The organism is Streptomyces sp. 11x1 (assembly GCF_032598905.1).
Classification (GTDB): domain Bacteria; phylum Actinomycetota; class Actinomycetes; order Streptomycetales; family Streptomycetaceae; genus Streptomyces.
The window spans coordinates 4,365,001-4,480,343 of record NZ_CP122458.1 but is presented as its reverse complement, the minus strand read 5'-3'; the positions used below and the strand labels follow the sequence as shown (position 1 = coordinate 4,480,343).

100 protein-coding genes and 2 pseudogenes (2 of these 102 only partly in view) are annotated in these 115,343 nt (G+C 72.0%); 65 read left to right on the top strand and 37 right to left on the bottom strand.

From position 1 onward, the window contains the following. From P8T65_RS19520 to P8T65_RS19510, 3 genes are all read left to right on the top strand, one after another. Positions 1 to 1,182: the 3' portion of a hypothetical protein gene (locus P8T65_RS19520; RefSeq protein ID WP_316726561.1), read on the top strand. Its footprint begins 525 nt before the window's first position; 1,182 of the gene's 1,707 nt are visible here — the last part of the coding sequence; its start codon lies off the left edge, out of view; it ends in the stop codon at positions 1,180 to 1,182. Between the two features lie 533 nt (positions 1,183 to 1,715). Continuing rightward, positions 1,716 to 2,771 (top strand): hypothetical protein, encoded by a 1,056-nt coding sequence (locus P8T65_RS19515; RefSeq protein ID WP_316726560.1) that lies wholly within the window; start codon positions 1,716 to 1,718, stop codon positions 2,769 to 2,771. Continuing rightward, on the top strand, positions 2,768 to 4,018 hold the full coding sequence (locus P8T65_RS19510) for a carbohydrate ABC transporter substrate-binding protein (protein ID WP_316726559.1): 1,251 nt from the start codon (positions 2,768 to 2,770) through the stop codon (positions 4,016 to 4,018). Before P8T65_RS19515 ends, P8T65_RS19510 begins: the two co-directional genes overlap by 4 nt. Here the strand turns inward: P8T65_RS19510 and P8T65_RS19505 are convergent, their stop codons facing one another. Further along, entirely contained in the window at positions 4,019 to 4,975 is a 957-nt protein-coding gene (locus P8T65_RS19505) for a helix-turn-helix domain-containing protein (protein WP_316726558.1), read from the bottom strand. Between the two features lie 125 nt (positions 4,976 to 5,100). Here P8T65_RS19505 and P8T65_RS19500 point away from each other — a divergent pair, with 125 nt between their 5' ends. Further along, positions 5,101 to 6,192: a saccharopine dehydrogenase NADP-binding domain-containing protein gene (locus P8T65_RS19500; RefSeq protein ID WP_316726557.1), complete on the top strand. Its 1,092-nt coding sequence runs from the start codon at positions 5,101 to 5,103 to the stop codon at positions 6,190 to 6,192. 79 nt (positions 6,193 to 6,271) lie between these two features. Here P8T65_RS19500 and P8T65_RS19495 read toward each other — a convergent pair. Next, positions 6,272 to 7,009: pseudogene (locus tag P8T65_RS19495) on the bottom strand (LuxR C-terminal-related transcriptional regulator); the annotation flags it as partial. Positions 7,010 to 7,357: 348 nt separating this feature from the next. Here P8T65_RS19495 and P8T65_RS19485 point away from each other — a divergent pair. The 3 genes from P8T65_RS19485 to P8T65_RS19475 all read left to right on the top strand — a co-directional run bounded on the left by P8T65_RS19485 (position 7,358) and on the right by P8T65_RS19475 (position 10,913). Beyond that, positions 7,358 to 8,227 (top strand): transposase, encoded by an 870-nt coding sequence (locus tag P8T65_RS19485; RefSeq protein WP_316726556.1) that lies wholly within the window; start codon positions 7,358 to 7,360, stop codon positions 8,225 to 8,227. A gap of 104 nt (positions 8,228 to 8,331) precedes the next feature. Beyond that, positions 8,332 to 9,261, top strand: a complete 930-nt coding sequence (locus P8T65_RS19480; RefSeq protein WP_316731641.1) for a zinc ribbon domain-containing protein — start codon at positions 8,332 to 8,334, stop codon at positions 9,259 to 9,261. 152 nt (positions 9,262 to 9,413) lie between these two features. Continuing rightward, the gene (locus P8T65_RS19475) at positions 9,414 to 10,913 is read left to right on the top strand and encodes a Tat pathway signal sequence domain protein (RefSeq protein ID WP_316726555.1); all 1,500 of its coding nucleotides are present in this window, start codon (positions 9,414 to 9,416) and stop codon (positions 10,911 to 10,913) included. A gap of 94 nt (positions 10,914 to 11,007) precedes the next feature. Here the strand turns inward: P8T65_RS19475 and P8T65_RS19470 are convergent, their stop codons facing one another. Further along, on the bottom strand, positions 11,008 to 11,274 hold the full coding sequence (locus tag P8T65_RS19470) for a DUF6000 family protein (protein WP_316726554.1): 267 nt from the start codon (positions 11,272 to 11,274) through the stop codon (positions 11,008 to 11,010). Between the two features lie 373 nt (positions 11,275 to 11,647). Between P8T65_RS19470 and P8T65_RS19465 the strand changes: the two genes are divergently transcribed. Both P8T65_RS19465 and P8T65_RS19460 read left to right on the top strand, forming a co-directional pair. Continuing rightward, the gene (locus P8T65_RS19465; RefSeq protein WP_316726553.1) at positions 11,648 to 12,547 is read left to right on the top strand and encodes a glycosyltransferase; all 900 of its coding nucleotides are present in this window, start codon (positions 11,648 to 11,650) and stop codon (positions 12,545 to 12,547) included. A 493-nt stretch (positions 12,548 to 13,040) separates the two neighbouring features. Further along, entirely contained in the window at positions 13,041 to 16,157 is a 3,117-nt protein-coding gene (locus tag P8T65_RS19460; protein ID WP_316726552.1) for a BTAD domain-containing putative transcriptional regulator, read from the top strand. 163 nt (positions 16,158 to 16,320) lie between these two features. Here P8T65_RS19460 and P8T65_RS19455 read toward each other — a convergent pair whose 3' ends face one another. The 4 genes from P8T65_RS19455 to P8T65_RS19440 all read right to left on the bottom strand — a co-directional run bounded on the left by P8T65_RS19455 (position 16,321) and on the right by P8T65_RS19440 (position 22,008). Beyond that, a complete protein-coding gene (locus P8T65_RS19455) occupies positions 16,321 to 18,027 on the bottom strand; it encodes a bifunctional 3'-5' exonuclease/DNA polymerase (RefSeq protein WP_316726551.1) in 1,707 nt (568 codons plus the stop codon). 79 nt (positions 18,028 to 18,106) lie between these two features. Next, on the bottom strand, positions 18,107 to 18,865 hold the full coding sequence (locus P8T65_RS19450; RefSeq protein ID WP_316726550.1) for a Clp protease N-terminal domain-containing protein: 759 nt from the start codon (positions 18,863 to 18,865) through the stop codon (positions 18,107 to 18,109). Between the two features lie 183 nt (positions 18,866 to 19,048). Further along, complete coding sequence (locus P8T65_RS19445) at positions 19,049 to 21,256, bottom strand: ABC transporter permease (RefSeq protein WP_316726549.1); 2,208 nt, start codon at positions 21,254 to 21,256, stop codon at positions 19,049 to 19,051. Then, entirely contained in the window at positions 21,250 to 22,008 is a 759-nt protein-coding gene (locus P8T65_RS19440; RefSeq protein WP_316731640.1) for an ABC transporter ATP-binding protein, read from the bottom strand. The genes P8T65_RS19445 and P8T65_RS19440 overlap by 7 nt, the downstream gene beginning before the upstream one ends. Before the next feature lie 323 nt (positions 22,009 to 22,331). Between P8T65_RS19440 and P8T65_RS19435 the strand changes: the two genes are divergently transcribed. Beyond that, a complete protein-coding gene (locus tag P8T65_RS19435; protein WP_316726548.1) occupies positions 22,332 to 23,555 on the top strand; it encodes a DUF2786 domain-containing protein in 1,224 nt (407 codons plus the stop codon). Between the two features lie 508 nt (positions 23,556 to 24,063). Here the strand turns inward: P8T65_RS19435 and P8T65_RS19430 are convergent. From P8T65_RS19430 to rpmB, 4 genes are all read right to left on the bottom strand, one after another. After that, on the bottom strand, positions 24,064 to 24,627 hold the full coding sequence (locus tag P8T65_RS19430; RefSeq protein WP_316726547.1) for a DUF4232 domain-containing protein: 564 nt from the start codon (positions 24,625 to 24,627) through the stop codon (positions 24,064 to 24,066). Positions 24,628 to 24,897: 270 nt separating this feature from the next. Beyond that, on the bottom strand, positions 24,898 to 25,461 hold the full coding sequence (locus P8T65_RS19425; protein WP_399099328.1) for a hypothetical protein: 564 nt from the start codon (positions 25,459 to 25,461) through the stop codon (positions 24,898 to 24,900). A 185-nt stretch (positions 25,462 to 25,646) separates the two neighbouring features. Continuing rightward, entirely contained in the window at positions 25,647 to 25,952 is a 306-nt protein-coding gene (rpsN, locus tag P8T65_RS19420; RefSeq protein WP_316726546.1) for a 30S ribosomal protein S14, read from the bottom strand. 15 nt (positions 25,953 to 25,967) lie between these two features. Further along, on the bottom strand, positions 25,968 to 26,204 hold the full coding sequence (rpmB, locus tag P8T65_RS19415; RefSeq protein WP_184905144.1) for a 50S ribosomal protein L28: 237 nt from the start codon (positions 26,202 to 26,204) through the stop codon (positions 25,968 to 25,970). Positions 26,205 to 26,265: 61 nt separating this feature from the next. Between rpmB and rpmG the strand changes: the two genes are divergently transcribed. The 5 genes from rpmG to P8T65_RS19390 all read left to right on the top strand — a co-directional run bounded on the left by rpmG (position 26,266) and on the right by P8T65_RS19390 (position 29,046). Further along, entirely contained in the window at positions 26,266 to 26,430 is a 165-nt protein-coding gene (gene rpmG / locus P8T65_RS19410; RefSeq protein ID WP_033524681.1) for a 50S ribosomal protein L33, read from the top strand. 7 nt (positions 26,431 to 26,437) lie between these two features. Continuing rightward, the gene (locus P8T65_RS19405) at positions 26,438 to 26,758 is read left to right on the top strand and encodes a type B 50S ribosomal protein L31 (RefSeq protein WP_316726545.1); all 321 of its coding nucleotides are present in this window, start codon (positions 26,438 to 26,440) and stop codon (positions 26,756 to 26,758) included. 5 nt (positions 26,759 to 26,763) lie between these two features. Continuing rightward, positions 26,764 to 28,038 carry a GTP-binding protein gene (locus tag P8T65_RS19400; protein WP_316726544.1) on the top strand — a complete coding sequence of 425 codons (1,275 nt, stop codon included), beginning with the start codon at positions 26,764 to 26,766 and terminating at the stop codon, positions 28,036 to 28,038. 6 nt (positions 28,039 to 28,044) lie between these two features. Next, entirely contained in the window at positions 28,045 to 28,278 is a 234-nt protein-coding gene (gene rpsR / locus P8T65_RS19395; protein ID WP_184905141.1) for a 30S ribosomal protein S18, read from the top strand. Positions 28,279 to 28,779: 501 nt separating this feature from the next. Beyond that, the gene (locus tag P8T65_RS19390) at positions 28,780 to 29,046 is read left to right on the top strand and encodes a DUF397 domain-containing protein (RefSeq protein WP_193382079.1); all 267 of its coding nucleotides are present in this window, start codon (positions 28,780 to 28,782) and stop codon (positions 29,044 to 29,046) included. Between the two features lie 78 nt (positions 29,047 to 29,124). Here P8T65_RS19390 and P8T65_RS19385 read toward each other — a convergent pair whose 3' ends face one another. After that, positions 29,125 to 29,622, bottom strand: coding sequence for an ATP-binding protein (locus P8T65_RS19385; protein WP_316726543.1), 498 nt, complete (start codon positions 29,620 to 29,622; stop codon positions 29,125 to 29,127). A gap of 456 nt (positions 29,623 to 30,078) precedes the next feature. On the opposite strand from P8T65_RS19385, the gene P8T65_RS19380 reads away from it, so the two are divergent. From P8T65_RS19380 to P8T65_RS19355, 6 genes are all read left to right on the top strand, one after another. Further along, positions 30,079 to 30,903, top strand: coding sequence for a helix-turn-helix transcriptional regulator (locus P8T65_RS19380; protein WP_316726542.1), 825 nt, complete (start codon positions 30,079 to 30,081; stop codon positions 30,901 to 30,903). Between the two features lie 152 nt (positions 30,904 to 31,055). Next, complete coding sequence (locus P8T65_RS19375; RefSeq protein ID WP_316726541.1) at positions 31,056 to 32,516, top strand: aldehyde dehydrogenase family protein; 1,461 nt, start codon at positions 31,056 to 31,058, stop codon at positions 32,514 to 32,516. 129 nt (positions 32,517 to 32,645) lie between these two features. Continuing rightward, complete coding sequence (locus P8T65_RS19370) at positions 32,646 to 33,194, top strand: DinB family protein (protein ID WP_316726540.1); 549 nt, start codon at positions 32,646 to 32,648, stop codon at positions 33,192 to 33,194. Between the two features lie 26 nt (positions 33,195 to 33,220). After that, positions 33,221 to 33,862, top strand: coding sequence for a PadR family transcriptional regulator (locus P8T65_RS19365; RefSeq protein WP_316726539.1), 642 nt, complete (start codon positions 33,221 to 33,223; stop codon positions 33,860 to 33,862). Positions 33,863 to 33,973: 111 nt separating this feature from the next. Next, the gene (locus P8T65_RS19360; protein WP_316726538.1) at positions 33,974 to 34,981 is read left to right on the top strand and encodes an ATP-binding cassette domain-containing protein; all 1,008 of its coding nucleotides are present in this window, start codon (positions 33,974 to 33,976) and stop codon (positions 34,979 to 34,981) included. Beyond that, entirely contained in the window at positions 34,978 to 35,775 is a 798-nt protein-coding gene (locus P8T65_RS19355) for an ABC transporter permease (RefSeq protein ID WP_316726537.1), read from the top strand. The genes P8T65_RS19360 and P8T65_RS19355 overlap by 4 nt, the downstream gene beginning before the upstream one ends. 287 nt (positions 35,776 to 36,062) lie before the next feature. Here the strand turns inward: P8T65_RS19355 and P8T65_RS19350 are convergent, their stop codons facing one another. Beyond that, positions 36,063 to 37,502 (bottom strand): glutamate decarboxylase, encoded by a 1,440-nt coding sequence (locus P8T65_RS19350; RefSeq protein ID WP_316726536.1) that lies wholly within the window; start codon positions 37,500 to 37,502, stop codon positions 36,063 to 36,065. Between the two features lie 228 nt (positions 37,503 to 37,730). Here P8T65_RS19350 and P8T65_RS19345 point away from each other — a divergent pair, with 228 nt between their 5' ends. Beyond that, the gene (locus P8T65_RS19345) at positions 37,731 to 39,713 is read left to right on the top strand and encodes a helix-turn-helix domain-containing protein (RefSeq protein ID WP_316726535.1); all 1,983 of its coding nucleotides are present in this window, start codon (positions 37,731 to 37,733) and stop codon (positions 39,711 to 39,713) included. 84 nt (positions 39,714 to 39,797) lie between these two features. Here P8T65_RS19345 and P8T65_RS19340 read toward each other — a convergent pair whose 3' ends face one another. Further along, on the bottom strand, positions 39,798 to 40,139 hold the full coding sequence (locus tag P8T65_RS19340; RefSeq protein ID WP_316726534.1) for a hypothetical protein: 342 nt from the start codon (positions 40,137 to 40,139) through the stop codon (positions 39,798 to 39,800). A 459-nt stretch (positions 40,140 to 40,598) separates the two neighbouring features. Between P8T65_RS19340 and P8T65_RS19335 the strand changes: the two genes are divergently transcribed. Then, positions 40,599 to 41,360 carry a MerR family transcriptional regulator gene (locus tag P8T65_RS19335; RefSeq protein ID WP_316726533.1) on the top strand — a complete coding sequence of 254 codons (762 nt, stop codon included), beginning with the start codon at positions 40,599 to 40,601 and terminating at the stop codon, positions 41,358 to 41,360. Between the two features lie 204 nt (positions 41,361 to 41,564). Beyond that, entirely contained in the window at positions 41,565 to 42,509 is a 945-nt protein-coding gene (locus tag P8T65_RS19330) for a VTT domain-containing protein (RefSeq protein ID WP_316726532.1), read from the top strand. A 130-nt stretch (positions 42,510 to 42,639) separates the two neighbouring features. On the opposite strand, the gene P8T65_RS19325 is transcribed toward P8T65_RS19330, so the two are convergent. Both P8T65_RS19325 and P8T65_RS19320 read right to left on the bottom strand, forming a co-directional pair. Continuing rightward, positions 42,640 to 44,355 (bottom strand): threonine/serine exporter family protein, encoded by a 1,716-nt coding sequence (locus tag P8T65_RS19325; protein ID WP_316726530.1) that lies wholly within the window; start codon positions 44,353 to 44,355, stop codon positions 42,640 to 42,642. 155 nt (positions 44,356 to 44,510) lie between these two features. Further along, positions 44,511 to 45,002: an inorganic diphosphatase gene (locus tag P8T65_RS19320; protein WP_045562613.1), complete on the bottom strand. Its 492-nt coding sequence runs from the start codon at positions 45,000 to 45,002 to the stop codon at positions 44,511 to 44,513. Between the two features lie 79 nt (positions 45,003 to 45,081). Here P8T65_RS19320 and dacB point away from each other — a divergent pair, with 79 nt between their 5' ends. The 11 genes from dacB to P8T65_RS19265 all read left to right on the top strand — a co-directional run bounded on the left by dacB (position 45,082) and on the right by P8T65_RS19265 (position 56,359). Further along, a complete protein-coding gene (dacB, locus tag P8T65_RS19315) occupies positions 45,082 to 46,722 on the top strand; it encodes a D-alanyl-D-alanine carboxypeptidase/D-alanyl-D-alanine-endopeptidase (protein WP_316726528.1) in 1,641 nt (546 codons plus the stop codon). A gap of 179 nt (positions 46,723 to 46,901) precedes the next feature. Continuing rightward, positions 46,902 to 48,026 (top strand): zinc-dependent metalloprotease, encoded by a 1,125-nt coding sequence (locus tag P8T65_RS19310; RefSeq protein WP_316726527.1) that lies wholly within the window; start codon positions 46,902 to 46,904, stop codon positions 48,024 to 48,026. 190 nt (positions 48,027 to 48,216) lie between these two features. Continuing rightward, positions 48,217 to 49,383, top strand: coding sequence for a tRNA lysidine(34) synthetase TilS (tilS, locus tag P8T65_RS19305; RefSeq protein WP_316726526.1), 1,167 nt, complete (start codon positions 48,217 to 48,219; stop codon positions 49,381 to 49,383). Positions 49,384 to 49,476: 93 nt separating this feature from the next. Next, positions 49,477 to 50,037 carry a hypoxanthine phosphoribosyltransferase gene (hpt, locus tag P8T65_RS19300; protein WP_215448309.1) on the top strand — a complete coding sequence of 187 codons (561 nt, stop codon included), beginning with the start codon at positions 49,477 to 49,479 and terminating at the stop codon, positions 50,035 to 50,037. Between the two features lie 190 nt (positions 50,038 to 50,227). After that, positions 50,228 to 52,243, top strand: coding sequence for an ATP-dependent zinc metalloprotease FtsH (gene ftsH, locus P8T65_RS19295; protein ID WP_316731638.1), 2,016 nt, complete (start codon positions 50,228 to 50,230; stop codon positions 52,241 to 52,243). Positions 52,244 to 52,443: 200 nt separating this feature from the next. Continuing rightward, positions 52,444 to 53,049, top strand: coding sequence for a GTP cyclohydrolase I FolE (gene folE, locus P8T65_RS19290; protein ID WP_316726525.1), 606 nt, complete (start codon positions 52,444 to 52,446; stop codon positions 53,047 to 53,049). Positions 53,050 to 53,143: 94 nt separating this feature from the next. Continuing rightward, positions 53,144 to 54,010 (top strand): dihydropteroate synthase, encoded by an 867-nt coding sequence (gene folP / locus P8T65_RS19285; RefSeq protein WP_316726524.1) that lies wholly within the window; start codon positions 53,144 to 53,146, stop codon positions 54,008 to 54,010. Continuing rightward, positions 54,007 to 54,510, top strand: a complete 504-nt coding sequence (locus P8T65_RS19280; RefSeq protein ID WP_184905103.1) for a nuclear transport factor 2 family protein — start codon at positions 54,007 to 54,009, stop codon at positions 54,508 to 54,510. Before folP ends, P8T65_RS19280 begins: the two co-directional genes overlap by 4 nt. A 276-nt stretch (positions 54,511 to 54,786) precedes the next feature. Further along, positions 54,787 to 55,146 (top strand): dihydroneopterin aldolase, encoded by a 360-nt coding sequence (gene folB / locus P8T65_RS19275; protein ID WP_316726523.1) that lies wholly within the window; start codon positions 54,787 to 54,789, stop codon positions 55,144 to 55,146. Continuing rightward, complete coding sequence (folK, locus tag P8T65_RS19270; RefSeq protein WP_316726522.1) at positions 55,143 to 55,754, top strand: 2-amino-4-hydroxy-6-hydroxymethyldihydropteridine diphosphokinase; 612 nt, start codon at positions 55,143 to 55,145, stop codon at positions 55,752 to 55,754. Before folB ends, folK begins: the two co-directional genes overlap by 4 nt. A gap of 119 nt (positions 55,755 to 55,873) precedes the next feature. Next, positions 55,874 to 56,359 carry a DUF3180 domain-containing protein gene (locus tag P8T65_RS19265; RefSeq protein ID WP_217177138.1) on the top strand — a complete coding sequence of 162 codons (486 nt, stop codon included), beginning with the start codon at positions 55,874 to 55,876 and terminating at the stop codon, positions 56,357 to 56,359. 61 nt (positions 56,360 to 56,420) lie between these two features. Here P8T65_RS19265 and P8T65_RS19260 read toward each other — a convergent pair whose 3' ends face one another. Beyond that, positions 56,421 to 58,319 carry a phosphatidylglycerol lysyltransferase domain-containing protein gene (locus P8T65_RS19260; RefSeq protein WP_316726521.1) on the bottom strand — a complete coding sequence of 633 codons (1,899 nt, stop codon included), beginning with the start codon at positions 58,317 to 58,319 and terminating at the stop codon, positions 56,421 to 56,423. Positions 58,320 to 58,512: 193 nt separating this feature from the next. Between P8T65_RS19260 and P8T65_RS19255 the strand changes: the two genes are divergently transcribed. Both P8T65_RS19255 and P8T65_RS19250 read left to right on the top strand, forming a co-directional pair. Beyond that, entirely contained in the window at positions 58,513 to 59,637 is a 1,125-nt protein-coding gene (locus tag P8T65_RS19255; RefSeq protein ID WP_316726520.1) for an alpha/beta hydrolase-fold protein, read from the top strand. A gap of 427 nt (positions 59,638 to 60,064) precedes the next feature. Next, the gene (locus P8T65_RS19250; protein ID WP_316726519.1) at positions 60,065 to 61,744 is read left to right on the top strand and encodes a hypothetical protein; all 1,680 of its coding nucleotides are present in this window, start codon (positions 60,065 to 60,067) and stop codon (positions 61,742 to 61,744) included. A gap of 225 nt (positions 61,745 to 61,969) precedes the next feature. Here the strand turns inward: P8T65_RS19250 and P8T65_RS19245 are convergent, their stop codons facing one another. Continuing rightward, the gene (locus tag P8T65_RS19245) at positions 61,970 to 63,310 is read right to left on the bottom strand and encodes a PH domain-containing protein (RefSeq protein WP_316731637.1); all 1,341 of its coding nucleotides are present in this window, start codon (positions 63,308 to 63,310) and stop codon (positions 61,970 to 61,972) included. A 29-nt stretch (positions 63,311 to 63,339) separates the two neighbouring features. Continuing rightward, a complete protein-coding gene (locus P8T65_RS19240; protein ID WP_316726518.1) occupies positions 63,340 to 63,855 on the bottom strand; it encodes a PH domain-containing protein in 516 nt (171 codons plus the stop codon). Positions 63,856 to 63,886: 31 nt separating this feature from the next. On the opposite strand from P8T65_RS19240, the gene P8T65_RS19235 reads away from it, so the two are divergent. Further along, complete coding sequence (locus P8T65_RS19235) at positions 63,887 to 65,047, top strand: NADH-quinone oxidoreductase subunit D (RefSeq protein ID WP_316726517.1); 1,161 nt, start codon at positions 63,887 to 63,889, stop codon at positions 65,045 to 65,047. 82 nt (positions 65,048 to 65,129) lie between these two features. On the opposite strand, the gene P8T65_RS19230 is transcribed toward P8T65_RS19235, so the two are convergent. Beyond that, positions 65,130 to 66,131 carry an SAM-dependent methyltransferase gene (locus P8T65_RS19230; protein WP_316726516.1) on the bottom strand — a complete coding sequence of 334 codons (1,002 nt, stop codon included), beginning with the start codon at positions 66,129 to 66,131 and terminating at the stop codon, positions 65,130 to 65,132. A gap of 118 nt (positions 66,132 to 66,249) precedes the next feature. On the opposite strand from P8T65_RS19230, the gene P8T65_RS19225 reads away from it, so the two are divergent. Both P8T65_RS19225 and P8T65_RS19220 read left to right on the top strand, forming a co-directional pair. Beyond that, on the top strand, positions 66,250 to 67,452 hold the full coding sequence (locus P8T65_RS19225) for a sensor histidine kinase (protein ID WP_316726515.1): 1,203 nt from the start codon (positions 66,250 to 66,252) through the stop codon (positions 67,450 to 67,452). Positions 67,453 to 67,541: 89 nt separating this feature from the next. Next, on the top strand, positions 67,542 to 68,213 hold the full coding sequence (locus tag P8T65_RS19220; protein WP_184905083.1) for a response regulator transcription factor: 672 nt from the start codon (positions 67,542 to 67,544) through the stop codon (positions 68,211 to 68,213). Between the two features lie 49 nt (positions 68,214 to 68,262). Here the strand turns inward: P8T65_RS19220 and P8T65_RS19215 are convergent. Together P8T65_RS19215 and P8T65_RS19210 are read right to left on the bottom strand one after the other, a co-directional pair. Continuing rightward, a pseudogene (locus tag P8T65_RS19215) lies at positions 68,263 to 69,442 on the bottom strand (DUF5937 family protein). A 78-nt stretch (positions 69,443 to 69,520) separates the two neighbouring features. Next, positions 69,521 to 70,669, bottom strand: a complete 1,149-nt coding sequence (locus tag P8T65_RS19210) for a beta-eliminating lyase-related protein (RefSeq protein WP_316726514.1) — start codon at positions 70,667 to 70,669, stop codon at positions 69,521 to 69,523. A gap of 210 nt (positions 70,670 to 70,879) precedes the next feature. Here P8T65_RS19210 and P8T65_RS19205 point away from each other — a divergent pair, with 210 nt between their 5' ends. The 10 genes from P8T65_RS19205 (at position 70,880) to P8T65_RS19160 (ending at position 79,287) form a co-directional block, all read left to right on the top strand. Further along, positions 70,880 to 71,836 (top strand): DUF2520 domain-containing protein, encoded by a 957-nt coding sequence (locus tag P8T65_RS19205; RefSeq protein ID WP_316726513.1) that lies wholly within the window; start codon positions 70,880 to 70,882, stop codon positions 71,834 to 71,836. Then, complete coding sequence (gene panC, locus P8T65_RS19200) at positions 71,833 to 72,825, top strand: pantoate--beta-alanine ligase (RefSeq protein ID WP_316726512.1); 993 nt, start codon at positions 71,833 to 71,835, stop codon at positions 72,823 to 72,825. The genes P8T65_RS19205 and panC overlap by 4 nt, the downstream gene beginning before the upstream one ends. Beyond that, a complete protein-coding gene (locus tag P8T65_RS19195) occupies positions 72,822 to 74,537 on the top strand; it encodes an L-aspartate oxidase (protein WP_316726511.1) in 1,716 nt (571 codons plus the stop codon). The genes panC and P8T65_RS19195 overlap by 4 nt, the downstream gene beginning before the upstream one ends. Before the next feature lie 5 nt (positions 74,538 to 74,542). Next, complete coding sequence (nadC, locus tag P8T65_RS19190) at positions 74,543 to 75,526, top strand: carboxylating nicotinate-nucleotide diphosphorylase (RefSeq protein WP_230215592.1); 984 nt, start codon at positions 74,543 to 74,545, stop codon at positions 75,524 to 75,526. Between the two features lie 15 nt (positions 75,527 to 75,541). After that, complete coding sequence (locus P8T65_RS19185; RefSeq protein WP_184905069.1) at positions 75,542 to 76,339, top strand: type III pantothenate kinase; 798 nt, start codon at positions 75,542 to 75,544, stop codon at positions 76,337 to 76,339. 298 nt (positions 76,340 to 76,637) lie between these two features. Beyond that, positions 76,638 to 77,330, top strand: a complete 693-nt coding sequence (locus tag P8T65_RS19180) for a hypothetical protein (protein WP_316731636.1) — start codon at positions 76,638 to 76,640, stop codon at positions 77,328 to 77,330. Positions 77,331 to 77,349: 19 nt separating this feature from the next. Continuing rightward, positions 77,350 to 77,538, top strand: a complete 189-nt coding sequence (locus P8T65_RS19175) for a hypothetical protein (protein ID WP_316726510.1) — start codon at positions 77,350 to 77,352, stop codon at positions 77,536 to 77,538. Between the two features lie 104 nt (positions 77,539 to 77,642). Next, positions 77,643 to 78,128, top strand: coding sequence for a BlaI/MecI/CopY family transcriptional regulator (locus tag P8T65_RS19170; RefSeq protein ID WP_399099295.1), 486 nt, complete (start codon positions 77,643 to 77,645; stop codon positions 78,126 to 78,128). 9 nt (positions 78,129 to 78,137) lie between these two features. Next, on the top strand, positions 78,138 to 78,671 hold the full coding sequence (locus P8T65_RS19165) for an amino-acid N-acetyltransferase (protein ID WP_045562639.1): 534 nt from the start codon (positions 78,138 to 78,140) through the stop codon (positions 78,669 to 78,671). Between the two features lie 280 nt (positions 78,672 to 78,951). Then, on the top strand, positions 78,952 to 79,287 hold the full coding sequence (locus P8T65_RS19160) for an Lsr2 family protein (protein WP_033524724.1): 336 nt from the start codon (positions 78,952 to 78,954) through the stop codon (positions 79,285 to 79,287). Here the strand turns inward: P8T65_RS19160 and P8T65_RS19155 are convergent. Further along, positions 79,266 to 79,922 (bottom strand): SCO3374 family protein, encoded by a 657-nt coding sequence (locus tag P8T65_RS19155; protein WP_316726507.1) that lies wholly within the window; start codon positions 79,920 to 79,922, stop codon positions 79,266 to 79,268. The genes P8T65_RS19160 and P8T65_RS19155 overlap by 22 nt on opposite strands. Positions 79,923 to 80,352: 430 nt before the next feature. On the opposite strand from P8T65_RS19155, the gene P8T65_RS19150 reads away from it, so the two are divergent. Together P8T65_RS19150 and P8T65_RS19145 are read left to right on the top strand one after the other, a co-directional pair. Continuing rightward, positions 80,353 to 82,878: an ATP-dependent Clp protease ATP-binding subunit gene (locus P8T65_RS19150; protein WP_316726506.1), complete on the top strand. Its 2,526-nt coding sequence runs from the start codon at positions 80,353 to 80,355 to the stop codon at positions 82,876 to 82,878. A gap of 476 nt (positions 82,879 to 83,354) precedes the next feature. Further along, the gene (locus P8T65_RS19145; protein ID WP_316726505.1) at positions 83,355 to 83,957 is read left to right on the top strand and encodes a M23 family metallopeptidase; all 603 of its coding nucleotides are present in this window, start codon (positions 83,355 to 83,357) and stop codon (positions 83,955 to 83,957) included. Between the two features lie 28 nt (positions 83,958 to 83,985). Here the strand turns inward: P8T65_RS19145 and P8T65_RS19140 are convergent, their stop codons facing one another. Next, positions 83,986 to 84,174 (bottom strand): hypothetical protein, encoded by a 189-nt coding sequence (locus tag P8T65_RS19140; protein WP_316726504.1) that lies wholly within the window; start codon positions 84,172 to 84,174, stop codon positions 83,986 to 83,988. A gap of 73 nt (positions 84,175 to 84,247) precedes the next feature. Further along, positions 84,248 to 84,868 (bottom strand): TetR/AcrR family transcriptional regulator, encoded by a 621-nt coding sequence (locus P8T65_RS19135; RefSeq protein WP_316726503.1) that lies wholly within the window; start codon positions 84,866 to 84,868, stop codon positions 84,248 to 84,250. Between the two features lie 166 nt (positions 84,869 to 85,034). Here P8T65_RS19135 and P8T65_RS19130 point away from each other — a divergent pair, with 166 nt between their 5' ends. After that, entirely contained in the window at positions 85,035 to 86,651 is a 1,617-nt protein-coding gene (locus tag P8T65_RS19130; RefSeq protein WP_316726502.1) for an MDR family MFS transporter, read from the top strand. A gap of 253 nt (positions 86,652 to 86,904) precedes the next feature. On the opposite strand, the gene cseC is transcribed toward P8T65_RS19130, so the two are convergent. From cseC to P8T65_RS19100, 6 genes are all read right to left on the bottom strand, one after another. After that, entirely contained in the window at positions 86,905 to 88,494 is a 1,590-nt protein-coding gene (gene cseC / locus P8T65_RS19125; protein WP_399103158.1) for a two-component system sensor histidine kinase CseC, read from the bottom strand. Further along, on the bottom strand, positions 88,383 to 89,090 hold the full coding sequence (gene cseB / locus P8T65_RS19120) for a two-component system response regulator CseB (RefSeq protein WP_316726500.1): 708 nt from the start codon (positions 89,088 to 89,090) through the stop codon (positions 88,383 to 88,385). Before cseB ends, cseC begins: the two co-directional genes overlap by 112 nt. A 106-nt stretch (positions 89,091 to 89,196) precedes the next feature. Beyond that, positions 89,197 to 89,877, bottom strand: coding sequence for a hypothetical protein (locus tag P8T65_RS19115; RefSeq protein ID WP_316726499.1), 681 nt, complete (start codon positions 89,875 to 89,877; stop codon positions 89,197 to 89,199). Next, positions 89,865 to 90,416 carry a SigE family RNA polymerase sigma factor gene (locus P8T65_RS19110; RefSeq protein ID WP_184905047.1) on the bottom strand — a complete coding sequence of 184 codons (552 nt, stop codon included), beginning with the start codon at positions 90,414 to 90,416 and terminating at the stop codon, positions 89,865 to 89,867. Before P8T65_RS19110 ends, P8T65_RS19115 begins: the two co-directional genes overlap by 13 nt. 308 nt (positions 90,417 to 90,724) lie before the next feature. Next, a complete protein-coding gene (locus P8T65_RS19105) occupies positions 90,725 to 91,672 on the bottom strand; it encodes an A/G-specific adenine glycosylase (RefSeq protein WP_316726498.1) in 948 nt (315 codons plus the stop codon). Between the two features lie 375 nt (positions 91,673 to 92,047). Further along, positions 92,048 to 93,130: an LLM class flavin-dependent oxidoreductase gene (locus tag P8T65_RS19100; RefSeq protein WP_316726497.1), complete on the bottom strand. Its 1,083-nt coding sequence runs from the start codon at positions 93,128 to 93,130 to the stop codon at positions 92,048 to 92,050. A 320-nt stretch (positions 93,131 to 93,450) separates the two neighbouring features. Here P8T65_RS19100 and P8T65_RS19095 point away from each other — a divergent pair, with 320 nt between their 5' ends. Beyond that, a complete protein-coding gene (locus P8T65_RS19095) occupies positions 93,451 to 94,296 on the top strand; it encodes a hypothetical protein (RefSeq protein WP_316726496.1) in 846 nt (281 codons plus the stop codon). Positions 94,297 to 94,398: 102 nt separating this feature from the next. Here P8T65_RS19095 and disA read toward each other — a convergent pair whose 3' ends face one another. The 3 genes from disA to P8T65_RS19080 form a co-directional block, all read right to left on the bottom strand. Continuing rightward, positions 94,399 to 95,523 carry a DNA integrity scanning diadenylate cyclase DisA gene (gene disA, locus P8T65_RS19090; protein WP_045562654.1) on the bottom strand — a complete coding sequence of 375 codons (1,125 nt, stop codon included), beginning with the start codon at positions 95,521 to 95,523 and terminating at the stop codon, positions 94,399 to 94,401. 81 nt (positions 95,524 to 95,604) lie between these two features. Next, positions 95,605 to 97,014 carry a DNA repair protein RadA gene (gene radA, locus P8T65_RS19085; protein WP_316726495.1) on the bottom strand — a complete coding sequence of 470 codons (1,410 nt, stop codon included), beginning with the start codon at positions 97,012 to 97,014 and terminating at the stop codon, positions 95,605 to 95,607. Between the two features lie 252 nt (positions 97,015 to 97,266). Further along, entirely contained in the window at positions 97,267 to 98,658 is a 1,392-nt protein-coding gene (locus P8T65_RS19080; protein ID WP_316726494.1) for an alpha/beta hydrolase, read from the bottom strand. A 250-nt stretch (positions 98,659 to 98,908) separates the two neighbouring features. Between P8T65_RS19080 and P8T65_RS19075 the strand changes: the two genes are divergently transcribed. Next, complete coding sequence (locus P8T65_RS19075) at positions 98,909 to 100,711, top strand: BACON domain-containing protein (protein WP_316726493.1); 1,803 nt, start codon at positions 98,909 to 98,911, stop codon at positions 100,709 to 100,711. 25 nt (positions 100,712 to 100,736) lie between these two features. On the opposite strand, the gene P8T65_RS19070 is transcribed toward P8T65_RS19075, so the two are convergent. Then, positions 100,737 to 101,648, bottom strand: coding sequence for a hypothetical protein (locus tag P8T65_RS19070; RefSeq protein ID WP_316726492.1), 912 nt, complete (start codon positions 101,646 to 101,648; stop codon positions 100,737 to 100,739). 71 nt (positions 101,649 to 101,719) lie between these two features. Here P8T65_RS19070 and P8T65_RS19065 point away from each other — a divergent pair, with 71 nt between their 5' ends. The 4 genes from P8T65_RS19065 (at position 101,720) to ilvD (ending at position 106,399) form a co-directional block, all read left to right on the top strand. Next, positions 101,720 to 102,652 (top strand): Ppx/GppA phosphatase family protein, encoded by a 933-nt coding sequence (locus P8T65_RS19065; protein WP_316726491.1) that lies wholly within the window; start codon positions 101,720 to 101,722, stop codon positions 102,650 to 102,652. A gap of 284 nt (positions 102,653 to 102,936) precedes the next feature. Further along, a complete protein-coding gene (locus P8T65_RS19060) occupies positions 102,937 to 103,758 on the top strand; it encodes a sugar phosphate isomerase/epimerase (RefSeq protein ID WP_316726490.1) in 822 nt (273 codons plus the stop codon). Beyond that, positions 103,755 to 104,372 (top strand): TetR family transcriptional regulator, encoded by a 618-nt coding sequence (locus P8T65_RS19055; RefSeq protein WP_316726489.1) that lies wholly within the window; start codon positions 103,755 to 103,757, stop codon positions 104,370 to 104,372. The genes P8T65_RS19060 and P8T65_RS19055 overlap by 4 nt, the downstream gene beginning before the upstream one ends. 173 nt (positions 104,373 to 104,545) lie before the next feature. Continuing rightward, positions 104,546 to 106,399: a dihydroxy-acid dehydratase gene (ilvD, locus tag P8T65_RS19050; RefSeq protein WP_316726488.1), complete on the top strand. Its 1,854-nt coding sequence runs from the start codon at positions 104,546 to 104,548 to the stop codon at positions 106,397 to 106,399. A gap of 157 nt (positions 106,400 to 106,556) precedes the next feature. On the opposite strand, the gene P8T65_RS19045 is transcribed toward ilvD, so the two are convergent. Further along, complete coding sequence (locus P8T65_RS19045) at positions 106,557 to 108,902, bottom strand: serine/threonine-protein kinase (protein ID WP_316726487.1); 2,346 nt, start codon at positions 108,900 to 108,902, stop codon at positions 106,557 to 106,559. 217 nt (positions 108,903 to 109,119) lie between these two features. Between P8T65_RS19045 and P8T65_RS19040 the strand changes: the two genes are divergently transcribed. The 3 genes from P8T65_RS19040 (at position 109,120) to P8T65_RS19030 (ending at position 111,102) form a co-directional block, all read left to right on the top strand. Then, positions 109,120 to 109,461 (top strand): SH3 domain-containing protein, encoded by a 342-nt coding sequence (locus tag P8T65_RS19040; protein WP_316726486.1) that lies wholly within the window; start codon positions 109,120 to 109,122, stop codon positions 109,459 to 109,461. Between the two features lie 166 nt (positions 109,462 to 109,627). Further along, complete coding sequence (locus P8T65_RS19035; RefSeq protein WP_316726485.1) at positions 109,628 to 110,197, top strand: EamA/RhaT family transporter; 570 nt, start codon at positions 109,628 to 109,630, stop codon at positions 110,195 to 110,197. 104 nt (positions 110,198 to 110,301) lie between these two features. After that, on the top strand, positions 110,302 to 111,102 hold the full coding sequence (locus P8T65_RS19030) for a class I SAM-dependent methyltransferase (RefSeq protein WP_316726484.1): 801 nt from the start codon (positions 110,302 to 110,304) through the stop codon (positions 111,100 to 111,102). Here P8T65_RS19030 and P8T65_RS19025 read toward each other — a convergent pair. Beyond that, positions 111,082 to 112,566, bottom strand: a complete 1,485-nt coding sequence (locus tag P8T65_RS19025) for a SulP family inorganic anion transporter (RefSeq protein WP_316726483.1) — start codon at positions 112,564 to 112,566, stop codon at positions 111,082 to 111,084. The two genes, P8T65_RS19030 and P8T65_RS19025, sit on opposite strands and share 21 nt — an antisense overlap. A gap of 482 nt (positions 112,567 to 113,048) precedes the next feature. Between P8T65_RS19025 and P8T65_RS19020 the strand changes: the two genes are divergently transcribed. The 3 genes from P8T65_RS19020 to proC form a co-directional block, all read left to right on the top strand. Further along, positions 113,049 to 113,894, top strand: coding sequence for an ABC transporter ATP-binding protein (locus P8T65_RS19020; RefSeq protein WP_316726482.1), 846 nt, complete (start codon positions 113,049 to 113,051; stop codon positions 113,892 to 113,894). Next, positions 113,891 to 114,712 carry an ABC transporter permease gene (locus P8T65_RS19015; RefSeq protein WP_316726481.1) on the top strand — a complete coding sequence of 274 codons (822 nt, stop codon included), beginning with the start codon at positions 113,891 to 113,893 and terminating at the stop codon, positions 114,710 to 114,712. Before P8T65_RS19020 ends, P8T65_RS19015 begins: the two co-directional genes overlap by 4 nt. A 112-nt stretch (positions 114,713 to 114,824) precedes the next feature. Further along, positions 114,825 to 115,343: the 5' portion of a pyrroline-5-carboxylate reductase gene (gene proC, locus P8T65_RS19010; RefSeq protein WP_316726480.1), read on the top strand. The gene runs 294 nt beyond the window's last position; 519 of the gene's 813 nt are visible here — the first part of the coding sequence; its start codon is at positions 114,825 to 114,827; the stop codon falls past the right edge of the window.

The following is a 115,343-nucleotide window of genomic DNA, read 5'->3' as shown; positions in this document are numbered from 1 at the left end:
TTGCCGGCCGCGCTCAGGGGACTGCCCGACGGCATCTCGTTCACCGTGCTCGGCGCCGGCCCCGAGCCGGCCCCCTGCTACCCACGGGGAGACGCCGAGTGGGCCGTCGCCGATCAGCACGAGAAGCGCCGGGCCGCCTTCGCGGCAGGCGCGATACCACTGCACCGGGACGGCCCGCGCCCCGCCGGGTACGCCGTCTGGGCGGCCAGGGCGCGCGGCCTGCTCGCGGCCCGCCCGCTGTCCGTACGGCATCTGCTGCTGATCACCGACGGCAGCAGCGGCCCTGGCGAGACCCGGCTGGAGGAGGAACTGGACGCCTGCGCGGGGCACTTCACCTGCGATGTGCTCGCCGTGGGCGCGGACTGGGCGCCCGAGCCGTTGCTGACGCTCGCCGAACGGCTGCACGGCACCGCCGAGTTCGTGGACGACGGCCTCGGCGGGGCGATCACCGCCGCCGTACGGCGATTGCGCCGGGTGCACGCCCCGCAGTTGCCGATCGAGGTGACCGTACGGCCCACGGTGCGGCAGGTCGCGCTGAACGAGAAGGCGCCCCGGCCGCATCGTCTCGGTGGACTTCCGCAGCCCGGGCGGCCGCATCACTGGAGCTTTCCGACGTACCAGTGGGAGCAGGGCGGACGCGACTATCTGCTCACGCTCGTCGCCGACGCCGACGGTGACCCGTTGGAGACGTGGTTGCAGTTCGCCATGGTGTCCGTCGGGGACGTCCACGCGGCGGTCACCGCGCGCTGGCACCGGCCCGAGCTGCCGCCGCCCGAGGTCGCGGCCGGGGGCGACAGTGTGCGCGAGCAGAAGTCGCGCACCCTGATGCGGGACGCGTTGCGCCGAGGGCTCGTCGCGCTCGGGGAGCGGCGGTGGGACGTCGCCGAGGGGCACTTGGGGCGGGCGGCGCGGCTGGCGGCCCGGTTCGGCACGGACTGGGTGCTGCACGAGATCGGTGCGGTCGCCGACATCGAGGACGCGTCGGCGGGGCGGGTCCGGCTGCGCCCGGGCGACGCCGTCGACGCGTCCACGCTCGGGCCGATGATCCTGCGCGCGGGGTCCCGGCCCGTGCCGCTGACCGGCACCGCGGCTCCGCAACCGGGCGCGCGCTGCGCCCGGTGCGCCGCCCCCGCCGGGAGCGAGGCCCGCTACTGCATAGCCTGCGGGGAGAAACTGCTGTGACGGCCGACCAGGGGGCATCCGGGGGCGGACGGCCGGAGCGGGCCGCACGTGGCGGGCGGCCGGAGTGGGCCTTGCGTGGCGGTTGGCCGGAGTGGGCTCTCCGGGACGGGTGGTCTGTGAAGGCTCTTCGCGTGGGCCCTTGGGAATGGGGCCTTCGCGGCGGCTTCTCGAAGTGGGCACTGGGCGGCGCGTGGTCTGCGTGGGCTTTTCGTGCCTGGCGGTCGGAATGGGTTCCTCGTGACGGCCGGCCCGCGTGGGTTCTCCGTGGCGGACGAGCGGGAAAGGCCTCGTGGGGCGGTCGGGTTCTCGGTGCGGTCCGGCGAAGGCGCCGCTCAGCCGACGACGACAGGAGCCGGCACTTCCCCGCCGTTCCTCCGAGCGGACGCCCGGCGGCGGCTTCCCGGGAGGGCGCCGCGCTCTCGACGCGCCGGAGCCGACTCGCGTCCTTACGCTTCACCGCCACCGCCACCGCCACCGCCACCGCCACCGCCATCACCGCGTCCGCGTCGATGCCGGCGCGCCGGGGCGGGTCCGTGTTCTTCGCCGCCCGGCGTTCCTCCTCACGGCGTCGGCGGTGGTCGTACTCCCTCGGTCACTCCCTCGGTGGTTTCTGGCGGGCCCGGCTGGGGCGGTGGCGGACGCGGCGGTTGCTGGAGCTGCATCTGGTGCTGCTGGCGGTGTGTGCGCTCGTGGCGGCCGGGGCCCTGTTCGTGTCCTGCCGGCAGATCCAGGGCGGCGCGGGGACGGTCGCCGAGAAGGAGGCACCGGCCGTGCAGGGGCTCGCCGCCACCCGCCTCGCGGTGCTGCGCGCCGACCGCGAGGCCCGCGCCCTCGGCGAGAGGGAGTTCGTCGACGTGGCGGGCCGCGGCGAGACCTACCGGGCCCAGCTCTCCGCTGCCGACCAGGGGCTGTCCAGGATCGCGGACCGCACGGACCAGGACCTCGGGACCGTCAACGGGCTGCTCGCCACCTACAGCAACTCCCTCACCCTCGGCACCGTGATGTACCGGGACCAGCCGCTCATGCGGCACCAGAAGCTCACCGAGGCACGCTCGCTGCTCACGCGCGAGGGCGTGGGACTCGTACCCCGTCTGGACGACATGCAGCGGACGCAGCTGAAGCACGCCACCGCCACCGCCACCGAGGGGTGGCTGCAGCGCGGCGGCTGGTGGATCGCCGAACTCGCCCTGGTGGCGCTGGCGTTCACCCTTCTCTCCACGCTGTTCGTACTGCGCGACCGGTGCGGCCGGGACTGGAACCCGTATCTGCTCGCGGCCTTCGCGCTCACCGTGCTGCTCGCCGTCGTTCCGCTGCTCACGATGGGGTCCGCCCAGGACGACCTCGATCGTGTCGTCGGGGATCTGCGGGAGATCACCCAGGTCTCCACGGACGCCTGCTGCGGCCAGGAACTGGAGCACGCGCAGCGGACCGTCACGGCGAAGTCCGAGGAGGTGCGGAGCGTCCTGGCCGACGACACCTGGACCGACCGGGTGTACCAGGGCACCCTGACCGGCGGTCTGCTGATCGTCGTCCTGCCCGTGATCGGCGTCGGTCTCCGGCTCGACAGCGACTACTGGAGGCGGCGGTGACCCGGCGGTTCAAGGTGCTCGTGCTGCTCGCGGCGCTGCTGCTGGTCTGCGCCGGAGGCATGGTCGCGGTCTGGTCGGAGCGGGACGACGAACCGGTGACCATCCTCGGACCGTGGACCGACAAGCAGGGAGAGCAGTTCGAGGACGTGCTGCGGAGCTTCGGCATCCCCTTCGAGTACCAGGGCACCGCCGCCCAGCGCGAGGTGCTGCTGTCCAAGGTGCAGTCGGGGGAGCCCCCGGACATCGCGATCATGCCGGGCGTCGGCGAACTCGCCGAGTACGCCGACCAGAACCTCCTCAAGTCGCTGAACGGCCTCTACACCGAGGAGGAGTACGGCGCCCCCTGGAAGCCGGTGAGTTCGCCCCGGGAGGACGCGTACTGGGTGCCGGTCAAGGCGGATCTGAAGAGCATCGTCTGGTATCGAGAGGGCCAACGCCCCGCGAACTCGCCTGCCCCGCTCACCAGTTGGTGCATCGGCATGGGCGACGACGGAGCGTCCGGCTGGCCCGGCAGCGACTGGATCGAGGACCTCGTGCTGCAACGGGAGGGCCCGGAGATCTACGGCAAGTGGGCGCTGGGCGACGCCTCGGTGCCGTGGACGGGGACCGCGGTGCGCGAGGCGTGGGAGGCGTGGGCCGGACTGCTCCGGCAGGACGAGGCGGCGGCGGGGCGCGCCCTGCTCACCGACCATCGCGGCGCCCCCGGCGAGTACGGGCTGCTGTTCGAGGGCAAGGGCGGGTGCGCGCTGGAGCACCAGGGCTCCTTCGCTCGCTCCTTCTACGGGGACAAGTGGCAGGGGGCGGGCCTGATGGACTCCGCTCCCTTGTTGCCCGGCGGCGGCTACCGGGTCCGAGGCCACGAGGTGACCGGTGACTTCGCCGCGCTGTTCAGCGACCGCCCGCGAGCCGGTGAACTGATCGAGCGGCTGGCCTCGCGGGAGGGCCAGCGGAAGTGGTCTCAGGCCGCGGACGTCTTCTCCGCGAACCGGCGGGTGCGCCAGGAGGGCGGCCCCGTCGAACGGGAGATCGCCAAGCGCCTCACCGGGACCGGGCCCCGCTGTCTCGACGCCTCCGACGTGATGCCCCCCGCCGTCCGTGACGCCTTCTACGAGGCCGTCCTGCTGACGATCGCCCGGGCCGCCGCCGGGGAGGAACTCGACGTGCCGGGGCTGCTGGCCGACGTACAGAACGTGGCGGAGGCGCGGCCCGACCGGCGGGCGCCGCTGAGCACGGTGTGCAGTACGTAGTCAGCGGGCGGCGTGGAAGGTGCGGCGGTAGGTGTCCGGGGGGACGCCGAGGGTGCGGTTGAAGTGGCGGCGGAGGGTCGCGGCCGTCCCCATGCCCGTGGTGGTGGCGATGGCGTCGACGCTGTCGGAGGTGGTCTCCAGGAGCTCCTGGGCGCGGCGGATGCGTTGGGTGAGGAGCCACTGGAGCGGGGTGGTGCCGGTGGCCGCGCGGAAGTGCCGGGTCAAGGTGCGCGAACTCATGCTCGCGCGGCGGGCCAGATCCTCGACGGTCAGGGGCTGATCGAGGCGTTCCAGGGTCCACGGGAGCAGGTCGGTCAGCGGGTGGTCGCTCCGGGTGGGCACCGGGGCGGGGACGAACTGGGCCTGGCCGCCCGAACGGTGCGGGGGTACGACCAGTCGGCGGGCCACCGTGTTGGCGACCGCCGAGCCGTGGTCGCGGCGGACCAGGTGCAGGCAGAGGTCCATCGCGGCGGCCTTGCCCGCCGAGGTGAGCACGCTGCCGTTGTCGACGTAGAGGACGTCCGGGTCGACCTCCACGTCGGGGAAGCGGGCGGCCAGGACGTCCGTGTGCGCCCAGTGCGTGGTGGCCCGGCGGCCGTCCAGGAGTCCCGCGGCGCCCAGGACGAACGCGCCGGTGCACAGCGAGGCGATCCGGGCGCCCGCCTCGTGCGCCGCGCGGACCGCGTCGACCAGTTCGCCGGGCGGTGCCACGTCCACATCGGTCCAGCCGGGGACGATCACCGTGTCGGCGTGGCGGAGCCGGTCCAGGCCGTGGTCCGGCTCCAGGCGGAAGCGGCCCACGGAGACGGGGCCGGGGCCGCAGAGGGCGAACTCGTACCAGGGGTCCACCAGGTGCGAGAGATCGGAGCCGAACACCTCGTAGGCGAGGGCCAGTTCGAAGTGCAGCATGCCGTCGGTGACGGCGAGCGCGATGGTGGTCGGCTTCGGGCTCGGCATGTCGGAAATTGTACGGGGCTCGTCGTTTCGGACACTCGTGGTGGGCGGCCGCGCTCGGAAGGATGGTCCTCAGGCGAGGCGGTCGACGCTTCGCCGATGGTGACAGTGGATGTGGGGGAGTGCGGATGAGCGCGGGGCGTACGGTCGCGGTGTTCGGGGCGTCGGGGCACACCGGACGGTTCGTGGTGGCGGAGTTGCGGGCGCGGGGGTTCGTGCCGCTGCTGGTCGGGCGGGACGCGGCGAAGCTGCGGGCGGTGGCAGCGGGGCTGCCGGGGGCACAGGAGCGACAGGGGCCGGGGCCGGGGCCGGAGGGGTGGGTGCGGGTCGCCTCGGTCGGTGAACCGGGCTCCCTGGACCGGGCGTTCGCCGGGGCGGACGCCGTGGTCAACTGTGCCGGGCCCTTCGCGGAGACGGCCGCGCCGGTGATCGAGGCGGCCTTGCGCGCCGGGATTCCGTATGTGGACGTGGCGGCCGAGATCGAGGCCAATCTCGACACGTTCGCGCGGTTCGAGGAACCGGCGCGGGCGGCGGGGGTCGCCGTGGTGCCCGCCATGGCCTTCTTCGGCGGACTCGGGGACCTGCTGGTCACCGCCGCGACCGAGTCGGCCGGCTGGACGGCGGTGGACGAGGCGCACATCGCGTACGGGCTGAGCGGATGGCACCCCACGGCGGGGACGCGGGACGCGGGCGCGGTCTCGCGGCAGCGCCGGGGCGGGCGGCGGGTCCGGTACGCCGACGGGCGGCTGGAGTACCGGGACGACGCGGCCCCGGCCACGAAGTGGGACTTCCCCGAGCCGATGGGGACCAGGGCCGTGATCGGGGAGTTCAGCATGGCCGACATCGTCACCGTGCCGACCCATCTGGCCGTCCCCGAGGTGCGGACGTACATGACGGTCGAGGCCGCGCGCGATCTGGCCGCGCCGGACACCCCCGCGCCGGTCGCCGTCGACGAGCACGGGCGGTCCGCGCAGACCTTCGTGGTCGACGTCGTCGTGCGTTCCGGGGGCGTGGAACGGCGGGCCACGGCGCGCGGACAGGACATCTACGCCGTCAGCGCGCCGCTCGCGGTGGAGGCGGTGCGGCGCGTGACCGAGGGGCGGGTGAAGGGGGCCGGTGTGCTCTCCGCCGGGGCGGCGTTCGACGCGGCCGACTTCCTCGGCGCGCTGTCCGCGCACGTCTCGGTGGAGCTGGGGAGGCAGGGAGGTAGGGAGGTATAGGGGCGAGAGGGGCAGGGGACCGGGCACAGGGGGACCGGGGCCCTGGGGGCACGGGACTGGCGCTATCCCTCGGGGGCGGCGTCCCGGCTGCCGATCCCGGAACGATCAGGCCCGTCTCGTACGCCACCACGACGGCCTGGGCGCGGTCGCGGAGGCGGAGTTTGGCGAGGATGCGGGCGACGTGGGTCTTGACGGTGGCTTCGCTGAGGCGGAAGTGGGCGGCCAGTTCGGCGTTGCTGAGGCCGGTGGCGAGGGACCGGAGGACCTGTAGTTCGCGGGGCGTGAGGGGGGCCAGGTCGCGGTGGAGGACCGGGGTCTCGGGGGACGGGGAGACGAAGCGTTCGATCAGCCGGCGGGTGATGGCGGGGGAGAGGAGCGCGTCGCCGGTGCGGGCCAGGCGGACGGCGGCGACCAGGTGCTCGGGGGTGACGTTCTTCAGCAGGAAGCCGCTGGCGCCGGCGGTGAGGGCGGCGTAGACGTAACGGTCCAGGTCGAAGGTGGTCAGCATGAGGACGCGGGGCGGGTCGGGGACCGTGCCGGAGAGGATGCGCCGGGTCGCCTCCAGGCCGTCCGTGCCGGGCATGCGGATGTCCATCAGGACGTGTACCCGGTCGCCTCGGCCGCCCCCGCACGCTCGTTGAACGCCATCGTCGTGATGATCACCGCCCAGAACGCGGTCAGCGGGTAGCGGCGCCGGACCAGCAGCGGGAGCGCGGTCAGGGCGGCGAGGAGCAACTGCCAGGCGTGGGGCGCGCCGAGATCCTGCGTCAGATACGGGGGTGCCGGCAGGGGCGGGGCCTCGGGCGGCACCGGCCAGCCTCCCGGGACCGGTGTCAGCACCCTGTGCGGCAGGCGCCCGTCCGCGCTCGCGTCCTGTGCCGTCGTGGCCACCACCGTGCAGGCGGCGAGGAGGAAGGCGAGGCACGCGTCGGCGGTCCAGGCTCAGCGGGACGGGCGGGGCGGGGCCCGCAGCACGCAGCAGGGAGGGCAGACCTCCGCCCACCGGCGTGCGACCACCGCCCACCCTGCTTGCCGGGCAGGGGAATGCCGGATCGCCGTCGGGGCGATTCGGCGTTTCGGGAGGGACAGGCAGGTGGGGGTCGGCCTCAATCGTTCGTGGTGTCGGCGGGTTGGGGTCCTGTGGTTGGGGGTTGCCCTGGAAGGGATGAGCGTGTCGGTCACTCTCATGGGTGATGTTGGTCGAAGTCGTGCGCGGGAGGGGAACGGGGTGTCTAGGTTCGTGGCAATGCCTCGTTTCCGGATGTATCCGTCGCCTGCGCAGGCCGAGCAGATGCTCACGCACTGCGCGCACGCGCGGTACGTGTGGAATCTTGCTGTCGAGCAGCACACGTACTGGAGGCCGGGTCGCAGGTCCGCGCCCGGTTTCGCGGAGCAGTGCCGTCAGCTGACCGAGGCCCGGCGGGAGAACGCGTGGCTGGGTGAGGGGAACGCGGATGTGCAGCAGCAGGCGTTGAAGGATTTCGCCCGGGCCAAGAGTGCAAGGTTCACGTCCGGGTTCGGTGAGCCGACCTGGCGCAGGAAGCATGTGCACGAGGGCTTCCGGGGCATCGGCACCGACCGCGTGCCGGAATACGAGGCGGACGGGTCGCCGAAGCTGAACGCGAAGACCGGCAGGCAGGTCATGGGCCGCTCGGTAGTCGTGCAGAGGCTGAACCGGCGCTGGGCACAGGTGAGGGTGCCCGGCCGCGGGTGGGTCCGCTTCCGCCTCAGCGCCGAGGGCAAAGGCGCGAAACTGCCCGCCGCCAAGACGTTCCGGGTCACCTTCCGCAACGGGCAGTGGCACATCGCCTTCGCCGTCATCCCCGACCCGGTCGAGGGGCCCGGCACGGATACGGTGATCGGCATCGACCGGGGCGTCACGATCACTGCCGCCCTCTCCGACGGCCGGAGGCTGAACTGCCCCAGCTCACCGTCAAGGAACGCGCCCGGATCCGCAAGCACCAGCGGCGCGCGGCCAGAGCGCCCAAAGGCAGCCCTGCCAAGGCGGCCGAGCATGCGATCGTGGCCGGGCTGAGGGCGCGGGAGGCGAACCGGCGTAAGGACTGGTACGAGAAGACCAGCACCCTGCTCGCTCGCGGCTATGAGCTGATCCGGTTCGAGAAGCTGAACATCAAGACGATGACCCGCTCCGCGAAGGGAACCGTGGAGCGGCCCGGCAGGCAGGTGGCGCAGAAGTCCGGCCTGAACCGGGCGATCCTCGCCCAGGGCTGGGGCCTGCTCCGCCAGCGCACCGGACACAAGGCCCCCGGCCGGGTCGAGGACGTTCCCGCCCCCTACACCAGCCTGCGGTGCAGTGCCTGTGGCTGGATCGACAAGAACTCGCGCAAGAGCCAAGCCGGGTTCGTCTGTTCCTCCTGCGGCTTCACCTGCAACGCCGACACCAACGCAAGCATCAACATCGCGGCAGGACAGGGCGGCATCCCCCGCCCCCGGCGCACAGCCGGTGCCGGAGGGACGACACCGCCCAACCAGCGGTCGAGCGTCCGTGAACCTCAGCCCGAACGGGCTGGAATCCCTACTCTTTTAAGAGGGGGAGGATGTCAAACGGTCGTCCTCGACACCCGCGAACGGGTCCGCGACCTCGGAGTGCTCAAGGCGCTCGGCATGACACACCGTCAGACCGTGACGATGGTCGTCATCTCCGTCGCCGTGGGCGGCGCGGACGGGTACGGCCAGGGCGTTGCGAACGGAGTGAGCGACGAAACCCCGGAAGTGGACAAGTCCGACTTACCTCGGGGTGTGAAGAGGTGTGAAAGGGGCGTACCGAATGCTGTACGCGCTCATACTCTGGCTGGCTCCCTCCTGGCCCTCGCCTGTCGCCGCCCTGTCCGACCGCATCGGACAGTGGTGTCCGGTACCGCTGAACGACCGCGAGGTCCGTGTCGTAGAGGACTGGCCTCGCGGTTCCGGGGTCCGAGGCCGGGGGCGCGTGGCGGAGTCCGCGCACTGGGCCCCGGATCCCGCGGGCGCCCCGCGCACCCACCAGGTGCCGGGGCGCCCACTCCGCTCACCCGGTCACCCACCTCCCTTGCCGCGCACGGGCGTTGACCCGCGCGGGGCGCGCCAGCAGAATGAGCCCCCATCCGCTTGAGAGCGCTCTCAGAACGGACTCCGGGCGCGCACGCACGCGCATCCGCACCTCCCACCTGCCCCTCGCACTCGCACCTCGCACCCGCCCCTCGCACCTCCAAGGGAGACCCATGACCGGCAGAACGGGCACCAGCGGCACCACCGGCAGCACAGGTAGCACCGGCAGTACCGGCGCACGAGCCCGCGCGTTCAGCCGCCGCAGGCTCCTCGGCACCGGCCTCGGCGCGGCGGCGGCGTTCACCGCAGTCGGCGCGGGCGCCGGCACGGCCCACGCCGCATACCCGGCATACCCGGTATCCCCGGCATCGCAGGCGTCCGCGGCGTCCGCCGCGTCCGGCGGCTCCGCCCCCCGGCGCGGGCACGCCTTCCTCGCCGCCGCGATGGACGCCTACCCCGACCACGGCGACCTCCGGCTGACCCAGAGCTACACCGACCAGGCGGGCCTGTTCAGTACGGCCTTCACCTACGACAACGCCCTCGCGATCCTCGCCCACCTCGCCGTACGCACCGAGGACGGCCGGGCCCGGGCGGTGGCGCTCGGGGACGCGCTGATCTACGCCCAGGAGCACGACCCGGCGTACGACGACGGCCGGCTGCGCCAGGCGTACAACGTCGGGCCGTACGTCCACTACGACGGCGTACCGCAGCCGGACGGGTTCGTCCGGGCGGACGGGACGGCCAACGTCGGCACGCAGTTCGGCTTCACGGGGACGGCCGTGGGGGACATGGCCTGGGCGGGCATCGCGCTGAGTGCGCTGGCCCGGCGGACCGGGGCCCGGCGGTTCCTGGCCGCCGCCGTGCGGATCGGGGAGTGGATCGAGCGGACCGGCCGTACCGACGAGCCCCTCGGCGGCTACAAGTTCGGCGTGAACGGGGCGAACGAGAAGCTGCCGTTCACCTCGACCGAGCACAACACCGACCTGATCTGCCTGTTCGGGCGGCTCGCCCGGCTCACGGGCGACCGGGTGTGGTGGCGGCGGCGGGCCCGGGCCGAGGCGTTCGTGAAGGGCATGTGGGAGCCGGGCCGGGGCGTGTCCGGCGGCTTCTTCTACACCGGCACGAACGACGGCGTCACCGTCAACAAGTCCCCGATCCCCGAGGACACCCAGACCTGGACCCACCTCGCCCTCGACTCCGACCGCTACGCGCGCTCCCTCGACTGGGCGGCCCGGGAACTCGCCGTCTCGGACCACGCCGAGCGCCGCAACAGCACGGTCCCCGCCGGGCAGTCGTACGAGGGCGTGACCTTCAGCTCGGCCGGCCTCCTCGCGAACGAGGACGCGCCCATCGCCGAGTTCCAGCCCAAGCCCAACCGCAACGGCGTCTGGTTCGAGGGCACCGCCCATCTCGCGCTCGCCCTGCGCGACCGGGGCGCGCGCGGCGACGAGAAGCGCGCCCGGCGCCTCCTCGCCTCTCTCGAACGCGCCCAGGACCTCCTCGGCACCGCCCAGACCGTCGGCGGCCGCGCCCTCCCCGACCGCTCGGGCGTCGTCTCGGCCAGCAGCCCCCTCGACACGGGCTTCGGGTTCGGCTACTACCCGTACCGGCACACGGGCGCCACGGCCTGGTACCTGATGGCAGCGGTCCGCTCGAACCCGCTGCGGGCCTGAGGCCTGCGCCCGCACCGGGGCCCGGAGCGCCGACTCGCGCTCCGGGCACGGGGGTTGTACGTCCCGTCACGGTGGGAGAGGGGTGCGCCGGCGGTCAGGAGCCCGGTCCCGCGTACACCGTCTCGCCGGCCGGCAGCAGTTCACCGAGGCGGGGCCGGTAGGAGGTCCGTCGGGATACGCCGATCAGCCACGTGGCGGTGAGGCGGGGCCGCCGGCCCTCGAAGAGCGGGGCGTCCAGCTCGGCGTCCGTGATCGACGCGGCGTCGGCGAGCAGAGGGTGCAGGGACCGCCTTCGGGTGGCCCCCTCGAACCGCAGGAACCGGCCACTCACCCGCGACCCGCGCGCAGCTCTCTCCGCCATCCCCGCTCCACCATGTCGGAAGCGTAGATGCGGTCCGTCCGCCACGGGGCAATGCGTCAGCGCCAGCAGCGCGTCAGAGCCATCAGCGCCATGGACGAGCAGGGCAGAAACGGCCGAGAACGACCGGCGCGGGCCTGGGGCTGATGCGTACTCAAGTGCGCCCGGGAAGACGGCAGTCGGTGTCTCGGCGGGGGAGAACCCGCGTGACGAACGAGGGCCGGGGACGGCGAAGTAGCGGAGTCGATGCGAAGTCTCCGGCGTGAACGACTAGCATCCCGGCCGTAAACAGTCGGTGGGGGACGGGAAGCGGGTCGGCGTTCGTCGACCGCGCCGGTCGTCGTCGGCGGTCCGTGGACGGAATGGGGTTGGTGTCGTGGTGGAGGCCGGGCCTCGGGTCGCTGTCGCCGTGGTGACGATGGGCAATCGGCCCGCGGAGGTGGACGCGCTGCTCGCCTCCGTGGCCAAGCAGGACGTCGCGCCCGCACGCATCGTGATCGTGGGGAACGGCTGCCCGCTCCCCGAGTTCGCCGAACGGCTGGACCTGCCCGGCGAGGTCACCCTCATCGAGGTGGACGAGAACCTCGGCTGCCCAGGCGGCCGGAACGTCGCCCTGGAGCGGCTGCGCGCCTTCGGCGACATCGACGTCGTCGTCGAACTGGACGACGACGGTCTGCTCGTCGACGCCGATGTGCTGCGCCGCGTAAGGGACTTGTACGTCGCCGACCCCCGCCTCGGCATCGTCGGGTTCCGGATCGCCGACGAACACGGCGAGACCCAGCGGCGGCACGTACCGAGGGTCGGGGCGAAGGACCCGATGCGCGGAGGCCCGGTCACCGGGTTCCTCGGCGGCGGGCACGCCCTCTCCATGGCCATGCTCGGCGAGACGGGCGACTGGGCCGCCGAGTTCTTCTTCGCGCACGAGGAGACCGACCTGGCGTGGCGGGCGCTCGACGCCGGCTGGACCGTGCTGTACGCCCCCGAACTGCTCCTCCAGCACCCGAAGACCTCACCGGCCCGGCACGCCATCTACTACCGCGTCAACGCCCGCAACCGCGTCTGGCTCGCCCGCCGCCGCCTCCCGCTCCCGCTCATCCCCGTCCACCTGGGCGTGTGGGTCCTCATCACTCTGCTGCGGATGCGCTCGGCGGGCGGTCTGAAGGCCTGGTTCGGCGGCTTCGCGGAGGGCTGGCGCGAGTCGGGTGGCGAGCGCCGGCCGATGAGCTGGCGGACGGTCTGGCGCCTGACACGGCTGGGCCGCCCGCCGATCCTGTAGGCCCAACGATCCTGTAGGCCCGCCGCCGCTGAAGTCGCTCTGTCCGACAACGTGGTTGGCGGACCTACCGCCGGACGGGCGGGAAGTCAGGCCTGTGGAGGCCTTGTAGGACCACCTCCGGGTGGCAGGGGCCCGTGAAGCAGGAACCCGAGGTGGCACCGCGTAGCGGTGCTGACCGCAATCGCCTGCGTTCACGCGGGCGAGGGCGTCAACAGGTCCCGCACACACGAGTGCCCCGGTCGTTCCCCCCACCGACCGGGGCACAGCGCTTTGTGCGGTTCCCGGATCCGGCAGCGGCGGCGGCACTCCCCCGAGCTACGCGTCTCACGCGTGCGCCGTCGTCGCCGGATCCGATGAAGTGATCACATCAGGTCCCGCCAACGGATCGCTAACATGAGCCCAACGGTTCCACGGGGAGCCGTACGGGAGGCGGCGGCAGGTCGCCGCGGGGCGGGCCCGGAACGACGGTGCGGAAAGGCAGCGGACGGGTTCTATGCGGGACGGGCTGCGGTTCGGACTGCTCGGTCCGCCGGTTCTGTACGGAACCGGCATCGGTGCCGGGGACGCGGATGCCACCCAAGTGCCCGGGAAAGCCATGGGTTCCGGCGGCGGCCCTTCGAACCGCCGCGACCCCGCTGGCGGCGTACGCTCCGTCGGCAGCGGCAAGATGCGCGCCCTGTTCGTCGCGCTGCTTCTCGAACCCGGTCGGGTCGTCTCCGTCGACACCCTGAAGGACGTGCTGTGGGACGCGGCGCCACCGCCTTCCGCGCAGGCCTCCCTGCAGAACCACGTGACCCGGCTGCGCAGGCTGCTGGACGACCCCGAGCGGCTGCGCGCGATCCCGCCGGGCTATCTGCTGCGGGTCGACGAGGGCGAGTTGGACGTCCGCGTCTTCGAGACCCACGTCCGCGCCGCCCGTGCCGCACACGCCGAGCGCGACTGGGCCCGCACCGTGCGCGAGTCCACCGCCGCGCTCGCCCTGTGGCGGGGCACACCGCTCGGGGGACTGCCGGTCGAGGAGTTCCGCGCCCAGGCGTTCGTCCAACGCCTGGAGGAGGCACGGCTGTTGCTGCTGGAGCGCCGGTACGACGCCGAACTCCACCTCGCGGCCGACAGGGCGGAGGCGGAACCCGCCGGGGCGCACGCGCTCGGCGCCCTCGCCCCCGAACTCGCCGCCCTCGTCGCCGAACACCCTCTGCGCGAGGCCTTCCACCGGCTCCTCATGCTCGTCCTGCACCGCACGGGCCGCCAGGCAGAGGCCCTCGCCGTCCACCGCGACCTCCGCGCGCGCCTCCTCGACGAACTCGGCGTGGAGCCGGGGCATGCCGTCCGCGAGGCGCACGTGGAGATCCTGCGCGAGCAGCCCCCCGAGCCCCGCCCGACGACCCCCTCCGACCCCCCTGCCGAGGATCTCCCGCTCCGCCCGGCCCAACTCCCGCCCCCTCCGGCTTATTTCACGGGCAGGACGGAGGTACTCGCGGAGCTTCGCCAGGAACTGGCCGGGGCCGCATGTGACGAGACCCGCACCGCCACTCCGCCAGGGGCGCGGGGCGGCCCCCGAGCCCACGGGCGCCCTGCTTCGCCGACGGCGGTCATCAGCGGCATGGCCGGCGTGGGCAAGAGTGCCCTCGCCCTCCACCTCGCCCATGAACTCGCCGAGCACTTCCCCGACGGCCAGCTGTACATCAACCTCCACGGCGCCACCCCGGGCATGACCCCCCTCACCCCCGCCCAGGCCCTCGCCGCCCTGCTCCGCGACCTCGGCACCGCCCCTCGCCGCATACCCGAAAGCCCGGACGCCGCCGCCGCGTTGCTCCGCTCGACCCTCGCCCCCACCCGCACCCTGATGGTCCTGGACGACGCCGCGAACGCCGCCCAGGTGCGGCCCCTCCTCCCGGCGGGCTCCGGCTGCGCGGTCATCGTGACGAGCCGCTCGCCCCTCACCGCGCTGGACGGCGCCCACCGCTTCCCGCTCGCCCCGCTGTCGGACGACGAGAGCGCTGCCCTGCTACGGGCCGCCTCGGGCCGCGCGGTGGGCCTGGACGCCGCGCACCCCCTCGTGGAACTCACCGGCCGCCTCCCGCTCGCCCTCCGCGTGGTCGCGGCCCGCCTCGCCGCCCGGCGCGCCCTCACCCCGGACGCGCTGGCCGGTCAACTGGCGGCCACGGAAGGGCGGTTGCAGCACCTCGAATACGACGACCTGAGCGTCCGCCGCTCCCTCGCCGTCGCCCACGAGGCCCTGCACGCCTCCCACCGCGAACCCGACCGCGACGCCGCCCACGTCCTGAGCCGCATCGGCGCCCTCGATCTGCCCGCCTACGGTGCGCCGCTCCTCGCCCGCCTCACCGGCACCGACGAGTTCCGCGCGGAGGCCGCCCTCGACCGCCTCGTCGACGTGGCTCTCCTGGAGGAGACGACGTACGGCCGCTACGTCCCGCACGACCTCGTGCGCCACTTCGCCCGCGAACTCGCCGACCCGGCCGACACCTCCGAGGCCGTCCAGCAGGCCCTGGGCTGGTACGCCGGACACGCCCGGCAGAGCCTGTTGGTGATGCTCCCGCCGGGTTACGAGCGCGACGAACGCCTGCGGACCACCGTGCCCGTGCCGGATCCGGGGCCCCCGGAACTCACCTCCGCCGAGGAGGCCTTTGCCTGGGGCGACCGCGAACTCCCCAACATCGTCGCCCTGGTGGAACGCTGCGCCCGGGAGGACGGTGGCCCGGCGGCGCCGCTCGTCCTCACCCTCGTCCGCCACCTCTTCCCCCATCTGCACCGGGGCGGCCGGCTGGCCGAGTTGGACGTGCTCGGACGGCACGCGCTGAACGTCGCGAGGTCCCTCGGGGACGACGAGGCCGAGGCGTTCGCCCTCACCGATCGTGCGGGGCTGCACTTCATGTCCGGCCGGGCCTCGGAGGCGCTCGCCCTCAACGACGAGGGCCTGAAGCTGTGGCGCCGCCTCGGAGTGGTGTCGTGCGTACGGCGCTGCCTGAACAACCGGGGGCTCGTACTGGCGAGCCTCGGCCGCTACGAGGAGAGCGAGGAGACGCTCCGGCAGAGCCTGGAACTGTCCCGGCAGCTCGGCGACCCCTACGGCGAGGCGGTGACCTTCAGCCACCTCGGCAACCTGTACAAACACACCGACGCGCGCGCCGCCATCGCCCACCACGAACGGAGCCTGGCGCTGGGCGAGATCGCGGACAGCCTCGTCGTACGGCACACCGCGCACTGCAACATCGGCTACGCCCACCTCCGCCTCGGCGAACCGGCCGCCGCCGTACGCAACTTCGAGCAGAGCCTGCGCATCCTCGGCGACGAGGAGGACTGGCAGGGCGAGTCCAAGTCCCGGCTCGGCCTGGTCCGGGCCCTGCGCGAACTCGGGCGCCCGGACCGCGCGTCGGAGGAGTGCGCCGTCCTCCTCGACCTCGCCGAACGCCGCGCCGACCAGTACGCCGTGGGCCTGGCCCGACACCAGCGGGGGCTGTTGCTCCGGGCCGACGGCCATGAGGAGGAGGCCTACCACGAATGGGAACGCGCCCAGGAAATCCTGGACGACACGGACTCGACGGTGGCGACGGACCTGAGAGAACTACTGAAGAACCGCACGCCGTAAGCCTCACGCCCCTGAACGGCGGCGCAGCCGCCCTCCAGGGGCGCGGGGCGGCATGGAATCTGCGGCTGCCGCCGCGTGGGCGCGACCAGCCACAACGAACCCGCAGCCGCCACCCGGCGCACCCTCCACCCCGGAAGGCGCCCCCGCACCCGCCCCCGCCCCCTCACTTCGCATCCGCGTAGCACTCCACCACCGCCGTAGTGAAAGGAAACCGCACCGGCGTCTCCCCGAACGCCAGCCGCCCCGAAAGCTCCGACGCCTCACGGATCGCCGCCACCACGGCCGGCGCCTCCCGCTCCGGGCAGTGCACGATCACCTCGTCGTGCTGGAAGAAGACCAGCTCGGCCGCCATGCCGTCGAGGGCGCGGCGGAGGGCCGCGAGCAGCAGCAGGGTCCAGTCGGCGGCGCTGCCCTGGACGACGAAGTTACGGGCGAAGCGGCCCCGGGCTCGGGAGTTGGTGGAGGCGTACCCGGGCACCCACTCGTCGCCCTGCGCACGCTCCCGCGTGTCGGGGTCACCGTCGTCCTGGGGGAGGCCCGCCTCGTCGCCGACCGAGTCCGAGGCGCCGACCGCCGGTGGGCACGTACGCCCGAGCCAGGTCCGTACGAGCCGGCCCTCCTCGCCCGCGCGGGCCGCGTCGTCGACGTACCGCACGGCGAGCGGGAACCGTCGGCGCAGCGCGGCGAGGTTCTTGAGCCCGTCCCCGGACGTCTGCCCGTACACGGCTCCGAGCACGGCGAGTTTGGCGTGTTCGCGGTTGCCGGAGAAGGCGCGGTCGGAGACGGACTGGTAGAGGTCGGTGGGGCGGCCCGCGACCTCCATCAGCCCGGGGTCGCGGGAGATGGCGGCCAGTACCCGGGGTTCCATCTGGTCGGCGTCAGCGACGACGAGCCGCCAGCCCGGGTCGGCGACGCAGGCGCGGCGGATCACCTTGGGGATCTGCAGGGCGCCTCCGCCGTTGGTGACCCACCGTCCGGTGACCGTGCCGTGTGCGAGGAACTCGGGGCGGAAGCGGCCTTCGCGGACCCAGTCGTGGAGCCAGGACCATCCGTGGGCGACCCAGATCCGGTACAGCCGCTTGTATGCCAGAAGGGGCTTCACCGCCGGATGGTCGAGGCTCTCGATCTCCCAGCGCCGGGTGGACTTGATCCGGATTCCGGCCTGGGCGAAGGCCTTGACGACATCGGCGGGCAGATCGGGCCGCACCCGCCGCCCGAACGCCTGCGACACCTCCTCGGCGAGTTCGGCGAGCCGACGTGGCTCGCCCCCGCCCGCGTACCGCTCGCCGAGCATCTCGTGCAGCACGCCACGGTGGACGTCGGCCCGCCACGGCAGCCCCGCCCGGTTCATCTCGGCGGCGACCAGCATTCCGGCCGACTCGGCGGCGGTCAGCAGGCGCATCCGGTCGGGGTGGGCGGTGGCGTCGTGCCGCCGCTGCTGGTCCGCGTACACCTCGACCAGTTCGGTGAGGGGGACATGGACGGGGCGGGGCTCGAACAGGGAGGGCTGGGCGCCGGGGTCGGCCGAGCGCGCGGGCGGGTCCGGGGGGACGGGGGCGCGACGGAGCCGGGCGAGCGCTGCGGCGGCGGAGCGGGGTTCGCCGAGTCGGCCCTCGTGTCCGAGCAGCAGGGTCTCGGCGTCCTCGATGTCGTAACACCGCTCCACTCGCACCCCCGTGGCGAGCAGCCGTGGATACACCTCACCGGTGGACCGCCACACCCACCGCCCCACCTGCGGCCCGCGCCGTCGAACCGCCTCCGCAAGGTCGGGCTCCCGCGTCACCGCCCCTGCGAGCAGCCCGTCGGCGCCGAGCGGGGCGATCTCCACGCCCCCGTCCTCGGCCGTCGCGAGCACCCACCGGTCGGTCATGGGTGCGAGTGTGACAGGGGGGTCTGACAACCGCCGGGCGACGCGACCCGACCCACGGCACACCCACCGCCCCCGGCCCCTATGCCTGCTTGCCGTCCTGCCCCTGGCCCTGCTCCTGCATGAGGGCCTGGAGTGTCTGGAGCGCCTCGGTCACGTTCGCCTCGGTGGCCTCCTTGGTGACGCCGAGGCCGCTGAGCACTCCCTGCCCGTTCTCGAACTCCAGGAGGGCGAGGAGGATGTGCTCGGTGCCGATGTAGTTGTGGCCGAGGCGGAGGGCCTCGCGGAAGGTGAGTTCGAGGACCTTCTTGGCGTCGGGCCCGTAGGGGATGAGCTCGGGGACCTCGGCGGCGGCCGGCGGCAGGACGGCGGTGGCGGCGTCCCGTACGGCCTCGGGGGAGAGGCCCTGGGCGACGAGCGCCTTGGCCCCTAGCCCGTCCGGCTCGGCGAGGAGCCCGAGGACGAGGTGGGCGGGCAGCCCTTCGACGGCACCGGCGGCCTTGCCCTCGCTGTGCGCGGCCGTGACCACGTTCCGGGCGCGGGGGGTGAAGCGGCTGAAGCCCTGGCTGGCGTCGAGGTCGTTCTCGGCCTTCGGCACGAACCGCTTCTGCGCGGCCTGTCGGGTGACCCCCATGCTCCGCCCGATGTCCGTCCAGGACGCGCCCGAACGCCGGGCCTGGTCCACGAAGTGGCCGATCAGATGGTCGGCCACGTCACCGAGGTGGTCCGCGGCGATCACCGCGTCCTGGAGCTGGTCGAGCGGTTCCGGGTGCACCTTCTTGATGGCTTCGATGAGTTCGTCGAGACGGATGGAGGAGGTGACTCGAGGATTCGTCGTCATGTGTCAACCGTAGGTTGACGCTCCTGGCGTGTCAACCCGAAGTTGACGCCCGGTCTGCACCGGCCACGCCCTCACACCCGCCGCCGCGCGAGAGGCCCCGTAAGGGGCGCGAGGAACGGCGCGCCCAGCCACACCCCACCCGCACACGCCCCCCAACCGCACCCACCCCCCACCCCCTCCCTGCTACCTCACCCCGGCGCTCGCCACCGCCACCACCCCACCCACTCCCACGCACGCCCCCACGCACGCGCCGAGCACCTCCCACGGCACCGCCACACCCACCGGCGCCGACAGCACCCCCAACGCCCCCGCCACACCGGCCAGGTTCACCGCCGTGACCGCGACCCCCAGCAGCACGCCCACCGCGATCGCGGCCAGCGCCTCACCCACCACGACCACCCGCACCTGCCCCCGCGTCGCCCCCGCCAGCCGCAGCGACCGCAGCTCCGCGCCCCGCGCCGACGTGGCCATCAACAACGTCCCGGCCAGCGAGATCCCCGCGTACACGAGCGCGATCCCCAGCACCACGGCAAACCCCAGCCGGGTGTGCGCCTTCGTGCCGGGACGGTTCGCCGCGAGCCACTCCCCGGCCGACCGCACGGTCCAGCCGGCCCGCTCCGACCGCCCTTCCAGCGCCGCCGCCGCGCCGGCCCGCTCCATCCCGCTCCCGCGCGGAGCGACCCGCACCTCGACCCGGTCCACCACCGCCCCACCCGCGTTCGCGGCCGTCACATACGCTCCGTTGTCCCCGGTCCCCTCCGCGAGCACCGCCGCGATCCGCAGCCGTACCGGCCGTCCGTCCCCGAGCCACACCCGTACGCTCTCGCCGACCTCGTTCCGCTCCCACTCCTCGTTCACGACGATCGAGCGGTCGTCGAGATCCCGCACGTCACCGGCGACCACCGGCAACCGCGACACCGTCGCGAGCGCCGCCGCGTCCGTCACCGCCCGCGCCTCGGACCGCACGAGCGCGGTCCCGTCCTCCACGACGTACACGGCGGTGGGAGCGGACCCGACCACCGTCGCCCCGTCCCCGACGGCGTCCCGCACCGCCTCGTCCCGCAGCCCCGTTCCCGCCTCACCCGTGATGACGAAGTCCGCCCCGGTCCGTGCCGCCGCCTCCGCGCCCTTCGCCCCGGCGACCGTCCCGGCGGCCCCCAGCAGCGATCCGGCCAGCGCGACGGTCACCAGCACCGGCGCGGCGACGGCCGCGGTACGGCGTACGGACATGGCCGCGTTCTCCCTGATCAACAGCCCGACGGCCCCGGGCAGCGCCGCACCCACCAGCCGTACGACCGGCCGTACGAGCAGCGGCGCGAGCGCGGCCACGGCCGTGATCAGCAGCATCGGCTGGGTGGTGTACGTCTTCCGCTTCAGCAGCTCGGCGGGGTCCGTCCCCACCTTCCAGGCCAGCAACCCCAGTCCACCCACCAGCAGCACGCCACCGATCACCCGGCGGGACAGCGGCAGCACCCCCGTGTCCACGGACGCCTCGCGCAACGCCTCCACGGGCCCGGTCCGCCCGGCCCGCCGCGCCGCCACCCACGCCCCCGCCAGGGCCACCGACACCCCCGTCCAGAAGGCCAGGTGATACGGCCACACGACCGCGCCCGGCACCGCGAACCACGACGGCGCCACCCCGCCGTCCACCAACTCCCGTACCAGCAGCGGCGCCCCCCACGCCCCCAGCGCGCACCCGGCGCCGGACGCCACGAGCCCCACCGCCACGGCTTCGCCGAGCAGCAGCCGCCGTACCTGGCCCGGGGTCGCGCCCGCCATCCGCAGCAGTCCGAACTCCCGTCTGCGCAGTGCCACCACGAACGCGAACGTGGACGCCGTCACGAACACCGAGACGAACGCGGCGACCCCGCCGGCCGTCCCCAGCAGCGAGTTCACGGCGACCAGCGCCTGCGCGTCCCGCTCGTACGACGGGTCCACCTGCCGCCGGGCGTCACCGGCCACCACGCGCGCCCGCTCTCCGACCACGGCCCGCACCTCGGCCACGGACGCGTCCACCCCGACCGCGTCCACCCCGCCCGTGTCCGCCCCGGCCGCGTCGGAGTCGGTCGCGTCCGTCCCGCCCGCGCCCGTCGTCACCGGCCCCAGCTTCCGCAGTTCCGCCAGCAAACGCTTGTCCACAGGGTGTGGACGGACCAGCTTCTGCGACACCCTGGCCGTGCCAGGGCCCCGCCGCACCTCCACCGTGAGTCTGTCCTGGCCCGCCACCACCACGGGGGAGGAGTCGAAACGCTCCGGCGCACGCGCGGGCGGATCGAGCGACGCCGCGAGCCCCAGACCCATGGCCGTCATCACCCCGACCCCCACCGTCACGGCGACGAACGACCCGACCAACGCGGCCCACCGCGTACGCAACGACGACAGAGTCAGCACGTCACGCCTCCGGCGACCCCGTCACCCGCAGCCCGCTCCAGCCCCGCGGCCCGCCCCGGCGTCGCCGCCCGCTCCAGCCCCGCCATGCGCGCGGCCACCGCCTCGACCGACGGCCGGACCAGTTCGCCGCTCACCCGCCCGTCGACCAGGAACACCACCCGGTCCGCGTACGACGCGGCCACCGGATCGTGGGTCACCATGACCGTGGTCTGTCTCTCCCGGTCCACCAACTCCCGCAACAGGCACAGCACTTCACGGCTGGTCGTGGTGTCCAGTGCCCCGGTGGGCTCGTCCCCGAAGAGAACAGCGGGCCGGGTGATCAGCGCGCGGGCCAGGGCGACCCGCTGCTGCTGCCCGCCGGACAGCTGTGCCGGCCGGTGTCCGGCCCGCTCGGCCAGCCCCACCCGGGCCAGGGCCTCGCGTACCGCACCCCGCGAGGGGCGGCGCCCGGCGAGCCGCAGCGGCAGGGCGACGTTCTGCGCGGCGGTCAGGGAGGGGAGGAGGTTGAAGGCCTGGAAGACGAATCCGATCCGGTCCCGGCGCAGCAGCGTCAGCCGCCTCTCGCTCAGCCCCGCCAGCTCCACGCCGTCGACCCGCACGGTCCCGCCCGACGGCCGGTCCAGCCCCGCCGCGCACTGCAACAGCGTCGACTTCCCCGACCCCGAAGGCCCCATCACCGCGGTGAAGGTCCCGACCCCGAAGTCCAGGTCCACCCCGTCGAGGGCGATGACGTCCCCGTAGGCCCGCCGCAGCCCCCGTACGCGTACCGCCGCACCCCCCGGCTCTCCGTGCCCTGCCCCGTGCCCAGCCCCATCCTCACCGGGACCGGCCGGACTCCGGCCCGTCCCGGCCGAGACCGTACCCACCCCCGCGGACACCTTGCCTGCCTCCGCCGACACCCCGCCCGCCTCCGCCGAGGCCCTGTCTGTCTCCACCGTGGTCATGCCCTCAGCGAACCGTCCGGGCCCCCGCCCGCGCACGACCCCTGGAGGGCGTCCTGGGGGTAGGGCCAGCCCTACCCCGGCCGGAATCCCCGCACCGGAACCCCGCCCCACCCCATGACACGATCGAACACGTGAGTACGACCAGCACGGTGGACCGCGCCTTCGAGGCCGCGCTCTACGCCGACACCGACGCCGCCCTCGACAGCGGCGCCTCCCTGCTCGCCGCCGACCCGGCGGCCGACGCCGAACTGGCCCGGCGTGGGCGGGAGTTCGTTGCCGGGGCATGGCGGCGGGGCTGGCAGCCCGCCGATGTCGTCCGGTTCGCGCGGCGTGAGCTGGAGGACGAGCACGTGCGGCTCCTCGCGCGCCTCGTCGTCGAGGAGCACGAGTCCGCCGCCGGGGAGCACGGGACCGCGCGGACGGGCGGCCGCCCCCAACCTCCCGGTCCGCGCTGGGCCGCCCAGCTCGACGAGATCAGGGACCTCGCCGCGCATCCCACCCGCGCGGACCGCTTCTCCCAGGCCACCACCGCCCTGGAGCTGTACCGCCTCCTCCTGCGCCTGCCCACCGTCGAGCCCCTGGACCGTCCACGGGACGCCGGCGCGGCCAAGAACTCGCCCCACCCCGAGTCCCGCATGCTCAGCCGGATCCGCGCGCTCCTCGCGAAGGCGGAGGCGACCGGATTCCCGGAGGAGGCGGAGGCGCTCAGCGCGAAGGCGCAGGAGCTGATGGCGCGGCACAGCATCGACGAGGCGCTGCTCGCGGCCCGCGCGCACAGCAAGGACGCGCCCGGCGCGTGCCGGATCGGCGTCGACCCGCCGTACGAGACGGCCAAGGCGATCCTCCTCGACGCGGTCGCCCGGGCCAACCGCTGCGAGGCCGTGTGGAACGAGGCCCTCGGCTTCTCCACGGTGGTCGGCTTCGAGGCCGACCTGGAGGTGGTCGAGCTGCTGCACACCTCGCTCCTCGTCCAGGCCACCACCGCCATGACCAAGGCGGAGGCGGCCCAGCGCAAGGGCGGCCGCAAGCGGACCAAGACCTTCCGGCAGTCGTTCCTGGCCGCCTACGCCCACCGCATCGGCGACCGGCTGGCGGCGGTGGCCGAGGCCCAGGTCGCCGAGGCGCGGGCCGCCGAGGCGGAGGCCGGGGGCGCGGGTGGGGTCGGCGGCTCCGACCAGGACCTGCTGCCCGTCCTCGCCGCCCGCGACGTGGCCGTCCACGACGAGTTCAGCCGGATGTTCCCGGACACGGTGACCACCCGAGTCCGAGGCGTCAGCGACCTCGCCGGCTGGCAACAGGGCGCGGAAGCAGCAGACCGCGCCCAGGTCAGGGCGCGCCCCCGGCTACCGGAATGACCCGGGCCAGGCACTGCCCCGGAAGCCGGCGCCGGCTTGGGAACCGGCCCTGACTCGTGCCCCGCACCAGGCGTCGTGCCCCGCGGCTGGACTCATGGCGCGGGCCCGGCCCGACCGTGCCGAGGTCAGGGCGCGCCCCCGGCTACCGGAATGACCGGGCTGGGCGCTGACCCGTCACTGGCGCCGCCGGTCCGGGAATCGGTCCGGACCCGGGACCGCCCCTGGAGTCGTGACCGCCCCCGGCTGCCGTCATGACCCGGGTCGGGCACACTGCCCCGGAAACCGGCGCCGGCTTGGGAACCGGCCCTGACTCGTGCCCCGCACCTGCCTCCGGCCCGCCCAGGCGCCGCCGAAGCCGCCGGCTCCGCGTGCGACCCCGGCGGCACGACCCGGGCTGGGGCACGGATGCCGTCCCCGACTCCGCCCCGGCCCGACCTCGGCACTGACGGGGCCCCGTTCGGCCCCAGGACTCAGCCGCCCGCCCGCCGGCATGCGTGGCCTCGACGACTCAGTCGCCCACCGGCAGGAACGGCCCCACCGTCGCCTCCAACGTGCTCTCGGACTTCACCGCGACCTCGGCGTCCGGCCACTTGAAGCTGCTGACCTTGCTGTCGCCGGGCAGGGCCAGCTTCAGCTCGTCCACGGCGGCACTCTTCTCCGCGTCACCGGCGACCCCGCGCACGTAGGAGATGGAGAAGCTCACCGACTGGCCGCCCGCCAGCTTCACCTCGGTGTCCTCGGACGCGCCCTCCTGCGGCTTGAGCGCCCACGACTTGTCGCCGGCGAACAGATCGACCCCGGCGAGGCCCTTCAACGTGCAGGCCGCGTCGCCCTTGTTGGTGACGGTGACCGGGACGGCCCCCTCGTCCCCGGCGGCCGGTGCCGCACTGCTGGGCCCGAGTTCCAGGCCGACCCGCGCGGCCGTGCACGCGCCCTCCCGGGCGCTCTCGGTGGTGGCGGCGGCACCGGTCTTGCCGTCGTCCCCGCCGTCACCCCCGTCACTCCCGCTGCAGGCGGTCAGGGTGAGGGCCGCGAGAAGGGCGGCGGCGATGGCGGTCGGAGCGGTGCGCATGGTGTTCCCGGTGGAGTTCGTGGCTGTCACGGCACAGCCGGCGGCGATGTGAAAGTGCGAACGGGCCACCGAACCCGGAGGTTCCGCGGCCCATCCCACACATGATCTACGACCCGGCCGCCGAGCGAGGCCCATTCCACAGCCCCACATCCCCACCACCCGAAGACGACTCCACGGCCCCGGCTCGGACAGCTCCACGGCCCGGCGCCCGAAGTCGAGGCGTCCGTCCCCGCCCCTCCCGTTTAGCCCGGCCTCCCCGCCCGAACCGGCCTACGACCCCGCGCTCGCCGTGGGCAGATCCGTCGGCAGCCCGGACGGCATCGACCCCTCCGCCTTCCGGAACGTCTCCTCGCCGACGCCACCCTCCCAGGTGATCGTGAGGGACTTGGCGCTCACCTTGTCCACCATGCCCTCGGTGCGGGCGTCACTGCCGTCCTGGCACTTGAGGCTGATCATCTGCATGTTCGCCTCGTCGGAGACCTTGCCGCTGCACACGGAGGTGCCCACGAAGACGGCGACCTCCGCGCCATTGACGAACAGGGCGACCGGCTTGCCGCCGGTCGTGGCCAGCCAGTTGCCCTGGAGTTCGGTCTCGGCGCCGGAGGAGTCACCGGAGCCGCCGCTGTCCGCGCCGTCCGACGGCTTCGGGGCGGCGGACGACTCCTTGCTCCCGGAGTCGCCACCGTCGTCACTGCCGCCGCTGCACCCGGTCAGCACGAGCGCGGCCGTGAGCCCCGCCGCCGCGGCCACGACGCGTATGCGCCGGCTCGCGAAGGAATCCCTGGTCGCGGGCCTTGCCGTCTGCGCGGTGGTCGCCGCGGTCACCGTAGTCACTGGAGGTCTCCCAAAGCTGTGGCCGGATCCGGTCGCCGCGGCGACAGCGGCAAGCTACCAGCAGCGCCTCGGTGCCAGACGGCCGGGAACTGTGAGAACTCCGGGAAGGACGGGACGCCCCGGTAACCCCTGGGGCACTCTGCCCCCAGCGGCAGGCAGGCCCAGGCCGCCCCCGCCCCCACCCCCTACCAGGAAGACTTCCGCACCCCTGGCAGATACCCCGCGTGCGCCTGCTCCCGCAGGCTCACCCGGGACAGCCCGAACTTGCGGAAGTGCCCGCGGGGGCGGCCGTCCACCTGGTCCCGGTTGCGGACGCGGGTCGCGCTGGCGTCGCGCGGCTGGGCGCGCAGCTCCCGCTGGGCGGCCTCGCGCTCGGCGTCCGAAGCGGACGGCCGCCGGATGATCTCCTTCAGCGCGGCCCGCCGCTCGGCGTACCGCGCGACGATCTCCCGGCGCTTCTCGTTCTTCGCGATCTTGCTCTTCTTCGCCATCGGCTCCTCAGCTCCTCAGATCTTCACGCCGCGCGCGCGGATCCGCGCGACCGCGGCCTCGACGCCGATGACGTCCACGGTCTTGATTCCCTTCGTGCTCAGCCGCAGCCGCACATGGCGGTTCTCGCTGGGCAGCCAGTACCGCTTGGACTGGATGTTGGGGTCGAAGCGGCGGGACGTACGCCGGTGGGAGTGCGAGATGCGGTTGCCGAAGCCGGGCTGGGCGCCGGTCAGCATGCAGTGGGCGGACAAGGTGATGCACCTCTCTCGATCAGGTGGTGTAAATGGAATTCATTTTCAGTAAGGTAGCAGCATGGCACGCAACGAACTCCGCCCGGTCATCAAACTCCGGTCGACGGCCGGCACCGGCTACACCTACGTCACCCGCAAGAACCGCCGGAACGACCCGGACCGCCTGACGCTGCGCAAGTTCGACCCGATGGCGGGCCGTCACGTCGACTTCCGAGAGGAGCGCTGAGGCGTCGATGAAGAAGGACATCCACCCGTCGTACGGGCCCGTCGTCTTCCGGGACCGTGCCGCGAACCACACCTTCCTCACGCGCTCGACGATGACGAGCGAGAAGACGATCGAGTGGGAGGACGGCAACACCTACCCGGTGGTCGACGTCGAGATCTCGAACGTCAGCCACCCCTTCTACACGGGCACCGCGCGCGTCCTGGACACCGCCGGCCGCGTGGAGAAGTTCCAGAAGCGGTACGGCGCCGGGAAAGTCGGAGCGGCCGGGCCGACCGGATCGATCGGTGCGACCGGCGCAGCTGACACGGTCGGAAAGAAGCGAGGCTGACCGACGTGACCCAGCTGTCTGTCGCGATCGTCGGCGGGCTGCACGCCGACGCCCGGCGGGCCGCCGTCGAGGCGCTGCTCGCCGAGGTCCCGGGCAGCGTCGCGCTGCACCACGACCTCTCCACCGCGACCGACGGTCCGGACGCCAAGGTCGTCCGGACCGTCCGGGACGCGGCGGGCCTCATCTCCACCGGTGAGACCCCGCTCGTCAACGACTGCGCCTGCTGCGCGCTGCGCGAGGACCTCGTCCCCGAACTGGAGCGCTTCGCCGACGCGGGCCTCACCCGCCTCGCGGTCGTCGAACTCTGGGACTCGGTCGAGCCGAAGGCCATGGCCGAGGTGGTCGCCGCCAGTGGCCTCCGCATCACCTCCGTGATCACGGCGGTCGACCCCGCCCTCCTGCTGCCCTACCTCGGCAACGGCGACGACCTGGCCGACCGGGGCCTCGCCGCCGCCACCACCGACCAGCGCACGGTCGCCGACACCTTCGCCCGCCAACTCGAATACGCCCCGGTCCTCGCCGTACTGGACTCGGAGGACGCGGACGACGAGGACAGGGCCCTTTTGTCCCAACTCCACCCGACGGCCCAGCGGGTGCCCATCGGTGACGGAAGCCGTGCGCCTGAGGTGGCTGCAGGCCCCGAAAGGGGCGCGGGGCAGCATCCATCTGCGGCTCCGCCGCGGGGCGCGACCAGCCACAACGCACCCGCACCCGGCGACGTGCGCCGGCCCCTACGGCGCTCCTCGGCCCTGCTCGCCGCAGCGTTCGCCGGCTTCGACGTGGACGCCGCAGCCGCGGCCCAGCACCCCGCCTCCGCGCTCCTGCCCACCGACGCGGACGAACACGGCGTCACCACCCTGGTCTGGCATCGCCATCGCCCCTTCCATCCGGAGCGGCTCTACGAGGCACTCGAAGACCTCTGCTGCGCGGCGGCCCGCAGCCGCGGCAGGTTCTGGCTGGCCGAGCGCCCCGACACCCTGCTCCACTGGGACGCGGCCGGCGGCGCCCTGTGCGTGGAGTCGGTCGGCCCCTGGCTCGCCTCGCTCCCGGACGCCGCCTGGGACATGGTGCCCCCGGTCCGCCGGGCCGCCGCCGCCCTCGACTGGCACCCGGAACACGGCGACCGGTGCCAGCACCTCGTCTTCACCTCCCCGGGCCTGGACCGCGACGGACTCGAACGGCTGCTGGAGTCCTGCCTGCTCACCGACGCCGAGTACGCCGCGGGCCGCGCCGCCTGGGAACGGCTGCCGCGCCCCTTCGACACCTTCCTGGAGGTCTGAACCGCCATGCCCCGCAAGCCGGAGCGCAAGCCTGCCAAGTCCCGTCCCAACCCGCTGGACCAGGCGAAGATCACATACATCGACTACAAGGACACGGACCTCCTGCGCCGGTTCATCTCCGACCGGGGCAAGATCCGCAGCCGCCGTGTGACCCGCGTCACCGCGCAGCAGCAGCGCCAGCTCGCGCGGGCCATCAAGAACGCCCGCGAGATGGCCCTCCTGCCGTACTCCACGCGCTGAGCCCCTGCCCGACCTGATCCGAATACCGCGCCACCCGCGCCACCCGCACCACCTGCGCCGCAGGCGCCACGGGTACCACCGGCACCACCACCCCCCACCCGGCCCCGGGGAGGCTCCACGACCTCCCCGGGGCCGTCCCTTTTCCGCCATTCTGCGGACGCCGCCCTCCCCGCCCTGAACCGCCCGGTTCCGCACGCCGTACGGAGAGATGTAGTCCCGGATGGAACAGGATCGCGCCGCGCTACGTCTCTCTGGTGCTGTAACCGAGGAGACACCCCGCGTGCACGTGCATACGCTCATGCATCTGCACGTGAACAAAGCTATGATCCGGGGCAGTTGACTGCCGCATCACTGGTGTCACTGGCAACACAGACACCACTGACAAGGCAGGCGCCACTGACAAGGCAGCCATCACTGGCAAAAAGGCATCACTGGCAACACCGGCCACATCAGAGCCAACGCGCATCCAGCGCACTACTGCACCACCCCGGGGAGCGACCTGTGGACCACGACGTGTACGGCGTGGATGACGTGTACAACGGCATGGCCGCGACGGAGCTCACCGAGCTCCATGCGGTGGCCTGGCAGAAGAGCCGGCACAGCAACTCGCAGGGCAACTGCGTGGAGTTCGCCCGGCTGCCCGGCGGTGAGGTGGCGGTACGCAACTCGCGCTTCCCCGACGGCCCGGCGCTCGTCTACACCCGCGCGGAGATCGAGGCGATGCTCCTGGGCGTCAAGGACGGGGAGTTCGACCACCTGGTCGGATAAGACCCGCTCGGCGGCGGGAAGTCGGCGCGCCCGACGGTGTGACACGCGTAGAACCGCGGCGCCGAAAAGCGCCGCGGTTCATCGACAGGCCGACTGGCGGCCCGGCACCGGCTCAACCTGGAACAGTGCCCACACCACCTTGCCGCTGAGCGCGCCGCCCAGCGGATGCCAGCCCCAGCTGTCCGCGAACGAGTCGACCAGGAACAATCCGCGCCCCGACTCCGCCGAGAAGTCCTCGGAGTCGCCCGCGACCGGGCTGTCGTGACTGGGATCGCGCACCGCGCACACCAGCCGCTCGGTCCAGCGCATCAAGTGCAGCCGTACGGGCGGGTCCTGGGCCGGGCACGCCCCGTTGCCGGTGGGCAGACCGTGCCGCAGGGCGTTGGTGACGAGTTCCGAGACCACGAGGCAGACGTCGTCGAAGCGTTCGTCCAACCGCCACTGGCCGAGCGTGCCCCGGGTGAACTGCCGTGCCTCGCGCACCGCTTCGTAGCGGGGCGGCAGCGCGCAGGACGCTGCGTCGGACACGGTCGCGGGATCAAGTGGCGGAAGTCCCTGCCGTAAGGGTTCGAGCATGGTCGATCCATTCGTCCCCATGCGAGGCACTCCCGGGAGTTCGCGGTCGTTGCGATGCAGCGGTGGCGCGGGACCATGGTTTCTGATGCGCACAGCAGATGCAAGGGCAGATGCACGTGCACGCGCCCGAATTGGACCTTCGCATACCGCTTGCTGAACATTTCTTCTGTCGCCTGATTCCCTCCGAACAGGCCGCGGATGACGGCTTCCTGGCGACCTCCTGGCGACTTCCTGACGGTTTCCTGTGTCCGCGGGGTGTTCTTCGTGACGCATCTCGGCCACACTCCCTTCTCTCCTCCGCCGTCTCATCCGTCTCACATGTTGAAGACTTTCCATTTCTGTAACCGGGCGAGTGCGGATCGGAGTGGTTTAGTGGCAGACTGCGGCCCCTGAAGAAGTTGGGGAGGCTGGACGAACGTGGGCGCCGGTGAATCGAGCGGGTCGGTGGTGAGGCGGATGCTGCTGGGCTCGCATCTCAGGCGGCTGCGCGAGTCGCAGGGGATCACCCGGGAGAAGGCCGGATACTCGATCCGCTCCTCGGAGTCGAAGATCAGCCGGATGGAACTCGGCCGGGTCAGCTTCAAGACCCGTGACGTGGAGGACCTGTTGACCCTCTACGGCGTCACCGACGAGACCGAGCGCACCTCACTGCTCTCCCTGGCGAAGGAAGCCAATGTCGCCGGTTGGTGGCACAGCTACTCCGACGTCCTGCCCAGCTGGTTCCCCACCTACGTCGGCCTCGAAGCGGCGGCCCACCTCATCCGCAGCTACGAAGTCCAGTTCGTGCACGGTCTGTTGCAGACCGAGGCGTACGCCCACGCGGTCGTCGTCCGGGGCATGAGGGGCGCGAGCGAGGCGGAGATCGACAAGCGGGTCGCCCTGCGGATGGAGCGCCAGAAGTACCTGGTGTCCGAGCGGGCCCCGGAGTTCCACTGCGTCCTCGACGAGGCGGCGCTGCGTCGGCCGTACGGCGACCGGGACGTGATGCGGGGGCAGTTCCAGCATCTGATCGACATCTCGGAGCGCCCGAACGTGACGATCCAGATCATGCCGTTCAGCTTCGGCGGTCACTCCGGCGAGAGCGGCGCCTTCACCGTGCTGAGCTTCCCCGAGTCCGACCTCACCGACGTCGTCTATCTCGAACAGCTCACCAGCGCTCTCTACCTGGACAAGGGCGAGGACATCGCGCAGTACGAGCGGGCGATCAAGCGGCTCCAGGACGACAGCCCGTCCCCGGCCGAGAGCAGGGACCTGCTGCGGGGGCTGATCCAGCTCTCCTGAGACTCCTTGGGACTCCCTGGGGCACCTTCCGGGCCTCCCTGAGGCTCCCTGAGAGTCTTCACAGAGTCTCCCGAGTAGCTCTCAACTCCCTTTACCCACCAGTACGATGACGTGTGATCAATCTTGATCGATGCCGACTGATTGAGGATCACATGTCGTCCTACTTCACCGACCTGGCCCAGCAGTACATCGGCGGCGAGTGGCGCCCGGGCTCCGGCTCCTGGGACATCATCGACTTCAACCCGTACGACGACGCGAAGCTCGCGTCGATCACCATCGCCACGGTCGACGAGGTGGACGAGGCCTACCGGGCCGCCCAGGCGGCCCAGAAGGAATGGGCCGAGGTCAACGCCTATGCGCGTCGCGCGGTCTTCGAGAAGGCCCTGAAGGTCATCGAGGAGCGCGAGCAGGAGATCACCGAGGTGATCATCGCGGAACTCGGCGGCACGTACCTGAAGGCGGGGTTCGAACTGCACCTCGCCAAGGAGTTCCTGCGCGAATCGATTCAGCTGGCGCTGCGCCCCGAGGGCAGAATCCTTCCGTCGCCGATCGACGGCAAGGAGAACCGCCTCTACCGCGTACCGGTCGGTGTCGTGGGCGTCATCAGCCCCTTCAACTTCCCCTTCCTGCTCTCCATCAAGTCGGTGGCCCCCGCCCTCGCCCTCGGCAACGGCGTGGTGCTGAAGCCGCACCAGAACACACCCATCGCCGGTGGCACCCTGGTCGCGAAGATCTTCGAGGAGGCCGGCCTGCCCGGCGGGCTGCTCAACGTCGTCGTCACCGACATCGCCGAGATAGGCGACGCCTTCATCGAGCACCCCGTCCCGAAGCTGATCTCCTTCACCGGCTCCGACAAGGTCGGCCGTCACGTCGCCACCGTAGCCGCCGCGAACTTCAAGCGCACGGTCCTCGAACTGGGCGGCAACAGCGCCCTGGTGGTCCTGGACGACGCGGACGTCGACTACGCCGTCGACGCGGCCGTCTTCTCGCGCTTCGTCCACCAGGGCCAGGTCTGCATGGCCGCCAACCGCGTCCTGGTCGACCGCTCGGTGCAGGCCGAGTTCACCGAGAAGTTCGTGGCCAAGGTGACGTCCCTGAAGGTCGGCGACCCGAGCGACCCGAGCACAGTCATCGGCCCGGTCATCAACTCCTCCCAGGCGGACGCCCTCAAGTCGGTCGTCGAGCAGGCGCTCGCCGAGGGCGCCACCGCGCTCGTGCGCGGCTCCACGACCGCCAACCTGGTCGAGCCGTCCGTCCTCACCGACGTCCCCGCCGGCTCCGCCCTCCTCCAGCAGGAGGTCTTCGGCCCCGTCGTCTTCCTCATCCCCTTCGACGGGGAGGAGGAGGCCGTCCGCATCGTCAACGACACCCCGTACGGCCTCAGCGGCGCCGTGCACACCGGGGACATCGAGCGGGGCGTGCGCTTCGCGAAGCAGATCGACACCGGCATGTTCCACGTCAACGACGGCACCGTGCACGACGAGCCGCTCGTGCCGTTCGGCGGTGAGAAGCACTCCGGCATCGGGCGCCTCAACGGCGAGACCGCGGTGGACGCGTTCACCACCCAGAAGTGGATCTCGGTCCAGCACAAGCGGAGCTTCTTCCCCTTCTGATGGCTTTCCCGCATCCCTTTCCTGAAAGCGCCGGGCCCTTGCGGACAGAACCTGACCGCAAGGGCCCGTAGTTTCGTCGGTGTCAGAGGGGCTCACCGGAGCCCCCGGCCCGACGAGAGGCAGACGGTCATGGTCATGCATGTGTGCGCGGAGGAGACGGTCGACGAGCGCGGGGCGCTGCTCGCCTTCCTGGCGGAACAGCGCGGCGGCCTCCGCCGTTCGGTGCTCGGGCTCACCGACGAGCAGGCCTCCAGCCGGCCGAGCGCCAGCGAACTCTCCCTCGCCGGGCTCCTCAAGCACGTGGCCGAAGTCGAGCAGTGGTGGGTCGCCAAGGCCAAGGGCGAGGAGCCGGCAGTCCGGCGGGACCAGTCGAACTGGCACGAGTGCTTCACCCTCGTCCGCGACGAGACCGTGGAGTCGCAGCTCGCCTACTGGGAGAAGGTCGCCGCCGAGACGGAGTCCTTCCTGCGTACGGTGCCGAGCCTCGACGACACCTTCGAACTGCCGAACGAACCGTGGTTCCCGCCGAACGAGCGGGTCTCCATGCGCTGGCTGGGCCTGCACCTCATCCGCGAGACCGCCCGGCACGCCGGTCACGCCGACGTCATCCGCGAGTCGCTGGACGGCGCCACCGCCTTCGAGCTGGTGGCGAAGGCGCAGGGTGCGAACGGGGGGTGACGTCCCGGGGTTCTACGCTGGGGCCCATGTCAGCGATCCGTCTTCTCGTGCTCGGCGCGGTGCGCCAGCACGGGCGGGCCCACGGCTACCAGGTGCGCAACGACCTGGAGTACTGGGGCGCCCACGAGTGGTCCAACGCCAAGCCCGGCTCGATCTACCACGCCCTGAAGCAGATGGCGAAACAGGGACTGCTGGTCGCGCACGAGATCGCCCCCTCCACGGCCGGCGGGCCGCCCCGCACGGAGTACACGATCACCGACGCCGGCACCGAGGAGTTCTTCGCGCTGCTGCGGGAGTCCCTCGCGACCTACCACCAGAAGCCGGACATGCTCTCGGCCGGGCTCGGCTTCATGGTCGACCTCGACCGCGCGGAGGTGCTCGGCCTCCTGGAGGAGCGGGTCAAGGCCATCGGCGCCTGGCGCGAGGGCATCACCGAGTACTACGCGCCCGAGCAGGGCCCGGCCCAGTTCGGGCACATCGGCGAGATCATGAACTTCTGGCTCGACTCCTCCGACAGCGGCGCCGCGTGGACCCGCAGCCTCATCGAGCGCATCCGCGCCGGCGCCTACACCTTCGCGGGGGAGGGCGAGCCGTTCGTCGGCGTCCTCGCGGAGGGCCAGGACAACCCGTACGCGACGGGGGAGCGGCACCCGGGGGACGACCACTAATCAAGTTTGACCACCCGACTTCACAAGGGTTACCGTCGTGGCTCGTAGTCAACTTTGACTACCTGGGAGGTGTGAACGGTGAGGCGAACATCGACCGACAGGGAGGTCCCGATGGCGGCGGACGAGGCGATCACTGTCGAAGGGGCGCGCAAGAGGTACGGCGGCAGGAGCGGCAGGAACGACAGGAGGAACGAGGGCGGCAAGGGCGGCAAGGTGGCCCTCGACGGACTGGACCTCCACGTGGCGCGCGGCACCGTGCACGGAGTGCTCGGGCCCAACGGCGCGGGCAAGACGACCCTGGTCAGGATCCTGGCGACCCTGCTGCGGCCCGACGCCGGCCGGGTCGAGGTCGCGGGGCACGACGTGGTGGCGCACGCGCGGGAGGTGCGCTCCCGCATCGGCCTGCTCGGCCAGCACGCCGCACTCGACGAGGAGCTCGGCGGCCGGCAGAACCTGGAGATGTTCGGCCGCCTCTACCACCTGGGCGCCCGCTCCGCGCGCGTACGGGCCGACGAACTCCTGGAGCGGTTCGGCCTCGGCGACACCGGCCGCAAGGCCGTCAAGCAGTACAGCGGCGGCATGCGGCGCCGCCTCGACCTCGCCGCGTCCCTGATCACCGAACCGGAGGTGCTCTTCCTGGACGAGCCGACGACCGGCCTCGACCCTCGCGGCCGCACCGAGGTCTGGGACTCCGTCCGCTCCCTGGTCGGTGGCGGTACGACGGTCCTGCTCACCACCCAGTACCTGGAGGAGGCCGACCAGCTCGCCGACCGGATCTCCGTGGTCGACGGCGGCCGGGTCGTCGCCGACGGCACGGCGGACGAGCTGAAGCGCCTGACCGGCGGCGACCGCATCGACATCGTCCTGCGTGACGCCGGTCAACTGGGCGTCGTGACGGCCCTGTTGCCGGTCCCCGAGGCCGACGTCACGGTCGACGCCGACCGCCGCCGGCTCAGCGCCCCGGTCACCGACCGCATGACGGCCCTCACCACGGTCGTACGCGCCCTCGCGGACGCGGGCATCGAGGCCGAGGACATCGCCCTGCGCCGCCCGACCCTGGACGAGGTGTTCCTGCACCTCACCGGGGACAACCGTACGAAGGAGGCCGTACGCGCATGACCACGACGACAGCGACGACCGCGCACACGGGTGCGGGCGGGCGCGCCCTGACCGACTCCTGGACCATGACCCGCCGCGAACTCGCCCACTGGGCACGGCAACCGGTGCAGATGCTGGTCGGGCTGGTCTTCCCCGTGATGCTGCTGCTGATGTTCGGCTATCTGATCGGCGGCGGCCGCGGGGTGACCGGCGACTACCTCGACTACCTGGTCCCCGGCATGCTCGCGCTCACCATGGCCTTCGGCCTGGAGGGCACGATGCTCGCCGTCACCCAGGACCTCAACAAGGGGGTGATCGACCGGTTCCGTTCGATGCCGATGGCCAACGGGGCGGTCCTGGTGGGCCGTTCGGTCGCGGACATGCTCCAGTCGGCGGTGGGCCTGGCCGTCCTCATGGCCGTCGCCCTCGCCCTCGGCTGGCGTGCGCACGGCGGCCCTGCGGCCTTCCTCGGCGCGGTCGGCCTCCTGCTGCTCTTCCGCTTCGCGATGCTGTGGATCGGCATCCACCTCGCGATGCTGGCCGGCCGGCCCGAACTCCTCACCGCCGTACAGATCCTCGTCTGGCCGGTCGGCTTCCTCTCCAACGCCCTTGCCACGCCCGCCTCCATGCCCGACTGGCTCGGCACGGTCGTCGACTGGAACCCGATGTCCCACACGGCGACGGCCGTACGCCACCTCTTCGGCACCCCGGGCGCCGAAGCCCCCCACCTCTGGACGGCGATCGCCTGGCCCTTGGCCCTGCTGGCGGTCTTCTTCCCCTTGGCGGTACGCAGGTTCGCCCGCCTGAGCAAGTGATCGCACGGACCGAAAGGCAGGGGCGTAGCCCCGCCTTTTCAGGGGCGCGGGGAACTGCGCGACCAGCCCCCACCGGAGGGACGTCTGGGGGCCGAAGGGGCGTAGCCCCCGGAGGACGGGACGGGTAGGGGCGGCGGGGGCGAGAATCCCGGCCGCACCACCCCGTGGCCCTAGGGGACCGCTGAAGATCTTGCTCTGGCCGCCCGACTCACCCTGGATTGCCGGTAAATGTCAATCGCCATCAAGTAGGGCAAGCCGGGCGCATTTTCAAGATCTTCAGGACGCTTCTAGTGGTGAAACCCCGTCGCCGCCCCCTTGTCCCGCACCGCCGGCCCCGACTGCCGTCGAAGCTCGGGCAGCAGCCGCCCCAGATCCTCCAGGAACAGCTCCGCGAGATCGGTCGTGAACCCGTTCCGGCACACCACCCGCAGCACCGACAGGTCCTCCCGGTTCTCCGGGAACGTGTACGCGGGCACCAGCCACCCCTTCTCCCGCATCCGCCGCGCCACGTCGAAGACGTCGAACGCGGTGACCCCCTCCTCCGTCGTGAAGGCGAACACCGGCAACTCGTCACCCCGGGTCAGCAGCCGGAAGTCCCCGAACTTCGCCACCTCCTCCGCGAGCCCGGTGGCCACGTCCCGCGTCGACCGCTGCACGGCCCGGTACCCCTCCCGCCCGAGCCGCAGGAACGTGTAGTACTGCGCCACGACCTGCGCCCCCGGCCGGGAGAAGTTCAGCGCGAACGTGGGCATGTCCCCGCCCAGGTAGTTCACCCGGAACACCAGCTCCTCCGGCAGCTCGGCGGCGGAGCGCCAGAGCGCCCAGCCCACCCCCGGATACACCAGCCCGTACTTGTGCCCGGAGGTGTTGATCGACGACACCCGGGGCAGCCGGAAGTCCCAGACCAGCCCCTCGTCGAGGAAGGGCGCGACCATGGCCCCGGACGCCCCGTCGACATGTACGGGCACATCCAGACCGGTACGTTCCTGGAGGTCGTCGAGGGCCGCGCACAGCTCGGCGATCGGCTCGTACGACCCGTCGAAGGTGGAACCGAGGACGCCCACCACCCCGATCGTGTTCTCGTCGCACAGCGCCGCGGCCGCCGCCGGATCGAGATGGAACCGGTCGCCCTCCATGGGCACCTGCCGCGCCTCCACCTCCCAGAAGTTGCAGAACTTGTCCCAGCAGACCTGGACGTTGACCCCCATGACCAGGTTGGGCCGGGCGCCCGCCGACGGGTAGCGGTCGGCGTTCCGGTTCGCCCACCGCCGCTTGAGGGCCATCCCGGCGAGCATGCACGCCTCGCTGGACCCGGTGGTCGAGCAGCCGACGGCGGCGGCCGGGTCCGGCGCGTTCCACAGGTCGGCGAGCATCGCCACGCACCGCCGCTCCAGCTCGGCCGTGCGCGGGTACTCGTCCTTGTCGATCATGTTCTTGTCCCGGCACTCGCTCATCAGCACCCCCGCCTGGGGCTCCATCCAGGTGGTGACGAAGGTGGCGAGGTTCAGCCGTGAGTTCCCGTCCAGCATGAGCTCGTCGTGGACGAGCTGGTACGCGGTGGAGGGGGGCAGCGGCGCCTCGGGCAGCCGGTGCTTGGGCGGGGCCTCCGTCATGCCGCCCACCGGATTGGCCTGGCCGTAGAAGGGGTTCACGGCGAGCCGGCGCCCGTCGTGCCGGTCGCGCCCGGCGTCCTGCGGGGCGTCGCTGTCCCATCGGTGCAGTGGCATGCCTTCGACGGTAGGTCCGCTGCCGGGGACGCGCACCTCACAGATGTGCGGAAGGGGTACGGGTGGCTCGTGAGGACGATGTGTCGGTCGTATCGTCCGTCCATTACGCTGCCGAATGCACACCACGTATGACAAGACGCATGGCAAGACGTATGACATGAGCGAACAGAGCAGGTGGAGTTGAGCGTCCCGCGCACCCACGTGCGTGACCGGGGAGGGACGGCGCAGTTGCCCACCCTTGACTATCTGATCAACGAGCGGCAGCAGCTGCGGCTGAGGTTCCTCCAGCCGGGCCACGCCTCCCGTCACGGCGCGACCCGGGTCACCGAGGTCGTCGCCAGGCCGCTGACCGAGGCTCCGCACACGCTCGGCGACCTCGCGGCCGACACCCCGTTCGACGACGGGACGCTCTTCCTGGTCACCCTGGACACGCCCCGGCCGACCCCGGCCCACCTGCGCGCGCTCGACCACCTGATCCGGCTCCTGGACCGGCGCAAGGCGGCCGGCCTGGTGATCGGCACCCCCGGGCACGACCTGCGCACCCTCCCCGACGCCACCCTCACCGCCGCGAACCGCCTGGAACTGCCCCTGCTGGTGACCTCCGCCGAGACCACCGCCTGGGACCACGTCAACGAGGATCTGCGGCTGCGGCGCGCCCAGTTCGCGGAGCGCCAGGTCCAGCGCCTCGACGGCCTCCTCAACCGGCTCCCGGCCCGCCTCGCCGACCCCACGGCCGCGCGGCGCATCGCCGACTGGCTCTCGGTGGCCCTGGACGCCGAGGTCCTCGTCAGCTCGGCCCGGCGCGGCGTCCTCGCGGCGGCGCCCGACAGCGCGCCCGCCGGACTGGCCCACGCCGTCATCACCAGCGCGCACGGCGCACCCGAGGCGCACGACGGCGCCATGCACACCCGGATCGTGTCGATCTCCCCAGGCTCCCCGGGCGGCGAGGACGAGGCCCGGCTGGCCATCGCCTCCCACGAACCCTTCGACAGCGCGGCCACGGCCCTGATCCAGCACGCGGCGAAGCTCCTCGGACTGTGCGACCAGGCCCGCCGCGAGCACCAGGCCAGGACCCGGACCCCGCGGGCGGTGCGGCACGCCGCGTTCCAGCTGCTCATGCGTGGAGAAACGGTTCTGGCGCAGGTGGTCTACACGGGCGCCGCGCAGGCCCTGCTGGACACCGACACCGCCCGTGTCTTCGTCGTCGACACCGGACCGCAGGAGCGCGAGGCCACCCTCAGCTGGTGCGAGCGGGCCCTGGCCGAGCAGGCCATCGTGGCCCCGTGCCCGGGCAAGCCGAAGCACATCCTCATCCTCGACCCCGCCCGGGAGGGCGACCGGGTCGAGACGGTCCTCAAGGGGATGATCGCCGCCCGCGAGGGGCATCTGATGGGCCAGAGTCGACCGCACGCGCTCGCCGAGACGGCGGTCGGCTATCTGGAGGCCCTCACGGCGGTCGGCGACGCGGCGGGCACCCCGCACCGCGTCCGGCTGGGCGGCTCCAAGGCCAAGTTCGCCCCCCTGCTGCCCAGACGGGAGGCGAAGGCCTGGGCGGCGGCCCTGATGTCCCCGCTCCTGGACGACTTCCCCGGCCGCGGCGACGAGCGGAAGCTGTTGCTGGAGACCCTCCCGACCGCCCTCAGCTTCAAGCACACGGAGGCCGCCGGCGGCCTCGGCGTCCACCGCAACACGGTCACGCAGCGTCTCAACCGGGCCGGGAAGATCCTCTCCCTGGACCTCCGGGGCTCCGCCAACGACCGCGTCCTGACGCTGCTCGCCCTCGACATCCTCGCCCTGCCGGACCCCGACCCCGACCCGGACCCGGACCCGGACCTCAACGCGCCCCCGAGGACCGCCACGCCACCCGACTTCGCGGCGCTGATGGCGGGCGCGGCCGAGGACGGCGGCCCCACCGCCTGGGCGGAGGAGCGCCTGCGCCCCGTACGGGCGGATCAGCGCGACCTCGTCGAGACCCTCTGCGTCTGGCTGGAGAGCAACCTCAGCACCCGGGAGACCGCCCGCGCCCTCGGCCTCTCCGAGGCCACCGTCCGCAACCACACCCGGGACGCGGCGGGCCTGCTCGGCATGGACTTCTCCACGAAGATGGTCGGCATCACCGACACCGACGTGGTGACCGTGGCCGACATCGCCCTCGCCCTGCACGTGCTCCTGGGCCGCCCGGCCCTGACCCAGCCGCCCCGCGCCTCCTGAGCCGCCGGACCCCGGCACGACCGGCGCAGAAGACCGAAACCCGCGCACATGCCCCAACACGTGCGCGGGTTGCCTGGTGGGTCCTCACGCCGGTACGGGCGCCCGCCACAGGACGAGTTGGGCGCCCTCGGCGCCGGCGCGCGGGTGGTGCACATGGTGCGCCGGGCGCATCCACAGCCCGCCCGCCCGGTGCTCCGTCCCGTCCTCGTCGATGATGCTGCCCGCGACGATGTGGGCGGCCTCGGCGAAGTCCTCGTGCACGCAGGCCTGGCTCGGCGCGTTCGGCGGCCACACCACGAGATGGGCGGTGAGCCCGGCGTCGTCGCCCGCGAAGAGGGGCACGATCGTCAGCCGGTCGCGGTCCACGCCCTCCAGCGCCGTGCCGAGGTCGGCGAACGAGGTGTCCCTCTTGTCGGTCTGGTTCAAAGCAGTCCCTCCGCTGGGAGCTACGGGGTCGGATGAGGCGTCGGTGCCCGTCGACGGAACGCCTGGCCCGCACCCCCGTGACGGGCCGGGCGTTCTCGTCCGCGGACCCCGCGCGGGCGGTGGCCGGCGTCGTCCGGTACCACCTGGGGAGGAAGGCCCCGGACGACGTGCGCTCAGCGTAGGAAGAGCGCCGGACCGCGTGCCATTGCACATGTGCACGGTCCACGCGCCCCGGCTTCGCGTTGTGCACAGTGAGACGCGTGTGACGTGTCGCCAGTGCGTTTCACCAGCCCCCAGCCTTGCGGAAGTGCACAGTCCGCTACGGCCGGACGCACACCGCCGGAGGCCCACCGCCCGGCCCCCGGCGTCGGCGGTCGGCGGTCGGTGGGCACAAAGGACTTGCACCTCACGTCACGTGAGGACCCAGCCTGGAACACGACCGACAAAGGAGCGGAAGCCATGAGCCACACCGTGGGACAGGTCGCGGGCTACGCCGGGATCACGGTGCGCACGCTGCACCACTACGACGAGATCGGCCTCCTCGTACCGAGCGAGCGCACCCACGCGGGCCACCGCCGCTACGGCGACGCCGACCTCGACCGGCTCCAGCAGATCCTGTTCTACCGGGAGCTTGGCTTCCCCCTAGACGAGGTCGCGACCTTGCTCGACGACCCGGAGGCGGACCCGCGGGCTCACCTGCGCCGCCAGCACGAACTGCTGACCGTCCGGATCGAGAGACTCCAGAAGATGGCCGCGGCCGTGGAACACGCCATGGAGGCACGCAGGATGGGCATCAACCTCACCCCCGAGGAACGGTTCGAGGTCTTCGGCGACAAGGATCCCGAGCAGTACGCGGAGGAGGCGGAACAGCGCTGGGGCGGCACGGAGGCGTACGCCGAGTCGCAGCGCCGCACCGCCGGCTACACGAAGGACGACTGGAAGCGCATGCAGGCCGAGGTGGCCGACTGGGGCGCGCGCTACGACGCCCTGATGGCCGCCGGCGAGGAGTCGACCGGCGAGGCGGCCATGCACCTGGCCGAGGAACACCGGCAGCAGATCAACACCTGGTACTACGACTGCCCGTACGAGATGCACCGGTGCCTCGGCGAGATGTACGTCTCCGACGAGCGCTTCAAGGCGTTCTACGACGCGATGCGCCCCGGGCTCGCCGAACACCTGCGGGACGCGATCAACGCGAACGCGGCCCGGAAGCGCCCCTGATCGCGCCTCCGCCCGCCCCGCTGACCACACAGCTTGGTCCCAGTGCGGCCACAGGGCACTCTGGAGGAACCCGTGGAACCTAGTGGGGTGACCGTGCGTTGATAGCTTTGGTCACCCCTATGGGTCCCACCGCCTGTGCGACCCGCCGTCGTGGGTCCCCGCCCACAGGCGTTCCCTCTTCCTCACCCCCAGGAGCCCGGAACCGTGCAGACGATCGCCCTCGGACCGAGCTGGCTGGATCCGGACTACCTGCTCAATTCGTTCGGCATCTGGGGCCTGCTCCTGATCGTGTTCGCCGAGTCCGGCCTGTTCTTCGGGTTCTTCCTGCCCGGCGACTCGCTGCTGTTCACGGCCGGCCTGCTGATCACCACCGATCAGCTGGACTTCCCGCTCTGGCTGGCGATCGTGCTGATCTGCGTCTCGGCCATCCTGGGCGACCAGGTGGGGTACATGTTCGGCAAGAAGGTCGGCCCCGCCCTCTTCAACCGCCCCGACTCCCGCTTCTTCAAGCAGGAGAACGTCACCAAGGCCCACGAGTTCTTCGAGAAGCACGGCCCGAAGTCCCTGATCCTGGCCCGCTTCGTGCCCATCGTGCGGACGTTCACGCCGATCATCGCGGGCGTCAGCGGCATGCGGTACCGCACGTTCCTCGTCTTCAACGTCGTCGGTGCCATCCTCTGGGGCGCGGGCGTCACGCTCCTCGGCTCCTGGCTCGGTCAGATCGAGTTCGTGCACAAGAACATCGAGGCGATGCTCATCCTCATCGTCCTCATCTCGGTGCTCCCGATCATCTTCGAGCTCCTCAAGGCGAGGAAGGCGAAGAAGAACCAGCCCCAGCAGGCCCCGCAGCAGCCCTCCGCCGCTGCCCCGGTCATGGACGACGCGACGACCCAGCTCCGCCGCATCCCGCCGACCGACCAGCCCCAGCAGCCGTCGTACGACCAGAACCAGGGCTACGGCAACCAGGCTCACGACCACCAGGGTTACGGCAACCAGGGCCACCAGCAGCAGGGCTACCAGGAGAACTACGGCTACCAGCAGCCCCCGCAGCAGCCCTACGCCCCGCAGTACCCGCAGGGCGGCCAGTACCCGCAGAACCAGGACCAGAACCAGCAGGGCTACCAGGGCCAGGACTACCCGCGCTACTGAACGACCCACGGTCCCGCGCCCTGCTTTCAAGGGGCGCGGGACCGTGTCTGTTTGCGGCTCCGCCGCGTGGGCGCGAGAAGCCCCACGCACCCGCGGCCGTCGACTCAGCGGCCCCCGAGCCCTCGGGCGCTCAGAACCCTCGCGTCCGCTTCGCCGCCTTGCGGCCCGCCCGCGCGGCCCCCGGCAGGAACAACCGGAACAGCTCGGATCCCAGGTTCACCCCGATCGCGATGGCCATGGCCAACGCCGCGGCCTTGGTGAGCGACACCAACCCCGCGTCCACATCGTTCTGCGCGAAGGCCAACAACCCGAAATACGTGGCCGACCCCGGCAACAGGGGCCCGATCGCCGCGGTCGTATAGGGCAGCGCGGAAGCGAACCGGTACCGCGACAGCAACTGTCCGAACAGCCCCACCAGCCCCGCCGCCACGGCGGTGGAGGCCACCGGTGAGATCCCGCCCGCCTCGTGCATGGCCCCGTACACCGCCCAGGCCACCCCGCCGTTGAGGGTCACCGCCAGCACGGTGGATCGTTCCTGCTGAAGCAGCAGCGCGAACGTCAACGACAGCAGCATCGACGCCCCGAGCTGCAACAGCGGCCGGTCCGCGCTGCCGAGCGCCGCGTCCGGGTTCAGCTCGGCGCCCAGCTTCACACCGAAGTACAGGACCAGCAGCACCCCCACCACGATGCCCACGAAGAGGTACATGACCTCCAGGAGCCGCGCGGAGGCGGTGATGTAGAAGCCGGTCAGCCCGTCCTGCACACCCGCCACGAGCGCCCGCCCGGGCAGCAGCGCGAACAGCCCACCGGTGATGACGGCGGACGCCTTCACGTCCACGTGCGCCACGGTCAGCGCCACCCCGATCGCCGCCGGGGGCATCGCGGCCACCAGGAACTGGTAGAACTCCGGCAGCCCGCGCCCGGAGCACAGCCACGCCAGCCGGTCGCCGAGCATCGCGCCGAGCGCCGCCGCCACGAACACGACGACGCCACCGCCGACCAGCACGGACGCGGCCCCCGCCAGCAGCCCGCTCGCCAGGGTCAGCGTCCAGCCGGGATACGGGTGCCGGTTGCGCCGTATCTCCGCCAGCCGCCGGTACGCCTCCTCCAGCGAGATCGCGGTCTCCGGGTCGCTGAGGTCGTCCACCAGCCGGAAGACGGCCGCGAGCCGGTTGTAGTCGGTGGCCCGGCGCCGGACGATCCTCGACGCCGTGACCGGGTCGTCCACCAGCGACGGCTGGTAGGTGACCGACAGCTGGGTGAAGGTCACCGTCGGCTCGCAGCGGTCGAGGCCGTAGGACCGGCACACGGCGAACATCGCCGCCTCCACGTCCTCCGCGCCCTCGCCGCCCGCCAGCAGCAGCTCGCCGATCCTCAGGGTGAGGTCGAGCACACGGGGCACGGCGGGCCCCGTGTCGCCCTCCGCGCGCGCCGGCGGCTCCGGCGCGGGCCTCTCCGCCACCGGCATCCGCAGCATCGTGCGCATCCGGTCCTGCCAGGGCGCGTCCTTGGTCAGACTGACGGTCGGGATCCCGCCGGCCGGTGTGAACGCGACCGGCGCGTGCCGCGTGCTGTAGGTCCGCGGCACGCTGAACGCGGACCCCTCGTGCTCGTCCGGGACCCCCTCGGGCGGCGCCAGCCCCTCCGGCAGCGCGAACTCGGAGGTCGTCTGCGCCTCGGCCTCCGCGGCCGGCACATCCAGCCCGGCCGGGATCGCGAACTCCGAGGTCACCGACGCGTCCCCGTCGATCCCCAGCGTGAACCCCACCGGCGCGAAGGCACTGCCCGCCTCGTCCGACACCGGCTTGCGGTCCTCCACCGGCCCGCCGTCCCCGGACTCCGTCACTCCCACTCCGCCGCGCTCCCTGTACGACACCTCAGGTACGCCTCAGTATGCGCACCGGCACTCACGGATACGCGAACGGGCCACGCGCCCCTCCTGGGGGCACGCGGCCCGTTCGCGGAATCGATCGGCAAGACAGCCGACAAGCTCAGGCGGGGTCAGTGACCGCCCTGCTCCTTGAAGCGCTTGTACGACTTCTCGACCTCGGCCTCGGCGTCGGCGCGGCCCACCCAGTCGGCGCCCTCGACGGACTTGCCGGGCTCCAGGTCCTTGTAGACCTCGAAGAAGTGCTGGATCTCCAGGCGGTCGAACTCCGAGACGTGGTGGATGTCACGCAGGTGCTCCTGGCGCGGGTCCGTCGCCGGGACGCAGAGCAGCTTGTCGTCGCCGCCGGCCTCGTCCGTCATGCGGAACATGCCGATCGCACGGCACTTGATGAGGCAGCCCGGGAAAGTCGGCTCGTCCAGGATGACCAGCGCGTCCAGCGGGTCGCCGTCCTCGCCGAGGGTGTTCTCGACGAAGCCGTAGTCGGTCGGGTAGGCGGTCGAGGTGAAGAGGCGACGGTCCAGGCGGATCCGACCGGTCTCGTGGTCCACCTCGTACTTGTTCCGCGAACCCTTCGGAATCTCGATCGTGACGTCGAACTCCACCGGTGACTCCTCCATGATCAACACATAGTTCTGGTGGTTAAGTGTCCCTCACGCAGGTGTGTGATCGCGAAAGGGGCTGGTGGTCGTGCGGGAGCCGAAGGTCTGGCGGGCCGCGAGACCGCGTGTGGTGCGGGTGGTGCACGGCGTGAAGCCGGGGATCGTGCGCGTCACACGCGCCGTGAAGCCCGGTGCCGCGCGCGTCGCACAGGCGGTGAAACCCGGCGTCGTACGCGTCACGAGCGCCGTCACGGCACGCTCCTCGCAGCTCGCGGGGAGCACGAAGAAGCTCACGACCCTCCAGTTCACCGCCGGCGCGGCCACCCTGGGGCTGGTGTTCTCGGCCGGGGCGGTGGCCGCCGCCGGACCCTGGGACTCCTCCGGTCAGCGTACGGCCGAGCGCGACTGGGCGGCATCGCGCGAGGGCCAGGGTGGCGCAGATCACGGACGTAGTTCCGGTACGGCGGCGGGGGCGCCCAAGCCCGCGCCGAGCGCCCCCGCCGTCCTGGCCGGCCTCGGCGGCACCTCCGGCGCGGGCTCGGCGCCCGACTCCGCCGCCCTGGCGGCCCTGCTCGACCCGTTCCTGAAGTCCCCCGTCCTGGGCCCCCGCCGGGCGGCCTCCGTCGTCGACGTCGAGACCGGCGAGCAGCTGTACTCCCAGAACGCGGAGGAGGCCCTGACACCGGCCTCGACCACCAAGATCGCCACGGCCGTCGCGGCGCTCTCGGCGGTGGGCCCCGACCACCGCCTCCAGACCCGCACGGTCCTGGACCCCGACTCCGCCGAGGTCGTCCTCGTCGGCGGCGGCGACCCCACCCTCACCGCGCACAAGGACACCGAGGGCTACGCGAGCCTGCGCACCCTCGCCGACCGGACCGCCGACGCCCTCGACAGGCGTCACCTGAAGGAGATCACCCTCACCCACGACGTCTCCCTCTACGAGGGCCCCGAGCAGCACACCATCGGGAGGAACGGCAACCTCGCCCTCGTCGTCCCGCTGATGGTCGACGAGGCCCGCCTCGACGACTCCTCCAGCGGCGACGCGGACCGCGACCCGAACCCGGCGGCGGCCGCGACCGCCGAGTTCGCGGACCTCCTGGAGGAGCGGGACATCAAGGTGAGGACGGAGGGCGACGCGGCGGCCCCGAAGAACGCGAAGGAACTCGCCGCGGTCTCCTCCCCGCCGCTCACCACCCTGGTCGAGCGCATGCTCACCAACAGCGACAACGACATCGCCGAGGCCCTCGCCCGCCACGTCGCGCTCGCGACGGGCGAACAGCCGAGCTTCGAGGGCGGCGCGGCGGCCATCAAGAAGGAACTGAAGAAGCTCGAAGTTCCCCTGGACGGGGTCGAGTTCGCGGACGGCAGCGGCCTCAGCCGGGGCAACGCGCTGACCCCCGCCCTCCTCACCGCCCTGCTCGCCGAGTCGGCGGCCCCCGACCACCCCGAACTCCGCCCCGTCCTCACCGGTCTCCCCGTCGCCGGCTTCACCGGCACCCTGCGCACCCGCTACCCCAGCGACGCCACCGGCACCGGCATCGTCCGCGCCAAGACCGGCACCCTCAGCAACGTGAACACCCTCGCCGGCACCGTCGTGGACGCCGACGGCCGCCTCCTCGCCTTCGCCTTCCTCGCCACGGAAACCCCTCTGGGAAACACCGACCCGGCCAAGAAGGCCCTGACGGACGCCACCTCGTCCCTGGCCACCTGCGGCTGCCGGTGACGGGGAAAAGCACGGGGCGCAGCCCCTGCTTTTTCAGGGGCGCGGGGCTGTGTCGATATGCGGCTCCGCCGCGTGGGCGCGAGAACCCCCACCCACCCGCACGTACCCACTGCCGCCAAGGCACCCCCCCACCCCCCACGGCCTGCCCCCAGAGGCAGCGCTCCCGTACGGTTGACAACATGACTCGTATCGGTGGTGCCGAGATGGTCGACTGGAATCTCGCGGTGGCGACCGCGACCCGGCTCGTGCGGCCGGGCCCCGAGGTGAGCCGCGACGAGGCCAGGGCCATCGTCGCCGAGCTCCGCCGACACGCGAAGGCCTCGGAGGAGCACGTCCGCGCCTTCACCCGGATGCTCCCCGACACGGCCGACGACACCCCCGTGCTCGTCGTCGACCGGCCCGGCTGGGTCCAGGCCAACGTCGCCGGCTTCCGGGAACTGCTGAAGCCGCTGCTCGACAAGATGCAGGAACGTCGCGGCAACACCCCCGGCGGGGCCGTCCTCGGCGCGGTCGGCGGCAAGGTCACCGGCGTGGAGCTGGGCATGCTCCTGTCCTTCCTGGCCTCCCGGGTCCTCGGCCAGTACGAGACCTTCGCTCCCGCGACCCGCGACCTCCCCGCGGGCGAGAACGGCGGCGGCCGACTCCTGCTCGTCGCCCCGAACATCGTGCACGTGGAGCGCGAACTCGACGTGCAGCCCCACGACTTCCGCCTCTGGGTCTGTCTGCACGAGGAGACGCACCGCACGCAGTTCACCGCCGTTCCCTGGCTCCGGGACCACCTTGAGGGTGAAATCCAGTCGTTCTTGGGGGAGACGGAGGTCGACCCCACGACTTTCCTGGAGCGCATCAGGGAGGCCGCCCAGTCACTCGCGGGTGGCCGACCCGAGGGGGAGGTCGGCGACGACGGTCACTCGATCGTGGAATTGGTGCAGACCCCCGCCCAGCGCGAGATCCTCGGCCGGCTCACCGCCGTCATGTCCCTTCTGGAGGGTCACGCCGACTTCGTGATGGACGGCGTCGGTCCGGCCGTCGTGCCCTCGGTCGCCGAGATCCGCGAGAAGTTCCAGCAGCGCCGTGCGAAGGGTGCCTCCCGCCTGGACCAGGCGCTGCGCAAACTGCTGGGCCTGGACGCCAAGCTCAGGCAGTACAGGGACGGCGAGCGGTTCGTACGGGCGGTCGTCGAACAGGTCGGCATGGACGGCTTCAACCGCGTCTGGACCTCCCCGAACACCCTGCCGACCAAGGCGGAGATCGCCAAACCGGCGGACTGGGTCGCGCGGGTGCATCGCAAGGCGGAGTCGTGAGCCGCGCGCGAGCGTGGTGAACGTATCCGGCCGACGGCAGGCGAACGCCCCTCCAATCACCCGTCCGAGGGACCGTGAGCGAGGGGTAGGCGTGCAATGCTCGGGGAACCGCCCGGTTCTGTCACCATCTACACACTCTGAGTGACAGAGCTCGGGCTCGCCCCCGACAATTTCATGAAGGGAACCGGACATGGGTCCCCACCCCGCGGTCGCGGCGATACGCCTGGCGGTCCGCCGCGTACTCCACGACCTCCTCACCGAACACCACACGAACACCACCTCGCACGCGCCCGCCCGCGCGCTCCCGGGCGCGCCCTCCGACCCGGGCGCACCACCGGCGCCCACGCCCCCCACGGCCGTATCCCCCGCGGCTGTGCCCGTCGAGGTGAGGCGCGGCAGTTCCGCGCGCCCGGGTGCCTCCCGCCCGGGATCCGCCGCCCCCGAGAGCCCGCTCGTGCTCGTGGCGTGCTCCGGCGGCGCCGACTCCATGGCGCTCGCCTCCGCCCTCGCCTTCGAGGCACCCAGGCTCGGCGTCCGCGCCGGCGGCATCACCGTCGACCACGGTCTGCAGCCCGGCTCCGACCTGCGCGCCGAGGAAGTCGCCCTGCGCCTGCGCGAACTCGGCCTGGACCCGGTCGAGTCCGTCGCTGTCACCGTCGGCCGCGAGGGCGGCCCCGAGGCCGCCGCCCGGGACGCCCGCTACGCCGCCCTGGACGCTGCCCTGGAACGCCACGGTGCCACCGCCGTCCTCCTCGGCCACACCCGCGACGACCAGGCCGAGACCGTCCTCCTCGGGCTCGCCCGCGGCTCCGGCATCCGCTCCCTGTCCGGGATGGCCGCGGTCTCGGGGGCCGACGGCCGCTACCGCCGCCCCTTCCTCCAGCTCGACCGGCAGACCGCCCGCAAGGCCTGCATGGTCCAGTCGCTGCCCGTCTGGGACGACCCGCACAACGCCGACCCCGCCTACACCCGCTCCCGGCTCCGCCACGAGGGCCTGCCCGCCCTGGAGAAGGCGCTCGGCAAGGGCGTCGTCGAGGCCCTCGCCCGTACGGCCCAGCTCTCCCGGGACGACGCCGACGCCCTCGACACCTGGGCCCGCCAGGCGGAGGCCTCCGTCCGCGACGCGGCGGGCCTGTTGGAGTGCGCCAAGCTCTACGCCCTGCCGCCCGCCGTGCGCCGCCGGATCCTGCGCCGGGCCGCCATCGAGGCCGGAGCGCCGGCGGGTTCCCTCTTCGCCCGGCACATCGAGGAGATCGACCGTCTCATCACCGGCTGGCGCGGTCAGGGGGCCATCAATCTCCCCGGCCGGGTCGTCGCCCAGCGGCAGGGTGGCAGACTGGTGATTCGGCAAGGCTGAAACCGGACGCCGACGGGGCCCGCGCGACGGGCCCCAAGCCTCCCGCACACGGGACGCGGGCGTCCGGGGCCGGCCCTGGGACGACCGAAAGTGATGCGGGTGGACGCGAAAGACATGGGCACCGACCTCAAAGAGGTGCTCATCACCAAGGAAGAGATCGACGCGAAGCTGGCCGAGCTGGCCGCGAAGATCGACACGGAGTACGCGGGCAAGGACCTGCTGATCGTCGGTGTCCTCAAGGGCGCGGTGATGGTCATGGCGGACCTCGCCCGGGCGCTGTCCACCCCGGTCACCATGGACTGGATGGCCGTGTCCTCCTACGGCGCGGGCACCCAGTCCTCGGGTGTGGTGCGGATCCTCAAGGACCTCGACACCGACATCAAGGGCAGGCACGTCCTGATCGTCGAGGACATCATCGACTCGGGTCTGACCCTGTCCTGGCTGATCTCCAACCTCGGCTCCCGCGAGCCCGAGTCCCTGAAGATCTGCACCCTGCTGCGCAAGCCCGACGCCGCCAAGGTCGCCATCGACGTGGAATGGGTCGGCTTCGACATCCCCAACGAGTTCGTCGTGGGCTACGGCCTCGACTACGCCGAGAAGTACCGCAACCTTCCGTTCGTCGGTACGCTCGCGCCCCACGTCTACGGCGGTTGAACCGGTTCCGGCTCATTCCCCGTAAGACGCTCGGGAACCCCAGCGGGTTTCGCGCCGTTGGAGCATGCGAGGACGGGATTGCGAGCAGTCCCCTGCGGCTTCGGGTCACAATGCTGGGGTACCGTCCGAAGAACAGTCTTTTATCAAACTCACTATGGCAGGAGGGACGGGGCGGCACCGCTCCGTATGGATGGACGTGAAGCGATACTTCCGTGGGCCAGTCATGTGGATCGTGCTGGCCGTCCTTGCCGTGGTCGTGTTGATGCAGGTCGTCGGCTCGTCCGGCGGCTACAAGACGGTGGACACCGGCCAGGTGGTCCAGGCGATCAATGACAACAAGGTCAAAGAAGCCAAGCTGACCACCGGCGAAGAGTCGACCATCAAGGTTCAGCTCAAGGACGGCCAGAAGATCGAGGGCAGCTCGAAGATCCAGGCGAGCTACATCGGCGACCAGGGCGTCACCCTCGCCAACACCCTGCAGGACAAGTTCCAGAACAAGCAGATCCCCGACGGCTACACGGTCTCCCCGACCAAGCAGAACGCTTTCGTCGGCATCCTGCTGTCTCTGCTCCCCTTCGTCCTCATCGTGGTCGTCTTCCTGTTCCTGATGAACCAGATGCAGGGCGGCGGCTCCCGGGTCATGAACTTCGGGAAGTCCAAGGCCAAGCTCATCACCAAGGACACCCCGAAGACGACGTTCTCCGACGTCGCCGGCGCGGACGAGGCCGTCGAGGAACTCCACGAGATCAAGGAGTTCCTGCAGGAGCCGGCCAAGTTCCAGGCCGTCGGCGCCAAGATCCCCAAGGGTGTGCTGCTGTACGGCCCGCCCGGTACGGGCAAGACGCTCCTCGCGCGCGCCGTCGCCGGCGAGGCGGGCGTCCCCTTCTACTCGATCTCCGGTTCCGACTTCGTCGAGATGTTCGTCGGCGTCGGTGCCTCCCGGGTCCGTGACCTCTTCGAGCAGGCCAAGGCGAACGCCCCGGCGATCGTCTTCGTCGACGAGATCGACGCGGTCGGCCGCCACCGCGGCGCCGGTCTCGGCGGCGGTCACGACGAGCGTGAGCAGACGCTCAACCAGCTGCTCGTCGAGATGGACGGCTTCGACGTGAAGGGCGGCGTCATCCTGATCGCCGCCACGAACCGCCCGGACATCCTGGACCCGGCACTGCTGCGCCCAGGCCGTTTCGACCGTCAGATCGCGGTCGACCGCCCGGACATGCAGGGCCGTCTGGAGATCCTCAAGGTCCACCAGAAGGGCAAGCCGGTCGCGCCCGACGTCGACCTCGGCGCCGTCGCCCGCCGCACCCCCGGTATGACGGGTGCCGATCTCTCCAACGTCCTGAACGAGGCCGCGCTCCTGACGGCCCGCAGCGACAGGAAGCTGATCGACAACCACATGCTGGACGAGGCGATCGACCGTGTGGTCGCGGGCCCGCAGAAGCGGACCCGGATCATGTCGGACAAGGAGAAGAAGATCACCGCGTACCACGAGGGTGGACATGCCCTGGTCGCGGCGGCCTCTCCCAACTCCGACCCGGTCCACAAGATCACGATCCTGTCGAGAGGCCGTGCCCTCGGCTACACGATGGTCCTGCCGGACGAGGACAAGTACTCGACCACCCGCAACGAGATGCTCGACCAGCTCGGGTACATGATGGGTGGCCGCGCCGCCGAGGAACTGGTCTTCCACGACCCGACCACCGGCGCCGCGAACGACATCGAGAAGGCCACCAACCTGGCCCGCGCGATGGTCACGCAGTACGGCATGACCGAGCGGCTCGGCGCCATCAAGTTCGGCGGCGACAACACGGAGCCGTTCCTCGGACGTGAGATGGCTCACCAGCGCGACTACTCGGAAGAGGTCGCCGCGCTCGTGGACGAGGAAGTCAAGAAGCTCATCGAGAACGCGCACAACGAGGCCTGGGAGATCCTGGTCGAGAACCGCGACGTCCTCGACAACCTGGTGCTCCAGCTGCTGGAGAAGGAGACGCTGGGCAAGGAGGAGATCGCCGAGATCTTCTCCGCCATCGTCAAGCGTCCGGCCCGGCCCGCCTGGACCGGCTCCTCCCGCCGCACCCCGTCGACCCGTCCGCCGGTGCTCTCCCCGAAGGAGCTCGCACTGACGAACGGCTCCAACGGCGCGGCACCGGCGATCACCACCAAGGCACCCGCAGAGGCGACCCCGGAGGAGAGCACGGAGAGCTGACCCTCCACCGATGAGAACCGGCCACCGGGAGCGTGCCGCTCCCGGCCCAGGCCGCCTCGTGAGGCCCGGAATGATTGCCGCGTCCCCCTGGTTCTAGCCTGGGGGGCGCGGCATTTTGTATGGCCGAAAGAGGGCCGCAAGAAGGCCGAGGACGAGACGCGTCATCCGTACGTGTCACAGGCTCAGGAGCGAGGCACGACATGACCGACCCCGTGACGCTGGACGGCGAGGGCACCGTCGGCGAATTCGACGAGAAGCGCGCCGAGAACGCCGTACGGGAACTGCTGATCGCCGTCGGCGAGGACCCCGACCGAGAGGGCCTGAGGGAGACGCCGGCGCGGGTGGCGCGGGCGTACAAGGAGATCTTCGCGGGGCTGTGGCAGCAGCCGGAGGATGTGCTGACCACCACGTTCGACCTCGGTCACGACGAGATGGTCCTGGTCAAGGACATCGAGGTCTACTCGACCTGTGAGCACCACCTGGTGCCGTTCCGGGGCGTGGCGCACGTCGGGTACATCCCCTCCACCAGCGGCAAGATCACCGGGCTGTCGAAGCTGGCGCGGCTCGTGGACGTCTACGCCCGGCGTCCGCAGGTGCAGGAGCGGATGACGACGCAGATCGCCGACTCGTTGATGGAGATCCTGGAGCCGCGCGGGGTGATCGTGGTCGTCGAGTGCGAGCACATGTGCATGTCGATGCGGGGCATCCGCAAGCCCGGCGCGAAGACCATAACGTCGGCGGTGCGCGGCCAGCTCAGGGACGCGGCGACCCGCAACGAGGCGATGAGCCTCATCATGGCCCACTGACTCCCCGGTGGCCCCCTGGCCCTCGGTGGCCCTCTGACTCCTCGGAGCCGGGAGCGCCGGACCACGGCCGCGCGCGGGGGCCTAGGCTTGACGCATGAGCAAGCAGAACCGGCGTGGGTGGGTGGCCGGATTGCCCCGATGGGACCGTTGTGCGGTCATGGGTGTCGTCAACGTCACCCCGGACTCCTTCTCCGACGGGGGCCGCTTCTTCGACACCACGGCGGCGGTCAAGCACGGCCTGGACATGGTCGGCGAGGGCGCGGACCTGGTGGACGTCGGCGGTGAGTCGACCCGTCCCGGCGCGCCCCGGGTCGACGAGGCGGAGGAACTGCGCAGAGTCGTCCCGGTGGTGCGAGGGCTGGCCTCCGAGGGCGTCACCGTCTCCGTGGACACCGTGCGCGCGTCCGTGGCGGAGCAGGCCCTCGCCGCCGGCGCGGCGCTCGTCAACGACGTCAGCGGCGGGCTGGCCGACCCCGCGATGATCCCGGTGGTCGCCGACGCGGGCGCCCCCTTCGTGGTGATGCACTGGCGCGGCTTCCTCCAGGGCGGCAACGTGAGGGGCGTCTACGAGGACGTCGTCGCCGAGGTGCTCCAGGAGCTGCACGCGCGTGTGGAGGCCGTCCTGGAGGGCGGAGTCGCGGCGGACCGCGTCGTCGTCGATCCCGGCCTGGGCTTCTCCAAGGACGCCGAGCACGACCTCGCCCTCCTCGCGCACCTCGACCGGCTGCACGGCCTCGGCCGGCCCCTGCTGGTCGCCGCCTCCCGCAAGCGGTTCCTCGGCCGGGTGCTGGCGGGCTCCGAGGGCGCCCCGCCGCCCGCGCGGGAACGGGACGCCGCCACGGCCGCCGTGTCGGCCCTGGCCGCACAGCAGGGCGCCTGGGCGGTCCGGGTGCACGAGGTCCGCGCCACCGCCGACGCGGTCCGGGTGACCCGTGCCATCGAAGGGGCCCGTGAGCGGTGAGCGCTCCCCACCTCGACGTCGAACAGGTCGAACTCGCCAACCGGGCCTTCTACGAGGCCCTGGAACAGGGCGACTTCGAGACGCTCTCCGCGCTCTGGCTGACCCCGGCCGACGTGGGCGTGGACGAGGAGTACCACGACCCCGCCGAGACCGGTGTGATCTCCTGCGTCCATCCCGGCTGGCCGGTGCTCACCGGGCGCGGCGAGGTGCTGCGGTCGTACGCGCTGATCATGGCGAACACGGAGTACATCCAGTTCTTCCTCACCGATGTGCACGTCTCGGTCACCGGGGACACCGCGCTCGTCACGTGCACCGAGAACATCCTCAGCGGCGGCCCGGCGCCGGACGGCGGTGACGAGCTGGGGCCGCTCGTGGGGCAGCTGGTGGTCGCCACGAATGTGTTCCGTCGCACACCCGACGGCTGGAAGCTCTGGTCGCACCACGGGTCCCCGGTCCTGACGGAGTCCGACGACGACGAGGGCGAGGAGTCGCCTTCCTGAGCGGAGTCACCCTCCCGAGGGGGCCGGTGGCCCGTAGGGCCCAAGGGGTGATTGGGAACCCGGGGGCGCGGGTAGGGGCGGCTTCCGACCCATGAGCCGTCGCGTTCCCTGGGAGAACGCTCGGTGAACCCTGTCCGTACGGAAGTGGAATCGAGTCCTCCGGGGGGTGAGCGCTGTCAGTGCCCGCAGGTAGATTCGAAGGTGGCCGGGGTGCCGACCGTGTTCGGACGACACGGAGGACATCGGCCGTTCCCGACGACTGCAGGAGTGATTCGCGTGGATCGTGTCGCGCTGCGCGGCCTCAGGGCCCGTGGGTACCACGGGGTGTTCCCGGGTGAACGCGAGGAGGGCCAGACCTTCATCGTGGACCTGACGCTCGGGCTGGACACCCGTCCGGCCGCGGCCGACGACGACCTGGCGAAGACCGTGCACTACGGGATCGTGGCGGAGGAGGTCGTCGCCATCGTCGCGGGCGAGCCGGTGAACCTCATCGAGACGCTCGCCGAGCGCATCGCCCGGGCGTGTCTGCGGCACGAGGTGGTCCAGGAGGTCGAGGTCACCGTCCACAAGCCGAACGCGCCGATCACGGTCCCCTTCGACGACACGACCGTCACCATCACCCGGAGCCGAGTATGACCGCGTTCTTCGCCGGGGGTCAGAGCGACCCGACCGTCCAGCCGGTGCCGGCCTCCGTCGTGCAGAAGGTGGACGAGGCCGACACGACGCTGCACAACCCCCGCCGGGCGGTGATCTCCATCGGCTCGAACCTGGGCAACCGGCTGGAGAACCTCCAGGGCGCCGTCGACGCCCTGGAGGACACCCCGGGCGTCCGCGTCAAGGCCGTGTCGCCGGTGTACGAGACCGAGCCGTGGGGGGTGGAGCCGGGCAGCCAGCCCTCGTACTTCAACGCGGTGGTGGTGCTGAAGACGACCCTGCCGCCCTCCTCGCTGCTGGAGCGGGCCCAGGCCGTGGAGGAGGCCTTCCACCGGGTGCGGGACGAGCGCTGGGGCGCGCGCACGCTGGACGTCGACATCGTGGCGTACGCGGACGTCGTCTCCGACGACCCGGCCCTGACCCTGCCGCACCCGCGGGCGCACGAGCGCGCCTTCGTCCTCGCGCCGTGGCACGACGTGGAGCCGGAGGCCCGGCTCGCCGGCCGCGGCCCGGTCGCCCAGCTCCTGGACGGCATCACCCGCGAGGGCGTGTCGCCCCGCGCCGACCTGGAACTCCAGCTGCCCGAGTAGTCGTTAAGGTCTACCGGGTCGGGATCATCCCCGACGCCGTCGGGACCACCGGCCGGGCCGACCACCCGGCGCCCGTGGGCCCGGCGTCCGTGGACCATCGGGCTCGTCGAAGGGGCATCGTGAAAGAGCTGCGCATCAGGACGCTGGCCGCGGTGTTCGTGGTGGCCGGGGTGCTGTCCTGGGCCGGGGCCCGGCTGTGGAACTCGGTGGACACCCTGCCGAGCGTCCCGCTGGCCGCCCCCATCGTGCTCGCCCTGATCGCCGCCGTCCTGACGGCCACCGCACTGTCCCTGCGCAGCCGGCTCAAGGCCCAGCGGGAGCGCCGGCCGGAGGCCAAGGGCGTCGATCCCCTGATGGCCGCCCGCGCGGTCGTGTTCGGCCAGGCCAGCGCCCTCGTCGCCGCGCTCGTCGCCGGGATGTACGGCGGCGTCGGCGTCTTCCTCCTGGAGTATCTGGAGGTCCCGGCCCGCCGCGACCAGGCCATCTACGCTGGCTTCTCCGTCCTCGCGGGCATCGCCGTCATAGTGGCCGCCTTCTTCCTGGAGCGCGTCTGCAAGCTTCCGGAGGACGACGACACGGGCGGCGGGGCGGCGCGGGCGACGTAGCGCGACAGGGCTCCGGCGGGGCTGCGGGGGCGGGCGGCCCGTCGCGCGTGGGCCGCACCGTTCACGCCGCGCTGCGCGCCGAGTGTTCCGCCGAGCGCATCGTATGGGCGCAAGGGGCCGGAGCCTTCGCGCGGCGCCGCAGCAGGCGGGGCAGGGCGAGGTCGACGAAGCCCTCGGCCTGCATGGCGGCCAGGCCGATGCGCGGGAGGTCGCGGGAGGCTGCGTAGACGACGAAGCGCGGTTCCCAGCGGGGGCGGAACTTGGCGTTGAACTTGTAGAGGGACTCGATCTGGAACCAGCGGGAGAGGAAGACCAGCAGGCCGCGCCAGGCGCGCAGGACCGGGCCCGCGCCGATCTTCTCCCCCCGGGCCAGGGCCGAGCGGAACATCGCGAAGTTCAGGGAGACCTGCCGGACGCCCAGGCGGGGGGCGGCCTGGAGGGCCGCGACGATGAGGAGTTCGTTCATGCCGGGGTCGGCGGAGCGGTCGCGGCGCATCAGGTCCAGGGAGGCGCCGTCCGGGCCCCAGGGCACGAAGTGGAGGACGGCCTTGAGGTCGCCGTACGGGCCCGGGACCTCGTCGGCCTTGTGGGCGGTGGCGATGAGGCAGTCCCCGTCGGCCGGGTCGCCGATGCGGCCGAGGGCCATGGAGAAGCCGCGCTCGGTGTCGGTGCCGCGCCAGTCCTCGGCGGCGCGGCGGATCCGGTCCAGCTCCGCCTCGCCGAGGTCACGGACACGCCGTACCCGGGTCTCGTAACCCAGCCGTTCGATGCGCTTCACCATTTGACGCACGTTGCGCATCGCGCGTCCGGCGAGGGAGAAATCCGCGACATCCACCACCGCCTCGTCGCCCAGTTCGAGGGCGTCCAGGCCGGTCTCCCGGGTCCAGACCTCCGCCCCGGTCTCCGAACAGCCCATGACGGCCGGGGTCCAGGAGTGGGCCTTCGCCTCGTCCATGAAGCGTTCGATCGCGCCGGGCCAGGCCTCGACGTCGCCGATCGGGTCGCCGCTGGCGAGCATCACCCCGGAGACGACGCGGTACGTCACCGCCGCCTTGCCGCTGGGGGAGAAGACGACCGCCTTGTCCCGGCGGAGCGCGAAGTGGCCGAGCGAGTCGCGGCCGCCGTGCCTGTCGAGCAGGGCGCGCAGCCGTGCCTCGTCGTCGTCGGTGAGGCGGGCCGCCGGGTGTTCGGGGCGGAAGGCCAGGTAGACGGTGGTGATGGCGGTCAGCAGACCGAGGGCGCCGAGGGAGAAGGCCACCGTCCAGGACGTGCTGCCGGCGTAGTCGACCGGGCCCTCGAAGCCGAACAGGCCGTAGATGACGTGTTCGAGCCGGTCGGCGAGGCTCGGGTCGCCGACCATGCGTCCGGGGTGGACGCTGACGACGACCAGACCGAGGACGATCGAACCGGCGCCCATCAGCACGAAGTTGGTGAGTGCCCGCCAGCGGCTGGTGGGATCGGGCAGGGCGCGGAACTCGTCGCGGTGGCGCAGCAGCGGGACGAGCAGCGCGAGCGAGATGAGCACACCGACGAGTGAGTGGCGGTAGGTGAACTGGGCGATCGCCCCGGCCGGGAGCAGGACCACGGCCGCCCGCCAGGCCCGTCGCTTGCGTCGGCGCAGACCGTGCGCGAGGAGCAGCAGCAGGACGCCGACGCTCAGCGAGAGGGCCGCCGCGAACGGGCCGAGCGCGCCGGGGAGCACCTCGGCCAGGGCGTGCATACGGCTGTTGCGGAAGCGGGGGAACACCCCCGCGGCGATGTCCACGAGCCCGACGAGTGTGCAGGCCCTGGCGACCAGGGCGGGTACGGCCTCGGGGTGCGGGCCGCGTGGCACGCCGCGCAGCACGCCGCGCAGCACGCCGCGCAGGATGCCCGGCGCCGCGCCCGGGTGTGCGTCCTTCGGCTGCCGGTCGGCGCTCGGCGCGAGTCGGTCCGACCGGATCGGAACCCCACCCGACATTTCCCCATCTGTCCTGACAGACATCGCATCCCGTAGTTCCGCGAGAGAGCTTGGATCCGGCGCCTTTTCCGGCATCCGGCGACATTGCGCCCTCTAGGACGGTGGCTCGGCGGGGGAGGTTCACTCTCCATCGGAAAGCTGAACCAAAGGGCAGGGAAAGACAAGGAAAGAAAGGTCGGCGGGGGACAACCCGATGGGTCTGACGAGCAACAAGGTCCTGGTGTTGGCGGTGCTGTCCGCGGTACTGCTGTTCGTCGGCACGGTGTGGCTGTGGCCGCGGCTGGCCCGGCGCGGGTGGCGGGCTGTCGGCGGTCGGATCGTCGTCCTGCTGGCCACACAGGTCGCCGTCTTCGTGTCGGTCGGCCTCGCCGCCAACCAGGCCTTCGGGTTCTATGCCAGCTGGGCCGACCTCCTCGGCCGGGAGACCGGGCAGGGGGTGGTCGTCGACCACGACGGGGCCGACACCGGGGGCCCGTTGCGGGTCGTCGACACCCAGCAGGTGAACGTGGCCGGGGGCGGCCGTCCCGCGGTCGGCGGCCAGATCCAGAAGGTCGAGATCGTCGGCCGTACGAGCCGGATCGCGAGCCCGGCGTACGTGTATCTGCCGCCGGAGTACTTCCAGCCCCGGTACCGCACCCGCACCTTCCCCGCCGCGGTCGTCCTCACCGGCTACCCGGGCACCGCCGAGGCGCTGATCAAGGGGCTCCACTTCCCGCAGACGGCCCACGCGTTGGCCCGGGACGGGAAGGCCCAGCCGATGATCCTGGTGATGCTGCGGCCGACCGTGGCGCCGCCGCGCGACACCGAGTGCGTGGACGTGCCGGGCGGGCCGCAGACCGAGACGTTCTTCGCCCGGGATCTGCCGGACGCCGTGGGGCGTCACTACAGGGTCGGGAAGAAGCCCGGCAGTTGGGGCGTCATCGGCGACTCGACCGGTGGCTACTGTGCGCTGAAACTCGCCATGCACCATCCCCGGGTGTTCGCCGCCGGCGCGGGCCTCTCGCCGTACTACAAGGCGCCGATCGACCCGACGACGGGCGATCTCTTCCAAGGGAACAAGACGCTGCGGAACGAGGCGGACCTGTTCTGGTATCTGAAGCACCGTCCGGCGCCGGACACCTCTCTGCTGGTCACCAGCAGCAAACAGGGGGAGGCCAACTACAAGGCCACGCTGAAGTTCATCGAACAGGTGAAGGAGATGCGGCCGACGCGGATCTCGTCGATCATCCTCGACAGCGGCGGGCACAACTTCAACACCTGGCGCCGGGAGATCCCGGCGACGTTGCAGTGGATCAGCGGGCGGTTGAGCGACCGGTGAAGTGGGCCGGGGAGGGTGGCTGACGCCGGGTGGTCGTGCGCCGTCGAAGGGCTGGTCGGTCACGGCACGGCGACGGGTCGGCGACGAGTTCGGTAACGGTTCGGCGGCGGGTCCCGCAATTCGCGGAATTCACCGGCGGGGAAAGAGACGGATGCGGCCAAGACGTATCCGGAATCAATGAGGTTGATCCAGAGGAGGAGCCGCCGGTGGGCGCATTGCGGCACCGGCGGTGAGGAACCTTGTGAGGGTTTGTGAGAGGTGAGAGGGGCGGCTGAGTTTTTGCGTCCCGGGGCACCATCATTCGCCTACGCGCGGTAAGTTTCTGGCCATGCCACGTGGACGTCACCGCCATTCACCGCCTCTGCACAGGCTGCTGCCCCCCACGGCGATCGCAGGCGTCTCGCTCGTCTGCGCCCTTGGGCCATGGATGTTCTCCGAGCCAGCGGTGCTCCGGGTCACCGCCGCCGTCGCCGCGGCGACCGCGGCCGTGGGCGCGGCGGTCATGCGCCGCTGGGACGTGGAGGCCGGCAAACGCGTCGCCGACCTCACGCGCGCGCGGGCGAGCGACGAGTGGCGTCACGAGGAGAAGGTCGCCGAACTGGAGACCGACCTCGACGAGTCCCGCGAGCTGCGCACCAAGCTGGAGCACAAGCTCCGCGCCAAGCGCACCGAACTGGCCAACCTCCGTAACGAGCACGCCGCGCTGTTGCGGCGCTACGCCACGGCCGAGACCGAGCGGGCCAGCGCCCTGGAGGGCCGCCGTCTGCTGGAGATCGAGACGACCGCCCCCGAGGACGCACGGGCGTTGCCGGCGGCGGGTGCGGACGCGGGCGACGGCGACGGCGACGGCGGAACCACGGCGGCGTCCCGGACCTCGACGGTGCCGCCGCAGGGGACTCCCGCGCCGGGGGCGCCCTGGGCCTCGTGGGAGACGGCGTCCAAGGCCGCGGCGGAGAGGGCGGCGGCGCAGGACGGGAAGGGCGCGAAGGGCGGGGCGGGTGCCGGTGCCGACTCGGGTGCGGGTGCGGGTGCGGGTGCTTCTGCGGGGCGGGCCGAGGCCGAGGAGGAGGGCTCGGGGGAGGAGAAGTCGGCGCCCGCGGTGTTCTCGCCGGCCGGTTCGTCGCTCTTCCTGCGCGCGAACTCGGCGTTGGACCGGATCATCACCCAGCGGGGCTCGGTGAAGGGCGAGGAGGACGCCGGGGCCGCCGAGGCGGAGGCGGAGGCTGCCGCCGAGTCCGTAGTGGCGGGGGACGTGGACGAGTTCACCGATGAGCGTGCTGGTGAGGGCGTCGGCGAGGCTGCTGACGAGTCCCTCGATGGGGCTGTGGACGACTCGGTCGACGGACCGGAGGACGGCACAGTCGGCGAGCAGAACAGTGAGACGGTCGAGACGTCTGCCGAAACCAGCCAGTCGACCGAGCCCACTCAGGCCACCGCCGCACCCGGCCCGGCCACCGAATCCGCCGAGTCCGCCGCATCAGCCGAATCCGCCGACGGGACGGTCAGCGGCGAGGGAGCGAAGGGTGGTTCCCCTAAGGGGCCTTCCCCCAAGGGCGATCCGGACGGGCCCACGGACGGGGGCACCCGGCAGGGACGTTCCGCCGAGGCGGAGGAGGAGCCCGTTCCGGTGCTCACCGCCGAGGAGGGCGACGCGGTGGGGAAGTCCGCGGCGACCCGGGGACATGAGCGCGCCGCCGGCGGCCCCGTACCCGTGGTCGCCGCACCGGCCGGCTCGACGGGGGTGGGGGAGCTGACCCGCGTGGAGCCCTCGGGGCGTGTGGAGCCGGTGGTTCCGTCGGTCGGTCACTTCACGGTGCCCACGGCCGTGGCGGTCGTCCCGGCGGCGCCGCGGCGGCGGACGGCCGTCGAGGGAGGGTTCGACTTCTTCGGTATGCAGAAGTCGGCGGAGGCCTTGGAGGCCGTGCAGAACGAGGACCTCGCCGACGTGGTCGGTCAGGAGGCCCTCGCGCTCCACAAGGCCGAGTCGGAGGCGCAGTTCAAGCGCGCCGACGAGGCCTCCCGGGGGATCGGCCAGGTCATCGACCTCACGGCCCACGACGAAACGGAACAGATCGACGTACAGGGTCTCCGCACAGCGGCGTCCTGACCACCGATCACGCGCCTACCTCCGGCCGCCCGCCCCTCCCGGCGGGCGGCCGCACTGTTTTGTCCGGCAGCCCGGCAGCCCGGCAGTCCCTACCCACCCTCGCGGGCAGCCGGGGCCCGGCCTCTTCCCCCGGTCCCCTGCCCCCTGCCCAGCCCTACCTGCGGGCAGTCGTGCCGTTGGGGCGGCACGGGTGGGCGAAGGTGGAGCTGCAGGAATCGCCCCGCCCTACACCATCCACCGATCCGGCAACGCCTCCCGCCGTCCCGTGCGGGACCGTTCCGCCTGGGCCCGCAGCAGGTCCGCCGCCTCGGCCGCGTCCCGCAGTCGCGCCGTCACGGTCTTGTTGGCGCCGGTGTCGACGTGGACGTCGGCGAGCCCCTTGTAGCGCTGCCAGGGCCCCTGCGACAGCCGCACGCTCTGCACCTTCGCGTGCGGCACGAGATCGAGCCGGCGCCGCAGCAGCCCGTGCCGCGCCGCGAACACCGCGTCGCTCACGGCCAGCCCGTACCCCCGCCACCACCACGGCACGCACCACCGTGCACGCCCCGGCGGCCGTACGAGCGCCGTGGCGTCCGGCACGCTCACCCCCGGCAGCACCCGCGCGATGACCGACTCGGCCACCTCACGCGGGGCGACCGGCAGCAGGACGGAGTTGGTCGAGCCCGCCACGTCCAGCTCGACCCGGACCCACCCGCGGCGCCGCCACAGCAGCGGTTCGACGATGCGCACCGTCTGCACCCGACCGGGCGGCACCGTCTCGTGGGTGCGGTCGAGGAGCCCGTGGTCGATGCGGAGCCCGTCCGGGGAGTCGCCGACCGTCCAGTCGTACTCCCCGACGAACCGCCCCACACTGCTCGCCCCGGCCGCACCGAGCAGCGGCAGCGCGGTCGCGAGGACGCTCCACACGCTCCCCGTGGCGAACCACAGCACGGACGGCACGACGACCGCGGCCACCAGGGTCCCCCAGGTCGCGCCGGTCAGGACGAGGGACATGGCGAGCACACCCGCCGGGACCTTCAGCAGCTGCCGTACGGGCGCCTCGCCCACCTCGTGCGCCGTCTCCGGCGCGAAACCGGCCGCGCGGGCCAGGAGTTCGGCCCGTAGCGCGCCGGCGTGCGCCTCGCCGAGATAGGCCAGCTCGTCCTTCTTGCCGGTGCCGACGACGTCGAGTTTGAGTTTGGCGACGCCCGCGATCCGGGCCAGCAGCGGGCGGGTGACGTCGATGGCCTGAATGCGTTCGAGACGGATGTGGGCGGTGCGGCGGAACAACAGGCCGGTACGGATGCGCAGTTCGCTGTCGGTCACCGCGAAGTGGGTGAACCACCAGGTCAGGAAGCCGTAGAGGGCGGCGGCCGGGACGAACACCGCGAGCCCGATCAGCAGGGTCGACGTGTCGAGCCGCATCAGCTGCCGCTGCGCTCCGTCCGGATCGTGCACCCCCCACCCGATCAGCACGGCCACCGGCGCCCAGGCCCGCCGCAACGGCGTCACGGGATGCAGCCGATGTTCGACGACCGGCTTCTCCGCCTCCACCGCGTCGTCCACCCGCCCCGCGTCGTCCCCCACCGCGCCGTTCGCCTCCTGCGCCGGCACCGTCACAGCCCCGCCGATCGGGCCTCGCCCAGCTGCGTGAGGTGGTCGCGCAGGCGTTCGGCCTCGGTCGGGTCGAGGCCCGGGATGCACGCGTCCGTGGCGGCCGCGGCCGTGTGCAGCTGCACGCTCGCCAGGTTGAAGTGCCGCTCGACGGGACCGGAGGTCACCTCGACCAGCTGCATACGCCCGTACGGCACGACAGTCTCCTCGCGCCACAGCACACCCCGGCTGATCAACAGGTCGTCCGCCCGTTCGGCGTACCGCCACGACCGCCAGTTGCGCCCCAGCATCGGCCAGCCCCAGAGCAGCAGCGCCAAGGGCAGCAGCGCGAACGCCGCCCAGGGCGGCCCCGCCAGCCAGCCCGGCAGGACGGCCGTCGCGACGGTGATCGGCACCAGCCACACCACCAGCAACAACCGCCTCATCCGCAACAGCCCCGGCGGCAGTCCGGTCCAGACCGGCTCGTCCTCCGTCCGCCCCGCGCCGTCTTCGAAGGTCCCCACGCTCCCCGTCTCCATGACGCCAGCGTACGTACGACAGACTGTGTCCATGACTCCCCCGACGGAGACCCGAGAGACGACGGTCGGTATCGGCGGTGCCGCCGAGAGCACGGACATGGTGCTGAACATCGGCCCGCAGCATCCGTCCACGCACGGTGTGCTGCGGCTGCGGCTGGTCCTCGACGGTGAGCGCATCCGGCACGCCGAGCCGGTGATCGGCTATATGCACCGGGGCGCGGAGAAGCTCTTCGAGGCGCGCGACTACCGGCAGATCATCATGCTGGCCAACCGTCACGACTGGCTCTCCGCCTTCTCCAACGAACTCGGCGTCGTCCTCGGCGTCGAACGCATGCTCGGTATGGAGGTCCCGGAGCGCGCGGTCTGGATGCGCACGCTCCTCGCCGAGCTGAACCGCGTCCTGAACCACCTGATGTTCCTCGGCTCCTACCCGCTGGAGCTCGGCGGCATCACCCCGGTCTTCTACGCCTTCCGGGAGCGCGAGGAGCTCCAGACCGTCATGGAGGAGATCTCCGGCGGGCGCATGCACTACATGTTCAACCGGGTCGGCGGTCTGAAGGAGGACCTGCCGGCGGGGTGGACCGCACGCGCGCGTGCCGCCGTCGCCGATGTCCGCTCCCGCATGGACGTCTTCGACGACCTGGTGCTCGGCAACGAGATCTTCCGGGGCCGCACCCGGGACGTGGGCGTCCTCGCCCCGGAGACCGTGCACGCGTACGGAGTCAGCGGCCCCATCGCCCGCGCCTCCGGTGTCGACTTCGACCTGCGGCGCGACGAGCCGTATCTGGCGTACGGCGATCTCCAGGACGTCCTGAAGGTCGTCACCCGTGACGAGGGCGACTGTCTCGCCCGCTTCGAGTGCCTGCTGGAGCAGACGCACAACGCCCTCGCCCTCGCCGACGCCTGCCTGGACCGTCTCGCCGAACTCCCGCCCGGTCCCGTCAACCAGCGGCTGCCGAAGGTCCTCAAGGCCCCCGAGGGACACACCTACGCCTGGACCGAGAACCCCCTCGGCATCAACGGCTACTACCTCGTCAGCAAGGGCGAGAAGACCCCCTACCGCCTCAAGCTCCGCTCCGCCTCGTACAACAACATCCAGGCCCTCACGGAGCTGCTGCCGGGAACGCTGGTGGCCGACATGGTGGCCATCCTGGGCTCGCTCTTCTTCGTGGTGGGGGACATCGACAAGTAGCCGCACCCCGGCCCGCGCTCCCTGCTTGGTACTCCCCGCCCTGCGCGAGAGGGGCCGAGAGCCCGGCACGACCCTCCCGGCCCTACGCGAGCGGGTCCGGGGTCCCGACCGGCTGCAGGAGCCATCCGAAGTCGCCCAGGCCGCCCGGCGCGGTCAGCTCCGCGGCCTCGCCCGCGCCCGCCAGGGCACGTACGTACGCCGTCGGGTCGGTGGTCGCCAGGGACAGCGGCGGGCGCCCGCCGACGACCCCCAGGGCGCGCAGGGCCTCCCGCTGGGTGAGCAGCCGGGCCCCCGGCAGCGCGCACGCGTCCAACGCCACGTGCGCGGTGATGTCGCACGACCCGTCCGGGACCGGCGCGGTCTCCCGCCCCTCCCGGAACCCGGTGAGCGTCCCGAAGGGCGGCCGGGAGCCGGCGAGGTGCGCGTAGTCGACGGCGACGGCCAGCCCCCGCTCGACGCCCGCCACGGCGGCGGCCCACGCCCGGTCCCGGGGCAGCCCGACCTCGGCCCGCAGCCCCTGCTCCGGGGCGAGCGGCCACCACCGGCCCAGCCACTCGGCCTCGGCCCCGCCGACGGGCTCCCCGAGCACCTCGCCGCCGTCCTCCCGTACGAGCACCAGCCGCGGCACGCCCGCCGCGTCCACCTCGACGACGTCCAGGGGCACGTTGTCCAGCCATTCGTTGGCGAACAGCAGCCCCGTGACACCCCCCGGCGGTTCGGCGACCCACTCGATGCGCTGATCCAGCCCGGGCGGTCGGTCGGCCACTTCGACGGCGTACGCGCGCGTGCGTCCCGCCACATCGGCGGGCAGGGCCTCCAGCACCCCGGCCACCAGCTCCCCGCGCCCGGCCCCCATGTCCACGAAGGCCAGCTCGCCGGGCCGCCCCGCCCCCTCGTCCACGCGACACAGCAGCCGGGCCACCGCGGCGGCGAACAGCGGGGAGGCGTGCACGGAGGTCCGGAAATGACCGGCCGGCCCCTCCGACCGCCGGTAGAAGCCCTCCGGCCCGTACAGCGCCTTCCCGGCCGCCGCTCGCCAAGGCCGCGCCTCGTCGGGGGCGGGAGTTCGTAGGCGATCCGTCACAGCGCCAGGCTAAGCGGAACGGACAACAACGCCTCCACCTTGGGGAGTACATGCCCCCGTCACGGATCGGCCCTCCGGTTGACCCCGGCACACCGCCCGCTTCCCTACGCTGGGTTACGTGCAGCGCCTCTATGACTTCCTCCGCCGACACCCGACATGGGTCGACAGCTTCTGGGCCGTCGTCCTGCTCGGGGTGACCCTGGCCGGCGGAGCGATCGACCCGGACTACGCGCGTGACATGAACGAGACCGCGTTCGTGGTGATCACGCTCGTGCTCTGTCTGTCGATCGCCCTGCGGCGCCGTATGCCCGAGAAGATGCTGATGCTGGCCGCCGCGGCGGGCATCGCGCAGCTGATCCTCGACGTGCCGAGAATCCCGGCCGACTTCGCGATGCTCGTGGTCATCTACACGGTCGCGGCGAACGGCGCCCGCTGGGCCTCCTGGTTCGCCCTGGGCGGCGGCCTGTGCGCGGCGTCCCTGGGACAGCTGCGCTGGACCGACGACGACACGAGCACGATGGGCAACGCGGTGCTCGCACTGTTCCTGACCGTGCCCTTCGCCCTGGCCTGGGTGCTCGGCGACTCGCTGCGCACCCGCCGCGCCTACTTCGCGCAGCTGGAGGAGCGCGCCGCCCGGCTGGAGAAGGAGCGCGAGGCACAGGCCAAGGTCGCGGTCGCCGCCGAGCGCGCCCGGATCGCCCGTGAACTGCACGACGTGGTCGCCCACAACGTGTCCGTGATGGTCGTCCAGGCCGACGGCGCCGCGTACGTCCTGGACGCCGCCCCCGACCAGGCGAAGAAGGCCCTGGAGACGATCTCCTCCACCGGCCGCCAGGCCCTCGCCGAGATGCGCCGCCTGCTGGGCGTGCTGCGCACCGGTGAGCACAAGGAGGTCGGCGAGTACGTCCCGCAGCCCGACGTCGAGCAGATCGACGACCTGGTCGAGCAGTGCCGGGTGGCCGGGCTGCCCGTCGACTTCAAGATCGAGGGCACTCCGCGACCGCTGCCCAGCGGGGTGGAGCTGACGGCGTACCGCATCGTCCAGGAGGCCCTCACCAACACCCGCAAGCACGGCGGCCCGAACGCCGGGGCGAGTGTCCGGCTGGTCTACTTCGACGACGGCCTCGGCCTGCTCGTCGAGGACGACGGCAAGGGCGCGCCCCACGAGCTGTACGAGGAGGGCGGCGCCGACGGCCAGGGGCACGGCCTCATCGGGATGCGTGAGCGCGTCGGTATGGTCGGCGGCACGCTGGACGCGGGCCCCCGCCCCGGCGGCGGCTTCCGGATCAGCGCCCTGCTGCCCCTGAAGCCCGCGCACTGACCCGGCCGTGCCGACCGCTGACACCTGTAGCCCGACACCCGTAGACCCGACACCCGTAGACCCGACATCTGTAGACGGAAGAGGACCCGATGGCGATCCGCGTGATGCTCGTCGACGACCAGGTGCTGCTGCGCACCGGGTTCCGGATGGTGCTGGCGGCCCAGCCGGACATGGAGGTCGTGGCGGAGGCGGGCGACGGCGTCGAGGCCCTTCAGGTCGTGCGGTCGACCGAGGTGGACGTGGTCCTCATGGACGTCCGTATGCCGAAGCTGGACGGCGTCGAGGCCACCCGCCGTATCTGCGCGGAGCCCGAGCCGCCGAAGGTGCTCATCCTCACCACCTTCGACCTCGACGAGTACGCCTTCTCCGGGCTGAAGGCGGGCGCCTCCGGCTTCATGCTCAAGGACGTGCCGCCCGGTGAGCTGCTGGCCGCGATCCGTGCCGTGCACAGCGGCGACGCCGTCGTCGCGCCCTCCACGACCCGGCGGCTGCTCGACCGGTTCGCCCCGATGCTCCCGGGCACCGGCTCGGAGCCCAAGCACAAGGAACTGGAACGGCTCACCGAACGTGAGCGCGAGGTCATGATCCTGGTCGCGCAGGGCCTCTCCAACGGCGAGATCGCCGCCCGCCTCGTCCTCTCCGAGGCCACGGTCAAGACCCACGTGGGCCGCATTCTGACCAAGCTGGGCCTGCGCGACCGCGTCCAGGTGGTCGTCCTGGCATACGAGACGGGTTTGGTGCGCGCGGGCGGACACGGCTGAGACGGCCGGCCCACGGCCCTCCGGTTCGTCCGTGCCGCCGTGCGTCCGGCTATCTGGGCAGCCCCTCCAGGAAGTCGCTGCCCAGCCGGGCCACCACCGTCACGTCGAGCTGGTGGAGCACGTAACGGCCCCGGCGGCGCGTCGTGAGGAGCCCCGCCTTCTTGAGGACGGCCAGGTGCCCGGGATATCTCCGGCGGGGTCATGCCCAGCATCTGGGCCAGCTCTCCCGTGGTGTTCGCGCTACGGGCCAGATTGCGGCAGAGGCGCATCCGGACGGGGTGGGCCAGCGCGGTCATGCGCAGGGCGAGCTGCTCCACGGGGGGCGGGGCGGCGGGCTCGGCCGCGCTCACCGGGTACTGGATCACCGGCTGCCAGCCGAACCGGTGCAGGACGGTGAGATGGGGCCGCCCCAGGCTGGTCGGCACGAGCAGCAGGCCGCCGTCACCGGTGTGCGTACGGCCCTCGACCAGTTTGTCCACGACGTTTCGCCGCGCCGTCCTGTTCCGCCGCGCCGCCCCGTCCCGCCCCGGCCGCCCGGACCGTCCGCGCTGTTCCGGCCGTCCGGGCCGTCCAGGGTCAGTGACGGCGAGACGGCCCCCAGCGCCTCGGCCAGCCCCTTGTGCCGCAGCAAGTCGGTCTTGTCGGGCGTCCGCCGCGAGCGGGTGGCACAGCCGGGACCAGGTCTCGGCGAAGAAGGCCGCGTCGCAGTCCTCCAGGAACTGCCGCAGCCAGGCCCGCACCCCGGGCGGGTCCGCCAGCAGCCGCCCGGCGAATCGCAGTTGCCGAGGCCCGCGCGCGGCGGCCAGCTCCAGGGCACGGCACCGCATCTCCGCGTCGGCCGGCGGACCGGGCCGCGGCGAGTCGTAGGCGTACCCGGGGGAGCAGACGAACTCCAGCCCGGCGTCGACGAACTGGTCGTCCGTCAGTTTGTCCAGCAGATCGAGGTCGTCGGCGAGTGTCGTACCCGGGAGGGTGTCCCGGCCGGGGATCCCAGCGAAGGGGAGGAACAGGTCGGAGAACGACGTGCGCCACAGAAAGTCAGCCTCGGACATCCGGTCGGCGAGATGCGGGTCGAGCCGGGCGGTCACCCCCGTCACCCAGCCCTGGAGCCCCGGGTGGTGTCCGGGCTCGGACAGCACGTGCAGCGCCATGCCGAGCTCGGCCAGCGGGGAGGGCACGACGGCCACCTTCTCCCGCCGCAGCCCGGTGATGTCGATGCGCACACTCATGGCCCCATGGTGCCCCCGACCACTGACACCTCCCTCTCCACCGCCTCTGTCCCCCCCCAACGCCCGCGTCCGCCAGGCCTACTCGCGGGCCACCTTCTCCGCGAGGCCCACGAAGTCCGCCACGGCCGCCCGGACGTCGTCGGCCGTCCACTCCAGCGCGGCGGCCCGTACCTCGATCTCCGTGACGGCCAGTCCGGGCCCGCCCGGGTCCCACGGGCGGGCGAAGAGCAGCGCGTCCGTCTGCTCGCCCTGGCGCACCGAGGCCTCCGCGACGACGTCGACCTCGTACGGCAGCCAGACCTGGAACTCGTGGGTGTGGGGCTCCTCGGGGTGCACCCGGGCCCACGGCACCCCCGCCGCCGCGAACCCCTCGCGCAGCGCGGCCGCGACCACGCGCGCGTGGCGGACGTACTCCGGCAGCCGGGGCAGTTCGCGCTCCAGGCCGACGAGGGCTGACAGGGCGGTGGGGAACTGCTGGAAGAGCTGCCCGCCGTACCGGTGCCGCCAGGCCTTCGCCTCGTCGACCAGCGTCCTCGGGCCGGCGATCGCGGCGCCGCCGTAGGCGCCCAGCGACTTGTAGTACGACACGTAGACGCTGTCGGCGAGGGCCGCGATCTCGTCGACGGGGCGGCCGAAGTGGGTGGTGGACTCCCACAGCCGGGCCCCGTCGAAGTGGACCACCGCCTCCCGCGCGCGTGCCGCTTCGGTGACCTCCTCCAGCTCCTCCCAGGAGGGGAGCAGACAACCGGCCTCCCTGAGGGGCAGTTCGAGCATCAGCGCCCCGAAGGGCTCGTCGAGATCGCGTACCTCCTCGGCGGTCGGCTGCCTCGGCTCGCTCGTCAGCCGGACCGGGCGCAGCCCGCTGACCTGGCTGAACGCGTGCCGCTCGTACATCTCGGGGTGCGAGAGGGCGTGCAGGGCGACGGCGGGGTTCCCGGTGCGGGCGGCCCAGCAGCGCAGTGCCACCTGCTGGGCCATCGTGCCGGTCGGGAAGAACGCGGCGGCCTCCATGCCGAGCAGTGCGGCGGTCCGCTCCTCCAGGGTCTCGACGACCCCGTTGCCGTACATGTCGGCGGTCCGGTCCAGGTCGTACACGTCACCGGCCGCCTCCAGCAGCGCCAGGCGTTCCCGGACCGTGGCCAGCGCACTCGTCCGGGCCAGCACGCGCCCGGCCGCCCGGTGCGCGACCTGCCGCCGCTCGTACCGCTTCATCGCAGCATCACTCATCCTGGGATCATCCCCTCGGGCCGTCCGGCCCGGCACCCGGTTTACGAGCCGAACCGGCCACATGTCGAAGTCTTCCGACGCGACCTGCGGAAACGGCCCGCGGCCGCCCACAGCCTGTGGACAACCGAACGCCCCTCGAACCAATCGCGTTAACATGACGAGAAATCGTCCGGTACCCAGAGCGGACTGGAACGGGAAGGCCACCACCGAGTGAGTACATTCCAGCAGCCAGAGCCGAAGGACCGCCCCGCGCGGCTCGCCGTCGGTGTGGTCGGCGCCGGCCGGGTCGGTCCCGCGCTGGCGGCGTCGCTGCGGCTCGCGGGTCACCGGCCGGTGGCCGTCTCCGGCGTCTCCGACGCCTCCCGGCGGCGCGCCGCCGAACTGCTGCCCGACGTCCCGCTGATGTCCCCCGCCGAGGTGCTGCACCACGCGGACCTGGTCCTGCTGACCGTCCCCGACGACGCCCTCCCGGGGCTGGTCGAGGGCCTCGCGGAGACCGGCTCCGTACGGCCGGGGCAGCTCCTCGTGCACACCTCCGGGCGGTACGGCGCGAAGGTCCTGGACCCCGCGCTGCGGGCCGGGGCGCTGCCGTTGGCGCTGCACCCCGCGATGACGTTCACGGGGACCGCGGTGGACGTGCAGCGGCTCGCCGGCTGCTCCTTCGGGGTCACCGCCCCGGACGAGCTGCGGCTCGCCGCCGAGGCGCTGGTGATCGAGATGGGCGGCGAGCCCGAGTGGATCGCCGAGGAGAACCGCCCGCTCTACCACGCGGCCCTCGCCCTCGGCGCCAACCACCTGGTGACCCTGGTCGCCCAGTCCATGGAGCTGCTGCGCACGGCCGGGGTCACCGCCCCCGACCGCATGCTCGGCCCCCTGCTCGGCGCCGCCCTGGACAACGCCCTCAGGTCCGGTGACGCGGCCCTGACCGGCCCCGTCGCGCGCGGGGACGCCGGCACGGTCGCCGCACACGTCGCCGAGCTGCGCGCGCACGCCCCCGCCACCGTCGCCGGATACCTGGCGATGGCCCGCGCGACCGCCGACCGGGCCCTCGCCCACGGCCTGCTCAAGCCGGAGCTCGCCGAGGACCTCCTCGGGGTACTCGCCGGCGGGACGAGCGGGACCACCGGAGCGGACGGATCCGACGGCACCGACGGGGACGCCCGATGACCATCACCGTGCTGCGCACCGCCGACGAACTGCACGCACGCGCGCGTACGGGACGCCGGGCCGTCGTGATGACCATGGGCGCCCTGCACGAGGGCCACGCGACGCTGATCCGCAGCGCGCGCGAGATCGCGGGCGACACGGGCGAGGTCGTCGTGACCGTGTTCGTCAACCCCCTCCAGTTCGGCGCCGGCGAGGACCTCGACCGCTACCCGCGCACCCTCGACGCCGACGTCAAACTCGCCGAACAGGCGGGCGCGGACGTGGTGTTCGCCCCGTCCGTGGAGGAGGTCTACCCGGGCGGCGAACCCCAGGTCCGGATCACCGCCGGACCCATGGGCGAGCGCCTGGAGGGCGCCTCCCGCCCCGGGCACTTCGACGGCATGCTCACCGTCGTCGCCAAGCTGCTCCACCTCACCCGCCCCGACGTGGCGCTCTACGGCCAGAAGGACGCCCAGCAGCTCGCCCTGATCCGCCGCATGGTCCGCGACCTGAACTTCGGCATGGAGATCGTGGGCGTCCCGACGGTCCGCGAGGCCGACGGGCTGGCCCTGTCCAGCCGCAACCGGTACCTGTCCACCGAGGAGCGCCGCACTGCCCTGGCGCTCTCCCAGGCCCTGTTCGCGGGCCGCGACCGACACGCCGCGCAGGAGGCGCTGCGCGCCCGCGCCCGTGAGGTGCCCGCCACGCGCGCGCGTGCCGAGGCCCTCAGCGCGATCGGCGAGTCCCGCGCCGCCGCCGACGCGCACGCCATGGCCAAGTCCGCTCCCGGCGGCCCGGCCGCCGTCCGCGCCGCCGCCCGTCTGGTCCTCGACGAGGCCCTGCGCATGAAGCCGCCGATCGTCCTGGACTACCTGGCCCTGGTCGACCCGTCGGACTTCACCGACATCCCCGACGACTTCACCGGCGAAGCCGTCCTCGCCGTCGCGGCCCGGGTGGGGACGACCCGGCTGATCGACAACCTCCCCCTGACCTTCGGAGCCGCCTCGTGACCACCACAGGCATACGACTGCACGCACCCGCACCCGGCTGGTCCATCGACGCCGACGTCGTGGTCGTCGGCTCGGGCGTGGCCGGCCTCACCGCCGCGCTGCGCTGCGAGGCCGCCGGCCTGACCACGGTCGTCGTCACCAAGGCCCGCCTAGACGACGGCTCCACCCGCTGGGCCCAGGGCGGCATCGCCGCGGCCCTCGGCGAGGGCGACACCCCCGAACAGCACCTGGACGACACCCTGGTGGCCGGCGCGGGCCTGTGCGACGAGGAGGCCGTACGCATCCTCGTCACCGAGGGCCCCGACGCCGTACGCCGGCTGATCGCGACCGGCGCCCACTTCGACGAGTCGGAGGAGGGCGGCCTGGAGCTGACCCGCGAGGGCGGCCATCACCGCCGCCGCATCGCCCACGCGGGCGGCGACGCCACCGGCGCCGAGATCTCCCGGGCCCTCGTCGAGGCCGTACGCGCGCGTGGTCTGCGCACCGTCGAGAACGCGCTCGTGCTGGACCTGCTGACCGACGCCGCGGGCCGCACCGCCGGGGTCACCCTGCACGTCATGGGCGAGGGCCAGCACGACGGCGTGGGAGCCGTGCACGCCCCCGCGGTCGTCCTCGCGACGGGCGGCATGGGCCAGGTCTTCTCCGCCACCACCAACCCCTCGGTGTCGACCGGCGACGGCGTGGCCCTCGCCCTGCGCGCGGGCGCGGAGGTCTCCGACCTCGAATTCGTCCAGTTCCACCCGACCGTGCTGTTCCTCGGCGCGGACGCGGAGGGCCAGCAGCCCCTGGTCTCCGAGGCCGTCCGCGGCGAGGGCGCCCACCTGGTCGACGCCGACGGCGTCCGCTTCATGGTCGGACAGCACGAACTGGCCGAGCTGGCGCCCCGCGACATCGTCGCCAAGGGCATCATGCGCCGCATGCAGGAGCAGGGCGCCGAGCACATGTACCTGGACGCCCGGCACTTCGGCGCGCACATGTGGGAGCACCGCTTCCCGACGATCCTCGCGGCCTGCCGCGCCCACGGCCTCGACCCGATCACCGAACCCATTCCGGTCGCCCCGGCCGCCCACTACGCCTCCGGCGGTGTCCGCACCGACTCCCGCGGCCGCACCACCGTCCCCGGCCTGTACGCCTGCGGCGAGGTCGCCTGCACCGGTGTCCACGGCGCCAACCGGCTCGCCTCGAACTCCCTCCTGGAGGGCCTGGTCTACGCCGAGCGGATCGTCGCCGACATCGCCGCCTCCCACGCCGACCACGGCCTCCACGCGCGCGTGCCCCAGCCCGTCCCGCACGCGGAGCAGCCCGCGCACCCGCTGCTCGCCCCGGAGATACGGTTCGCGATCCAGCGGACCATGACCGAGGGCGCCGGCGTGCTGCGCTCCGAGGCGTCCCTGGCCACCGCCGCGGCCGCCCTGGACCGGCTGCACGCCGAGGCCCGCGACGCCCTCGCCGAGAACGGCAAGACGGCCGAGCCGGGCGTGGACACCTGGGAGACGACCAACCTCCTGTGCGTGGCCCGCGTCCTGGTCGCCGCCGCCCGGCTGCGCGAGGAGACCCGCGGCTGCCACTGGCGCGAGGACCGCGCCGAGCGCGACGACACCGCCTGGCGCCGCCACATCGTCGTACGGCTGAATCCGGACCGGACGCTCGCCGTACACACCACGGATACCGCAGACTTCCCCCCGACCCGGCAGCACCAGCAGGAGCAGTGACAGACGTGAGCACTCCCGACCTTCCCCTCGCCCAGAGCGGCGGCTGCGGCGACGGCTGCGCCTGCGGCGCGGACGACGGCCTCAGTGAGGAATACCTGGAGTGCGGGCTCGATCCCGCGCTCGCCCAGCTCCTGGCCGACGCCGGACTCGACCCCGTGGAGGTCGAGGACATCGCCAACGTCGCCATCCAGGAGGATCTCGACCACGGCGTGGACGTGACCACGGTCGCCACGATCCCCGAGGACGCGCGCGCCACCGCCGACTTCACCGCCCGCGAGGGCGGCGTCGTGGCGGGCCTGAGAGTCGCCGAGGCGGTCCTCTCGGTGGCCTGCTCCGACGAGTTCGAGGTCGAGCGGCACGTCGACGACGGCGACCGCGTCGAAGCCGGCCAGAAGCTCCTCAGCGTCACCGGCGCCACCCGTGACCTGCTCACCGCCGAGCGCAGCGCCCTGAACCTGCTGTGCCGCCTCTCCGGCATCGCGACCGCCACGCGCGCGTGGGCGGACACCCTGGAGGGCACCGGGGCCAAGGTGCGCGACACCCGGAAGACGACGCCGGGGCTGCGTTCCCTGGAGAAGTTCGCGGTCCGCTGCGGCGGCGGGATCAACCACCGCATGTCCCTGTCGGACGCGGCCCTGGTCAAGGACAACCACGTGGTCGCCGCGGGCGGTGTCGCCCAGGCCTTCAAGGCCGTGCGGGAGATGTTCCCCGAGGTGCCCATCGAGGTCGAGGTGGACACCCTGCACCAGCTGCGCGAGGTCGTCGACGCGGGCGCCGATCTGATCCTCCTGGACAACTTCACGCCGCTGGAGTGCGAGGAGGCCGTCTCGATCGTCGACGGCCGCGCCCTCCTGGAGGCCTCGGGCCGGCTGACCCTCGCCAACGCGAAGGCGTACGCGGACACCGGCGTCGACTACCTGGCCGTCGGGGCCCTGACCCACTCGTCCCCGATCCTGGACATCGGCCTCGACCTGCGCGCGGCCGAGTAGGGACGGGGGCCGGTCATGCTGCTGACGATCGACGTGGGCAACACCCACACCGTCCTCGGACTGTTCGACGGCGAGGACATCGTCGAACACTGGCGCATCTCCACGGACTCGCGGCGCACCGCCGACGAACTGGCCGTCCTCCTCCAGGGCCTCATGGGCATGCACCCGCTGCTCGGCGAGGAACTCGGCGACGGCATCGACGGCATCGCGATCTGCGCCACCGTCCCGTCGGTGCTGCACGAGCTGCGCGAGGTGACCCGCCGCTACTACGGCGACGTCCCCGCCGTCCTCGTCGAGCCGGGCGTGAAGACGGGCGTCCCGATCCTCACGGACAACCCGAAGGAGGTCGGCGCCGACCGCATCATCAACGCCGTCGCCGCCGTCGAGCTGTACGGCGGGCCGGCCGTCGTCGTGGACTTCGGTACGGCGACGACGTTCGACGCGGTCAGCGCGCGCGGCGAGTACGTCGGCGGTGTCATCGCACCCGGTATCGAGATCTCCGTCGAGGCGCTCGGCGTCAAGGGCGCCCAGCTCCGCAAGATCGAGGTCGCCCGGCCGCGCAGCGTCATCGGCAAGAACACGGTCGAGGCGATGCAGTCCGGGATCGTGTACGGGTTCGCCGGGCAGGTCGACGGTGTCGTCAGCCGCATGGTCCGCGAACTCGCCGACGACCCCGCGGACGTGACGGTCATCGCGACGGGCGGGCTGGCACCGATGGTGCTGGGCGAGTCCTCGGTGATCGACGAACACGAGCCGTGGCTGACGCTGATCGGGCTCCGGCTGGTGTACGAGCGGAACGTGTCGCGACTGTGAGCGCCTGAGGGGGGTGTGTTTGTCGGGTGCGGGTGCGTGGGGCTTCTCGCGCAGTTCCCCGTGCCCCTGAAAAGCAGGGGCTGCGCCCCGTGCTTTTCACCCCGAAAGGGCCGTAGGCCCCTTTCAGGGGCGCGGGGAACTGCGCGACCAGCCTCTACCCACCCGCACCCCACAAACACACCCCTCGCGCCCCCCACCCGGGTGGAACTGTCGGCGCCACGCCCCCTCATCACATCTGTTTTGTCTGATTAGCGCGTATCGTCGCCGCATGCCCACGCCCCACGGAACCTGCGGCGGCATGGCGTTCGGCGCTGAGGAGCTGCGTGTGCTCCGCCGTGCCCTCGCCCTCGCCCTCAACCCCAGTCCCGTCTCGGCGGAGGAGGTGCAGGACTGCCTCCGGCTCGCCGAGTCCATCGACGAGGCGGCCCGCGAGGACGCCCGCCTGAGGGCCTTCCTGCTGGCCGACCTCGCCCGGTACCGCGCCGCGCTCCCCGGCGCCGTCACGGGCTACGCGGCACTCCTGACGCAGGCCCTGGACGCCGGATACCGACCCCACCCGGACGACCTCGCCGCGCTGCGCGCCCTGCGCGGCAACCCCGCCGCCGCGGCACTCCAGGAGCGTTGCCGCCCGCTCGTCGCCCAGGACGTGCGCGCCCGTTTCGAGGGGCGCGCGGCAGCCTCGGCCGTCGTCGTCCCCGCCTCGCGCTCCGCCTCCGGCCGCTCACGGCTCCGGCTCACCGCGCTCCCGGGCGGGCTGGCGGCGCGGGACAGCCACACGCGTGCCGCCGGAGAGCCCGCCCGGCCGAAGCCCGCCCGGCCGTCCCGCCCTGCCGAGCCGGCCGAGCCCGCCGACAAGCCCGGTCCGGTGCCCCGTCCCGACGGCCCGCGCCCGGCCCGGCGCCCCATCCCCACCCCCGGCGAGGTCTTCCCGCCCAAGCGGAAGCCGGCCGCCCCGCCCGCCAACCCGCCCCAGCAGCTGGCCGCCGTCTAGCCCTGGCTACCCTGGACGCATGGACTACGTCTCCGCGCTGCTGCCCCCCTTCGTGATGGCCGTGCTGTTCATCAGCGTCATCAGGGTGATCGTGAAGAGCCAGGGCGGCCCCAACAAGGCCAAGGAGGACGCGGTGGTCGACGCGGCCCTCGCCCGTGCGGAGAACACCCGCCAGGCCGACGGCGACTCCCGGGCCACCGGCGCCTGACGCGTACCGCCCCGCCCCATCGGCGTACGACTCGTGCGTTCTTCGAGTCGTACGCCCTTTTTGTTCCCCCGCTCCGGATAGTGTGCGGAACTGTGCCTCGCCCATTGGGAGAACTCGAAGACGCGGTCATGACGCGGGTGTGGAAGTGGAACCGCCCGGTGACAGTTCGGGAAGTCCTGGAAGACCTTCAGCAGGAACGGTCCATCGCGTACACCACCGTGATGACCGTTCTGGACAATCTCCATCAGAAGGGCTGGGTGCGCCGGGAGGCGGAGGGCCGGGCCTATCGATATGAGGCCGTCTCCACTCGCGCCGCCTACGCGGCCGCACTCATGAACGAAGCCTGGTCGCAGAGCGACAACCCCGCCGCCGCCCTCGTCGCCTTCTTCGGGATGATGAGCGAGGAACAGCGACAGGCGCTCACCGACGCCGTACGCATCGTGCAGGGCCCGGGCCCCCGCAAACCCGAACCCGCCGCGCCCGCCGCCCCCGTCCTCGAAACCCCTGTTGAAACGGAGGGCGAATCCGTCGAATCGTCCGGCGAAACACAGGGGACCCCCGGCGAATCACCGGATCTCCCCGGGCGATAGCGTCCGCTCATGCCAGCAACGAGTCCCGAAGCCACCGCAAAAGCCATCACCGTCAGGCGGGCTCGGACCAGCGATGTCCCGCACGTGCGCGACCTGCTCGACTCCTACGTCCAGCGGCGCATCCTGCTCGACAAAGCGACGGTCACGCTTTACGAGGACATCCAGGAGTTCTGGGTCGCGGAACGGGACGACAACGCCCAGGTCGTCGGCTGCGGCGCGCTGCACGTCATGTGGGAAGACCTCGCGGAAGTCCGCACTCTCGCGGTGAACCCGGACGCCAAGGGGCTCGGCGTCGGTCACCAGTTGCTCGAGAAGTTGCTGCACACCGCTCGCTGGCTGGGTGTTCGACGCGTTTTCTGTCTGACCTTCGAAGTCGAGTTCTTCGCCAAGCACGGCTTCGTGGAGATCGGTGAGACTCCCGTCGACACCGATGTCTACGCGGAGCTGCTGCGTTCCTATGACGAGGGCGTCGCGGAGTTCCTGGGTCTCGAACGAGTGAAACCGAACACCTTGGGCAACAGCCGGATGCTTCTGCATCTGTGATCGTCGGCGGAGACCAATTCCGGTGAGGAACGTTCCACCGAGGGTCGCCTTGCCCACGGGGCCTATGTCCGAAACGCGCATGTTTCCGGTCTTCCCCGGGCTCCTCGTCCTCTCCGGACTCTCTCCCCGGCCTCTCCTCGGTCTCTCCCAGGGGTTTGTGTTTTTCCTGGAAAAGCGGTTTGCTTTCCGACGTACTGCAGTACTGCATATAACAGGGGACGTGAAAGAGCGGCGCTCGCCGCAGCCCTCGGCCCTGAAGTTTTCGATGAAAGGAAATCCGGTGGCACAGAAGGTTCAGGTCCTTCTTGTCGACGACCTCGACGGCGGCGAGGCGGACGAGACCGTGACGTTCGCGCTGGACGGCAAGACGTACGAGATCGACCTCACGACCGCCAACGCGGACAAGCTTCGCGGCCTTCTCGACCCCTACGTCAAGGGTGGCCGACGTACCGGTGGCCGCGCTGCGGGTGGGCGTGGCAAGGCCCGTGCCGCTTCCGGCGGCAGCCAGGACACCGCGGCCATCCGCGCCTGGGCGAAGGAGAACGGTTACGAGGTCAACGACCGCGGTCGCGTCCCCGCCTCCATCCGCGAGGCCTACGAGAAGGCCAACGGCTGAGATTCCGTCGGCCCGGTGCTCGCGCGCCGCAGCCGGACGCGGTGGCAGTGCGTCGCCACCGTGTCCACCACTCGCACGAGGTCGGGGGCGCCCCCATCGCCCCCCAACGCCGACATGCTCGGCAGCGAGGGTTCGACCTCGCACCCCGGCTCGGGGGGCCGCACCCACTCGGCGGCCCCCTGTGAACCGGCCTCCCCGCGCACGCCCCCACGCCCACCGGTTCCGCCCGGGGGCTCCGGCGCCACCATGCGACCGCCCGTTCCGACGGCAGTGAGGTCCAGGTCGAGGCCGCCCCAGTCCAGCCACCGCAACAATCCCGGCACCTCCTCCGCGCTCCCCGCCGCGACCAGCAGCAGCATCCGCCCGCCGCGCAGCGCCACCGGGGAACCCGGGCCGGGCATCGGCCCCAGATGCCGAAGCGCCGCGACCCCCGCTTCCACCGGTACGTCGAGTACATCGAAGCGCAGGCCCGTAATGAGGTGTACGGGCGTCCCGGGCACGGTCGCCCAGCCGAGATCGTTCTCGTACCACCACCGCACCGCGTCGCACGGGTCCGCACCCGGGACATCGCGCGGGGCGACGGCCGAGGAGGCGCTCGGGTCGAGCGGTCGGCGGGGAAGGGGGACGATGGCCATGTCAGGAGCAACCGGGCGAAGGGGCCCAGAGTTACGCTGAGTTTCGGCGCGGTTGCGAGGAGTGCCGGGAAAGGGGGCGTTCCACAGTGTGCGGTGGCGCAAGGATGTTCGCCCTTAGCGGAGGGAACCGGTGCATCCGGCATGGAGTGTCAGTCCCTACGGGTAAGACATCCCTAGTGGGAGGGGGCGACACGCAGGAAAGGCCGTCTCACGTTCGCCATCGGCGTACTGATGGTGGGGGTAACTGCCTGGCCTGCGGGAACATCGTCTCGCACCATCGGGTTGGAGCAGATGTCGGCGTTCGGGGTCAGGAGGCCAAGGACGGTGTCGGCAGTTGGAATGAGCGGTCCCCGCTTGCGGGACTAAGCTGCGGAAGGACAGCGAGGGGAGCGTCCCCTCACTGCCTGACCGCTCTGAGGAGCGATTAACGATGTTCGAGAGGTTCACCGACCGCGCGCGGCGGGTTGTCGTCCTGGCTCAGGAAGAAGCCCGGATGCTCAACCACAACTACATCGGCACCGAGCACATCCTCCTGGGCCTGATCCACGAGGGTGAGGGTGTCGCCGCTAAGGCCCTGGAGAGCCTCGGGATTTCGCTCGAGGCGGTCCGCCAGCAGGTGGAGGAGATCATCGGGCAGGGGCAGCAGGCTCCGTCCGGCCACATCCCCTTCACCCCCCGTGCCAAGAAGGTCCTGGAGCTGTCGCTCCGCGAGGCCCTTCAGCTGGGCCACAACTACATCGGCACGGAGCACATCCTGCTCGGCCTGATCCGTGAGGGCGAGGGCGTCGCCGCCCAGGTCCTGGTCAAGCTGGGCGCAGATCTCAACCGGGTGCGGCAGCAGGTCATCCAGCTGCTCTCCGGTTACCAGGGCAAGGAGACCGCCACCGCCGGCGGCCCCGCCGAGGGCACCCCCTCGACGTCCCTGGTCCTCGACCAGTTCGGCCGGAACCTCACCCAGGCCGCTCGTGAGTCCAAGCTCGACCCGGTCATCGGGCGCGAGAAGGAGATCGAGCGGGTCATGCAGGTGCTGTCCCGCCGTACCAAGAACAACCCGGTCCTGATCGGTGAGCCCGGCGTCGGCAAGACCGCCGTCGTCGAGGGCCTCGCCCAGGCCATCGTCAAGGGCGAGGTGCCCGAGACCCTCAAGGACAAGCACCTCTACACCCTCGACCTCGGCGCGCTGGTCGCCGGCTCCCGCTACCGCGGTGACTTCGAGGAGCGCCTGAAGAAGGTGCTCAAGGAGATCCGCACCCGCGGCGACATCATCCTGTTCATCGACGAGCTGCACACGCTGGTCGGTGCGGGTGCCGCCGAGGGCGCCATCGACGCCGCTTCGATCCTGAAGCCGATGCTGGCCCGCGGTGAGCTGCAGACCATCGGTGCCACCACCCTGGACGAGTACCGCAAGCACCTGGAGAAGGACGCGGCCCTGGAGCGCCGCTTCCAGCCCATCCAGGTCGCCGAGCCCTCGCTCCCGCACACCATCGAGATCCTCAAGGGTCTGCGTGACCGGTACGAGGCCCACCACCGTGTCTCGATCACGGACGAGGCCCTGGTGCAGGCGGCGACGCTCGCCGACCGGTACATCTCGGACCGCTTCCTGCCGGACAAGGCGATCGACCTGATCGACGAGGCCGGTTCCCGGATGCGCATCCGCCGGATGACCGCGCCGCCGGACCTCCGCGAGTTCGACGAGAAGATCGCCGGTGTCCGCCGGGACAAGGAGTCCGCGATCGACTCGCAGGACTTCGAGAAGGCCGCCTCCCTCCGCGACAAGGAGAAGCAGCTCCTGGCCGCCAAGGCCAAGCGGGAGAAGGAGTGGAAGGCCGGCGACATGGACGTCGTCGCCGAGGTCGACGGCGAGCTGATCGCCGAGGTCCTCGCGACCGCCACCGGCATCCCGGTCTTCAAGCTGACCGAGGAGGAGTCCTCGCGTCTGCTGCGCATGGAGGACGAGCTCCACAAGCGGGTCATCGGCCAGGTCGACGCCGTCAAGGCGCTGTCGAAGGCGATCCGCCGTACGCGTGCCGGTCTGAAGGACCCCAAGCGTCCCGGTGGTTCGTTCATCTTCGCCGGCCCGTCCGGTGTCGGTAAGACCGAGCTGTCCAAGGCGCTCGCCGAGTTCCTCTTCGGCGACGAGGACGCGCTGATCTCCCTCGACATGTCGGAGTTCAGCGAGAAGCACACGGTGTCGCGGCTCTTCGGTTCCCCGCCCGGATACGTGGGCTACGAGGAGGGCGGCCAGCTGACCGAGAAGGTCCGCCGCAAGCCGTTCTCCGTCGTCCTCTTCGACGAGGTCGAGAAGGCCCACCCGGACATCTTCAACTCGCTGCTGCAGATCCTGGAGGACGGTCGCCTGACCGACTCCCAGGGCCGGGTCGTGGACTTCAAGAACACGGTCATCATCATGACGACCAACCTCGGCACCCGGGACATCTCCAAGGGCTTCAACCTGGGCTTCGCGGCCTCGGGCGACAAGAAGACCAACTACGAGCGCATGAAGAACAAGGTCTCGGACGAGCTCAAGCAGCACTTCCGGCCCGAGTTCCTCAACCGTGTCGACGACGTCGTCGTCTTCCCGCAGCTGACGCAGGAGGACATCCTCGCGATCGTCGACCTGATGATCGGCAAGGTCGACGAGCGCCTGAAGGACCGGGACATGGGCATCGAGCTCTCCCAGTCCGCCAAGGAACTGCTGTCCAAGAAGGGGTACGACCCCGTGCTGGGCGCCCGGCCGCTGCGCCGGACCATTCAGCGCGAGATCGAGGACACCCTCTCCGAGAAGATCCTCTTCGGCGAGCTGCGCCCCGGCCACATCGTGGTCGTGGACACCGAGGGCGAGGGGGAGACGCAGACCTTCACCTTCCGGGGTGAGGAGAAGTCGGCGCTGCCGGACGTCCCGCCGATCGAGCAGGCGGCCGGCGGTGCGGGGCCGAACCTGAGCAAGGACGCGTAACCGCCGCGCTCGGCCTGAGCGAACAAAGGGGCTGCCCCGGGACTTCGGTCCCGGGGCAGCCCCTTTTTCGCTGCCGGAATCCATCCGGAATCCATCGCCCGTGAGTGATGTGGACCTCGTAGGCGGCGTCACATTCCTGAGGTCTTTCGGGTCGGTACCGGTGATGTGCCGCACAGGTCATTTGTCCGGTACTAGGTGGAATAGTGGCGAAGGAGTGATGGGCAAAACGGACATTTGGGTGTGGTGGTCGGGGATTTGATTGCTGCCGTGCAGGTAGGGGACGGTTTGAGGGTGGATGTCAACGAGAGGGGAGGTATATGGCGACCTACGATGTTCGGTCGTAGGTCACACGTTTGGGGGGGTTCGGGGCGTCGGGGTACCAAGGGGTGTCCCATTCGGCGGCCGCAGATGTGTGCCGGGTGGGATTCGTGTCCGTCGAGGCACGTTCCCTGTCTCCGTCTCCCGTGAGGTACTCCATGTCGCAGCGTGTTCGCACTCCCCGTTCCCGTATGTCCCAGCTCCGTGTCCGTGCCGCCGTGGCGGCCGTGGGTGTAGGTGTCTCGGGCGTGCTGGGGGCCGGGGTCGCGGCCGCCGCCGGTGGTGCTCAGGCCACGAGCGCCGGCACCGCCACCGTCCAGACCGCCGCCGCCAAGAAGGCCGCCTCCTGGGTCAGCCCCGTCAAGGGGTACAAGCTGAGCGCGCGGTTCGCCCAGGCCGGCAACATGTGGTCCGCGAAGCACGGCGGCCAGGACTTCGCCGTCAAGAGCGGTACGGCCGTCGCCGCCGCGCACGGCGGAACCGTCGTGAAGGCCGGCGGCAACGGCGCTGGTGACGGCCCGGCGTACGGCAACGCCGTCGTCATCAAGCACGGCAACGGCACGTTCTCGCAGTACGCCCACCTGTCCAAGGTGAACGTGAAGGTCGGCCAGGTCGTCAAGACCGGGCAGCGCATAGCCCTCTCCGGCAACACCGGTAACTCCAGCGGGCCGCACCTGCACTTCGAGATCCGTACGACCGCGAACTACGGCTCGGCCATCGACCCGGTCGCCTTCCTGCGGACCAAGGGCGTCAGCGTCTGATCCGCCCGGGCCTGAGGGTCCGGGCCGGTCAGCACGGGCCGTAGTCCTGGCCCGTGCCGCACATCGGGGTGTCGGCGTAGTAGTCGTTGAAGAAGGCGATGAGAACGAACATCAGGATCACGCCCGCCGCGGAGGTGGCGAGTGCGATGCGGTGGCTTCTGCGGTCGCGGGCGGCGCGCTCCTCGTCGGTCATCCGGGCGTAGTCGTCGGCTTTCACTCGGGCCTCCTCATGCCGATGCGGTCGGGAGGTCCCCGAGGGCTCTGGGGGTATTACCCCGATACGAGGGCCCTCACGAGTGTGGGGTGCCGGCGTGTGCCTGGGTCACCAGGTCGATCGCGACCTCCAGGACGGCCTTGCGCTTCTCCTCGGGGTCGCCTTCGAGGTCCCTGAGGACGAACATGCCGGCGTGCATGGTGAACAGGGCGCTCGTGCAGCGGACCTGGTCGGTCAGGGCGGCGTCCGGTTCCTTGATGGTGTCGATCAGCCGGATCATGCGGTCCTTGAACGTCTCGCCGACGCTCAGTTCGCGGACCGTCGCCTGGTTCTCCTGCATGAAGCGGAAGAGGGGGGCGACGTCGGCCAGGGCCAGGCTGTAGCGGCGCAGGATCTCCCGCTTGGTGTCGAGGGTGCGCGGCTGGGTGCCCGCCCATTCGATCAGTTCGTCGATCGGGCGCTGCAGGTCCCGGAAGAGACCGATGAGGATGTCCTCCTTGGTCTTGAAGTGGTAGTACAGCGCCGCCTTCGTCACATCGAGGCGTTCGGCGATCTCTCGCAGCGAGGTCTTCTCGTAGCCCTGCTCGGCGAAGAGTTCGAGGGCGACGTCCTGGATGCGCTGGCGGGTGTCGCCGCGACGCTGCCGCTTAGGTGTCGGGATCGTCGGGCCCGTCGCGTCCCGTGTCGTGCCGCTCATCCTCGTACTCCTCGCCGCTCGGACGGCCCGGGCCGGTCAAGCCTCGGCCAAGCGCGTCGAACTTACTTGACGCCCGGCTAGTTAGGGGCCTAGCTTCCCTAAGTGTAGACAACTAGCCGGTCGGCAAGTAAGTGCACGGGAGCTCCGGGGGGAGTGGAGGACCGCGATGGATGCGGAGAAGAAGAACGAAGTGAGCGGTGGGGCCGAGGCGGACGGACCGCAGTCGCGCAGTGTGCGGGTGGTGCTGCTCGCGCTCATGATCGCCATGCTGCTCGCGATGCTCGACAACATGATCATCGGCACCGCGATGCCGACGATCGTGGGCGAGCTGGGCGGGCTCGAACACCTCTCGTGGGTCGTCACCGCCTACACGCTCGCGACCGCCGCCTCCACGCCCATCTGGGGCAAGCTCGGCGACCTCTACGGCCGCAAGCGGGTCTTCATGACCTCGATCGTGATCTTCCTGATCGGGTCGGCGCTGAGCGGTATGGCCCAGGACATGGGGCAACTCATCGGGTTCCGCGCGGTGCAGGGACTCGGCGCCGGCGGACTGATGGTCGGCGTCATGGCGATCATCGGCGACCTGATACCGCCCCGGGAGCGCGGAAAGTACCAGGGCATGATGGCCGGGGTGATGGCCCTCGCCATGATCGCCGGGCCGCTGGTGGGCGGGTCCATCACGGACCACTGGGGCTGGCGCTGGTCCTTCTACATCAACCTGCCGCTCGGCGTCGTGGCGCTCATCGCCGTCAGCGCCGTGCTGCATCTGCCGAAGCCGTCGCGCGAGGGGCGGTCGGCGCGGAACATCGACTATCTGGGCGCGGGCCTGCTGACCGTCGGCATCACGGCGATCGTGCTGGTCACCACGTGGGGCGGCACCGAGTACGCCTGGGGCTCGGCCGTCATCATGGAGCTGATCGCGCTCGGGGTGACCTCGCTGGTCGGGTTCGTGTTCGTGCAGAAGCGGGCGGCCGAGCCGGTGATCCCGCTGCACATCTTCCGCAGCCGGAACTTCACGCTGATGTCCCTGATCGGGTTCTTCACCGGGTTCGTGATGTTCGGCGCAGTGCTGTTCCTGCCGCTGTACCAGCAGTCGGTGCAAGGCGCGTCCGCGACGAACTCCGGGCTGTTGCTGCTGCCGATGCTGGGGGCGATGCTCGCGGTGTCGATGGTGGCCGGGCGGGTGACCACGAACAGCGGCCGCTACAAGGTCTTCCCCGTGGTCGGGAGCGTCCTGATGATCGTGGGGCTGTTCCTGCTGGCGCAGATGGACACCGGGACGAGCCGGGTGACGTCCGGGCTGTACATGGCCGTGCTGGGTGCCGGTATGGGATGCCTGATGCAGATCACGATGCTGGTCGCGCAGAACAGCGTCGAGATGAAGGACATGGGGGTGGCGTCGTCCACGACCACGCTGTCCCGGACCCTCGGGTCGTCCTTCGGGGTCGCGATCATGGGTGCGCTGTTCAACAGCCGGGTGCAGGACGTGATGGCCGAGCGGGCCGGGGCGCTGGGGTCCAGGGTGACTGAGCAGTCGGCGCAGCTGGACGCGGCGAGTCTGGCGAAGCTGCCGGAGGCCGCGCGGGAGGCGTACCAGTACGCGGTGTCCGCCGGGACGCACTCGGCGTTCCTGCTGGGGGCGGTCGTCTCGGTGGTGGCGTTGGTGGCGGCGGTGTTCGTGAAGGAGGTGCCGTTGCGGGGGGCCGGGGGGTCTGCGGGTGCCTCCGGCGAGGGCGGGGTGGCCGGCGACGCTGGGGCGAAGGAGGCGGCTGCCGCCGTCTGATGGTGTGGGTGGGCCCCCTGAGTTCGCGGTTGAGCTCGGGGGGTTCTGTTCGTCGGCGGGTGCGGGTGCGTGGGGCTTCTCGCGCAGTTCCCCGCGCCCCTGAAAAGCAGGGGCTGCGCCCCGTGCTCTTCAGGCCCGCAGGGGCCGTGGTCTTTCAGGCCCGCAGGGCCTGATCTCTTAGGGGCGCGGGGAACTGCGCGAGAAGCCCCACCGGCCCGCACCCGGACAACCGGCCCCGGTCACCCCGCCCCGGTCACCCCGCCCCGTCGTTCGACATCGGCAGCATCGGGTAGCTCCCCGTGTTCGTCGGGGCGTGTTCCGGGAGCCACAGGACCGCGACCGCGCCCTCGGCCGGGACCGTGTCCGGGGAACCCGGCGGGCGGACGTTGCGGAAGGTGAGGCGCGCGCCGAGGACACGCGCCTGACCCGCGGCGATCGTCAGGCCGAGCCCGTGGCCCTGGCCGGCCCGGTCGGAGGCCCCGGTACGGAAACGGCGGGGTCCGTCCGCGAGAAGCTCCTCGGGGAACCCGGGGCCATGGTCGCGGACCCGGATGACGCGGCCCTCGACGGACACCTCGATCGGCGGTCGGCCGTGCTTCGCCGCGTTGGCCAGCAGGTTCAGCAGGACCCGTTCGAGACGGCGGGGGTCGGTCGTCACCTCCGACTCGTGCACGATGCGCACCCGCACGTCCGCGTTCTTCGCCGCCACCCGCCGGGCCACGAACTCACCCAGCATGATGTCCTGCAACTCGGCCCGCTCGGAGGCCCCGTCGAGGCGGGCGACCTCCAGCACGTCCTCGACGAGCGTGCGCATCGCCTGGGCCCGGTCGCGGACCAGCTCGGAGGGGCGGCCCGGCGGCAGCAGCTCCGCTGCCGTCAGCAGCCCGGTCACCGGCGTACGCAGCTCGTGCGCGATGTCCGCCGTCACCCGGCGCTCCGCCTCGATGCGCTGCCGCAGGGTGTCGGCCATGGCGTCCACGGCCCGCGCCAGCTCGGCGGTCTCGTCGCGGACGACACCGCCGATCGCGTCCTGCACCCGTACGTCCGACTCGCCCTTGGCCACCTGGTGCGCGGCGGCCGCCGCCTTGCGCAGCCGGCGGGACATCTGGCCGCCGATCAGGACCCCGAGGGCCGAGCCGCCGAAGACGACCGCGATCGAGCCGATCAGCAGGGCCTGGTCGAGGTCCCGCATCACCGCCGAGCTGTGGTCGGTGAAGTCGGTGTGGAGCGACAGGACGCGCTTGTCCTTCAGTGGGACCGCCGCCCAGATGTCGGGCACCCCGTTCTCGCCCTCGGACACGTACGTGGCCCTGCGGCCCTCCCTGACCTTGGCCAGCAGGTCCCCCGGGATCTCGGGGTCGTCGATCTTCACGCCGAAGGCGCCCGACTTCAGCGGGCGGCCCGACTCGTACATGCGCTGGGCGACCTGGATGCGCTCGTCGGCGAGGTCGCGCGAGTTGTCGAGCATCGAGACCCGTGCCGCGTTGTGCACGACCAGGCTCAGCGCGACGGCCACCAGCGCGCCCACCAGGGCGATCGCCGCGCTCAACTGCCAGCGCAGCCCCGTCCGGATGCCCGAAGCGAGCCCGGTGCCGACGGTCGGACCCGCGCCTGCCACGGGTCGCGTACCCGACGCGGACCCCGCAGCGGACGGGCGGCCGACGACGCGTGTCGCCTCCGGGGCCCGTCCTCCCCGTATGCCCCTCGACTCCATCTCGGTCCCGTCCCCGCTCAGGCCTTGAGCTTGTAGCCGAAGCCGCGGACCGTGTCGATCCGGTCCTGGCCGATCTTCGCGCGCAGCCGCTGGACATGGACGTCGACGACCCGGGTGTCGCCGCCCCAGCCGTAGTCCCACACGCGTTCGAGCAGCTTGTCGCGGGAGAGCACCGTGCCGGGGGCGGACGAGAACTCCAGCAGCAGCCGCATCTCGGTCGGCGTCAGCGCCACCGGCTCCCCCGACCTCCGTACCTCCATGCCCTCGGTGTCGACCTCCAGTTCACCGAAGGTGAGCACCCCGCCGGTGCCCGCCGCCCCGGCCTCCTCCGCCTTGGCGTCGCCGCCGCTCGCGTGGCCGAAGCGGCGCAGCACCGCGCGGATCCGGGCGACCAGGACCGCGCCGTCGAACGGCTTGGTCACGTAGTCGTCGGCGCCCGCCTCCAGCCCCAGCACCACGTCGATGGAGTCGGCGCGCGCGGAGAGCATGATCACCGGGACGGTCGACTCGTCACGGATGCGGCGGCACAGGGAGACCCCGTCCAGACCCGGGACCATGACGTCGAGGAGGGCGATGTCGGGCCGGTTGGCGCGGAACGCCTCCAGCCCCGACAACCCGTCGGGCATGGCCGTGACCGCGAAGCCGTCCCGCTCCAGGGCGAGCTGGGTGGCCTCGCGGATGACGTCGTCGTCCTCGACGAACAGGACGTGGGTCTGCTCTGCCATCCGGTGATCTCGCTCGCTCTCGGTCGAAGTGGGTCGCAACGGTTTTCGGGACGGTCCCGACCGTCGTGTTCGGTCGGTCGGTCGGGATCGCTGTGACCAGAGGGGCTCAGCTCGGCTCGGGTGTCGCCGACTCCGTGCCGCCCACGGCGCTGCTGTACTCGGTGCGTGTGCTGGAGCGCTGGACGAAGTCGTCCTTGATCCAGCGATAGGTGGCCACGTCCTCGCTGGACGGGTACGACGACGGGTCGCCATTCTCGTACAGCTGCCGGGTGACGAGGAGGTCGCCCCGGTCTATCTCCGCGTAGACGGGCGGCTGTTCGGACCGGAAGACGCTCCGGTACGTCCCCTTCTTCTCCGCGCGGTACACGTACGACGCCACTCCGACGGCGTCCGCACAGGTCATCACGTTCACCACGAGGTCGTCGGACGAGGCCCCGGTCAGGTCCCCGTACGTCACGTCCACCGGGTACTCGTCGGCCACACACGGCCGCAGATCGCTCTTGACCGCCTTGCTGACCTCCGGGTCCGCGCGGACCATCCGGACGACCTCGTCGACGCTCGGATGGTCGTCCTCGGCCTCCGCCGAACCGGAGACGGACGGGGTGGCCGCGCCCGCCGCGAGGGAGTCGCTGTCGGCCGGCCCCTCGTCCCGGGCACCGGTGCCGCCCGTGCCACAGGCGGACACGGAAAGGGCAAGGGCGGCGAGCACGGCCACCGCCGTGATCACCGCCTTCGTGCCCTGCCTGACCCCCGGACGGGGGCCGGCCGCTGTGCTCAGGCCGCGCAACGCTCCTGCTCCTCGCTCGCTTCGAGCGCACGGGCGGCGCGCTCTTCGTGGTCCCGCGACTCCAGCTCCTCGCGGAGCCGGGCCAGCGCACGGTGCAGCGTGCTCTTGACCGTGCCGGCCGACATGCCGAGGGCGGCGGCCGTCTCCTCCGTGGACATCTGCTCCCAGTGTCGCAGCACCACGACACTGCGCTGCTTGGGTGCCAGCACCTTCATGATGTCCATCAGGAGGGCGCGGTCCGCGTGCTGCTCGGTGGAGTCCTCGACGCAGGCGTCCGGCAGCTGCTCGGTCGGGACCTCCTCCAGCTTCCGGGCCCGCCACCACTCGGTCCGCGTGTTGATCATGACCCGGCGCAGATAGGCGTCGGCCAGCCGCTTGTCCGCGATGCCGTCCCAGCGGCCGAACGTCCGCGCCAGCGCCGTCTGCAGCAGATCCTGGGCGTCCACCGGGTCCGGCACGAGCCGGCGGGCACTGCGCAGCAGCGCGTCCTGCCGGGTACGGACGTACTCCTCGAATTCGAGCACCTCGCCGTGCGCCATGATCAACCGCCTCCGTTCCCCGTTTCCGACGTCCGCGCTGTCGCGTGGTGCCGGTTGTCCGCCGCTTCGTGCCGCGCGGTGTGTCGCGCGGTGCGTGTCGCTCGTTCCGCCGGATCCGCCGGTTCGTTTCGCGGGTTCCTGCGGTACGCCAATGAAGCTACGGAGGGGTTGTCACGGAGACGTCCGAGGCAGCCTGCGGAGAACGCTCGGCTGTCCGTCGGTTGTGTAACGAAAGTAGGAACGGGGTAAAGCGGGGTGGGACTTGGGGTGGAGATGGGCCGGTTTACCCCGTCGGCGACACCGGAGGGTCAGGTGAGGGGGAGGCGGTAGAGGCCGCCGGGGAGGGGTTCCACCAGTCCGTCGGAGACCAGCCCGTCCAGGGCGCGGGCACGCTGCACCGGCTCGTCCCACACCCGGTCGAGAACCGCCTGGGGCACCGGCGCGATCGCGTCCCGCAGGACGGCGAGCAGCTTGCCGCGGACCTGACGGTCGGTACCGGCGTACGTCTGTCCGCGCCGCGCCGGGCCCTCGTGCGCGGGCTTCCCGGCCAGCCGCCAGGCGCACTGTCCGGCGATCGGGCAGCGCCCGCACGTCTCGTTCTTCGCCGTGCACACCAGCGCGCCCAGCTCCATCGACGCGGCCGCCCACCGGGACGCCGTCCCGTCGTCCTCGGGCAGCAGGGTCCGGGCCAGCTTCCGCTCGGCGGCCGTGGTCGCGTTCGGCGGGTACTGCGTGCCGCTCACCGCACGGGCGAAGACCCGCCGCACGTTCGTGTCGAGCACGGCGTGCCGCTGTCCGTACGCGAACGAGGCCACCGCCGCGGCCGTGTACTCGCCGATCCCCGGCAGCGCGAGCAATTGCGCGTGATCACGGGGTACGTCTCCGCCGTGCCGTTCCGTTATGGCCACCGCGGCGCCGTGCAGCCGTAGCGCGCGGCGCGGGTAGCCGAGTCGGCCCCAGGCGCGCACCGCCTCGCCCGGGGGTTCCTTCGCGAGGTCCGCCGGGCGGGGCCAGCGCGCCAACCACTGCTCGTAGACGGGCAGTACACGGTTGACCGGTGTCTGCTGGAGCATGAACTCGCTGACCATCACCCCCCAGGGGCCGGCCTCCGGTCGCCGCCAGGGCAGGTCACGGGCGTGCGTCTCGAACCAGGCGATCACCGGGGTGTGCAGGGCGGTGGGTGTGGGGGCGGAGACGGGGGCGGGGGTGGGGGTTACGTCGGCAGGGCTGCTCTGGGGTTTCGTGGGTGCAGTCATGGCACGGTCGATCCTGCCATGCGGGGGGTGGTGGGGGCGGGTTCTGGTGGGGGGTGTCTGGGGTGGGTCGGCCGGGTGGCGGGCCCGGTGGGGCTTCTCACGCAGTTCCCCGCGCCCCTGAAAGACCAGGCCCTGCGGGTTTGAACGGTGGCGGGGCTGCGGGCCGGGAGGACTACGGTCCTGCGGGTTTGAACGGTGGCGGGGCTGCGGGCCGGGAGGACCACGGCTCTGCGGGCCTGGAAGGGGGCGGGGCTGCCGGATGAAAAGCACGGGGCGCGGCCCCTGCTTTTCAGGGGCGCGGGGAACTGCGCGAGAAGCCCCACCGGAACCGCACCCGCCGCCGAACCCGCACCCCCCGAGCTCTTCGGCGGCACGTCAGCCCACCCGCTCCCACCCCAACGCCGGCCCCAACTTCGTCGCGATGTCCGTCAGGATCTGCACATCGTCCTCGTGCTCGAACGTGAACGGCAGCGCGAACGCCACCTCGTCGACCTCGCGGAACCCGGCGTGCGCCCGCAACCGCTCGGCGATCTCCGCGGACGTGCCCACCAGGTCCGGCGCGAACAGAACCCGCCCCGCCCCCTGCGGCGCCGTGGTCCGGGGCAAACGCTTCGCCGCGTACGCCTCGTACTTGGCCCGCTGCTCCGCACTCGCCGAGTCGGTCGGGATGACGACGAGTCCCTGGGAGACCCGGGCCCGCTCGCCGTCGGGGTGGTGCGCCCGGAACTCCCGGATCTGCGAGCGCTGGATCTCGGCGAAGTCCACTGTCCCGGAGGTGGCCGCCGCCCCCGGCTCCGTCGGCTCCGCCTTCACCACGCTGCTGGTCAGGAAGTTCATCCCGTTCTCGCCGGCCCACCGCGCCGACCGCAGGCTGCCGCCGCCGTACCACATTCGGGCGCCCAGCCCGGGGGAGTGCGGCTGGACCCGGTCGGAGAAGACCTCGAACCCCTCGGTGCCGCTGAAGTCCGTGGCCGCCTCGCCGCGTACGAAGCCAAGGAGCCGACGGACCCGTTCGAAGCTGAAGTCCTCCGCGTCGGCGGTGTCCGGGTAGAGCGCCGGCTTGACGGTGTCGTAGTGCATCGGCGGTCCGACGCTGACCCCCGGGTTGACCCGGCCGCCGGACAGGAGGTCGACCGTGGCCAGGTCCTCGGCGAGCCGCAGCGGGTTCTCCCAGCCCAAAGGGATGACGGCGGTGCCCAGTTCTATACGGCTCGTGCGCTGCGAGGCGGCGGCCATCACCGCGACGGGGGAGGAGATGCCGTACTGCAGATGACGGTGGCGCAGCCACGCGCTGTCGAAACCGAGCCGCTCGCCCAGTTCGATGATCTCCAGCGTGGATTCGTGGCCCCGGCGAGGGTCGGCCTCGTCGAACAGTCCGATGGTCAGGAACCCCAGCTTCCGCAACGGCTTCGACGCCGGTGCGCCGGCGCCGTTCTCCACGGTCTGGGGTCCGGTCATCGTCATCTCCGAGTCCTGCGGCGCGCTTCGGTGGTGGGGACGATTGTGGCAGGTGGGCCGAGGGAGGCGGCGAGTGGACTCGGGCTCGGGAGCGGATGTTTCCCTGAACGGGCTTGGCGGACTGCGGAGTTGGTGTTGTTCGTGTCGCGTGGGTCCGGTCACGGAACGTGCCCGTACGGGCTCTGCGATCACGCACCGCGATCATGGGGCGCCCGGTCGGGGCGATCACGGGAACGACCGGGATGATGATCCGGAAAAGTTGAGGTTTCGGGCGGCGGGTGGGGCCAGCGAAGTGCCGGATCTCTCGTACAGTTTGCGCCGTGGGATCTCTGCGCAATCCGATCGGGCCGCTTCCCTCCACCATCTACTGGCGCCGGAGGGCCGTTCTGCTGACCGTCGTCGGTCTGCTCGCGATCCTCGTCGTGTGGGTCGTCACCGGCGGGGGCGGGGACGGCGACAACAACGCGGGTGGGCCCGACGGAAAGAATCCCGCGACCTCGATCACTCCCGGGCCGTCCGGTTCCGGTCCCGCGATCAGCGAAGCGCCGGGCGGACGCGACGAGTCGGGTGACGAGTCGAGCTCCGGGGGCGACAGTTCCGGCTCCGGGGCGGGCGACGGTTCGGGTTCGGGCTCCGGCTCGGCTTCCGGTGGTGGGGACACGAGTGCCGGATCCGGTGCCGCGGGCGGGGGTACGTCCGACGACGGCGGCAAGAACGGCAGCAGCTCGGGCGAGCAGGTACCGGCGGGGTCCAGCCTGCCCAACTGCACCGCCGGGGCCGTGAAGTTGACCGTGCGCAGCGTGCGCAACGCCTACGCACCCGGGGTGAACCCCACGTTCGAACTCATCGCCCGCAACTCCTCCGGCGGCGACTGCAAGCTCGATCTCGGCCCGGACAACACGGTGGTGACGATCACCCCGGCCGACGCCGATGGCGACGACGCGTTCTGGGCTTCCGACGACTGCCACGAGACGGCGGGCAGCCTGATGTTCAAGGTGCCGGCCGGTGACCGGGTGACGTACACCGTCGAGTGGAACCGTGACCCGAGCGCGCCCAACTGCGCGACTCCGTCGGCCGGTTCGGCCACCGCCGGGACCTACCTCGTCGAGGCGAAGGCGCCGGGGCTGGCCAAGGCTCGCACGTCCTTCGTGCTGGAGAAGGACTGACGGTCAGAAGGACTGACGGTCCAGGGCTGACGGTCGAAGGGCTGGCTGACGGTCAGAGGTCGGGCGGGGCCGGGTGGGCCCGAGTGGGCTGAAGGCGGCCGGTCAGACGTAGCGTTCCAGGATGGAGGACTCCGCCAGGCGGGACAGTCCCTCGCGGACGCTGCGGGCGCGGGCCTCGCCCACGCCGTCGACCGTCTGGAGGTCGTCGACGCTGGCGGCGAGCAGCTTCTGGAGGCCGCCGAAGTGCTCCACCAGGCGGTCGATGATGGCGCCGGGCAGGCGCGGGACCTTGGCGAGGAGGCGGAAGCCGCGCGGGGAGACGGCCGAGTCCATGCCCTCGGGGGAGCCGGTGTAGCCGAGGGCGCGGGCGACCGTGGGGAGTTCGAGGAGCTCGGCGTGGGTGAGGGCGTCGAGTTCGTGGAGGGCCTCGTCCACCGTGCGGGAGCGCTTCGCGGTGGGCTCGGGGACGTAGTCCCTGACCACCAGTTCGCGCTCCGGTTCGACGCCCGCGATCAGTTCGTCGAGCTGGAGGGCCAGGAGACGGCCGTCCGTGCCCAGTTCGACCACGTATTCGGCGATTTCGGTGGCGATGCGGCGGACCATCTCCAGTCGCTGGGCGACCGCCGAGACGTCCCGGACCGTCACCAGGTCCTCGATCTCCAGCGCGGAGAGAGTGCCCGCCACCTCGTCCAGGCGGAGCTTGTAGCGCTCCAGGGTCGCCAGGGCCTGGTTCGCCCGGGACAGGATCGCCGCCGAGTCCTCCAGGACGCGGCGCTGCCCGTCGACGTAGAGCGCGATGAGGCGCATCGACTGGGAGACCGAGACGACGGGGAAGCCCACCTGTTTGCTGACGCGGTCGGCCGTACGGTGGCGGGTGCCGGTCTCCTCGGTCGGGATCATCGGGTCGGGGACCAGCTGGACGCCCGCCCGGAGGATCTTGGACAGGTCCGAGGACAGCACGATGCCGCCGTCGAGCTTGCACAGCTCACGCAGGCGCGTGGCCGTGAACTCGACATCCAGGACGAAACCACCGGTACACATCGGCTCGACGGTCTTGTCGAAGCCGAGCACGATGAGTCCGCCGGTATTGCCGCGGAGAATCCGTTCAAGCCCGTCGCGCAGGGCCGTGCCTGGGGCCACGGCGCTCAGTGAGGCGCGCATCAGGCCATCGGCACCGGAGCTCCCACCGGACTTTCCGGGAGCTGCTGCCCGGTCGTTGGCTGCCACTGCACTCCTCCGGTCGCAGGTTCTGGGGCGCTCCCGTTTCGCACTCGTGGTTCGTACGGACGGGCGAGACCTGGGCAAAGTCTACCGGCGGTCCTCCGCGTCCCGTGGGGCCTCTCGCCGACGCGATCGGGGCAGTACCCGGAGCGCGTCCCCCATGTCGGCCACTTCCAGGACCTTCATACCGGGAGGAACCTTGCCGGGATCGGTCGGAACGAGGGCGTGCGTGAAGCCGAGACGGTGTGCTTCGGAGAGGCGGCGCTGTACCCCTGTGACCCGTCTGACCTCGCCCGCGAGACCCACTTCACCGATCGCCACGAGGTTCTTGGGGAGAGGGGTGTCGGTCGCCGCGGAGGCCAGGGCGAGGGCGATCGCGAGGTCCGCGGCGGGCTCCGACAGCTTCACGCCGCCGACCGTCGCCGAGTAGATGTCCCGCTTGCCGAGGGCGCTGATCCGGCCGCGCTGCTCCAGGACCGCGAGCATCATCGAGACCCGGGAGGTCTCCAGGCCGGACGTGGTCCGGCGGGGGGAGGGGAGCTGGGAGTCGACTGTGAGCGACTGCACTTCCGCGACCAGGGGGCGGCGGCCCTCCAGGGTGACCGTCAGGCAGGTGCCGGGGACGGGTTCGTCGCGGCGGGTGAGGAAGAGGCCGCTGGGGTCGGTCAGGCCGGTGATGCCCTCGTCGTGCAGCTCGAAGCAGCCGACCTCGTCCGTGGCGCCGTAGCGGTTCTTGACGCCGCGGACCAGGCGGAGGCGGGCGTGCCGGTCGCCCTCGAAGTGCAGGACGACGTCGACGAGGTGCTCAAGGAGGCGGGGCCCCGCGATGGCGCCGTCCTTGGTGACGTGGCCCACGAGGAGCGTCGACATGCCGCGCTCCTTGGAGGCGCGGATCAGTGCGCCGGCGACCTCGCGGACCTGGGCCATGCCGCCGGGGGCGCCGTCGATCTCCGGCGAGGCGACGGTCTGGACCGAGTCGAGGATCAGCAGGGACGGCTTGACCGCGTCCAAGTGGCCGAGGACGGCGGCGAGGTCGGTCTCGGCGGCGAGGTAGAGGTGGTCGTGCAGGGCGTTGATGCGGTCGGCGCGGAGGCGGACCTGGCTGGCGGACTCCTCGCCCGTGACGTACAGGGTGGGGTGCTCGGCGCTCGCGGACTTGGCGGCGGCGTCGAGGAGGAGGGTGGACTTGCCGACGCCGGGTTCTCCCGCGAGGAGGACGACGGCGCCGGGGACGAGGCCGCCGCCGAGGACGCGGTCGAGCTCGGGGACGCCGGTGGAGCGGGCGGTGGCCTGGCGGCCGTCGACCTGGGCGATGGGGACGGCGGAGGTGGTGACGCGGCCGGGGGACGTCGTGCGGACGGCTGGGGTGCCGTACTCCTCGACCGTGCCCCAGGCCTGGCATTCGGGGCAGCGACCCAGCCACTTGGCCGTCTGCCAGCCGCATTCCGTGCAGCGGTAGGACGGGCGGTCCTTCGTGGTCTTCGTGCGGGCAGCCATGGACGAACCGTAACGGAGGGCACTGACAGTCTTCGACGGTCGGCCGGACGGGGGCTGTGGGGGAGGGCCTTGGGAGGGGCTTCGGTGGGGCGGGGCCGTGCCGGTGCCAGAGCCCGTCGCGTGTTGCCCTGCTGCTCGGGGGCAGGAGCGAGCCGTTCTCCGGGCCGCTGTGAGCGTCGGGCTGCTGCGCACCGGCACGGCCCCTTCCGCGCGTTCGCGGCCGGTTCGCCGTCTCGGTGAATCCTCGGTTCGCTACGGGCGGCGGCCGATGGTCAGTTGGGCCGGGGTGTACGGGATGTAGGCCGCGCCGTCGAGGTCGAGGGCGGTCGCCGCCGACTGGAGGGCGGCCGGGGTGGCCGAGGCGCCCCACCGGCCGGTGTCCAGGCGGGACTCCAGGGCGTGCAGGGCGGCCACCGTCTCGGCGGTGGTGAAGGCGCAGTGGCCCTGGCGTTCGACGTAGGCCTGGCGGAGCTGCGCGGCGTCGCCGGAGGCGCGGACCCGGGTGGCGAAGCGGGACTCCTGCTCGACGGGGACGAGGTCGTCGGCGGTGGTGTGGATGTCGAGAAGGGGGACGGCGAGGCCCTGGCCGGCGGAGGACGTGCGGAGGCCTGCGGCGACGGCGTCCGGGTCGGCGGTGATGTTCGCGTTGGTGGTCAGGTCGCGCAGATCGGCACGCAGGTCGAGGCCGGCCTTCTTGTAGAGGGCCTTGACCAGGGGTGCGTGCTGGGAGCCCGCGAGCACGCGCGCGTAGTCGACGCCCTTGTTCCCGGAGTTGTTGCCGCCGAGGGCCTTCTCGACATGGAAGCGGGCGGGCTCGACGCGGTTGAGGACGCCCTGGGCCAGCCACGCGTACTGCTGGGCCTGCTGTTCGTCCCGGTCGCCGGCGGCGGGGCGGTCCTTGCCGGGCGCCCAGGCGGGCAGGTTGAGGTAGGCGGCGGCGAGGGCGATCCGGGCGCGGCCCCGCGGGGTCCTCTGGGCGGCGACGACGGCGTCGGTGAGCTGCCGGCCGGTGGTGGCGCCCTCCGCCTCGGAGGCGAAGTCCACCAGCTTCACGGGAGTGTCGGGGAGCAGGAGCCGGGCGATCGTGTACTCGGCGTCGAGCTGGTAGGCGTGCAGGTCGTTGGCTCCTGCCACGAGACCGCACAGGCCCAGCGCGCCGTCGATCCCGCCCGCGCCGGAGCGGGCGAGCCGGGCGTTGACCAGCCCGCCCATGGACTGGCCGATGGAGAGCGTGCGTGTGGGTTCGCCGATCCTCTCGGTGACCGCCGCGACGGTGGCGACCTGGTCGCGCTCCGCGCTCTCCAGGGCCCAGAGGGTCTCGCTGACGTCGTAGGAGGAGCCGGTGAGGGCGTAGCCCTCTTCGAGGAGGCGGAGGCGTACGGCCTCGCGGGGGGCGTTCTGGGGCACCGTCACGCCGAAGCCGTGGCTGAAGACGATCAGGGTGCCGTTCCAGTTCTCGGGGACGTCCGCTATCCAGGCGGCGCCGTCGGGGAGGGTGCCGGTGAGGCGTTCGACGGCGGGCGCGGCGCTCCGGGGGGCGGCGGAGACGGAGGCGCCGGTCAGGGAGAGGACGACGGTCGCGGCCAGGGCGGCGAGGGCGCGGTTGGTGGAGCGGCGGGTGGAGCGTCGGGTGCGTACGGCCATGGGGGTGGGGCTCCTGTCGACGCGGAGGTGGGGACGTTGCTCGCTCTTACTGGGCAGTAACTCGGTTCCCGAGAGGAAGGTAGGGCTAATTTCTGGTGACGGTCAATAAAGTGCACAACATTCGGCCAAGCTCCGCGTGCGCCGCGGAATGCGGGATTCCTGTCCCCTTATGAGGGATCGTTTCACCCGTACGGAGTAAATGTGCTCAAGGGGCGAGAAGGTGCTGGTTCCGGGCGCCTACCGTCCATGAATGATGAGCATCAGTCCGGAAACCTCGCCCCGCACCACCGGCGCACACCGGGCGCACCGTGAGGCGCGCGATCGGGCCGCGGCGCGCGCGGTGGCGCAGCACCCGTCGACGCGCTACGAGCCGTACCTGGACGGCCTGTTCACCTACTGCATGTCCGTGCTGTGCGACCGTGACGCGGCCACCGCGGCGCTCGCCGACGTGCTCGCGCTCGCCGAGCGGCGCCGGGGGCCGGACACCGCCGACGACCGCCGTGCCTGGCTGTACGCACTGGCCCGTTGGGCCTGTCTGCGCAAGCTCGCCGAGGTACGGCAGAACCGGCCGGCCGCGCATGCCTCCACGCGCCCACCGGGGCACGGCGGTGGGGCCGACAACACGCATCCCGACAAGGGCCGCTCGGAGAAAGGGCGCGCGGAGAAAGGGCGTTCGGACAAGGGGCGTTCGGGGAAGGCCCGCGCCGTCGAGAGTGCCGTCGTCCGGGGCGTCGCGCTCTCCGAGGACGAGGAGCGGCAGCGGCGGCGTGAACTCGCCCTGCTCGCCTGGCCGGAGGCTGCCGGCACCACGCCCGAGCAGCGCGAGGCCCTGGAGCTGGCCGTACGGCATCAGCTCACCGCCCACGAGGTCGCCGCCGTGCTGGGCATGGACCCGACCGCCGCGCGGGAACTGCTCGCCTCCGCCGCCTGCGAGGTGGAGCGCACCCGTGCCGCCCTCGCAGTCGTCGAGACCGGCGCCTGTCCGAGCGTCGCCCGGCTGACCGGTGGCCATCAGTTCGTCCTGAGCGCCACCCTGCGCCGCGAACTCGTCCGGCACGTCGACGACTGCCCCGTCTGCCGTCGCGCCGCCGAGCGCGCCGTCCCCGGCCGCTGGCCCGGCACCACGGTCACGCCCGCCGCGCTGCCGGTGCTCGAAGCGCCGCGTGCCGCCCTGGGGCCCGCGATGGCCCACCTCACGCGCGCGCGTGGCGGCGCCCCGCGCTTCGACCGGCGTGGCTTCCCCATGGACCCGAGGGACCGTGCGGCCCGGCGGGAGCGGCTGCGCGCGCGGGCCGTGACCACCACCGTCGTCGCCACCGTGGTCGCGGCGCCCGTCTTCGCGCTCTGGGCCGCCTATCGGGGTGCCCCTCTCATCGGCGAGGGCGGCGACGGCCGTTCGGTCAGCGCGGGCGAGGAGCAGGGCGACGGCGACGGCACCGTCGGCGACGGCAGCGGCGACGCCTACCAGAACGCCGGCAACGCCCGGAACAGGTCCGACGCCCGCCACGGCCGAGGCAAGCACGCGTCGGACGACGTGTCCGTGGAGGTCACCCAGGGCAAGGGGCGGCGCGCGCTCTCCATCACCGCCGCGAACGACGGCGACACCACCCTCATCACCCTCGCAGCGACCGGGGACGCGGCCGTCCGCTGGTCCGCCCGCACCGGCGCCGACTGGCTCTACCTCAGCCAGTCCTCCGGCACCCTGAAACCCGGCGAGTCTGTGACGATCAAGGTGTACGTCGACCAGCTGAGCGAGCCCTCCGGGTACTGGACCGCGCGGGTGACCCTGGCTCCGGCGGACGCCGTGGTGACGATCGAGGGCTACGGTCCCGCGCCGACACCGCCGGTCGACCCCCGGCCCACCGCGCCCGCCCCGGACCCGGGACCCCCGAGGCCCACCGCCCCACCGCCGACCCCCGACCCGGACCCCACGCCGACCGGCCCGGCCCAGCCGGACCCCACGCCGACCCCGACCGACCCGGCCCCCACGGACCCGGGCGGCCCCACGACACCACCGGGCGACGGAGGCGGCGACCCGCCACCGGGGCCGTAGACCGGCGGGGGCGCCGCCCACCCGCTCACCGGCCCGCAGGCTCCGCCGGACCAGTCGGATCCGCCGGGTGCGGTGCCACCAGGGGCAGGCGGGACGCCAGCCGCTGTTCGCACAGTTCGACCAGGCGGTCGTACCCCTCCTTGCCCATCAGCTCGATCAACTCCGGGCGGTACGACATGTACACCGGGTCGCCCGCGCCGTGCGCCGAGGTCGCCGAGGTGCACCACCAGTGCAGGTCGTGACCGCCCGGGCCCCAGCCGCGACGGTCGTACTCGCCGATCGACACCTGGAGCACCCGTGTGTCGTCGGGCCGGTCGATCCAGTCGTACGTGCGGCGGATCGGCAACTGCCAGCAGACGTCCGGCTTCGTCTCCAGCGGCTCGCGCCCCTCCTGGAGCGCCAGGATGTGCAGCGAGCAGCCCGCACCCCCGGCGAAGCCCGGGCGGTTCTGGAAGATGCACGACCCCTTGTACGGGCGGGTCTGACGGTCGCCGTCCTCGTCCTTCGAGACCCAGCCCGTCTCCGTGCCCACATCGTGGAACTGCCAGATTTCCGGAGTGAGCCTCGCCACATGTTCGGCGACGCGCTTCTCGTCGTCCTCGTCCGAGAAGTGGGCACCCAGGGTGCAGCATCCGTCGGCCGCGCGGCCCGCCTGGATGCCCTGGCAGCCGCTGCCGAAGACGCAGTTCCAGCGAGAGGTCAGCCATGTCAGATCGCAGCGGAAGACCTGCTCGTCGTCCGCCGGATCAGGGAACTCCACCCACGCGCGCGCGAAATCGAGCCCCTTCTCGTCCGGCGCTGTGGACTCCGCCGAGCCCTTCGTCGACTTCGCTGGCCTGGTCGCCGCTTTCGCCCGCGAGGAGCCGCCGGCCGCAGCCGTCCCCGACGCCGCTCCCGCTGCCGACTTGTCGGCCTTTGCCTTTTTCGTCTTTGGCACCCGTCCAGGGTACGGCGCCCGAAGCCGCATCGAGGACGGCGCACGCCTCCGCTGGCAGTAGCGTTCCGTCCATGAGACTCGGTGTCCTCGACGTGGGATCGAACACGGTGCATCTACTGGTGGTGGACGCACACCCGGGCGCGCGCCCCCTGCCCGCGCATTCGCACAAGGTGGAGCTGCGCCTTGCCCAACTCCTCGACGAGGCCGGGGCCATCGGCCCCGAGGGGATCGACAAACTCATAGCCGTCGTCCACGAGGCGCTCCAGGCCGCCGAGGACAAGGGCGTCGAGGAACTGCTCCCGTTCGCCACGTCGGCGGTGCGTGAGGCCAGCAACGCCGACGACGTCCTCACCCGTGTCAAGGACGAGACCGGTGTGGAGCTCCAGGTCCTCACCGGCTCCGAGGAGGCCCGGCTGACCTTCCTCGCCGTCCGCCGGTGGTTCGGCTGGTCGGCCGGCAAGCTCCTCGTCCTCGACATCGGCGGCGGCTCGCTGGAGATCGCCTACGGCATAGACGAGGAGCCCGACGCGGCCGCCTCGCTGCCCCTGGGCGCCGGCCGCCTCACCGCCGGCTGGCTCCCCGGGGACCCGCCCACCCCCGACGACATCCGGTCCCTGCGCCGTCATGTCCGGGCCCAGATCGCCCGTACGGTCGGGGAGTTCAGCCGCTTCGGGGCCCCCGACCACGTCGTTGCCACGTCCAAGACCTTCAAGCAGCTCGCCCGTATCGGCGGCGCCGCCCGCTCCGCCGAGGGTCTCTACGTCCAGCGCGACCTCAAGCGCGAGGCGTTGGAGTCCTGGGTTCCCAAGCTCGCCGGCATGACCACCGCGCAACGAGCCGCCCTGCCCGGCGTGTCCGAGGGGCGGGCCAACCAGCTCCTCGCGGGGGCCTTGGTGGCGGAGGCCGCGATGGATCTGTTCGAGGTGGAGACGCTGGAGATCTGTCCCTGGGCGCTTCGGGAGGGTGTGATCCTGCGGCGGTTGGATCACATGGGTACGGCGTAGGGGGAGGCAGGACTGGTTCGTGGGCGGGAGCGGGTCCGGTGGGGCTTCTCGCGCAGTTCCCCGCGCCCCTGAAGAGCCGGGGCTGCGCCCCGTGCTCTTCGGCCCGAAAAGGCAGGGGCGCAGCCCCGCTTTTTCAGGGGCGCGGGGAACTGCGCGACCAGCCCCCAACACCCGCACACGCCGACGTACGGGGAACCCCAACGGCGCACAGGCGAGATCCCCGCCCCGGCCGACAACCAGCCCCAGGCCCACACGAGCCAACCCACCCCGTTAGGCTGTGCCGCGTGGCAGAACCCGCACGGATCCCGGACGCGAAGGTCGCCCTGTCCACGGCCTCCGTGTACCCGGAGTCGACGGCCACGGCCTTCGAGATCGCCGCACGCCTCGGGTACGACGGCGTGGAGGTCATGGTCTGGACCGACCCGGTCAGCCAGGACCTGGAGGCCCTGCGCCGCCTCTCCGACTACCACCAGATCCCCATCCTCGCCGTCCACGCGCCCTGTCTCCTGATCACCCAGCGCGTGTGGTCCACCGACCCGTGGGTCAAGCTCCAGCGCGCCCAGGCCGCCGCCGAGAAGCTCGGCGCGAGCACGGTCGTCGTGCACCCCCCGTTCCGCTGGCAGCGCCAGTACGCGCGTGACTTCGTCACCGGGATCTGGCGGATGGCGAACGAGACGGACGTCCGGTTCGCCGTCGAGAACATGTACCCCTGGCGCTACCGCGACCGCGAGATGCTCGCGTACGCACCCGACTGGGACGTCACGAACGACGACTACCGGCACTTCACGATCGACCTCAGCCACGCCGCGACCTCCCGCACCGACGCCCTGGACATGGTCGACCGCATGGGCGACCGCCTCGGCCATGTGCACATGGCGGACGGCAAGGGGTCGGCCAAGGACGAGCACCTCGTCCCCGGCCGCGGCAGCCAGCCCTGCGCCGAGCTGCTGGAACGTCTCGCCCTGAGCGGTTTCGACGGCCACGTCGTGATCGAGGTCAACACCCGCCGCGCCATGTCCGCCGCCGAGCGCGAGGCCGACCTGGCGGAGGCGCTCGCCTTCACCCGGCTGCATCTCGCCTCCGCCGTGCGGGTCCCCCGACCGTGACCCCGGGCACTCCCCGCCGCAGGGGCCGGCCCTCCCGTACGGAATCGGCCGACACGCCCGCCGCCCGCGACCGCATTCTCGCGGCGGCCCGCGAAGAGTTCTCCGAGCGCGGCTACGACAAGGCGTCCATACGCGGGATCGCCAAGGCCGCCGGGGTGGACTCGGCCCTGGTGCACCACTACTTCGGCACGAAGGAGCAGGTGTTCGAGGCCGCCATCACCCTCTCCTTCGGCCCGGCCATGCAGGCTCCGCAGGCCGTCGAGGAGGGCCCGCTCGACGACGCCGGCGAGCGGCTCACCCGGTTCGTCTTCGGCGTCTGGGAGAACCCGGCGACCCGTGCGCCCCTGCTCGCGATCGTCCGTTCCGCCGTGAACAACGAGGCCGCGGCCGCCGTCTTCCGCCGCATCATCGCCACGCAGGTGCTCCGTCGCATCGCCGACCGCCTGGACGTACCGGACGCGGAGCTGAGGGCGGAACTGGCCGCCGCGCAGCTGGTGGGCATCGCGATGCTGCGGTACGTGATCAAGGTGGAGCCGTTGGCGTCGGCGGATCCGGAGCAGATCATCGCAAGGGTGGCTCCCGTGGTGCAGGCACACCTCACCGCGCCCTCCTAGGGGCAGCGGGCAGGGGCAGGGGTGGGGCCGACGGGAGCAGGAGCAACGGGGCCGGGCTCGTACTCGGAAACCGAGACGGTCGTCCCACATTCCGGTCATCGTGTCCATCACCTGGATGACCGGCGTACGCTCGACTTCAGTCATAACTCTCCGAAGGAGCGAGGCGAGCGACGATGCCCGAGCTGAGGTCCCGCACAGTCACCCACGGCCGCAACATGGCGGGCGCCCGCGCCCTTATGCGCGCCTCCGGTGTACCGGGCGCGGACATCGGCCGCAAGCCGATCATCGCGGTCGCGAACTCCTTCACCGAGTTCGTGCCGGGCCACACCCACCTCCAGCCGGTGGGCCGGATCGTCAGCGAGGCCATCCGCGAGGCCGGCGGCATCCCGCGCGAGTTCAACACGATCGCCGTGGACGACGGCATCGCGATGGGCCACGGCGGCATGCTGTACAGCCTCCCCTCCCGCGACCTGATCGCGGACTCGGTCGAGTACATGGTCGAGGCCCACTGCGCCGACGCCCTGATCTGCATCTCCAACTGCGACAAGATCACCCCGGGCATGCTGAACGCCGCCCTGCGGCTCAACATCCCGACCGTCTTCGTCTCCGGCGGCCCCATGGAGTCCGGCCGGGCCACCCTCGTCGACGGCACGGTCCGCACGCTCGACCTGGTCGACGCGATCTCCGACGCCGTGAACGACAAGATCTCGGACGCGGACATCCTCCGTATCGAGGAGAACGCCTGTCCGACCTGTGGCTCCTGCTCCGGCATGTTCACCGCCAACTCGATGAACTGTCTGACCGAGGCCATCGGCCTCTCCCTCCCGGGCAACGGCTCGGTCCTGGCCACGCACACGGCCCGCAAGCAGCTGTACATCGACGCGGCCCACACGGTCATGGACATCACCCGCCGCTACTACGACCAGGACGACGAGACGGTCCTGCCGCGCTCGATCGCGAACTTCGCGGCCTTCGAGAACGCGATGGCCCTCGACATCGCCATGGGCGGCTCCACCAACACGATCCTGCACCTGCTGGCCGCCGCCCAGGAGGCGGGCGTCCCGTTCGGCCTGAACGAGATCGACGCCGTCTCGCGCCGCGTGCCGTGCCTGGCCAAGGTCGCGCCGAACGTCGCCAAGGACCGCACGTACTACATGGAGGACGTGCACCGCGCCGGCGGCATCCCGGCCCTGCTGGGCGAGCTGCACCGCGCGGGCCTGCTCAACGAGGACGTGAACTCCGTCCACAGCCCCTCCCTCGCGGACTGGCTGAAGACCTGGGACGTGCGCGGCGGCTCCCCGTCGCCCAAGGCCGTCGAGCTGTGGCACGCGGCCCCCGGCTGTGTCCGCTCCGCCGAGGCGTTCTCCACCTCCGAGCGCTGGGACACCCTGGACGAGGACGCCGAGGGCGGCTGCATCCGCTCCGCCGAGCACGCCTACTCCAAGGACGGCGGCCTGGCGGTGCTCAAGGGCAACCTCGCCGTCGACGGCTGTGTGGTGAAGACGGCAGGCGTCGACGAGTCGATCTGGACCTTCGAGGGCCCGGCGGTCGTCTGCGAGTCGCAGGAGGAGGCCGTCCAGAAGATCCTGCTGAAGGAGATCAAGGAGGGCGACGTCGTCGTCATCCGCTACGAGGGCCCCAAGGGCGGCCCCGGCATGCAGGAGATGCTCTACCCGACCTCGTACCTCAAGGGTCGGGGCCTGGGCAAGTCCTGCGCGCTGATCACCGACGGCCGTTTCTCCGGCGGCACCTCGGGCCTGTCCATCGGCCACGCCTCGCCCGAAGCGGCCGGCGGCGGCACGATCGCCCTTGTCGAGGACGGCGACCGCATCCGCATCGACATCCCGAACCGTTCGATCGAGCTGCTGGTCGCCGACGCCGAACTGGCCCGCCGCGAGCAGGCGCTGAACAGCGTCTACGCCCCGAAGAACCGGGAGCGCAAGGTGTCGGCCGCGCTGCGCGCCTACGCCGCGATGGCCACCAGCGCCGACAAGGGCGCGGTCCGGGACGTCAGCAAGCTGGGCTGAGGGCCGCCGCCGTCCGCGGTCCGCCGTCCCGCACGACGGCTGTGGCTGTACGAAAGCGACGGTTGCACGAGGCCCGTACGAGTGAGGGCCGTTCCCCGGTGGGGGCGGCCCTCGGCCGTGTACGGGTCGTGTACGGCTCGTGGGGCCGGCCGCCGTCTCACCAGCTCGCCGGGTCGGTTCCGTCCAGGCCGAGCACGGTCCCGTCGAGCGCGCCCGCGCAGACTCGGCCGTCGATCACCACCGGCCGGGGCAGGGCGCCGGTGAGGCGGTCCGATTCGCCGAGCCGTGCCGGTGTGTCCCCGCTGATCCGTCCCTTGCGCACGTCGACCGCGAGTACCCGGCCGTCGGACGAGGTGAAGTACACATATCGGTCGCCGGCGACGGGTGTCGAACTCCGCGCGACCCCCGTCTCGGTCCGCCACACCTGCGCGCGGGCCTTCATGTCGACGGCCACGAGCGCGCCGCTCGCGCCGCTCAGCAGGTACACGACGTCACCCCGCACCACCGCGTGCGCCTGTTCGAGCCGTACGGGCAGCTCGACCCGGACGGTCTTCCCGGTGCCGGGGTCGTACCGGACCATCGCGACCGTGTCGGGGTAGGCGCCCCCGATCGCGGCGAAGAGGAGGGAGCCGTCCTGGGCTCCCACGGGTTCCAGCTGACCGTCCAGCCGGGCGTCCCACCGCACGTCGCCCGTCTCGGGGTCCACCGCGGTGACCCGGGTCCGAGCCTCCGTGCCCTCGCCGGTGACGCTCGCCACGTAGGCCGACCGGTCGTCGTCGAACGACGTGAAGTACGCCTCCGGCTGCCCCGGGATCCGGCGGCTCCACACGGTGTCGCCGGTGGCGCCGTCCACTCCGGTGACCGTTCCGTCGGCGGAGGTCAGCAGCAGCATGTCGCCCGCGAACCGCTGGGCGCCGTAGGCGGAGAGGTCCCGCTCCCACCGCGCCTTGCCGGTGTGCGGATCGAGCGCCTGGACCCGGCGGTTCTGGTCGGTCAGTACGTGCACCAGCCCGCCGGCCTCGACGGGCGGGGCCCCCGTGCCCGGCGCGCCCACGCCTTCGACGGTGTGCCGCCACAGCACGCTGCCGTCCGCCGGATCCAGCGCGGAGACCAGCCCCGGCTGGGAGCAGAGCAGCTTCCCGGCCCCGTACGAGCACTGCGGCACGCTCCCGTTCTTCGCCGCGGGCTTGGTGGCCCAGGCTTCGAGTGCGGGCGAGGCGGCCGCGGCACGACTGGCCCGGGGAGTGGCCGCTGCCCCGTCCGCCCGCCCGCCGTCAGCGCCCAGCATCCGCGCCGAGACGAACCCGCCACCCGCGACGAGCACCAGCGAGGCGGCGACCAGAACGGCCCGCCGTCGCAACCGCCTGCCGACCGAACCGGCCCCGCGTCCAGGCTCACTGTCGCGGGGCGCCCCGGACTCACTAGGACCATCACCGACACCTGCGCCGGAGCCCGGGCCCGGGCCTGCGCCCGTGTGCGCGTCCGCATCGGTGCCGGGGCCGGTTTTGGTGTGGGTGCCGGAGCTCTCGGCCTCCCCCCGTCCAGCGTTCGTGTCCCCGTACTCCCTGCCGTCCGCGACGGCCCCGGCCCACCCCGCCCCTCGTCTCTCCTTCTCCCGCTCCCTCTCCCGTTCCCGGTCCCGCTGGGTCGGTATGAAGCTCTGGGTGTCGTACGAGGCCGCCACGGACCGGAGCTCGTGCATCAGCTGGTCCGCGGTGGGCCGGTCGTCGGGCTCCTTCGCGAGGCAGGCGCGGACGAGCGGCGCGAGGTTGTCGGGCACGCCGGTGAGGTCCGCCTCGTCGTGGACGACCTGGTAGGCGACGACGTAGGGACTGTCGGAGTCGAAGGGGCCGCGACCGGTGGCCGCGTGCACGGTCACCGAACCGAGGGCGAAGATGTCGGCGGCGGGCCCGACCTCCCGGGGCCGCCGGAACTGTTCGGGGGCCATGAACGGCGGTGTGCCGATCAACTTGCCGGTCTCCGTGCGCAGTTCACTGTCCTTCGGCCGGGAGATACCGAAGTCGATGACCTTGGGGCCGTCCTCGGCGAGCAGCACGTTGCTGGGCTTGAGATCCCGGTGCACCACGCCGGCGCGGTGGATGTCGCGCAGGGCCTCCGCGAGTCCGGCCATCAGCCGCCGCAACTGCCCGGGCGGCATGGGCCCGTTCCGCTTGACGTGCTCGGCGAGGGTGGGGCCGGGGATGAAGAGGGTGGCCATCCAGGGCCGGGGGCTCTCCGTGTCGGCATCGACGACAGGCGCGGTGAAGGCGCCGCTGACCCGCCGGGCGGCGGCCACCTCTTGTCGGAAACGGCCCCTGAACTCGGGGTCCTTGGCGAACTCGGCATGCACCACCTTCACCGCGAGCCGTAGCCCCGAGGTCGAGGTGGCCAGATGGACGACACCCATGCCGCCAGATCCCAGACACGACTCCAGGCGGTACTGACCGGAGTACCCGGGAAGTTCCGCTTCCGCTCCCGACCCGGTGCCCCGCTGCGGTGCCATGGGTCCACCCCCGTGCTGTTTCGGCCGCTCTCGCGACGCTCGGAGCCTAGTCGATGACACGTACGGGACAGAGGCGGCTTGCTAGCCTGCGCGTGCGAAAAACGCGCAGGTGTGCGTGTCCTGATTCAGGGGTATCAAAGGGTCCCCATGGCTTGCATGGGGACCAAACGGGGTTCGCACAGGTTTCAAAGCAGTTTCAAACGGGGGGAGTTCAGCCATGTCTGTCGAGCATGCCGAAGAGATCACGGGTGATGGCGAGGGGGAGCAGACCGCCACGGTGGCGGTCACCGCGGCGGCGGTCACCGCGGCCGTCCGGTACTACTCGGTCGCGCCGGGTGTCCGCGTCAACGTCCGCAGCGGCCCGAGCACGAGCTACGGCATCGTCCGCGTCCTCTCCGAGGGCGCCAGGGTGCCGATCTACTGCCAGACCCCGGGCCAGACCATCTCCGGTCCGTACGGCACGACGAACCTCTGGGACAACATCGACAACGGCCAGTACATCTCCGACGCGTACGTCTACACCGGCAGCGACGGCTACGTGGCCGGCCGCTGCGGCTGACCGGTAGGGGACGCCCGGACATCGTTCGTGGAGAGACAGCTCGCCGCGGTACCCCGCACCTGGGGTGCCGCGGCGAAGCGGCGAAGCCACAAGGCCTCCCCGGAGAGGCCACCCCACTCCCGATGCCGCCGCCCGGCCCTTGTCGGCCCGGGGCGATAATCGACGCGTGAGCGATGAACCGAAGAACATCCGGGCGGAGCGGCGGGAGCGGCAGGCGCAGCAGGAGTCGGCGGAACCGCGGGAGCGCCAGGCGACCTCGGTCGCTGGGGCCACCCTTGCGGGCCCTCGCCCCGAACCCATCCGTTTCTTCGGGACGACCTGGCTGAATCACGACGGCAACTATTCGGCCCGCCGCGCCGGCGTCACCGCGGGCTCGCTCGCCGCCGTGGTCGCGTCCGCCCTGATGCTGCGCCTGGCCTACGAGGGCCTGCAGCTGGCGGCGGTCGGCGGCTTCGTCAGCATCCTGGTCGTGATCATGTTCGCCATCTGCAGCGCGCTGGCCTTCGGCCACACCTGGGGCTCCTACACCAAACGCCCCGACCCGGACCGCCAGTCCTCCCTGCGTGGCCTCCTCGCCATCGGCTTCCTGGGCTCCCTGACCGCCTACTTCCTCCGCTCCCTCAAGGAGGCCCCGGGCGAGGCCCTCCACCGCGAGGAACACACGACGGCCCGCGACCAGTACGACCGCCGCACAGCCAAGCGCACCGGCAACCCGGCGAAGCGCCGCAGCCCCTGACGCAGCACCCCCCAGGGGCGCGGGGAACCGCGCGAGCGGGTTGGGGGCGGCGGAGGCCGACAAACCCCTCCCCCATTCCCCCCACCGCAAGCCACGATGCCCCCATGACCACCTCCCGCCCTCACCCCGGGCCCCGCCCCTCCCACAGCACCCGAGCCCACTCCTTCAACACCGCCGCAGCCCAGTACGCGGCGAACCGCCCCTCCTACCCACCCACCCTGTTCGACACCGTCGAAGCCCTGTCCCCCCGCCCTCTCCACGGCTCCCGCACCGTCGACGTAGGCGCCGGCACCGGCATCTCCACCGCGCTCCTCCACAGCCGGGGCGCCCATGTACTGGCCGTCGAACCCGGCGCGGGCATGGCCGCCCAGTTCCGCCGCTCCCATCCCCACATCCCCGTCGTCCGAGGCGACGGCAACGCCCTCCCCGTCGCCACCGCCTCGACCGACTTCCTGACCTACGCCCAGTCCTGGCACTGGACCGACCCCTCCCGTTCGGTCCCGGAAGCCCTCCGCGTACTGCGCCCCGGCGGCGTACTCGCCCTCTGGTGGAACACCGACGCCGCCGACATCCCCTGGATCGCCGACGCCACCACCCGCATCCACCGCTTCCTCGGCGTGGACCCCGGCACCCCGATCGAGAAGAGTGGTTCCGGCGCGGCCGCCGCCCTCACCGACACAGCGGGGCTCCTCGACTTCACCCGCCGCGAACTCCGCTGGAGCCGAGAGGTCTCCCTCGACACCCATCTGGCCAACATCGCCAGTCATTCGACGTTCCTGATCCTGGGCGAAGACGCCACCGCCGAGTTCCTCACCGAGGAACGAGCGCGCCTGCGGGAGCTCTTCCCCACCGAAATCATCGAGGAGACCTACGACGTGGACCTGCTACTGGCCATCCGCCCCTGAACCAGTCCCCTTTGCATCACCCCTTCCTGCACCGGGCCCTCCTGCACCTGCCCCGCGCTCCACGGCCACCCCCGCTCTCCACGCCTCCAGAGCCGCCGCACACGCGTGATCCACATGCCACAGCCCGCCCAACTCCAGCCGCACACCCCGCTCCCGAGGCACCCCGTCCAACGCGTCCAGCAGCTTCGGCAACCGCAGAAACGTCGCGTTCCCGACCACCCGTACCACCACCCCCATCTCCCCCCGGTCCTCCATCTCCACATGGACCTGGCTGATGTCCCACGCCGTCTTGACCACCGCCAACGCGAGCCCCACCAGCACCCCCTCGAAGAGGTTCCAGACGACGATCGCCGAGGCGGTCACCCCCAGCACCACCACCTCCCCGCGATCGCGCTTCCGCCCCCGCCACAGCACCCCCAACTCCCGTACGGGCAACAGCCGACACCCCGCGTACACCAGCAACCCGGCCAGCGCCGCCACGGGGATCACGCCGAGCACCCCGGGCAGCAACGCGGCGAAGAGCAACAGCCACAGCCCGTGCAGCATCCGTGAGGCTTTGGTCCGCGCCCCCGCCCGCACGTTCGCCGCGCTCCGTACGATCACCGCCGTCATGGGCAGCGCTCCGAGCACCCCGCACAGCACGTTCCCGGCGCCCTGGGCGACCAACTCGCGGTCATAGTCGGTCCTCGGGCCGTCGTGCAGCTGGTCCACGGCCGCCGCGCCGAAAAGCGACTCGGCGGAGGCGATCAGCGCGAGGGCGAGAACGGTCCCGACCACCCCCACCTCCGCGAGCAACCCCAGGTCATCGACCGTCGGCACCCGCACGGCCTCCAGCAACCCCCGCACCTCGACCCGCCGCACCCCCAGCTCGAAGACCCCCGTGACCAGGGCCGCGCCCCCGACAGCCACCAACGGCGCCGGCGCGAACCGCGCTCCCCACCGCCACCGAGGCCACACCACCAACACACCGACCGTGGCACCCCCGAGCGCGAGCGCCACGGGATCCACAGCCCCGGGCAACGACCCCAGCCCCGCGACCTTCTCGATCCCCCCGCCCCGGGGCGCGGCCGCATCCCCCATCGCGTAGACCTGCCCCGCCACCAGCACCAGCCCGATCCCGGCGAGCATCCCCTGTACCACCGCCACGGACACGGCCCGAAACCACCGCCCCCAGCGCAACACCCCCAACGCGAGCTGCAGCACTCCGGCGCCGAGCACCAGCACACCGAGCGCCGACAGCCCGTACGCCCGCACCGCCTCGTACAGCAACACCGTCAGCCCGGCCGCCGGCCCGCTCACCTGGAGGCTGCTCCCTGGCAACGCACCGACGACCAGTCCTCCGACGATCCCCGTGACCAGCCCCAGCTCCGCCGGCACCCCCGACGCCACCGCGACCCCCGCACACAATGGCAGCGCCACCAGGAACACGACGACCGAGGCGGCCAACTCCCCCCGCCACGGCACAGCCCCCGGGCCCTTGAGCCATGGCCGGAGCCGTAACCGTCCCTGAAACGCTCCCAAGGCATTACGCACGAGACACACACCTCCGGCAGCCGAGGTTCGACAGGAGTGCCCGACAGGAGAGGCGCAGTCCCGAGCCAGGGGAGGGACCCGACGGTGATCACGAGGACTCACGGCAGGAGTTCGCCGCACAGGTCACCTGGGCGACACGACGCGGCCGAGCACCCCCTCCGCATGGCCACGCTCCGCAATCAATTGTCACCCAAAGCGGGCATTCGCCGCACCCCTTTCCCGTGACCGCCACCCCGCACCGGAAGCGCACCTCAGCGGACCCCCGCCTTCCAATCCCCCCACCGAGCGCCCGCGCCCCTTCTCACACCCACCGCGCCGCCCCTCTGTCACCCGCGCCCGCCCCGCCGCTCGGCGCCCGGATGCAGCCCGCGCCTCCCTTGACGACACCCCCACCCCTACGCAATATTCATCATATGATGAATTACCTTCCGGGGGAGACTCCACCTCCACCCCCGACCCCCGCCGACGCCCCTCCACGCCCCGCCGTCCACGCCCAGGCCCTCACCGTCGCCCGAGGCCCCCGCACGGTCCTCCGCAACCTCGACTTCGTCGTCCCCCCAGGCCAGATCACCGGCCTCCTGGGCCCCTCCGGCTGCGGCAAATCAACCCTGATGCGAGCGATCGTCGGCACCCAGGCCAAGGTCACCGGCACCCTCGACGTCCTCGGCCGACCCGCAGGCGACGCCACCCTCCGCTCCCGCATCGGCTACGTCACCCAGGCTCCCTCCGTCTACGACGACCTGACCGTCCGCCAGAACCTCGCCTACTTCGCCGCGATCCTCGACCCCGGCCGCGCCGCCGCCGACCGCCGCGACGAGAACGTCACCCGGGCCATCGCCGACGTGGCCCTCACCACCCACGCCGACGCCCTCGCCGGCAAGCTCTCCAGCGGCCAGCGCAGCCGCGTCTCCCTGGCCGTGGCCCTCCTCGGCACACCCGAACTCCTGGTCCTCGACGAGCCCACCGTCGGCCTCGACCCCGTCCTGCGCCGTGAGCTCTGGACCCTCTTCGACACCATCGCCGCCGAGCGCCGCGCCACCCTCCTGATCTCCTCCCACGTCATGGACGAGGCCGAGCGCTGCCACCGCCTCCTCCTCATGCGCGAGGGCGAGATCCTCGCCGACGACACCCCCGAGGCCCTCCGCACCCGCACCCACACGGAATCGGTCGAAGCGGCCTTCCTCCACCTCGTCGACGAGGCCACCGCGACCACGCCCCCAGCCGCGACCGACACACACCGGAAGGAGCCGATGCGATGACGACGACACCGAACACGGACGTGGCCCCCACGCCCCCGCAGCCCTCGATCTCCCACCCCATACCCCCGCACTCCAGGGCCCTCAGCTACTCCCGCACGACCGCCACCGCCGCCCGAGTCCTCCGCCAACTCGGCCACGACCCGCGCACGATCGCCCTGCTGCTCCTCATCCCGTGCGTGATGCTCTTCCTCCTCCGCTACGTCTTCGACGGCAACCCACGCGTCTTCGACTCCATCGGCGCCTCACTCCTCGGCATCTTCCCGCTGATCACGATGTTCCTGGTGACCTCGATCGCGACCCTGCGCGAACGCACCTCCGGCACTCTGGAACGCCTCCTCTCCATGCCCCTCGGCAAGGGAGACCTCATCGCCGGCTACGCCCTGGCCTTCGGCACCCTGGCGATCATCCAGTCCGCCCTCGCCACCGGTCTGGCCGTCTGGTTCCTCGACCTGGACGTCATCGGCTCACCCTGGCTCCTCCTGATCGTCGCCCTCCTCGACGCCCTGCTGGGCACCGCCCTCGGTCTCTTCGTCTCGGCCTTCGCCTCCTCCGAGTTCCAGGCCGTCCAGTTCATGCCGGCCGTGATCTTCCCCCAGCTCCTGCTCTGCGGCCTGTTCACCCCGCGCCCCGAGATGCACCCCGCGCTGGAAGCCATCTCCAACGTCCTCCCCATGTCGTACGCCGTCGACGGCATGAACGAAGTCCTGCTGCACAGCGACATGACCGCCACCTTCGTCCGCGACGTCGCGATCGTCGCCGGCTGCGCCCTGCTGGTCCTGACCGTGGGAGCGGCCACCCTGCGCCGCCGGACGACCTGACGGCCACCGAGCCCATGCCCGACGTTCCGCCCACCGGACACGGCAGCCGGACGCCCGCCCCCGGTGCGAGGATGGCCCCAGGACGACGCACCCCCCGGAGGGCACCCGCACCATGAGCCAGAAAGTCGCAGTCCTCGGCACCGGCAAGATCGGCGAGGCCCTGCTCAGCGGCATGATCCGAGCCGGCTGGGCGCCCGCGGACCTCCTGGTCACCGCCCGCCGCCCCGAGCGCGCCGAGGAACTCCGCACCCGCTACGGCGTCACCCCGGTCACCAACGCCGAGGCGGCGAAGACCGCGGACACGCTCATCCTCACGGTCAAGCCCCAGGACATGGCCACTCTCCTCGACGAACTGGCCCCGCACACCCCCGCCGACCGCCTGGTCGTCAGCGGCGCGGCGGGCATCCCCACCTCCTTCTTCGAGGAGCGCCTGGCCGCAGGCACCCCCGTCGTCCGTGTCATGACGAACACCCCTGCCCTCGTCGACGAAGCCATGTCCGTGATCTCCGCGGGCAGCCACGCGAGTGAGGCCGACCTCGCGCATGCCGAGGAGATCTTCGGCGCAGTAGGCAAGACGCTCCGCGTCCCCGAGTCCCAGCAGGACGCCTGCACCGCCCTCTCCGGCTCCGGC

Bases quoted from the DNA above. Each gene is read 5' to 3' on its own strand.
- P8T65_RS19505 (WP_316726558.1), bottom strand. From the start codon at position 4,975: ATGCCGAGCCCGAAGCCGACCACCATCGCGCTCGCCGTCACCGACGGC.
- P8T65_RS19500 (WP_316726557.1), top strand. From the start codon at position 5,101: ATGAGCGCGGGGCGTACGGTCGCGGTGTTCGGGGCGTCGGGGCACACC.
- P8T65_RS19485 (WP_316726556.1), top strand. From the start codon at position 7,358: ATGAGCGTGTCGGTCACTCTCATGGGTGATGTTGGTCGAAGTCGTGCG.
- P8T65_RS19480 (WP_316731641.1), top strand. From the start codon at position 8,332: ATGACCCGCTCCGCGAAGGGAACCGTGGAGCGGCCCGGCAGGCAGGTG.
- P8T65_RS19475 (WP_316726555.1), top strand. From the start codon at position 9,414: ATGACCGGCAGAACGGGCACCAGCGGCACCACCGGCAGCACAGGTAGC.
- P8T65_RS19470 (WP_316726554.1), bottom strand. From the start codon at position 11,274: ATGGCGGAGAGAGCTGCGCGCGGGTCGCGGGTGAGTGGCCGGTTCCTG.
- P8T65_RS19460 (WP_316726552.1), top strand. From the start codon at position 13,041: ATGCGGGACGGGCTGCGGTTCGGACTGCTCGGTCCGCCGGTTCTGTAC.
- P8T65_RS19455 (WP_316726551.1), bottom strand. From the start codon at position 18,027: ATGACCGACCGGTGGGTGCTCGCGACGGCCGAGGACGGGGGCGTGGAG.
- P8T65_RS19450 (WP_316726550.1), bottom strand. From the start codon at position 18,865: ATGACGACGAATCCTCGAGTCACCTCCTCCATCCGTCTCGACGAACTC.
- P8T65_RS19430 (WP_316726547.1), bottom strand. From the start codon at position 24,627: ATGCGCACCGCTCCGACCGCCATCGCCGCCGCCCTTCTCGCGGCCCTC.
- rpsN (WP_316726546.1), bottom strand. From the start codon at position 25,952: ATGGCGAAGAAGAGCAAGATCGCGAAGAACGAGAAGCGCCGGGAGATC.
- rpmG (WP_033524681.1), top strand. From the start codon at position 26,266: ATGGCACGCAACGAACTCCGCCCGGTCATCAAACTCCGGTCGACGGCC.
- P8T65_RS19405 (WP_316726545.1), top strand. From the start codon at position 26,438: ATGAAGAAGGACATCCACCCGTCGTACGGGCCCGTCGTCTTCCGGGAC.
- rpsR (WP_184905141.1), top strand. From the start codon at position 28,045: ATGCCCCGCAAGCCGGAGCGCAAGCCTGCCAAGTCCCGTCCCAACCCG.
- P8T65_RS19385 (WP_316726543.1), bottom strand. From the start codon at position 29,622: ATGCTCGAACCCTTACGGCAGGGACTTCCGCCACTTGATCCCGCGACC.
- P8T65_RS19380 (WP_316726542.1), top strand. From the start codon at position 30,079: ATGCTGCTGGGCTCGCATCTCAGGCGGCTGCGCGAGTCGCAGGGGATC.
- P8T65_RS19375 (WP_316726541.1), top strand. From the start codon at position 31,056: ATGTCGTCCTACTTCACCGACCTGGCCCAGCAGTACATCGGCGGCGAG.
- P8T65_RS19370 (WP_316726540.1), top strand. From the start codon at position 32,646: ATGGTCATGCATGTGTGCGCGGAGGAGACGGTCGACGAGCGCGGGGCG.
- P8T65_RS19365 (WP_316726539.1), top strand. From the start codon at position 33,221: ATGTCAGCGATCCGTCTTCTCGTGCTCGGCGCGGTGCGCCAGCACGGG.
- P8T65_RS19360 (WP_316726538.1), top strand. From the start codon at position 33,974: ATGGCGGCGGACGAGGCGATCACTGTCGAAGGGGCGCGCAAGAGGTAC.
- P8T65_RS19355 (WP_316726537.1), top strand. From the start codon at position 34,978: ATGACCACGACGACAGCGACGACCGCGCACACGGGTGCGGGCGGGCGC.
- P8T65_RS19350 (WP_316726536.1), bottom strand. From the start codon at position 37,502: ATGCCACTGCACCGATGGGACAGCGACGCCCCGCAGGACGCCGGGCGC.
- P8T65_RS19335 (WP_316726533.1), top strand. From the start codon at position 40,599: ATGAGCCACACCGTGGGACAGGTCGCGGGCTACGCCGGGATCACGGTG.
- P8T65_RS19310 (WP_316726527.1), top strand. From the start codon at position 46,902: ATGACTCGTATCGGTGGTGCCGAGATGGTCGACTGGAATCTCGCGGTG.
- tilS (WP_316726526.1), top strand. From the start codon at position 48,217: ATGGGTCCCCACCCCGCGGTCGCGGCGATACGCCTGGCGGTCCGCCGC.
- hpt (WP_215448309.1), top strand. From the start codon at position 49,477: ATGCGGGTGGACGCGAAAGACATGGGCACCGACCTCAAAGAGGTGCTC.
- ftsH (WP_316731638.1), top strand. From the start codon at position 50,228: ATGGACGTGAAGCGATACTTCCGTGGGCCAGTCATGTGGATCGTGCTG.
- folE (WP_316726525.1), top strand. From the start codon at position 52,444: ATGACCGACCCCGTGACGCTGGACGGCGAGGGCACCGTCGGCGAATTC.
- folP (WP_316726524.1), top strand. From the start codon at position 53,144: ATGAGCAAGCAGAACCGGCGTGGGTGGGTGGCCGGATTGCCCCGATGG.
- folK (WP_316726522.1), top strand. From the start codon at position 55,143: ATGACCGCGTTCTTCGCCGGGGGTCAGAGCGACCCGACCGTCCAGCCG.
- P8T65_RS19260 (WP_316726521.1), bottom strand. From the start codon at position 58,319: ATGTCGGGTGGGGTTCCGATCCGGTCGGACCGACTCGCGCCGAGCGCC.
- P8T65_RS19255 (WP_316726520.1), top strand. From the start codon at position 58,513: ATGGGTCTGACGAGCAACAAGGTCCTGGTGTTGGCGGTGCTGTCCGCG.
- P8T65_RS19250 (WP_316726519.1), top strand. From the start codon at position 60,065: ATGTTCTCCGAGCCAGCGGTGCTCCGGGTCACCGCCGCCGTCGCCGCG.
- P8T65_RS19240 (WP_316726518.1), bottom strand. From the start codon at position 63,855: ATGGAGACGGGGAGCGTGGGGACCTTCGAAGACGGCGCGGGGCGGACG.
- P8T65_RS19235 (WP_316726517.1), top strand. From the start codon at position 63,887: ATGACTCCCCCGACGGAGACCCGAGAGACGACGGTCGGTATCGGCGGT.
- P8T65_RS19220 (WP_184905083.1), top strand. From the start codon at position 67,542: ATGGCGATCCGCGTGATGCTCGTCGACGACCAGGTGCTGCTGCGCACC.
- P8T65_RS19210 (WP_316726514.1), bottom strand. From the start codon at position 70,669: ATGAGTGATGCTGCGATGAAGCGGTACGAGCGGCGGCAGGTCGCGCAC.
- panC (WP_316726512.1), top strand. From the start codon at position 71,833: ATGACCATCACCGTGCTGCGCACCGCCGACGAACTGCACGCACGCGCG.
- P8T65_RS19185 (WP_184905069.1), top strand. From the start codon at position 75,542: ATGCTGCTGACGATCGACGTGGGCAACACCCACACCGTCCTCGGACTG.
- P8T65_RS19180 (WP_316731636.1), top strand. From the start codon at position 76,638: ATGGCGTTCGGCGCTGAGGAGCTGCGTGTGCTCCGCCGTGCCCTCGCC.
- P8T65_RS19175 (WP_316726510.1), top strand. From the start codon at position 77,350: ATGGACTACGTCTCCGCGCTGCTGCCCCCCTTCGTGATGGCCGTGCTG.
- P8T65_RS19165 (WP_045562639.1), top strand. From the start codon at position 78,138: ATGCCAGCAACGAGTCCCGAAGCCACCGCAAAAGCCATCACCGTCAGG.
- P8T65_RS19155 (WP_316726507.1), bottom strand. From the start codon at position 79,922: ATGGCCATCGTCCCCCTTCCCCGCCGACCGCTCGACCCGAGCGCCTCC.
- P8T65_RS19150 (WP_316726506.1), top strand. From the start codon at position 80,353: ATGTTCGAGAGGTTCACCGACCGCGCGCGGCGGGTTGTCGTCCTGGCT.
- P8T65_RS19145 (WP_316726505.1), top strand. From the start codon at position 83,355: ATGTCGCAGCGTGTTCGCACTCCCCGTTCCCGTATGTCCCAGCTCCGT.
- P8T65_RS19135 (WP_316726503.1), bottom strand. From the start codon at position 84,868: ATGAGCGGCACGACACGGGACGCGACGGGCCCGACGATCCCGACACCT.
- P8T65_RS19130 (WP_316726502.1), top strand. From the start codon at position 85,035: ATGGATGCGGAGAAGAAGAACGAAGTGAGCGGTGGGGCCGAGGCGGAC.
- cseB (WP_316726500.1), bottom strand. From the start codon at position 89,090: ATGGCAGAGCAGACCCACGTCCTGTTCGTCGAGGACGACGACGTCATC.
- P8T65_RS19110 (WP_184905047.1), bottom strand. From the start codon at position 90,416: ATGGCGCACGGCGAGGTGCTCGAATTCGAGGAGTACGTCCGTACCCGG.
- P8T65_RS19105 (WP_316726498.1), bottom strand. From the start codon at position 91,672: ATGACTGCACCCACGAAACCCCAGAGCAGCCCTGCCGACGTAACCCCC.
- P8T65_RS19100 (WP_316726497.1), bottom strand. From the start codon at position 93,130: ATGACCGGACCCCAGACCGTGGAGAACGGCGCCGGCGCACCGGCGTCG.
- radA (WP_316726495.1), bottom strand. From the start codon at position 97,014: ATGGCTGCCCGCACGAAGACCACGAAGGACCGCCCGTCCTACCGCTGC.
- P8T65_RS19080 (WP_316726494.1), bottom strand. From the start codon at position 98,658: ATGGCCGTACGCACCCGACGCTCCACCCGCCGCTCCACCAACCGCGCC.
- P8T65_RS19075 (WP_316726493.1), top strand. From the start codon at position 98,909: ATGATGAGCATCAGTCCGGAAACCTCGCCCCGCACCACCGGCGCACAC.
- P8T65_RS19065 (WP_316726491.1), top strand. From the start codon at position 101,720: ATGAGACTCGGTGTCCTCGACGTGGGATCGAACACGGTGCATCTACTG.
- ilvD (WP_316726488.1), top strand. From the start codon at position 104,546: ATGCCCGAGCTGAGGTCCCGCACAGTCACCCACGGCCGCAACATGGCG.
- P8T65_RS19045 (WP_316726487.1), bottom strand. From the start codon at position 108,902: ATGGCACCGCAGCGGGGCACCGGGTCGGGAGCGGAAGCGGAACTTCCC.
- P8T65_RS19040 (WP_316726486.1), top strand. From the start codon at position 109,120: ATGTCTGTCGAGCATGCCGAAGAGATCACGGGTGATGGCGAGGGGGAG.
- P8T65_RS19030 (WP_316726484.1), top strand. From the start codon at position 110,302: ATGACCACCTCCCGCCCTCACCCCGGGCCCCGCCCCTCCCACAGCACC.
- P8T65_RS19020 (WP_316726482.1), top strand. From the start codon at position 113,049: ATGATGAATTACCTTCCGGGGGAGACTCCACCTCCACCCCCGACCCCC.
- P8T65_RS19015 (WP_316726481.1), top strand. From the start codon at position 113,891: ATGACGACGACACCGAACACGGACGTGGCCCCCACGCCCCCGCAGCCC.